Source organism: Luteolibacter rhizosphaerae (assembly GCF_025950095.1).
Lineage (GTDB): Bacteria > Verrucomicrobiota > Verrucomicrobiia > Verrucomicrobiales > Akkermansiaceae > Haloferula > Haloferula rhizosphaerae.
Genome location: NZ_JAPDDR010000010.1, coordinates 115344 through 230013, shown reverse-complemented (window position 1 = coordinate 230013; position 114670 = coordinate 115344). Strand labels below are relative to the sequence as shown.

Annotated in this window: 101 protein-coding genes (1 of these 101 running past the window's edge); 48 read left to right on the top strand and 53 right to left on the bottom strand. The window is 63.4% G+C overall.

The window, feature by feature from the left end:
* The first annotated feature begins 35 nt into the window (after positions 1 to 35).
* Positions 36 to 2480 (top strand): L-type lectin-domain containing protein, encoded by a 2445-nt coding sequence (locus OJ996_RS19405; RefSeq protein ID WP_264515319.1) that lies wholly within the window; start codon positions 36 to 38, stop codon positions 2478 to 2480.
* A 120-nt stretch (positions 2481 to 2600) separates the two neighbouring features.
* Here OJ996_RS19405 and OJ996_RS19400 read toward each other — a convergent pair whose 3' ends face one another.
* The 3 genes from OJ996_RS19400 to OJ996_RS19390 form a co-directional block, all read right to left on the bottom strand.
* Positions 2601 to 3371, bottom strand: a complete 771-nt coding sequence (locus OJ996_RS19400) for a dioxygenase family protein (protein WP_264515318.1) — start codon at positions 3369 to 3371, stop codon at positions 2601 to 2603.
* Positions 3344 to 3625 carry a hypothetical protein gene (locus OJ996_RS19395; RefSeq protein ID WP_264515317.1) on the bottom strand — a complete coding sequence of 94 codons (282 nt, stop codon included), beginning with the start codon at positions 3623 to 3625 and terminating at the stop codon, positions 3344 to 3346. Before OJ996_RS19395 ends, OJ996_RS19400 begins: the two co-directional genes overlap by 28 nt.
* Before the next feature lie 131 nt (positions 3626 to 3756).
* Positions 3757 to 4602 (bottom strand): dioxygenase family protein, encoded by an 846-nt coding sequence (locus OJ996_RS19390; RefSeq protein WP_264515316.1) that lies wholly within the window; start codon positions 4600 to 4602, stop codon positions 3757 to 3759.
* A gap of 157 nt (positions 4603 to 4759) precedes the next feature.
* Between OJ996_RS19390 and OJ996_RS19385 the strand changes: the two genes are divergently transcribed.
* On the top strand, positions 4760 to 5410 hold the full coding sequence (locus tag OJ996_RS19385; protein WP_264515315.1) for a response regulator transcription factor: 651 nt from the start codon (positions 4760 to 4762) through the stop codon (positions 5408 to 5410).
* Positions 5411 to 5414: 4 nt separating this feature from the next.
* Positions 5415 to 6974 (top strand): sensor histidine kinase, encoded by a 1560-nt coding sequence (locus OJ996_RS19380; protein WP_264515314.1) that lies wholly within the window; start codon positions 5415 to 5417, stop codon positions 6972 to 6974.
* Here the strand turns inward: OJ996_RS19380 and OJ996_RS19375 are convergent.
* The 5 genes from OJ996_RS19375 to OJ996_RS19355 form a co-directional block, all read right to left on the bottom strand.
* Positions 6971 to 7120, bottom strand: coding sequence for a hypothetical protein (locus OJ996_RS19375; RefSeq protein ID WP_264515313.1), 150 nt, complete (start codon positions 7118 to 7120; stop codon positions 6971 to 6973). The two genes, OJ996_RS19380 and OJ996_RS19375, sit on opposite strands and share 4 nt — an antisense overlap.
* Before the next feature lie 157 nt (positions 7121 to 7277).
* The gene (locus OJ996_RS19370) at positions 7278 to 8231 is read right to left on the bottom strand and encodes an ROK family protein (protein WP_264515312.1); all 954 of its coding nucleotides are present in this window, start codon (positions 8229 to 8231) and stop codon (positions 7278 to 7280) included.
* 49 nt (positions 8232 to 8280) lie between these two features.
* Positions 8281 to 9018, bottom strand: coding sequence for a type III pantothenate kinase (locus OJ996_RS19365; RefSeq protein WP_264515311.1), 738 nt, complete (start codon positions 9016 to 9018; stop codon positions 8281 to 8283).
* A gap of 3 nt (positions 9019 to 9021) precedes the next feature.
* Positions 9022 to 9450 (bottom strand): hypothetical protein, encoded by a 429-nt coding sequence (locus OJ996_RS19360; protein WP_264515310.1) that lies wholly within the window; start codon positions 9448 to 9450, stop codon positions 9022 to 9024.
* A 181-nt stretch (positions 9451 to 9631) separates the two neighbouring features.
* On the bottom strand, positions 9632 to 11083 hold the full coding sequence (locus OJ996_RS19355) for an ammonium transporter (RefSeq protein WP_264515309.1): 1452 nt from the start codon (positions 11081 to 11083) through the stop codon (positions 9632 to 9634).
* Between the two features lie 418 nt (positions 11084 to 11501).
* On the opposite strand from OJ996_RS19355, the gene OJ996_RS19350 reads away from it, so the two are divergent.
* Positions 11502 to 12257 carry a peptidoglycan recognition protein family protein gene (locus OJ996_RS19350; RefSeq protein ID WP_264515308.1) on the top strand — a complete coding sequence of 252 codons (756 nt, stop codon included), beginning with the start codon at positions 11502 to 11504 and terminating at the stop codon, positions 12255 to 12257.
* Positions 12244 to 12672, top strand: a complete 429-nt coding sequence (locus OJ996_RS19345; protein WP_264515307.1) for a YkgJ family cysteine cluster protein — start codon at positions 12244 to 12246, stop codon at positions 12670 to 12672. The genes OJ996_RS19350 and OJ996_RS19345 overlap by 14 nt, the downstream gene beginning before the upstream one ends.
* Before the next feature lie 63 nt (positions 12673 to 12735).
* Here OJ996_RS19345 and OJ996_RS19340 read toward each other — a convergent pair whose 3' ends face one another.
* From OJ996_RS19340 to OJ996_RS19305, 8 genes are all read right to left on the bottom strand, one after another.
* Positions 12736 to 13416, bottom strand: a complete 681-nt coding sequence (locus OJ996_RS19340; RefSeq protein ID WP_264515306.1) for a PEP-CTERM sorting domain-containing protein — start codon at positions 13414 to 13416, stop codon at positions 12736 to 12738.
* A 197-nt stretch (positions 13417 to 13613) separates the two neighbouring features.
* Positions 13614 to 14234 carry an acetolactate synthase small subunit gene (ilvN, locus tag OJ996_RS19335; protein WP_264515305.1) on the bottom strand — a complete coding sequence of 207 codons (621 nt, stop codon included), beginning with the start codon at positions 14232 to 14234 and terminating at the stop codon, positions 13614 to 13616.
* A 21-nt stretch (positions 14235 to 14255) separates the two neighbouring features.
* Positions 14256 to 15983, bottom strand: coding sequence for a biosynthetic-type acetolactate synthase large subunit (gene ilvB / locus OJ996_RS19330; RefSeq protein WP_264515304.1), 1728 nt, complete (start codon positions 15981 to 15983; stop codon positions 14256 to 14258).
* 181 nt (positions 15984 to 16164) lie between these two features.
* Positions 16165 to 17931: an alkaline phosphatase gene (locus OJ996_RS19325; protein ID WP_264515303.1), complete on the bottom strand. Its 1767-nt coding sequence runs from the start codon at positions 17929 to 17931 to the stop codon at positions 16165 to 16167.
* 114 nt (positions 17932 to 18045) lie between these two features.
* Positions 18046 to 19206 (bottom strand): PQQ-dependent sugar dehydrogenase, encoded by a 1161-nt coding sequence (locus OJ996_RS19320; protein ID WP_264515302.1) that lies wholly within the window; start codon positions 19204 to 19206, stop codon positions 18046 to 18048.
* A 70-nt stretch (positions 19207 to 19276) separates the two neighbouring features.
* Positions 19277 to 20554 (bottom strand): hypothetical protein, encoded by a 1278-nt coding sequence (locus OJ996_RS19315; RefSeq protein ID WP_264515301.1) that lies wholly within the window; start codon positions 20552 to 20554, stop codon positions 19277 to 19279.
* Positions 20555 to 20628: 74 nt separating this feature from the next.
* Positions 20629 to 21558 (bottom strand): sugar phosphate isomerase/epimerase family protein, encoded by a 930-nt coding sequence (locus OJ996_RS19310; RefSeq protein WP_264515300.1) that lies wholly within the window; start codon positions 21556 to 21558, stop codon positions 20629 to 20631.
* A 31-nt stretch (positions 21559 to 21589) separates the two neighbouring features.
* Complete coding sequence (locus OJ996_RS19305; protein ID WP_264515299.1) at positions 21590 to 23257, bottom strand: tetratricopeptide repeat protein; 1668 nt, start codon at positions 23255 to 23257, stop codon at positions 21590 to 21592.
* Positions 23258 to 23378: 121 nt separating this feature from the next.
* Here OJ996_RS19305 and proC point away from each other — a divergent pair, with 121 nt between their 5' ends.
* The 6 genes from proC to OJ996_RS19275 all read left to right on the top strand — a co-directional run bounded on the left by proC (position 23379) and on the right by OJ996_RS19275 (position 29330).
* Positions 23379 to 24167 carry a pyrroline-5-carboxylate reductase gene (proC, locus tag OJ996_RS19300; protein WP_264515298.1) on the top strand — a complete coding sequence of 263 codons (789 nt, stop codon included), beginning with the start codon at positions 23379 to 23381 and terminating at the stop codon, positions 24165 to 24167.
* 57 nt (positions 24168 to 24224) lie between these two features.
* Entirely contained in the window at positions 24225 to 25160 is a 936-nt protein-coding gene (locus tag OJ996_RS19295; RefSeq protein WP_264515297.1) for a tetratricopeptide repeat protein, read from the top strand.
* An 18-nt stretch (positions 25161 to 25178) separates the two neighbouring features.
* On the top strand, positions 25179 to 25688 hold the full coding sequence (gene lptE / locus OJ996_RS19290) for an LPS assembly lipoprotein LptE (protein ID WP_264515296.1): 510 nt from the start codon (positions 25179 to 25181) through the stop codon (positions 25686 to 25688).
* A gap of 10 nt (positions 25689 to 25698) precedes the next feature.
* Positions 25699 to 26418, top strand: coding sequence for a 16S rRNA (cytidine(1402)-2'-O)-methyltransferase (gene rsmI / locus OJ996_RS19285; protein ID WP_264515295.1), 720 nt, complete (start codon positions 25699 to 25701; stop codon positions 26416 to 26418).
* 92 nt (positions 26419 to 26510) lie between these two features.
* Positions 26511 to 28379 carry a right-handed parallel beta-helix repeat-containing protein gene (locus tag OJ996_RS19280; RefSeq protein WP_264515293.1) on the top strand — a complete coding sequence of 623 codons (1869 nt, stop codon included), beginning with the start codon at positions 26511 to 26513 and terminating at the stop codon, positions 28377 to 28379.
* A 69-nt stretch (positions 28380 to 28448) separates the two neighbouring features.
* On the top strand, positions 28449 to 29330 hold the full coding sequence (locus OJ996_RS19275) for a sugar phosphate isomerase/epimerase family protein (RefSeq protein ID WP_264515292.1): 882 nt from the start codon (positions 28449 to 28451) through the stop codon (positions 29328 to 29330).
* Positions 29331 to 29341: 11 nt separating this feature from the next.
* Here the strand turns inward: OJ996_RS19275 and nagB are convergent, their stop codons facing one another.
* The 3 genes from nagB to OJ996_RS19260 form a co-directional block, all read right to left on the bottom strand.
* On the bottom strand, positions 29342 to 30097 hold the full coding sequence (gene nagB / locus OJ996_RS19270; RefSeq protein WP_264515291.1) for a glucosamine-6-phosphate deaminase: 756 nt from the start codon (positions 30095 to 30097) through the stop codon (positions 29342 to 29344).
* A gap of 86 nt (positions 30098 to 30183) precedes the next feature.
* A complete protein-coding gene (locus OJ996_RS19265) occupies positions 30184 to 32400 on the bottom strand; it encodes a tetratricopeptide repeat protein (protein WP_264515290.1) in 2217 nt (738 codons plus the stop codon).
* Between the two features lie 87 nt (positions 32401 to 32487).
* On the bottom strand, positions 32488 to 33180 hold the full coding sequence (locus OJ996_RS19260; RefSeq protein ID WP_264515289.1) for an anthrax toxin lethal factor-related metalloendopeptidase: 693 nt from the start codon (positions 33178 to 33180) through the stop codon (positions 32488 to 32490).
* 113 nt (positions 33181 to 33293) lie between these two features.
* Between OJ996_RS19260 and OJ996_RS19255 the strand changes: the two genes are divergently transcribed.
* Entirely contained in the window at positions 33294 to 37514 is a 4221-nt protein-coding gene (locus OJ996_RS19255) for a PVC-type heme-binding CxxCH protein (RefSeq protein ID WP_264515288.1), read from the top strand.
* A gap of 837 nt (positions 37515 to 38351) precedes the next feature.
* Here the strand turns inward: OJ996_RS19255 and OJ996_RS19250 are convergent.
* Complete coding sequence (locus OJ996_RS19250) at positions 38352 to 39779, bottom strand: anti-sigma factor family protein (RefSeq protein ID WP_264515287.1); 1428 nt, start codon at positions 39777 to 39779, stop codon at positions 38352 to 38354.
* Positions 39776 to 40312, bottom strand: a complete 537-nt coding sequence (locus tag OJ996_RS19245; RefSeq protein ID WP_264515286.1) for a sigma-70 family RNA polymerase sigma factor — start codon at positions 40310 to 40312, stop codon at positions 39776 to 39778. Before OJ996_RS19245 ends, OJ996_RS19250 begins: the two co-directional genes overlap by 4 nt.
* 159 nt (positions 40313 to 40471) lie before the next feature.
* Here OJ996_RS19245 and OJ996_RS19240 point away from each other — a divergent pair, with 159 nt between their 5' ends.
* Complete coding sequence (locus OJ996_RS19240) at positions 40472 to 41197, top strand: hypothetical protein (protein WP_264515285.1); 726 nt, start codon at positions 40472 to 40474, stop codon at positions 41195 to 41197.
* A 26-nt stretch (positions 41198 to 41223) separates the two neighbouring features.
* Positions 41224 to 44205, top strand: a complete 2982-nt coding sequence (locus OJ996_RS19235; RefSeq protein WP_264515284.1) for an Ig-like domain-containing protein — start codon at positions 41224 to 41226, stop codon at positions 44203 to 44205.
* Between the two features lie 31 nt (positions 44206 to 44236).
* Here the strand turns inward: OJ996_RS19235 and OJ996_RS19230 are convergent, their stop codons facing one another.
* Together OJ996_RS19230 and OJ996_RS19225 are read right to left on the bottom strand one after the other, a co-directional pair.
* On the bottom strand, positions 44237 to 44710 hold the full coding sequence (locus tag OJ996_RS19230) for a hypothetical protein (RefSeq protein WP_264515283.1): 474 nt from the start codon (positions 44708 to 44710) through the stop codon (positions 44237 to 44239).
* A 92-nt stretch (positions 44711 to 44802) separates the two neighbouring features.
* Positions 44803 to 45657: an SDR family oxidoreductase gene (locus tag OJ996_RS19225; RefSeq protein ID WP_264515282.1), complete on the bottom strand. Its 855-nt coding sequence runs from the start codon at positions 45655 to 45657 to the stop codon at positions 44803 to 44805.
* A gap of 149 nt (positions 45658 to 45806) precedes the next feature.
* Between OJ996_RS19225 and OJ996_RS19220 the strand changes: the two genes are divergently transcribed.
* Positions 45807 to 46199, top strand: coding sequence for a winged helix-turn-helix transcriptional regulator (locus OJ996_RS19220; protein WP_264515281.1), 393 nt, complete (start codon positions 45807 to 45809; stop codon positions 46197 to 46199).
* Between the two features lie 9 nt (positions 46200 to 46208).
* Here the strand turns inward: OJ996_RS19220 and pdeM are convergent, their stop codons facing one another.
* From pdeM to OJ996_RS19195, 5 genes are read right to left on the bottom strand one after another with little or no spacing between them, the layout of a single operon-like run.
* Positions 46209 to 46859, bottom strand: coding sequence for a ligase-associated DNA damage response endonuclease PdeM (pdeM, locus tag OJ996_RS19215; protein ID WP_264515280.1), 651 nt, complete (start codon positions 46857 to 46859; stop codon positions 46209 to 46211).
* Complete coding sequence (locus tag OJ996_RS19210) at positions 46856 to 49279, bottom strand: ligase-associated DNA damage response DEXH box helicase (RefSeq protein WP_264515279.1); 2424 nt, start codon at positions 49277 to 49279, stop codon at positions 46856 to 46858. Before OJ996_RS19210 ends, pdeM begins: the two co-directional genes overlap by 4 nt.
* Before the next feature lie 53 nt (positions 49280 to 49332).
* On the bottom strand, positions 49333 to 50094 hold the full coding sequence (locus OJ996_RS19205; protein WP_264515278.1) for a hypothetical protein: 762 nt from the start codon (positions 50092 to 50094) through the stop codon (positions 49333 to 49335).
* A gap of 35 nt (positions 50095 to 50129) precedes the next feature.
* On the bottom strand, positions 50130 to 50990 hold the full coding sequence (locus OJ996_RS19200; RefSeq protein ID WP_264515277.1) for a mechanosensitive ion channel family protein: 861 nt from the start codon (positions 50988 to 50990) through the stop codon (positions 50130 to 50132).
* 4 nt (positions 50991 to 50994) lie between these two features.
* Positions 50995 to 51786 (bottom strand): DUF432 domain-containing protein, encoded by a 792-nt coding sequence (locus tag OJ996_RS19195; RefSeq protein WP_264515276.1) that lies wholly within the window; start codon positions 51784 to 51786, stop codon positions 50995 to 50997.
* A 198-nt stretch (positions 51787 to 51984) separates the two neighbouring features.
* Here OJ996_RS19195 and OJ996_RS19190 point away from each other — a divergent pair, with 198 nt between their 5' ends.
* Complete coding sequence (locus OJ996_RS19190; RefSeq protein WP_264515275.1) at positions 51985 to 53100, top strand: aldo/keto reductase; 1116 nt, start codon at positions 51985 to 51987, stop codon at positions 53098 to 53100.
* Positions 53101 to 53104: 4 nt separating this feature from the next.
* Complete coding sequence (locus tag OJ996_RS19185; RefSeq protein ID WP_264515274.1) at positions 53105 to 53809, top strand: NAD-dependent deacylase; 705 nt, start codon at positions 53105 to 53107, stop codon at positions 53807 to 53809.
* Here the strand turns inward: OJ996_RS19185 and OJ996_RS19180 are convergent.
* The 4 genes from OJ996_RS19180 to msrA form a co-directional block, all read right to left on the bottom strand.
* A complete protein-coding gene (locus OJ996_RS19180; protein ID WP_264515273.1) occupies positions 53801 to 54241 on the bottom strand; it encodes a hypothetical protein in 441 nt (146 codons plus the stop codon). The two genes, OJ996_RS19185 and OJ996_RS19180, sit on opposite strands and share 9 nt — an antisense overlap.
* Positions 54242 to 54315: 74 nt before the next feature.
* A complete protein-coding gene (locus OJ996_RS19175; RefSeq protein ID WP_264515272.1) occupies positions 54316 to 54933 on the bottom strand; it encodes a hypothetical protein in 618 nt (205 codons plus the stop codon).
* Between the two features lie 38 nt (positions 54934 to 54971).
* Complete coding sequence (locus OJ996_RS19170; protein ID WP_498049451.1) at positions 54972 to 55355, bottom strand: DUF7684 family protein; 384 nt, start codon at positions 55353 to 55355, stop codon at positions 54972 to 54974.
* Positions 55356 to 55507: 152 nt separating this feature from the next.
* On the bottom strand, positions 55508 to 56140 hold the full coding sequence (gene msrA, locus OJ996_RS19165) for a peptide-methionine (S)-S-oxide reductase MsrA (RefSeq protein ID WP_264515270.1): 633 nt from the start codon (positions 56138 to 56140) through the stop codon (positions 55508 to 55510).
* Positions 56141 to 56271: 131 nt separating this feature from the next.
* Here msrA and OJ996_RS19160 point away from each other — a divergent pair, with 131 nt between their 5' ends.
* The 5 genes from OJ996_RS19160 to eno all read left to right on the top strand — a co-directional run bounded on the left by OJ996_RS19160 (position 56272) and on the right by eno (position 61395).
* Complete coding sequence (locus OJ996_RS19160; RefSeq protein ID WP_264515269.1) at positions 56272 to 56802, top strand: RNA polymerase sigma factor; 531 nt, start codon at positions 56272 to 56274, stop codon at positions 56800 to 56802.
* Positions 56789 to 57283, top strand: a complete 495-nt coding sequence (locus OJ996_RS19155) for a hypothetical protein (protein WP_264515268.1) — start codon at positions 56789 to 56791, stop codon at positions 57281 to 57283. The genes OJ996_RS19160 and OJ996_RS19155 overlap by 14 nt, the downstream gene beginning before the upstream one ends.
* Positions 57284 to 57288: 5 nt before the next feature.
* Positions 57289 to 58044: a PDZ domain-containing protein gene (locus tag OJ996_RS19150; protein ID WP_264515267.1), complete on the top strand. Its 756-nt coding sequence runs from the start codon at positions 57289 to 57291 to the stop codon at positions 58042 to 58044.
* Between the two features lie 63 nt (positions 58045 to 58107).
* Entirely contained in the window at positions 58108 to 59943 is a 1836-nt protein-coding gene (locus OJ996_RS19145) for a GreA/GreB family elongation factor (RefSeq protein ID WP_264515266.1), read from the top strand.
* Positions 59944 to 60099: 156 nt separating this feature from the next.
* Positions 60100 to 61395 carry a phosphopyruvate hydratase gene (gene eno / locus OJ996_RS19140; RefSeq protein ID WP_264515264.1) on the top strand — a complete coding sequence of 432 codons (1296 nt, stop codon included), beginning with the start codon at positions 60100 to 60102 and terminating at the stop codon, positions 61393 to 61395.
* Between the two features lie 63 nt (positions 61396 to 61458).
* Here eno and OJ996_RS19135 read toward each other — a convergent pair whose 3' ends face one another.
* On the bottom strand, positions 61459 to 65160 hold the full coding sequence (locus OJ996_RS19135; RefSeq protein WP_264515263.1) for a PAS domain-containing protein: 3702 nt from the start codon (positions 65158 to 65160) through the stop codon (positions 61459 to 61461).
* 405 nt (positions 65161 to 65565) lie between these two features.
* Here OJ996_RS19135 and cyoE point away from each other — a divergent pair, with 405 nt between their 5' ends.
* Genes cyoE through hisD form a run of 5 tightly spaced genes read left to right on the top strand, consistent with a single transcriptional unit; the run spans position 65566 to position 70005 of the window.
* Positions 65566 to 66588 (top strand): heme o synthase, encoded by a 1023-nt coding sequence (gene cyoE, locus OJ996_RS19130; RefSeq protein WP_264515262.1) that lies wholly within the window; start codon positions 65566 to 65568, stop codon positions 66586 to 66588.
* Positions 66589 to 66606: 18 nt separating this feature from the next.
* Positions 66607 to 67377, top strand: a complete 771-nt coding sequence (locus tag OJ996_RS19125) for an SCO family protein (protein ID WP_264515261.1) — start codon at positions 66607 to 66609, stop codon at positions 67375 to 67377.
* Positions 67374 to 68099 (top strand): SCO family protein, encoded by a 726-nt coding sequence (locus tag OJ996_RS19120; RefSeq protein ID WP_264515260.1) that lies wholly within the window; start codon positions 67374 to 67376, stop codon positions 68097 to 68099. The genes OJ996_RS19125 and OJ996_RS19120 overlap by 4 nt, the downstream gene beginning before the upstream one ends.
* A 3-nt stretch (positions 68100 to 68102) precedes the next feature.
* Positions 68103 to 68711 carry a DUF420 domain-containing protein gene (locus OJ996_RS19115; protein WP_264515259.1) on the top strand — a complete coding sequence of 203 codons (609 nt, stop codon included), beginning with the start codon at positions 68103 to 68105 and terminating at the stop codon, positions 68709 to 68711.
* A 10-nt stretch (positions 68712 to 68721) separates the two neighbouring features.
* Complete coding sequence (gene hisD, locus OJ996_RS19110; RefSeq protein ID WP_264515258.1) at positions 68722 to 70005, top strand: histidinol dehydrogenase; 1284 nt, start codon at positions 68722 to 68724, stop codon at positions 70003 to 70005.
* Between the two features lie 217 nt (positions 70006 to 70222).
* Here the strand turns inward: hisD and OJ996_RS19105 are convergent, their stop codons facing one another.
* The 3 genes from OJ996_RS19105 to scpB form a co-directional block, all read right to left on the bottom strand.
* Complete coding sequence (locus OJ996_RS19105; protein WP_264515257.1) at positions 70223 to 70558, bottom strand: Imm53 family immunity protein; 336 nt, start codon at positions 70556 to 70558, stop codon at positions 70223 to 70225.
* A gap of 30 nt (positions 70559 to 70588) precedes the next feature.
* On the bottom strand, positions 70589 to 71659 hold the full coding sequence (gene pheA / locus OJ996_RS19100) for a prephenate dehydratase (RefSeq protein ID WP_264515256.1): 1071 nt from the start codon (positions 71657 to 71659) through the stop codon (positions 70589 to 70591).
* A gap of 93 nt (positions 71660 to 71752) precedes the next feature.
* The gene (scpB, locus tag OJ996_RS19095; RefSeq protein WP_264515255.1) at positions 71753 to 72454 is read right to left on the bottom strand and encodes an SMC-Scp complex subunit ScpB; all 702 of its coding nucleotides are present in this window, start codon (positions 72452 to 72454) and stop codon (positions 71753 to 71755) included.
* A gap of 233 nt (positions 72455 to 72687) precedes the next feature.
* Here scpB and OJ996_RS19090 point away from each other — a divergent pair, with 233 nt between their 5' ends.
* From OJ996_RS19090 to OJ996_RS19070, 5 genes are all read left to right on the top strand, one after another.
* Positions 72688 to 73317, top strand: a complete 630-nt coding sequence (locus OJ996_RS19090; protein WP_264515254.1) for a TraR/DksA family transcriptional regulator — start codon at positions 72688 to 72690, stop codon at positions 73315 to 73317.
* Positions 73318 to 73346: 29 nt separating this feature from the next.
* Positions 73347 to 73520, top strand: coding sequence for a 50S ribosomal protein L33 (gene rpmG, locus OJ996_RS19085; RefSeq protein WP_264489423.1), 174 nt, complete (start codon positions 73347 to 73349; stop codon positions 73518 to 73520).
* 3 nt (positions 73521 to 73523) lie between these two features.
* Positions 73524 to 73766 (top strand): 30S ribosomal protein S18, encoded by a 243-nt coding sequence (gene rpsR / locus OJ996_RS19080; RefSeq protein WP_319800703.1) that lies wholly within the window; start codon positions 73524 to 73526, stop codon positions 73764 to 73766.
* Positions 73767 to 73845: 79 nt separating this feature from the next.
* Positions 73846 to 74628, top strand: a complete 783-nt coding sequence (gene folE2 / locus OJ996_RS19075) for a GTP cyclohydrolase FolE2 (protein ID WP_264515253.1) — start codon at positions 73846 to 73848, stop codon at positions 74626 to 74628.
* A gap of 430 nt (positions 74629 to 75058) precedes the next feature.
* Positions 75059 to 77389, top strand: a complete 2331-nt coding sequence (locus OJ996_RS19070) for a hypothetical protein (protein WP_264515252.1) — start codon at positions 75059 to 75061, stop codon at positions 77387 to 77389.
* Between the two features lie 68 nt (positions 77390 to 77457).
* Here OJ996_RS19070 and prfA read toward each other — a convergent pair whose 3' ends face one another.
* From prfA to OJ996_RS19055, 3 genes are all read right to left on the bottom strand, one after another.
* Entirely contained in the window at positions 77458 to 78534 is a 1077-nt protein-coding gene (gene prfA, locus OJ996_RS19065) for a peptide chain release factor 1 (protein WP_264515251.1), read from the bottom strand.
* An 89-nt stretch (positions 78535 to 78623) separates the two neighbouring features.
* Positions 78624 to 78872 (bottom strand): 30S ribosomal protein S16, encoded by a 249-nt coding sequence (rpsP, locus tag OJ996_RS19060; RefSeq protein WP_264515250.1) that lies wholly within the window; start codon positions 78870 to 78872, stop codon positions 78624 to 78626.
* A 126-nt stretch (positions 78873 to 78998) separates the two neighbouring features.
* Complete coding sequence (locus tag OJ996_RS19055) at positions 78999 to 79499, bottom strand: hypothetical protein (protein WP_264515249.1); 501 nt, start codon at positions 79497 to 79499, stop codon at positions 78999 to 79001.
* A 94-nt stretch (positions 79500 to 79593) separates the two neighbouring features.
* Here OJ996_RS19055 and OJ996_RS19050 point away from each other — a divergent pair, with 94 nt between their 5' ends.
* The gene (locus OJ996_RS19050; protein ID WP_264515248.1) at positions 79594 to 80823 is read left to right on the top strand and encodes an FtsW/RodA/SpoVE family cell cycle protein; all 1230 of its coding nucleotides are present in this window, start codon (positions 79594 to 79596) and stop codon (positions 80821 to 80823) included.
* On the opposite strand, the gene moeB is transcribed toward OJ996_RS19050, so the two are convergent.
* From moeB to OJ996_RS19035, 3 genes are all read right to left on the bottom strand, one after another.
* Positions 80777 to 81910 carry a molybdopterin-synthase adenylyltransferase MoeB gene (gene moeB, locus OJ996_RS19045; RefSeq protein ID WP_264515247.1) on the bottom strand — a complete coding sequence of 378 codons (1134 nt, stop codon included), beginning with the start codon at positions 81908 to 81910 and terminating at the stop codon, positions 80777 to 80779. The genes OJ996_RS19050 and moeB overlap by 47 nt on opposite strands.
* 57 nt (positions 81911 to 81967) lie before the next feature.
* Entirely contained in the window at positions 81968 to 83125 is a 1158-nt protein-coding gene (locus OJ996_RS19040) for a hypothetical protein (protein WP_264515246.1), read from the bottom strand.
* Positions 83126 to 83590: 465 nt separating this feature from the next.
* On the bottom strand, positions 83591 to 86395 hold the full coding sequence (locus OJ996_RS19035) for a PQQ-dependent sugar dehydrogenase (RefSeq protein ID WP_264515245.1): 2805 nt from the start codon (positions 86393 to 86395) through the stop codon (positions 83591 to 83593).
* Positions 86396 to 86564: 169 nt separating this feature from the next.
* Between OJ996_RS19035 and OJ996_RS19030 the strand changes: the two genes are divergently transcribed.
* The 8 genes from OJ996_RS19030 (at position 86565) to OJ996_RS18995 (ending at position 94710) form a co-directional block, all read left to right on the top strand.
* Positions 86565 to 87794, top strand: coding sequence for a hypothetical protein (locus tag OJ996_RS19030; RefSeq protein WP_264515244.1), 1230 nt, complete (start codon positions 86565 to 86567; stop codon positions 87792 to 87794).
* 50 nt (positions 87795 to 87844) lie between these two features.
* Positions 87845 to 88309, top strand: a complete 465-nt coding sequence (locus OJ996_RS19025) for a right-handed parallel beta-helix repeat-containing protein (RefSeq protein ID WP_264515243.1) — start codon at positions 87845 to 87847, stop codon at positions 88307 to 88309.
* Between the two features lie 60 nt (positions 88310 to 88369).
* On the top strand, positions 88370 to 88951 hold the full coding sequence (locus OJ996_RS19020) for a thioredoxin family protein (protein ID WP_264515242.1): 582 nt from the start codon (positions 88370 to 88372) through the stop codon (positions 88949 to 88951).
* A 58-nt stretch (positions 88952 to 89009) separates the two neighbouring features.
* Entirely contained in the window at positions 89010 to 90917 is a 1908-nt protein-coding gene (locus OJ996_RS19015) for a sodium:solute symporter family protein (RefSeq protein ID WP_264515241.1), read from the top strand.
* A 52-nt stretch (positions 90918 to 90969) separates the two neighbouring features.
* Positions 90970 to 92016 carry an anthranilate phosphoribosyltransferase gene (gene trpD, locus OJ996_RS19010; RefSeq protein ID WP_264515240.1) on the top strand — a complete coding sequence of 349 codons (1047 nt, stop codon included), beginning with the start codon at positions 90970 to 90972 and terminating at the stop codon, positions 92014 to 92016.
* A 118-nt stretch (positions 92017 to 92134) separates the two neighbouring features.
* Positions 92135 to 92611, top strand: coding sequence for an SRPBCC family protein (locus OJ996_RS19005; protein WP_264515239.1), 477 nt, complete (start codon positions 92135 to 92137; stop codon positions 92609 to 92611).
* A 43-nt stretch (positions 92612 to 92654) separates the two neighbouring features.
* A complete protein-coding gene (locus OJ996_RS19000; RefSeq protein ID WP_264515238.1) occupies positions 92655 to 93116 on the top strand; it encodes a free L-methionine (R)-S-oxide reductase MsrC in 462 nt (153 codons plus the stop codon).
* Between the two features lie 19 nt (positions 93117 to 93135).
* Positions 93136 to 94710 carry a glycoside hydrolase family 75 protein gene (locus tag OJ996_RS18995; protein ID WP_264515237.1) on the top strand — a complete coding sequence of 525 codons (1575 nt, stop codon included), beginning with the start codon at positions 93136 to 93138 and terminating at the stop codon, positions 94708 to 94710.
* On the opposite strand, the gene OJ996_RS18990 is transcribed toward OJ996_RS18995, so the two are convergent.
* Together OJ996_RS18990 and OJ996_RS18985 are read right to left on the bottom strand one after the other, a co-directional pair.
* Positions 94689 to 97541 (bottom strand): family 78 glycoside hydrolase catalytic domain, encoded by a 2853-nt coding sequence (locus OJ996_RS18990; RefSeq protein WP_264515236.1) that lies wholly within the window; start codon positions 97539 to 97541, stop codon positions 94689 to 94691. The genes OJ996_RS18995 and OJ996_RS18990 overlap by 22 nt on opposite strands.
* Positions 97538 to 98674 (bottom strand): glycoside hydrolase family 78 protein, encoded by a 1137-nt coding sequence (locus OJ996_RS18985; RefSeq protein WP_264515235.1) that lies wholly within the window; start codon positions 98672 to 98674, stop codon positions 97538 to 97540. Before OJ996_RS18985 ends, OJ996_RS18990 begins: the two co-directional genes overlap by 4 nt.
* A gap of 186 nt (positions 98675 to 98860) precedes the next feature.
* On the opposite strand from OJ996_RS18985, the gene OJ996_RS18980 reads away from it, so the two are divergent.
* The 3 genes from OJ996_RS18980 to OJ996_RS18970 are packed head-to-tail and all read left to right on the top strand — an operon-like array spanning position 98861 to position 100960.
* Positions 98861 to 99397, top strand: coding sequence for a tripartite tricarboxylate transporter TctB family protein (locus tag OJ996_RS18980; RefSeq protein WP_264515234.1), 537 nt, complete (start codon positions 98861 to 98863; stop codon positions 99395 to 99397).
* Between the two features lie 60 nt (positions 99398 to 99457).
* Positions 99458 to 100387: a carboxylesterase family protein gene (locus OJ996_RS18975; protein WP_264515233.1), complete on the top strand. Its 930-nt coding sequence runs from the start codon at positions 99458 to 99460 to the stop codon at positions 100385 to 100387.
* 51 nt (positions 100388 to 100438) lie between these two features.
* Positions 100439 to 100960, top strand: a complete 522-nt coding sequence (locus tag OJ996_RS18970; RefSeq protein WP_264515232.1) for a GNAT family N-acetyltransferase — start codon at positions 100439 to 100441, stop codon at positions 100958 to 100960.
* Here the strand turns inward: OJ996_RS18970 and OJ996_RS18965 are convergent.
* The gene (locus tag OJ996_RS18965) at positions 100957 to 101388 is read right to left on the bottom strand and encodes a DoxX family protein (RefSeq protein WP_264515231.1); all 432 of its coding nucleotides are present in this window, start codon (positions 101386 to 101388) and stop codon (positions 100957 to 100959) included. The two genes, OJ996_RS18970 and OJ996_RS18965, sit on opposite strands and share 4 nt — an antisense overlap.
* 143 nt (positions 101389 to 101531) lie before the next feature.
* Positions 101532 to 105218: a PQQ-dependent sugar dehydrogenase gene (locus OJ996_RS18960; RefSeq protein ID WP_264515230.1), complete on the bottom strand. Its 3687-nt coding sequence runs from the start codon at positions 105216 to 105218 to the stop codon at positions 101532 to 101534.
* A gap of 184 nt (positions 105219 to 105402) precedes the next feature.
* Between OJ996_RS18960 and OJ996_RS18955 the strand changes: the two genes are divergently transcribed.
* A complete protein-coding gene (locus tag OJ996_RS18955) occupies positions 105403 to 105729 on the top strand; it encodes a hypothetical protein (protein WP_264515229.1) in 327 nt (108 codons plus the stop codon).
* Between the two features lie 206 nt (positions 105730 to 105935).
* On the opposite strand, the gene OJ996_RS18950 is transcribed toward OJ996_RS18955, so the two are convergent.
* The 4 genes from OJ996_RS18950 to OJ996_RS18935 are packed head-to-tail and all read right to left on the bottom strand — an operon-like array spanning position 105936 to position 108441.
* Positions 105936 to 106685, bottom strand: a complete 750-nt coding sequence (locus tag OJ996_RS18950; protein ID WP_264515228.1) for a tetratricopeptide repeat protein — start codon at positions 106683 to 106685, stop codon at positions 105936 to 105938.
* 56 nt (positions 106686 to 106741) lie between these two features.
* Positions 106742 to 107314, bottom strand: coding sequence for a nicotinate (nicotinamide) nucleotide adenylyltransferase (nadD, locus tag OJ996_RS18945; protein ID WP_264515227.1), 573 nt, complete (start codon positions 107312 to 107314; stop codon positions 106742 to 106744).
* On the bottom strand, positions 107311 to 108051 hold the full coding sequence (locus tag OJ996_RS18940) for an AraC family transcriptional regulator (RefSeq protein ID WP_264515226.1): 741 nt from the start codon (positions 108049 to 108051) through the stop codon (positions 107311 to 107313). The genes nadD and OJ996_RS18940 overlap by 4 nt, the downstream gene beginning before the upstream one ends.
* A gap of 54 nt (positions 108052 to 108105) precedes the next feature.
* The gene (locus tag OJ996_RS18935) at positions 108106 to 108441 is read right to left on the bottom strand and encodes a hypothetical protein (RefSeq protein ID WP_264515225.1); all 336 of its coding nucleotides are present in this window, start codon (positions 108439 to 108441) and stop codon (positions 108106 to 108108) included.
* A gap of 152 nt (positions 108442 to 108593) precedes the next feature.
* Here OJ996_RS18935 and OJ996_RS18930 point away from each other — a divergent pair, with 152 nt between their 5' ends.
* The gene (locus OJ996_RS18930; protein ID WP_264515224.1) at positions 108594 to 109802 is read left to right on the top strand and encodes a hypothetical protein; all 1209 of its coding nucleotides are present in this window, start codon (positions 108594 to 108596) and stop codon (positions 109800 to 109802) included.
* A complete protein-coding gene (locus tag OJ996_RS18925; protein ID WP_264515223.1) occupies positions 109792 to 111105 on the top strand; it encodes a hypothetical protein in 1314 nt (437 codons plus the stop codon). Before OJ996_RS18930 ends, OJ996_RS18925 begins: the two co-directional genes overlap by 11 nt.
* A 58-nt stretch (positions 111106 to 111163) precedes the next feature.
* Here OJ996_RS18925 and OJ996_RS18920 read toward each other — a convergent pair whose 3' ends face one another.
* Positions 111164 to 111682 (bottom strand): DUF1294 domain-containing protein, encoded by a 519-nt coding sequence (locus tag OJ996_RS18920; protein WP_264515221.1) that lies wholly within the window; start codon positions 111680 to 111682, stop codon positions 111164 to 111166.
* A gap of 49 nt (positions 111683 to 111731) precedes the next feature.
* Positions 111732 to 112787: a LacI family DNA-binding transcriptional regulator gene (locus tag OJ996_RS18915; protein WP_264515220.1), complete on the bottom strand. Its 1056-nt coding sequence runs from the start codon at positions 112785 to 112787 to the stop codon at positions 111732 to 111734.
* A gap of 165 nt (positions 112788 to 112952) precedes the next feature.
* Here OJ996_RS18915 and OJ996_RS18910 point away from each other — a divergent pair, with 165 nt between their 5' ends.
* On the top strand, positions 112953 to 114242 hold the full coding sequence (locus OJ996_RS18910) for a glycoside hydrolase family 2 TIM barrel-domain containing protein (RefSeq protein WP_264515219.1): 1290 nt from the start codon (positions 112953 to 112955) through the stop codon (positions 114240 to 114242).
* A 15-nt stretch (positions 114243 to 114257) separates the two neighbouring features.
* Here OJ996_RS18910 and OJ996_RS18905 read toward each other — a convergent pair whose 3' ends face one another.
* Positions 114258 to 114670 carry the 3' end of a DUF3431 domain-containing protein gene (locus OJ996_RS18905; RefSeq protein WP_264515218.1) on the bottom strand. Its footprint extends 1522 nt past the window's final position, so the window shows 413 of its 1935 coding nt (coding positions 1523-1935); its start codon lies off the right edge, out of view; it ends in the stop codon at positions 114258 to 114260.

Genomic DNA, 114670 nt, shown 5'->3' with positions numbered 1-114670 from the left:
GTGCGGGAGAACCCAAATCCCGTACTAAAAAACCCATGAAAACCCCATCGATGATACCCCTGCGGGGGAGGGGGGCTTTTGCCCTCGTCCTGCTCACTGCCGCAGCCTCCCAAGTCGAAGCTGCCCAGCAAACCTACCGTTTCTTCATGTTCGAACCGACGAAACTGAGGAGCGGTACCGCAAACAGTGCCTCCATCTCGGAGTTCGATTTCAAGTTCGCCGGAGCGGACTTGAACCTGACCTCCGTGACGGTGACGAATCCCGGAGGAAACAATCCCGCCAGCGGGAACGAGAGTCCGGACAAGGTGAAGGACAACCTGACCACCACCAAGTGGCTGGACTTTAACAAGAAGGCCTTGGTCTTCGACTTCGGTGTAGGCAACACGGCGACGATCGACGGCTATAATTTCGCGACTTCCAACGACGCCCAAGAGCGTGATCCGGTGAGCTGGATCCTTTGGGGCGGAGACAACGGGACGACTTGGACTCCGATCGACATCCGCAACAACGTGGCGGTGACGACCACGCGGCAGACCTTCCAGACAGCCTTTGCCCTGCCGAGCAGCGTGCCCCCATACATCGCCTCCTACAGCACGAGCAAATCGGTGGCGATCAACGGGGATACGACGCTGACGGCAAACTGGAGCACGCTGGTCACGGACAGCGTGACCATCACCAATGTGGCGGGGACGCTGCCGGCATCGGGATCCACGCCGCTCACGCCGCCGAACAACGCGGACACCGTCTACGCCCTGACCGCGACGAGTGGGCAGGGGACCTCGAATGCAACTGCCACCTTGCGCACGGTGGTAGGCGGTTCCGCGACCTACTCGTATGTCCGTTTCACCCCGGTGAAGCTAAGGGAAGATGCGCTGGCCAACAGCGTCCAACTCTCGGAATTCCGCATCAAGAGCGGGGTGACGAATATTCCGATCGTTGGCGCGTTCAACGAGGTCGATGGGAATAGCCCGGCGGCCGAAGGTCCCGACAAGTTGTTCGACAACAACGTGGCAACGAAGTGGCTCAATTTCAGCAAAGGAGCTGTGATCCTCGACTTGGGTGGAAGTCCGGTAACCTTCGACTCCTATGGTTTCACCACCGCGAATGATGCGGACGTGCGCGACCCGGTTCGTTGGATTCTCGAAGGATCGGACAGTTCTTCGGGACCGTGGAATCTGATCGATAACCTCACGAACTTCGACTTCCAGACGCCGGTAACCCGGCAGGTCCAAACACAGGATGTGCCGCTGCCGGGAACCTCGATCGTCCCCTTCGCGACGCTTGCGGGTGAGACCACGGTGGTGGCCGGCGAGCCGATCACTCTGGTGTGGAAGACGAGCGGTGCGAGCAACGTGACCATCAGCGGCATTCCCGGCACGCTCGATCCGGAAGGGTCGATCAATGTCGTTCCCGCCGCGGATACCACCTACACGCTGAGTGCGACCTCCGGCGGGCCGGTGGTGACCGCGAACGTGGTGGTGGATGTCATCACTCCGGCGATCACCGAGATTGCCTACGAGAACTTCAACGGTGCGGGTCCGGAGCTCGCGATGATGGGCCAGGCTTCCGTGATGAACGACTTTGCCAACCTTCCGGCGCCGGCGGATGCGAACCGCCTGCGCCTCACTCCGGATGTGGGCAGCGTGAACGGCACCGCTTGGTTCCGGAAGCGGGTGGACACGGGCGGCGGCTTCGAAACCGAGTTCGATCTCCATCTGGTGCGTCTGGGTGGAGCGCCGGATAGCGGTGCGGACGGGATGGCCTTCGTGATCCACAATGACCCTCGACGCACCCAAGCAGTGGCTGCCGCAACCCAGGAGAATGGCTTGCCCTCGAATGCGGTGAACGTCTGCTTCGACAGCTACAACAATCCCGGCGTGGATTTGAGTGCCGCCTCGATCGCGATTCGTGAAGGAGGCATCACCAACGCCAAGGTGGATCTGCCGGCGATCCCGAAAATGCGATTGGGCGGCACTGCCACGGTGCCGGATCTGACGCAGACCAGCGGCTCGGCGGCACCTTACCGGGTGCGGGTGGGCTACAAGGCACCTGCTGTCGAGGGCGATCCCGGAAAGATGTATGTCATGCTTAACGGCGTGGTAGTGTTGGAAGATGTGGACGTGAATCTGTCCTCTGCCCAAGCGGCCGATGAAAACGGTTTGTCCTACGTCGGCTTCATGGCCCGCACGGGTGGCCAGTTCGAATCCCATGATGTGACGCGCTGGTTCTATACCGAAGGTGAACCGGCGCCGGCCTTCAAGGAGATCGCCTCCGTAATCACTCCCGGCAATCCGCCATCGGTAAACCTGCAGTGGACCTCGGGCGGCCAGCACACCTACCGCATCGCTTACTCCACCGACATGCTGAACTGGAGCACCCAGATCCAGGGCAACATCCAGCCGAGTGGTACCGGCGTGAATAGCGCCACCGTGAACTTCCCGTCCGGAGATCGGGTTTTCATCCGGGTCGAGGAAGAGTGAAGTCCGGTCCGCCGGATGAGCTCGGCGCGGAGGAAATTTCTCCGGGGAGATTCCTCCGCGCAGATCGTTAGAAAATGCCGGTCGCCCTGCGCAGGGCGACCGGCATTCGCGTTTAACCTTTCAGGGCGTGCCGGTATTGGCTCCGGGCACGCGGAATGCCACCTTGTAGAATCCCTTGGTGGCAGGTGCCGCGACGTAGACGGTCAGGCTGCCTTCGGCGGTGGCAACGTGCTTGTGCCGGTCCAAGGTTCCCGTTTGCGTGAGCGAGAAAGGCAGGGCCCTCCACTCCAGGTCCGCCAGCGTCGGGTTACCATAGATCTCGTAGCAGTAGTTGGTGTAAGCAGGGATGACGATCTTGTAGCGGACGGTGTTGTTTGGTCCCACCACGGGTTCGCCGCTCGCGACAAAGCCGCCGGGCGCGGGATAGGTGGGTTCCACCGGGGTGTAGCCGCTCACGAAGTCCCAGTTCGCATACACCTCGCCGGTGGTCGTGCCCTCCACCGCCGCGAAGTTGAGCAGGATGGCTGCTTTCTGTTCGGTTGTCAGGGAGGCAAAGACATTGTCGTTCGAGTTCTGCGTGGCCCACACCGAGCCGCTGTTCGCGTAGGCGATCTCGTTCCAACCGGTCTGAGTGCAGGCCCGCGTGGTTCTTCCCGGCAGCGTCACGCCCCAGTGGAAGTGGCGGGTGCGGCCGGTGTAGAGACCCGCCTTGATGGTACGGAATTTGAAGTATCCGGAGGAACCGGTAAGGAACTGACCGAATCCGGCGAAGTTCGCATCGCAGGCCGAGTTCCGCCCGGTGCCGGTCGAGTAGACGTAGTCGCCCTCGTGGTCGGCATGCCAGCATTCCACCAATGCGTTCTTCACAGGGTTCCCGCTGGAATCCAGCACGCGGCCGGTGATGTAAGTGACGACACCGTAGCGGCTGTTAGGCTGTCGCCGAGTTGGACAAGGTCGTTGTCCTTGTCCAAGGGGATGTCGTCCGAAAGCGGATAGTAAGGGCCTTGAGTGACGATGGGGGACTGTGTCAGGGCCTCCGCCAGGAATCCCGGCAGAGTGAAGCCCGCGGATGCAGTAGCCATGCTCTTGAAGAAGCGGCGGCGGTTCACCGGGATATGCACCGGCAGGGGTCGGGTCTCTTTCATATCGTTGCGGAATGAAGAGCTGCGTCCGCCCGCACAAAGAGGGGCGGGAAGAGGGGGCCGCCTGCTCCTCCGCCACTCGCCTACTCAGCTCGTGGCCAGGCGGCCCCCGTATTCCAGGAAATCCTGTTAGATCATTGAGCCCGCGGCTCCGGTGGTGGTCCACCGCGGGGAGGGGGCGGAGGTCCGCCTGCTCCTCCGCCAGGGCGTAAGCGACCCCGGCCAGGCGGACCTCCAAATCGTCGTGCTTCGGCTTTGCCGATGCCTCCTAAAAGCTTGTGATCGTCTCCCTCTTCCAAGGTGCGACCGATGATGAGGTCGAACTTCGCCGTGAGTTCACCCAGTTTGGAGCCGGGTATGGGCAAGAAGTCGACGAGGATGGTATCGCGGGCCTTCGCGTCGGCGATCTCGCCGAGCACGTGGTCGCGGGCGTTGTCGGCGTGGCCCTTCACCATCATCTGGGTGGTGAAGATCCGGCGTCCGTTGCGGCTTATCGCGAAATGGATGTGCGGCGCGCGGAACATGCCGTTCAGATCATAGGATACCGGCTTGATCGTGCGGAACTGGTAGCGGCCGGTGGAGTCCGTCTGATAGCGGCCGTAGCCTTGGAAGTTGCCGTCCAAGCCGTTCTCGTTGCGGCCGCGGCTGTGGATGTAGCTCGACTTGGCATCGCACTGCCAGATCTCGACGGTGGCGTTGCGGAGGGGTTGGCCGCTGGCGTCCATGACGCAGCCGCTGACCCAGGAGATCTCACCGACGGCGGGGGTGATGGCATCGTTGATGATGAGGAGGTCGTTGTCCGTATCCAGCGGCATCTTGTCCGGATAGTAGGGCCCCTCCGTCATCTCCGGCGTGGCGATCCGCCCGGTGGCCCTGTCGAGTTCCTCGGCCATCAGGCCGCGGATCCCGAAGAAGGCCACACCCATCCCGGTCAGGAATCCCCGGCGGTTTGGTGCGAGTTGGTGGCGGAATCGGCTCATCTGTTTCCTTTCGATGAGCGCACCTTAGCGCGGGGTCGATTAAGCCTTGGTTAAGGGACGGAAAATCATCGGAAAATTTTGCGGTGTGGCTTTCATCTTCCCTTAATCCAAGCCGTGCTATGCTGCCTTCCGCGCATCATGCGCGCCTTTGTAGCTCATGAGGTTATTGATCGTAGAAGACGAACCCCGCTTACTCCGCGCCTTGGCGAAAGCCTTGCGGGAGGAAGGCTACGCCGTCGATACCGCGGAGGACGGCGAGGATGGGTTGTTCAAAGCCAAGAGTTGCGATTACGACGCCATCGTTCTCGATGTGATGTTGCCGGGGATCGACGGATGGGAAATTCTCGGGCGCTTGCGCGAATCGAAGAGCACGCCCGTGCTGATGCTTACGGCGCGCGATTCGACGAGTGACCGGGTGCGTGGACTCGATGGCGGTGCGGATGACTATCCCGTGAAGCCCTTCGAGCTCGACGAGCTGTTCGCGCGGATCCGCTCGATCATCCGGCGTCATGCAGGACGCTCGCATCCTACCGTGATCGTGGGTAATGTTGAGATCGATACCCGCTCCCGTCGCGTTTCGCTCGGCGGCAAGGTGGCGAATCTAACAGCCCGTGAGTATTCCATCCTCGAGTATCTCGCGCTGCATCGCGGTCAGGTCATCAGCCGCACGGAACTCTACGAGCATCTCTTCGATGAGAACGAGGACACGCTTTCGAACCTGCTGGACGTGCATGTGCACGGCATCCGGCGCAAGCTGAGATCGGATCTGATCGCCACCCGCCGTGGTGAGGGGTATCTGGTCGAGTGACGTTATGATCACGAACTCCATCCGCTGGCGTTTGCAGATCTGGTTGGCCGTGTTGCTGACCGGATTGCTGGGCGCATTCTGCGTGGTGTCGTGGCAATTGGAGAAGACCCATCGGGTGAGGCGTCTGGACGAGGAGCTGTCGAAGCGGGCCGCGGCACTGGGAGTCGGGATCCGGGGTGGGAAGGAGTCTCCTTCTTTCGGGCGGATGCCGCCGCCGCGGTTTGGTTCCGGTAGGCCGGATGATGGACCGTGGGGACCGCCGGACGGCGGGCCGCGGCGTCCGCCACCGAGCCGCGAGTGGAGCAAGAAGGAGTTCGACGGGTTCCCGGACGAACGGATGCGTCCTTGGTTCGGGGACGAGCCGCCGGGGCGGCCGACGAATCCCGTTCCCGCGGACGTCGCCGCGATGTTCCCGGGGGAGGCGGGGGAGGATTACTATTATGCCGTGTGGACCGGCCGCTCCGACCGGCTGTCGAAGTCCGACAATGCTCCGGAGGATATCGGCATTCCCGGTGCCGAAGGGCGTGATACCCAGACGAAGTTCCGGGACCGCGGAGCTTATCGCGAAGCCTTCCACTTCACCGAGCGCGGCGAGTGCGTACTTGCCGGGCGTCCGGTGGCGGCAGATCTCACCGGCATGAAACCTTTTACCTTGCGCCTTTCGCTGACCGGCCTCGCCGTGTTCGCGGTCGGGCTCGGCGGCGGATGGTGGCTGACCTCGCGCTCCATGCGTCCGATCGAGGATATCGCCAGCGCGGCGCGGCGGATCTCGGATGGCAATCTCTCCGAGCGGATTCCGGCTACCAGTCCGGGCAGCGAGCTGCATGAACTCGCCACGGTTCTGAACAATACCTTCTCGAAGCTTGAGGACAGCTTCGCCCAGCAGAAGCGCTTCACCTCGGATGCTTCCCATGAATTGCGCACACCGCTCGCCGTGCTCATCGCGGAAACGCAATCCGCCCTTTCGCGCGAGCGCAGTCCGGAGGAGTATCGCGAGGCTCTAACAGGGAATCTCGATACCGCACGGCAGATGAAGCGGCTCGCCGAATCCTTGCTGGAGTTGGCCCGCTTGGACGCCGGGGATGCAACGGCGGCAGGAGAACCGCTCGATCTCGCGAATACCGCCCGCGAAACGCTCTCGCGCCTCAAGCCCTTGGCCTCGTCGCGCTCGGTCACCTTGGCTCAGGAACTTCTATCCGCACCTTGCATCGGGAGTGAAGACCGGGTGGCCTTGGTCATCATGAACCTGGTCGAGAACGCGATCCACCACGGACGTCACGGTGGAACGGTCACCGTCCGCGCGTGGCAGAAAGATGGGCGTTCGCATGTCAGCGTGGCGGACGACGGGCCGGGAATCCCGGTGGCGGATCTCCCGCACATCTTCGACCGTTTCTACCGTGCGGACAAATCACGCAATGCTTCCGGCGGCCGCTATGGCCTGGGTCTGGCGATCTGCAAGGGCATGGTGGAAGCAGGGCGCGGGACGATCGCGGTGGAAAGCCGATCCAATCGAGGCACCACCTTCACGGTGAGCTTTCCGAGTTCGGTCGAGTCGGGGACCTAGTCTCCCATGTATTCGTAAGCGGGCTCGCGGAACTCGCTCTTGATTCGGGCAATGATCTCATCCCGCCGGTCCTTGGCCCATTCCGGATAGCGCTGCCATGCCTCCGCAGAGCAGAAGAAGATGAGGTGATGAGGAGCACTGCTCATCAGCATTTACCCATCAATATCGAGCCGCTGCCAGGTTCCGTCACGAAGCTCTTCGTAATACATGCAGTCCCGACCTCGATGGCCGACGCGCCATGTGCTTCCGTTGGAAGATTGCGCAGCAGACATCCGAGACGAGCTTGTCTCCGAAAAGGAACTATCAGGGCTGCAGCACCACACCTGCCTCTTCCAAGGCCAGCGCTGCGGCACCCACCATGCCGGCCTCGTTACCGAAGCGGGCGGGCAGGATCATCAGGTGCTCCTTGAAGGGGGCGGAGAGCTGCGCGTAGAGGTGCGCGGTGAGCGGGTTGAAGAGGATGTCCCCGGCCTTGGCCACGCCGCCGCCGATGATGATGGCCTGCGGATTGAGCAGCCAGCAGCAGTTCATGATCGCGGTGGCGAGCTTGGCCGCCACGCTGTCCCAGATGCCGAGGGCGATCTCATCTCCGAGCAGGGCTGCCTTGGCCAGCGCTGCGGGAGTGCATTCGGGGAGATGGCGTTCGATGCCCGCATCCAGATACACTTGGCGAGCATCGGCCGCGATCTCGTTGTTACCGACGTAATCTTCCAAGGCACCGAGATTGCCATAGGCTCCGCGGCGGCCTTGCCAGTCGATCGACATCTGCCCGATTTCACCTGCGCCGAATTGGGCCCCGCGCACCATCTTGCCATTCGCCACCACGCCGCCACCCACGCCGGTGCCGAGGGTGAGAGCCACGAGGTGGTTCAGGCCGCGGCCTGCGCCTCGCTTCCACTCGGCGTAGGCCATGCAGTTGGCGTCGTTCTCCACCACGACCGGCAGGCCGGTGGCGTCCGCCAGCTTCTTCTTGAGCGGGATGGCGACCCAGCCGGGCACGTTGGTCAGGTTGTGCACGATACCCTTCTCGAAATGGACGAAGCCGGGGACGCCCACGCCGATCGCCTCGATCCGCGGGTGTCGCTCTCGGAGATCCCCGATCACACGCAGCATGGCGTCGATCAAGGCGTCCGGCCCGTCGAAGTCCGGCGTGGAAACCGGAGGGGCTTGGTCGATGATGTTGCTCCGATAGAGAACGCCGAATTTGACGGAGGTTCCGCCGAAATCGACACCGATTGCGAGAGGGGTATCAGCCATGGCTTAGCGATTACTTTGTATCCACTTCAAACGGGCTTGGCACGTACTTTTATGCAAGATTCATCAAAGCTGCCAAACGGAGGCCTTCCAGAGTGAGGTCCGGATCGACGGCCCCGATCTCCGGAAGCCCACGTGCAATAAGGCCTGCATCGCCTCCGGTGGCCACAATGACAGGGTTTCCACCCATTTCGATCCGGAGCTTCGCGACAATTTCCCGGACCAGCCCGCGGTAGCCAAAGACCGCTCCGGCGCGCATCGCCTCCACGGTGGACTTCCCGATCGCCGAGGCAGGCTCTTCCAGCTCGATCTGGGGGAGAAGGGCGGTGCGCTTGCCGAGGTAGTCCTGCATCGCGCCGAGGCCGGGGGCAATCACGCCGCCACAATAGGCGGGACCGGCGGAAACCACATCGAAGGTCACCGCGGTGCCGAAATCGATCACGATGGCCGGCGCGCCGTGGCGTGCGGTCACGCCGATGGCATTGGCCAGCCGGTCGGCACCGATCTGTTCGGGATTCGGATAGTCGATCTCCAAGCCCATGGCGCTCTTCCATGTAAGCGGATGCACCGGCCCATGTTTCACCAAATGATCCCGTAGGATGCGGGCTTTCTCGGGAACCACCGAGCAGAGCAGGGTGCCTTCAAACTCCCATCCGGCGAATTTCGTCTCCAACACGGCGGCGGAGATCTCCGCAGTGGGGATCCAAGTGCGGGCCTCGAGCAGGCCGCCTGCATCACCCAGAGCGAACTTCGTGCGGGTATTGGAATTATCGACCAGGAGCCAAGCCATCGATCACCAGCGGGTGGAATTGAACACACGGAAAGCGCCGTCCGCCATGCGGGGCAAGGTGTCGCCGCTGCGGATCGACAGCTTGCCGTCGTTGATCTGGAGACTCAGCGGCCCCGCGAAATCCTTCTCCTCCAGCCAGAAGCGGAGGACGATCGTATCGATCGCGCGCTCGCTGCCTTCGCGATCCAGCTCGGCGATCGCATGCGTGCGGCCGTCTGCCGTGACGAGCTGGAGCGGCTTCATGAAGTCGATCTCCTCGCCCTCGTTCGATCTCAGAAAAATCCGCAGCCAATAGTTGGAGTGGCTGCGTTCCACCAGGCATCGGGTGACGTGATGGTCCGCCCCGCTGTCCGGGCTCCATTCATAGGGCCGGAGCCACTGCCACCCCGCAAAAAGCACCGACACTACCAGTGCCAAGAGGAGGAACTTCATGCGGCGCGTCACCGCCGCAGGCTGGAAAGGCGGGGGAAAATCATCAATCATTAATCCTTCAATCATCCATTGAAGTGCATTCCTTGGAGAATGCTTCGGCCGTGATTGACCCATCCCCGCTAAGAAAAACGGGCGGACCCGTGAAGGTCCGCCCGCTGGAGTGAGACGTTGTCGGGAATCTTTAGTGCTCGTAACCTGCTTCGCCGTGGTCGGCGAGGTCGAGGCCGGCGGTTTCGGTTTCAATATCCGGGCGGAGGCCGAGGATCGCCTTCACGATCAGGGCGATGACAGCGGTGGCCACCACGCTCCAGACGACGGTCAGGCCGACTGCCTTGAGCTGGTTCATGAGGAGGCCGGGCATGAGGTCCATGCCGCCAGCGTCCTTGGGACCGAGCACCGGGTGAACAGCCGGAGAGGCGAACACGCCAGTGAGGATTGCCCCCATGGTGCCACCGATGCCGTGAACACCGAAGGTGTCGAGAGCGTCATCGTAACCGAGGGCCTTCTTCAGGTAAGCGCAAGCCACGAAGCAGACCACACCGGCGAGGACACCCATGATGACGGCTGAGGTGGCGGTCACGAAGCCCGCGGCCGGCGTGATGACCACCAGGCCGGCGACGATACCGGAGCAGAAGCCGAGCACGCTGGGCTTGCCCTTCAGGATCCACTCGGCGAGTGCCCAGAAGAGACCGGCGGTGCCAGCGCAGAGGGTGGTTGTCACGAAGGCATTGGAAGCGATGCCGTCGGCACCGAGAGCGGAGCCGGCGTTGAAGCCATACCAGCCGACCCAGAGCATGCCGGTGCCGACCATGCAGAGCACCATGCTGTGCGGGCTCATCGGCTCCTTGCCCACGTTGTGGCGCTTGCCGAGGATGATGCAGAGCACCAGGGCGCTCCAGCCGGAGGTCATATGGACCACGGTGCCGCCGGCGAAGTCGATCGCCTTGATCGCGGCGTCTCCGTTAAGCGGACCGCACATGAGGCCGGTGGTGGACCAGACCATGTGGGCGAAGGGGAAGTAAACGGCGAACATCCAGATGAGGATGAAGACCATGATGGAGATGAACTTCATGCGCTCCGCGATGGCACCCACGATCAGAGCCGGGGTGATGATCGCGAAGGTGAGCTGGAACATGGCCCACATGCTGTCCGAGATCCAGACGAAGCCTGCTCCAACGTTGTTAGGCTCGACGCCCTTGAACATCGCGTAGGACATGTCGCCGATGAAGGCGTTACCGGCACCGAAGGCGAGCGAGTAACCGCAGAGCCACCAGAGCGGGGTGATCATGCACGCGCAGCCGAGGCACTGGGCCAGGACGGAGAGCACGTTCTTGCGGCGGACGAGACCACCGTAGAAGAGGGCGAGACCGGGCAGGGTCATGAAGAGCACCAGCGCGGTGCTGACCATCTGCCAAGCGTTGTGGCCGGGGCCGGGGCCCGCGACCAGCGATTCCGCACCGCTGGCCTTCTCCGGGCGCGGCACGTTGTTCATGTAGGCTTCGATGTCGGCCAGGCGTTCTTCCACGGTTGGCGTGGCGGCGGCCGGGGCCTCCGCCGCTGGTGCCTCCGCCGGGGGCGGGGCAGGGGTTTCCTCCTGCGCGCTGGCACTCGGGGCCAGTGGTAGGACCATCATTGTTGCGGCAGCAAACGCACAGGCGCCGCGTACCAATCGTGTTTTCAGGCTCATGTCGACTCGGTTTCGGATGGATTGTACAGCGGGGGTCCGAATAGGCCCTAACTGCTGGAAGCCCGAAAAAGCAGTCGGCGTGCCAAGGGCTATTTGTGGTGTTTCATCGTTTAGGTTCAGTTGGTTGCTGAAAATATTCGGTCCTTCGCGTCGTTTGAAGTGCAGACCACGACTAGGGGCTGGGTTGGAACTCCTGATGACTGCCCTCCAACCCTGATGGTTTGGGGCTGAACATGTGATCGTGTGGCGTTGTCGAAGACTTTTACGGCAGATGATCGGAGGGTCCGTGACCTTGGGATTGCTTTGGATTTGCTAATTTTTCCGGCTTTTCGGGCCACTCGTTTTCGTGGTAGGGCGTAGCCACATGAAGTTTCCTTTCGTGGCGGCGATGCTGGTGTTCTCGCTGGCCTGCTTTCACTGCACACAAGTGGAACCGCTGCCGGGGCATCGGGATGAAGTGGTAGGACTCCGCGGCGGTTCGCCCTTGGTTTCCGGGCAGACCCACGCCGTCTCCACGCCCTCCGGCGGAGGGACTGTCAATTTCTCGCGGCTGAACCTGAAGGTGGACATGGTCCCGCGCGGCACCCACGGCCGCAAGGTGGTGCGGCCGATGCGACCGCAGTATATCACGATTCACTCCACCCAGAATTACTCGGCGGATGCCGAGCGTCACTCGGTGGCGTTAAAGCGCGGTGCCCTGCGTTCCCCGAAGCGCAAGGGTGGCAACCGCATCGGCTATTTGATCTGGCACTACACGGTGGATGACCGCGTGGCGATCCAGCACATGCCGGTGACCGAGCAGGGCGAGCACGCGGACTTCGGCGGCCCGGGTAACCGTCTCTCGATCGGTATCGAGATGTGCGAGCATCGCGGCAGCAGCCGCTCCACCACCATCGAGCGCACGGCCATGCTCACGGCGAAGCTGATGCGCGAGAATGGCATCCCGCTGAGCCGCGTGGTGCCGCACTACCATTGGCCGCGGGCCGGCAAGAATCCGGCTAACAAGAACTGCCCGCACTTCCTGCTGGATAACGGCCGGCCGGGCAGCAAATGGCGCTGGTTCCTCAGTCGGGTGAATCACTACTACAAGCAGTCGCAGCCGACCTATGTCTCCCGCTGAGGATGGGGGCCCGAGTCGCGAGCCTTCCCATGGCAGCCCGGGCAACCGCGATACCTTTTTGGATCCGGATCACTTCTACGTCTGCCAGCGCTGCACCGCCTGCTGCAAGTGGCCGGGGGACGTGAGGATCGAGGAAGATGAGATCGCGTCTATATCCGCCTCCTTGGGGATGTCGGAGCAAGACTTCATCGCCACCTACACGCGGCTCCGCACGAACCGCAACGGCCTCTCGCTGATCGAGAAGGAGAATCACGAGTGCATCATGCTCGTGGATGGCGGCTGCCGTATCCATCCGGTGAAGCCGGAACAGTGCCGGGGCTTCCCGAACAAGTGGAGCTTTCCCGGCTGGCGACAGGTATGCGAGGCCAAGCCGATCCCGATGGCGGAAGCGCGGGCGAGAGGGCTGGTGCGCTGAGCGGGCAAAAGAAAACCCGGGCCGCGGGTTGCGGACCGGGTTTTCGGAAATTGTCCAAGCGGATCAGCCGCGGCGGCGGCGCAGCAAGGCGATCAGACCGATCGAGCCGAGCAGGGCGGCAGCGGGTTCGGGAACCGCGTTGATCTGGATATTGTCGATGCGGTTGTTGCCCGCATTGCTGGTTGCGCCGGTTAGGGTTAGCCGGAAAAAAACAGTGGCTTGGTTCTCGATCTCCGAGATGGCGGAGAGGTCGAAGCTTTGCACCGCGAACGAGGTCGCCGGGTTGTAGGCGGTCCCGAAGTCCGTGAAGGTGGTGCCGTCCGTTGACCAGGCAAGTTGGTTCAAGTTGAAGCCGGTGCTGGTGCGCTGGGTCGCGAAGCTCAAGATTATGTCTTCGAAGGAAGTCAGGTTGACCTCGATGGTCACGGTCGCGCCGTTGTTCTCGACCGGCGTGGTCGTTTCCAAGGCACCGCCTTGGATGGTGAGCGCTTGTCCGTTGGCGTCACCGGCGATTGCGTTGACTGCGGTTCCCGCGAAGGAGTTGATGCCCCGGTTGCCACCGGCTTGGTCCGAAGCCGTGACCCCTACTGTCAGAGTGCCCGCACCGCTTGAAGCCGAGTAGGTAGTTCCGTTATTGGTTGCTGTGGTCAGGGTGTTGAAGTTCCAGCCCGCAACCACGGCGGCCTGTGATTCGGCGGCCAAGCAGGCCACGCCGATAGCAAGGAAAGAGCAGAGTAGTTTCATCGGGGAGTGCAGGGACAAAGGGGGTGAGATCGGGACGCGAGTCCCGAAAACTAATGTTCATTAAAGCAGTGCTGATGCCACGGCGGAAGGAAAAACCGTGCTTTGTGACGAAAGTGTTGATCCCCGCAGGCACGAAAAAGGCCCTCTGCCGGACGGCAGAGGGCCTCATGCAATTGAATGTAAACGTTGGCGTCGGATCAGGTCGCCTGCTCGCCGCGGGCCATCACGACCTTGCCGGTACGGACGGTCTCGATGATCTCGAACTGGGAGAACATGCCTACTGCGGCATCCACCTTCGGGCTGTCACCGGTGATCATGACGATCATGGAAACCGGGGTGAGGTCCACGGTCTTGCCGCCGAAGTGTTCGGTGATCTGGAGCGCCTGCGAGCGGTCTGCCGGGGAGCACTTGATCTTGATGAGGATCATCTCCTTGGTCACGGAGTCCGCGGAGGTGTGCTCGAAGCAGTGGATGACATCGATCAGCTTGGAGACCTGCTTGATGATCTGGTCGAGACCCTGCGGGTCGCCGCTGATGCCGATGGTCATGCGCGAGAAGTTCGCGTTACGCCCTTCGGAAACGACGAGCGAGTCGATGTTGAAACCGCGGCGTGAGAACACCTGGCAGATGCGCATGAGCACGCCGGGCTCGTTGTTCACGAGGATGGACAGCGTGTGAACCGCTCCACGGCGCGGGATGAAACCGGTGCCGGGTTCTTCGGTGGTAACGATGGTCTGAGACATTTCGAGATGGTGGATGGAAGATGGTAGATAGTCGGTGAAGGCTTGGGGACGGGAGGCAGCGGTGATGGCTGCCATCCCGATCCGCGTTCAGCCATATCACGTGGAGCCCACGGGCTTCTCCATCTTGGTCTTCGGTGGCTCGGTGATCATGTCCTCGAGAGCGGCACCGGCCGGGATCATCGGGAACACGTTGTCGGTCTTCACGCACTCGGCGTGGATGAGGATCGGGCCGTCGTTGTAGGCCAACGCTTTCTCAAGCTGCTTGGTCACGTCCGCCGGGCGCTTGATGAAGACGCTCGGGATGCCGTAGGCCGCGGCGAGCTTGCAGAAGTCGGGGTTGCCCACGAGGTCCACACCGCTCTCGCGGTTTTCGAAGAAGAGCTCCTGCCACTGGCGCACCATGCCGAGGTAGTGGTTGTTCAGCACCACGATCTTGATCGGCAGCTTGTGGATGGCTGCGGTGGAGAGTTCGAACAGGGTCATCTGGAAGCCGCCGTCGCCGGAGATGGAGATGACGGTCTTCTTCGGGTGGGCAAGCTGCGCGCCGATGGCGGCCGGGAAGCCGAAGCCCATGGTGCCGGCGCCGCCGGAGGACAGCCAGTGGAAGCTCTCGCTGTTCTTGTAGAACTGCGCGGCCCACATCTGGTGCTGGCCCACGTCGGTGGAGACGATCGCCTTACCTTCGGTCAGCTCATAGAGCTCGTCGATCACCTGCTGCATGCGCAGGCCGCCCTGCTTCTTGTAGTTCAGCGGGTATTTCTTCTTGTAGCCGTCCAGCTTGGCCAGCCACTCGGAGGTTTCGAGCTTGCCGACCTTCTCGTTGATCTCTGCCAGAGCCGCTTTCGCGTCGCCGACGATCATCACGTCGGGCTGGATCATCTTGTTTGCCTCGGCCGGATCGATGTCGATGTGGATGATCTTCGCGTCCTTACAGAACTTAGCGGGATTGCCGATGATGCGGTCGTCGAAGCGGGAGCCGATGTTGATCAGCAGGTCGCACTCGATCATCGCCTTGTTCGCGTAGGCGGTGCCGTGCATGCCCAGCATCCCGAGCGAGAGCGGGTGGGTCTCCGGGAACACGCCCTTGCCGAGCAGGGTAGAGGTCACCGGGGCACCGAGCGTTTCTGCGAAGTGGCGAAGCTCCTTGTCGGCGCGGGCGATCATGGCGCCCTGACCGGCGAGGATCACCGGGCGCTTGGCCTTGGCGATCAGCGCGGCGGCTTCCTTCACCTTGTCGCGGTCGATCTTGAAGGCACCGCTCGGATCGTAGCCGGGCAGGTTGAAAGGCGGGTTCATCGGGCCGGTGAAGGCACCGGAGGACACGTCCTTCGGGATATCGATCAGCACCGGGCCGGGGCGGCCGGTGGTGGCGATGTGGTAGGCCTCGCGGGCGATGCGGGGCAGGGAGTTGGTGTCCTTCACCAGATAGTTGTGCTTCACCACCGGCATCGTGATGCCGAAGATGTCAGCCTCCTGGAAGGCGTCCTTGCCGAGCATCCAAGTGACGGTCTGGCCGGAGAGCACGATCATGGGCACGGAGTCCATCATCGCGGTCATCAGGCCGGTCACCGTGTTGCCGGCGCCCGGGCCGGAGGTCACGAGCACCGCGGCGGGCTTGCCGGTGGCGCGGGCATAGCCATCGGCCATGTGGACAGCGCCTTGCTCATGGCGGACGAGGATGAACTTCATCTTCGTCTTGACCGTCTCAAGCGCGTCGAAGATGGGAATCGCCGCTCCGCCGGAGTAGCCGAAAATGTACTCGATACCGAGGTCATCGAGCGTTTTGATCAGGGCTTGTGCGCCGTCGAGTTTCTCTTTGCTCATGGCAAAATCGGGGTTGGGGGAGGGAAGATGGGGTGGTTGTGTCTCTTGAGCAATGCGAAAATGTGAAGTTTTTCGTCAAATTTGCAAATCCCTGCCGAGCGTTTGACCGAAAATTGCCATTCTTAAGGTAAAATCGGCATGGTGGCTCCCCGGTCTCTCTGAAAACCGAGCTATCAATTGCTCAAGGTGTCTCGGCGTAGTTTTGGTCCACGATCTTCAGCCGTGCCTTCTCGCGTTCCAAGCGGTCCAGCTTGGTCGTGTCGCTGTCCAGAACCCGGGCCATCTTGAAGAAGAGGTCGGTTTGGTCCCAGGTCCCGGTGAAGAGGCTCGCACCCGGGCCTTCTGCGGAGAGCGGAACGGGTGTGCCGGTATGGTCGTGGGTGCGGAATCCCAGCGAGAGGCGGTAGCGGTTGTCGTTGCGGGGGTAGCCGCTCGCGGGATCGGCTGGGTAGTCCGGGAATCCCCAGACAGCGCCGGTGACCAAGCCGGTGAAACCCGACCCGGAGCGCAGGTTCTCCAAGGCCTCGGGCACGGTGGTGTCGACCATGCCCAAGACTTGCATGGTCTGGTTGTGATCCGCCGTGGCGATGAGCAGGGTCTTCCGTTTCTTTTCCTCCCGGGCGTAGCTGCGGCCCACGCCAATGGCGCGATCCAATTCGATCACGTCCCAGATGGTGCCGGCGGCGTGGTTGCCGTGGGACTGCTTGTCGATCATGCCGCCCTCCACCATCAGGATGAAAGGCCGCTCGTCCTTGGAGAGCGTGGCGATCGCCTTGGCAGTCATCTCTTCCAGAAAGGGCTGGTTCGGGAAGGCCGGATGGAAGGTGGAGAACTCGCCGGGAGGGCGCGTGTAGCCGAGCTTGTCGTAGGCCACGGTCATGGCGGAGGAACTGAAGAGGCCCAGCAAGAGCTCCGGGGGCTCGTTCAAGGCGTTCAGTTCGCCGCGGTCCTTCACCTGCGTGTAGCCCCGGGTCACGAGTTCGTCGATCAGGTTCCGGGTGTCGCCGCTCGTCTCGATGGTCCGCATGTCGAAGTGGTCCTTGCCGCCGCCGAGGATCACGTCGAAGGCCGGGCCCGGCATGAAAGTTCCGTCCACGAATTGTCTGGCGATCACCTTGTGCAGGGTGCGGTAGCCCACGTAGGCGCCTTCCGCTGCCGGAGTGGCATCGGTCACCTCGGTCGTGGTGACAATCCCGGTGCGGTAGCCATGGAGACGCTTGAGATAGCTCCAGAGTGTCTCGAAGCGCGGGTTGTCGAGGAAGGCGGCCTCGGTGCTGCGCCAGTCGTTGTTGTCGGGGAAGACGTTGAGGGCGCCGTTGGTGGTCTTGTTGCCGGATGCCCAGGCGCTGGCCGTGTTCGCGGAATCCGGCACCACCGCATTGTGCGCGTGGGTGAGCACCGTGCCGGTGTAGGGCATGCGGTCCATCTGCAGCAGTTCATCGAAGAAGCCGCCGCGCATGCCGCCGCCGGTGCTGCCCGCCACGAGGCGTCCGGCATCGCGATAGGATTCGCCCATCGCATCGCCGATGAAGAGGATCAGGTTCTTCTTACCCGGCGGACGGGCTTTGAAGCGCTGCACCCCGATCCGGCGCGAGTCCCGGCTGGTGCCGGTGGAATCGCTAACTTCGGCCATCACGGTCTTGATTCCTTCGGTGGCGAAGCTCTTCGCGCGGAAGGTCCAGGCACGGTCGAGGCTGGCGGGCAGATGATCGTTGTCGCTGCTGACTTCATCCGGCGGACCGAAGGCAGCGGTGATGTCGCGGCCCTTCTCGTCGCGAAGTATGAGTGTCGCCTCGGTGTCGGCAAGATCGGTGGCCTCCACCCGCAGGTCGAAGAACTGCCGGGTGAGAAGACGGCAGCGCTCGGGTAGGGCGATGTGGACGCGCGGCGCGGCAAAGAGCGGTGCCGCGGTCGCGAGGAGGCAGGCAAAAGCGAGGGGCCGTTGCATGGGTGGGTTTTGGTGGCGGGAGGCGCGGAGCCCTTTTCAGGATTCCACCGCCTTCCGCCAGCATGCGCCGACCCACCAAGGGGACAACGATAATCTTGGCGCCTTATACCGGGATCACTTGTCCACGATCCGGAGAATCGGGCCGCCGTGATCGACGATGTAAACGTTCCCCGCGGAATCCTCGCCGAAGGAGGAGATCATCCCCATGCGGCCTTTCTCCGGGGTGAACTCGTCGGTGTGGTCCTTGAAGGAAGTCGCCTTGCCGCCCTTGAGGATGAAGGACCAGACGCGGCGGTTGTTATAGTCGCCGAAGATGTAGCGGCCCTCGAGTTCCTTCACGGGGCCGCGGTAGACGTAGCCGCCGGTGACGGAGAGGCCTTCGTCGCCCTTGGTGCCGTGCTCGTAGACATACACCGGCTCCACGTTATTCTCCGGCTTGTCCCCGGCGATGCCCTTGTTAGGGTTCGGCTTGTCGGCTTCGCGCAGACGCCAGCCGAAGTTCGAGCCCGCGCCCTTGCCCTTGGGCAGGTAGTTGATCTCCTCCCACTTGTTCTGTCCGACATCGCCGATCCAGAAGTCGCCGGTCTTGCTATCGAAGGAACAGCGCCAAGGATTCCGCACCCCGAGCGCCCAGATCTCCGGCTTCACGCCGGACTTACCGACGAAGGGATTGTCCTTCGGCACCTCGTAGCCGGAGGCCGGGGAGACATCGAGGCGCAGGATCTTGCCGAGGTAGGTATCCATGGCTTGGGCGCGCTGCTTCGGGTCATCCCCGCTGCCACCGTCGCCATTGCCCACGTAGAGCATCTTGTCCGGGCCGAAGGCGATCCAGCCGCCGTTGTGGTTGTCGAAGTCCTGCTTGAAGGACAGCAGGATCTCCTGGCTCTCGCGGTCGGCCTTGTTGTAGTCCGGGCCCGCCGCCTTGAAGCGGGAGATGCGGGTGTTCTGCTGCTTGTCCACGAAGTTCACGTAGAAGAGGCCGGACTTCTCGAAATCCGGGGCGAAGGCCAAGCCGAGCAGGCCCTCCTCATTGCCACGGCGGCGGACCTGATCCGCGATGTCGAGGAAAGGCTCTTTCTGCTTCTCGCCGCTCTTGGCATCGATCACCCAGATCCGGCCGTCCTGCTCGATCACCCATAGGCGGTCCTTCACATGGGAAGGGGCACCGACCCAGACCGGGCGGTTGAATCCTTCGGCGACGATCTCCGTGCCCGGCTTGGCGGTGGCGGGGAGAATCGTGGAGAGAATGGCAGCGGCGAGGAGCGTGTGGCGCATGGTGTGGGAATCTAGCGAAGCGGATACCGGACGCAATGCGGTAGAACTTTCGCATTCCCGCGCCGGTGACTTAGATTCCGGTCCGCTCGCCCGTGGTCTTCCACACCGGCCCCTCGGGATCGAAGGGCGGTGCGTTATCGCCCGGGAGCTTCGTCGGGACGCTCGGTGCGGTGCGGAAGAGGGGCAGGACGGGCGAGCCTTGAGGCGTCTTCCGATAGGTCGTTCCGACTTCTTCGATCAGGAGTGCGGCGGCGAAGAGTCCTCCCTGGCTCTCCCCGATGAGGATCTCCACGGGATACTTCTGTCCCGCCACGACCTCAAACTCCCTGCCCGCCGCCATGCCGCCGAGGTTGCCGTTCCAATCCACCGTGCTTGCATACTGATAGAGCGTGACAGGGTCGGGCGGCGGAGGGGGATCGGAGGCGATCTCGGGCTGCTTCTGGCCAAACCTCGGTGGGCGGATAGGCGCGAAGGGCTTGGTGCCTTGGAAGTAGCCGTGGTCGAAGACATTCGCGCCATTGAAGCGGACTACCAACACGTCGTCCCCAGCACCCACGAAGCGGAACTTGCCGGACTTCGGCGCGATGATCGTGCCGCGGTAGAGCACGATCCAGCAGGGCTTCTCGTCCGGCACCTGTCCGAAGGCCGCCGGAGCACGGCGCGCTTTTCCGGCAGGGAGGTAGAGCTTCTCCAGATAGAGCGTCCGCGGTGCCTGGAGGTAGGGTTTGAGCTGGGAGCGATCCCAGCCGCCGGAAACGAAGCGGTGCACCAGCTTGTGAAACTCCGGGTAATGCATCACGCGGAAGGCACCTGTCGCGGTGCTATTCATGTCGAAGAAGGTTCCCTCCAAGGCGCTTTCCGGTGCTTCGAGCATGCCGAAGGGATTCATCCCGCCACCCCCGAGGCTGGAACCGATCCCGGAGCCAGACCCTATGCCCTTGCCTTGGCCGGAGCCCTTTCCACCTCCGGCACCGCTACCACCGAGTCCGCCGCTGAGACTCCCTGAATTGAAGGCGAGCGGTTGCGGTGCTTGAAGGGCAGGGAAATTTTCCGGAAGGGTCGTAAGGCTGGCCGTATCCCGCGCTGCCACCCGGCCGAGTTCATGGAGTGTCCTGCCCTGGACTTTCTTCGCCGAGGGTTTGAGGTCCGGCGTGCCACCTCCGCCGCTCTTCGGCAGGAAGGGGAACTCCGTAGGTCCAAGGCCGGGAATGGCCACGCCCGTGATCCAGAAATAGGCGATCACCAGCAGGATCAGGTGAAGGGCGAGGGAGAGCGAAAGCGACAGGCCTCCCGGCTTTCTCCACAGAAAGCCCAAGCGGCTTCTCCAGCGGCGATGGGGGCGCGACATCGATCCTGATGCGGGAATCGGGATCAGATAACTGAATCGATCGCCCCTTCATAGGCGAAAGTTGGGATGGCCTGTCAGCGCCGGCGTTCCGGGAAGCTGTGGTCCCAGACGGTCGCAGCCTGCAGGATCTCCTCGGTCTTGCGGGTCGGGCTGAGTTCCCAGATGATCGGGCAGCCTTCGGGGAAGAAGGGGAGCAGCTCCTTGTAATCGAGAGTGCCGGTGAAGGGCGTGCGATGATCCCGCTCCGGCCACTGCACATCGTGGAGGTGGCCGCCGATGATGTAGGGGGAGATCCGCCGCAGCCACTCGGGGTGGTCTAACAGGCCGAGGTTATGCTTGAGCTGCACGTGGCCGAAGTCGTGCCAGTAGCCGACCCAGGGATTGTCCGCGAAGTGCTCCTGCAGACGCACCATCTCGCGCTCGTTCGGCATGTCCTCGTAGCGCGAGCGGGACTCCACCGCGAGTTTCACGCCATATTCAGCTGCCTTCTCCGCGATCTGTTCGAGCGCCTCGATCGCACGCTGATAGTAGAGCGGGGCGATCTTCTCCCGCTTCTTCACGAAGGCGATCTTCTCCGCGGCATACTCCGGGCCGTTGCGGCCTTGCTCGGCGACGATGGCGGTGAGCCGCTTGGTCCACTTGCGGGTGTTCAGCGGCACCGAGCCCATGTGCAGCACCACGTAGTGCGCCTTGAACTCTGCGGCGAGTTCGAGGGTCTTGAGGGTCATCTCCATCGCCCGCTGGCGATCGAAGGGCCGGTGCGAGGTGTATTCGTAAGCGTCCGGCGCATCGATCATCACCTCCACCGGGGAGGGAAAGTAGTTGTGCACGCCGGAGCAGGTGAACTTGCCCGCGGCATAGGCCTTCCGGATCCCCGGGATCTTGGCCACGGTCATGCCGTGGGAGAGTTCGATATTCCGGAAACCCATCGCTACGATCTCGTCGATCATCGCCTCGCCGTCGTGGTGACGGGAGTTGTTCCAACAGGTCGAGAAGGCTAGCACGTTGCGAAGGTGTCCAGGTTGGGAGGCCGGTTCACTCGGTCTTCACCTTCTCGATTTCCTCGGCGATGCCCTTGGCTTGGTCGGCGTGGCCTGCCTTCACGTAGGCCTGCTGGAGGCGGGTGAGGATCTCGATGTCGTTGGTGTGCTTGCCCTGACCTTCGATCAGGATGTCCACGGCGGCCTTCGCATCGCCCTTGGCCAAATAGTATTCGCCGAGGCGAGCTTCCATCGGGAGCAGGACGGTGGGCGGCATCATCATGGAAGCCGGGGTCTGGCGATCCAGAGCGGCGCGATACCAGTTGAAGGCGGAGCCGATGCCATCCTTCGGACCGGCCATGGCCATCAGGCCGCGCAGCTCGCTGGCGGAAATCTCCAGTGCCTTGAAGGCGCGGATCCATGCCGAGCGCTCGCCCGCGGCGGCGGCGGCATCGCGGTTCTCCGCCATCTTTTCGCCATGCAGCGTGAGGGCGGAAGCGATCTCCTGAGCTTCCTGCAGGTTCTTCTGCTCCACGCGCTTGCGGGATTCGAGCAGGAAGGCGAGGCCTTGATAGAACCAAGAGCAGTGGGTGCGCTTCTCCTTTTCGTAGGCCTTCTGCTTCTCCGGCTTCGGCAGGGCCTCGATGGCCTTGTCGGTATCGCCGGGCAGGTTGCGGCGCATGAGCAGCCGGGTGGCCAGGGTGCGGCCTTCCCAGAGCAGGAGCTGAGCTCCCTCGCGGCGGGCTTCCGATGGCGGCACCTCAATGGCGGCTACGGTCTTGGCCACGGCGAGGGCGCTATTGTAGTCGCCCTTCGAGGCCAAGGCGGCGGCGCGGTAGCACTCCGCCTTTACCCAGCCGGGGCAGTCGCTGTGGGACACGCCGGAGGCCTTCATCCACTGGCTGTAGGCCTCGCCGGATTGGCGGAAGGCCTCGATCCCTTGGGCGATATTCCCGGTGCGCACCTCATAGTGGCCGAGGAGATGGAGGAAAGGAGCATAGCCGGGAGCTACCTCGCAGAGGCGACGGGCCCGGGCCAGATCCCCGCGCAGGTCCGGGGCTTCCGCCCGGATCGTGAGGAAAGCATTCAGGAAGAGCGGGTTGTCCGGATCCTTCGTGAGCATCTCATCCAGCAGCGTCTCCGAGCGCTCCTGATCGGGGGTCGGGCTGCCGGTGTCATCGTAGCCGCCGCGTCCGAAGGCGGCCTGCATCAGCTTGAGCTGGGGATCGTTCGGGAACTTCTCGGAAACCTTGCGGAAGGCATCCGAGCAGGCGGCGGGGCCGTTATTGAAGAAAACCCCCACGGCGTAGGCATAACTCCGCTCCAACTCGGTGCCAGCCTCCTGCTCGACCAGTTCGACCATCCGCTTCAGGGCGGCGGTGCGGATCGGGACCAGTTCCGGTTCCGGGTCGATCAGGGCGATCACGACGCCCCAGTGGGCCATCAGGCACTCGGAGTCGAGCTTCAGAGCGGCTACGAAATGGCGGTAGGCCTCGAAGTCCCAGCCGCCGTGGAGATTCGAGATACCATCCAGCACGTGCTTCTGCGCCTTCGCATCGGTGGCGGTGATCGCCATGGTGAGGCCCTTCGGAATCGGCACCGGGCCGGGCTCCGGCAGCGCTTTCACGCGGGCGGAGATCAGGGCATCGACGCCGGGAATCGTGGATTCTTCCGCTGCTGTCGCGAGGCCGAGGGAGGCGAGGAGCGCCACGAAGTATCTCATGCGCCGAACGATGTCGCTCCGCACCGCCGCCTCAAGGCAAATCCCACGGGGCGGGGGATTCGTATCGGGGACGGAATTTGGGATTTCAGGCGGCGGGGCGGGCGCGATAGCCTGCCGCGACATGAAACTCGGCGTAATCGGTTGCGGGAAGATGGGCAGCGCCCTGGTGGAGGGAGCCATTCGTTCGGGCGCTCTCCAAGCGGAGCAGGTGACGGGATGCGATCCCCACCCGGACGCGGCCAAGGCCTTCGCCGCCGCCACCGGAGCCCATGTTGTCGATACCATCGGCGCGATGGAGGCGGACACCTATTTGCTCTGCACCAAGCCCCAGCATGCGGAGGCTGCGCTGGGCTGGCTGCCGGCGAAGGAAAGCCGCCTGATCTCGGTGGCAGCGGGGCTCACCACCGCTTGGATCGAGGCACGGGTGCCCGCGGGGGTGCGGGTGGTGCGCTGCATGCCGAATACCCCGGCCTTGGTCGGGAAGGGGGCGGCGGCTTTCTGTCTGGGCAAGGCCGCGAACTCGACCGATGCAGAGGCCGCACGCCTGCTGCTAGGCTCCGTGGGGCTGGCGGTCGAGCTGCCGGAATCCCTCATGGACGCGGTGACCGGGCTCTCCGGCAGTGGTCCCGCCTTCGTCTACATCATGATCGAGGCAATGGCGGACGGCGGGGTGCGCGCCGGCCTGCCGCGGGCGGAGGCACTGAAACTGGCGGCCCAGACGGTTCTGGGGGCGGCGGCCATGGTGCTGGAGACGGGCATTCACCCCGGTGCGCTCAAGGACATGGTGGCCTCTCCCGGGGGCACGACCATCGCCGGATTGGCGGAATTGGAGCGCCATGGGATGCGCTCCGCCTTCATCGAGGCGGTGCATGTTGCAGCCCGCCGTTCCGCCGAACTCGGGGGTGCCTGATGCCTGCCGCGTGGATTTGACTTTCCGCGGGCTTCCCGGCCTTCCTATTTTCCCCGCATGCGATTTCCTCGCCTCGTTCTTCCCGCCATGGCGGTGATTCTGGCTTCCTGTGGAGATGATGCCGATCTCCCGCCGCTGGTAGGCCGCTCCGCTCCTAACAACGAGCGTGCTGAAGCGATGTTCAGCCAAGCCCAGTCCGCCGAGCGCGACGGCAAGCGCTCCAAGGCGATCAAGCTCTACGACACGATCGGCGACGAGATGCCGGTCTCCACCCGCGCCCCGGAAGCCCGCTTCCGCCAGGGCGAGCTGCTGGAGCAGGAAGGCGACGTGCGCAAGGCCTTCGACGCCTATCAGGAATTCATCTCCCGCTATAACAACAGCAACCTCTACGAGAAGGCGCTCAGCCGCCAGGCGGCGATGGCGCAGTCCGCGGCGGATGGTCACGTGAAGACCAGCTTCCTAGGCCTGAAAGCCTCGATCTCGAACGAGAAGATCGCCGAGATGCTGGGCAAGGTGCGCTCGAACGCCCCGCGTTCCTCCACCGCGGCCAAGGCCCAATTCACCATCGGCGAAGTGTGGGAAAGCCAAGGCAACTCCTCGGGCTCCGCCAAGGCGATCGCCGCCTACCGCGAACTGGTGATCGAGTATCCCGACAGCAAGGAAGCGCCAGAAGGCCAGTTCCGCATCGGCAAGATCCTGCTGGATGAAGCCCGCCGCGGCAACCAGGACCAAGCGAACCTCGACCGTGCCCGCGAGTCCCTGCAGGACTACGTGCGCCAATATCCCGGTCACCACCGCGTGGGTGAGGCCCGCAAGCTGATGTCGAACATCGGCGGCCAGGACATCCAGCGTTCCTACGAGATCGCCGAGTTCTACGAGCGCAAGGGCGACCACGGATCGGCCCGCTTCTACTACGAGGAAGTGGTGAACAAGGCGAAGTCCGGCGCGCTCCATGACAAGGCCAAGGCCCGTCTCGCCGCCCTCGGCAACTGATCCCCACCGCAGCACTCCATGCGACTCGCCTACCTTCTGCCCATCGCCGCGCTCGCTGCGACTTCCTGCACCGGTTACCAGCTCGGCGGCGCGAAGCCCACCGCGTTGCGCGAGGTGAAGAACATCTGCGTGCCGATGTTCCGCAACGATACCCTGCACCCTCGTGCGGAGGCGCTCGCGACCAGCTCCACCACCGATGCGATCGTGCTCGACGGCACCTACCGCATCACCAACCGCGACAAGGCGGATGCCGTGCTCGAGGGCACGGTGCACACGATCGACTACATGGCGATCCGCTCCACGCGGCTCGACACGCTCCGCCCGGAGGAACTCCAGAATACGGTCACGCTGACCTGGAAGCTCGTCGATGTCACCGACTCGAAGAAGGTGCTGGCTTCCGGTCTCTCCACCGGTAGCAGCCGTTTCTTCGTGGATTCGAATCTCCAGACCTCGCGCAACAACGCGCTGCCGGATGCGCTGCAACGCGCCAGCGACAGCCTTGTCTCGCGGATCGCGAACGGCTTCTGAGCGCAACGTAATGTCTGAAGACCGCGCCGCGGGCCGATTCGTGCTGGTGCCGACCCCGATCGGTAACATGGGGGATATCACGCTCCGCGCCATCGAGGTGCTGAAAGAGGCGAGCCGCATCGCCTGCGAGGACACGCGCCACTCCGCGCCGCTGCTCTCGCGGCTGGGAATCACCGGCAAGCCGCTGGTCTCGCTGCACGACCACAACGAAGTACGACGTCTGCCGGAGTTGTTAGACGCGGCACGGGCGGGCGAGACCATCGCGGTGGTGACGGATGCGGGCATGCCGGCGGTCTCCGATCCGGGCTACCGGGTGGTGCAGGCCTGCATCGAGCAGGGCATCCCCTTCGAGGTGCTGCCCGGGCCATCGGCGGTGCTCACGGCTTTGGTCGGCTCGGGCTTCCCCGTTCATGCCTTCCGCTTTCTTGGCTTCCTGCCGATCAAGAAGGGCCGCCGTCTCTCGGTGATGGAAGAGTCGCTGGAGATCGAGGGCACGAGCATCTTCTTCGAGTCGCCCCACCGCATGCTCGGTACCTTGGAGTTGCTCGCGGAGAAGCACCCCGCAGCGCGCTGCTGCGTGGCGCGGGAGCTGACGAAGAAGTTCGAAACCTACCACCGCGGCACGGCGGCGGAATTGGCCGCGTATTTCAAGCAGCACGCCCCGAAGGGAGAAATCGTCTTCCTGATCACGGGGGATGAAGCCAAGAAACGGCGGGAGGAAGAGGACTAGAGTTTAAGGTATCCTAGTTATATCTTCTTTAATTTGATCGACTTGTGGCACTTCGGGTGCTTTGTTCCCCGCGCTTTTTCCGGGGGGGACGAATGCAGCCGACAACCGAGATCACGGAGGTTCACCGAGCGCGCAGGCTTCTTTGCGCGCTGCTGCCGTGCCTTGCTTGGGCCGATGCGGCGATGGGGTTGGACTACGAGGTGAGTTCCCAGGCCGCGTTCACCGCGCTGAATGCGGCGGACTTCGCGCCGGGCGACCGGATCCTGCTGGCGGGGGGCATGAGCTTCTCCGGGAAGCTGGTGCTAGGGCCGGAAGACTCCGGCACGGATGAGCAGGGGAATCTGATCGCGCCGGTGGTGATCACCAGCAGCGGGAGCGGGCGGGCTACGATCAACGCGGGCGATCAAGGTGCGATCGTGGCCTACAACTGCGGCGGCATCGAGATCAGCCGCCTCAGTGTCCAGGGCTCGGGAGTGACGGCAGAGGGCACTTCCACGAATTCGGGCAGCGGGATCACCGTGTATGCGGACCTGCCGGGCGATCTGAAGTTCCAGCACATCCGTATCGATGAAGTGGAGGTAAGCGGCTTCGGCGACCGGGGAGTGGTGGTGGGTGGCTACAACGGAAACACCGGCTATCGCGATGTGCTCATCTCAGGGGTGAATGCTCACCACAACCGGCACTGCGGGATCGAGACCTTCGCTTATCCGGGTTCGACCCAAGCGCTCGTCGATGTCGTCGTAAGGAACTGCATTGCCAGCGATCAGACCGGCGATCCGGAGAGCAGCGGGAACACGGGCAGCGGCATCGCCCTCGGCGGCGTGAGCGGGGGGCTGATCGAGCGCTGCACGGCGCATCACAACGGGGCGCTGAATCCGCATGACGAAGGTCCGGTCGGGATCTGGGCCTACAGCTCGACGGGAGTGGTCATCCAGCATAATGTCTCCCATTCTAACAGCACCTCGAATGGCGACGGCGGGGGCTTCGACCTCGACATCCAGACCTCCAATTCGGTGCTGCAGTACAACTACAGCCATCACAATGCCGGTGCCGGATACCTGGCCTATGGCAAGACCGGCGCGAATCTGAACAGCGGGAACATCATCCGCTACAACGTGTCCGAAAACGACGGGCGGGATCCGGGGGCCTACTCGGCCTCGGGCATCTGCGTCGCCGGGAATGTCGATGACCTGGCAGTCTTCGGGAATACCGTCTTCTTCGCCGCGGCTTCCGGCACCACCACGATCCCCGCGATCAAGGTGCTGGATACCGGATCGGATCCGGATGACTGCATCGTCTCTAACAACATCTTCCACACCACGGGAGGTGCCCGTCTGGTGGAGTGCGATACCGATGGGAGCATCGTCTTCGCGGGGAATAACTACTGGTCCGGGGGGACGAACTTCGTGATCCGGGATGATGGCAGCAACTACAGCTCGCTGTCCTCCTGGCGGAGCGCGAAGAATCAGGAAAGGCTCAGCGGCAGCCCGACGGGATTGAGCCAGAACCCGCGCTTCCAAGGGACGCCGGGATCGGTGCCGAGTGCGGATGACGAACCCGCGGAACGCTTGAAGGCGCTGCGCTTGAGGGCGGACTCGCCCTTGATCGACCGTGGCTTGGATGTGAAGGCGCGCTTTACTCTGGAGCCGGGGCCTCAGGACTTTTTCGGCGGGGCGCTGAGGCAGGGGAGCGGGCATGAGATCGGAGCGCACGAGTGGGCGCTGGCGGCACCGGTGATCACGGCGCTATCCGTGCAGCCGGATGCTTCCGCAGTGACCCTGCGCTACCGCTCGGAGATCGGGCTGAGCTTCCGGGTGCGGCGCTCGGCCAATCTCGCGGGGGATCCGGCCACGACTTGGGAGGATCTGGGGACCACGGCGCTGGGGACCGGGGAGGAGATGAGCTTCACCGACCAGCCTCCTGCGGGCGGGCGGCATTTTTATGTGCTGGTAAGGGAGTAGCCGGCACCGCTTTCCGCAAAGTCACGCGGCGTGCTTGCGCTGGCAGGCGGCAGCGTGGAGCATGTTGGCATGAATCGCCGGTCTTTCCTGCTTTCGTCCGCCGCCAGCTCGCTCGCCCTCGCTCCGTCCTCCAGCCTGCTGGCTGCACTGGCGAAGGACAATGCCTACCGGGCGAATATCGGGATCCAGCTCTACACGCTGCGGGACGCGCTTTCCAAGGATGCCGCGGGCACGCTGAAGAAAGTGGCGGAAGCCGGCTACAAGCAGGTGGAGCTCTACGGCTTCCCGAATTGCCAGCCGCTGATCGATGGCGCGAAGGCCGCGGGGCTGGCGATCAACTCCGCTCACTTTGAGTGGGACAGCGTGATCAACCCGAAGGACGAGGCGATGAGCGACTTCAAGAAGATCGTGGCCCGTGCGAAGGAGCTCGGCATTGGCAATCTGGTAATCCCTTACCTGCAGGATAACGTCCGCAAGACGCTGGCCGACTACAAGAAGATCGCGGCGAACGCGAACAAGGCCGCGGCGATTGCGAAGAAGGAAGGCATCCAGCTCTCCTATCACAATCACGCCTTCGAGTTCGAGCCGAAGGAAGGCGGCAAGACCGGCTACGATGTCTTCATCGAGGAGTTCTCCGCGGACATGCAGTTCGAAATCGACGTGTTCTGGGTAAAGGTGGCCGCGAAGGATCCTGCCGAGCTCATCACCAAGCTCTCCGGTCGGGTCTCGCAGCTGCACCTGAAGGATCTCAAGAAGGACACGAAGGTGCCGGAGTTCGGCAACCTGCCGGCGGATGCCTTCAAGGAACTCGGCAACGGCATGATCCCGATGGAGCCGATCATTGAGGCGGCTTCCAAGGCAGGGGTGAAGCACTGCCACGTCGAGCAGGATCAGTCGCCGGATGCGCTCGCGAGCATCAAGCAGAGCATCGATTATCTGGCGAAGCTCTAAGCGAGGTCCGCCTACAGCTCCGAGCCCGCTTCCGCGTCGAGGTAGAAGGTCGCGTCGGCGTGCTCCTGCAGGAAGGAGGCGCTGACTTGGTCCGTCACGGGGCCGGTGAGAGCTTCGCGGACGATGGTGGCCTTGGCCTTGCCCCAGGCGAGCAGGGCGATCTTGCGCGCTTCGAGGATGGTGCCGCAGCCCATCGAGATGGCGTGCTCCGGCACTTGGTCCAAGCCACCGAAGGCCGGTGCCGCGTCCTGACGGGTGATGGGGTCGAGCTCCACCTTGCGGGTGCGGCTGTCCCGCGGCGATCCCGGTTCGTTGAAGCCGATGTGTCCCGTGCGCCCGATGCCGAGCAACTGGAAGTCGATCCCGCCTGCGTTCCGGATGGCCGCCTCGTAGGCCGCGCAGTGGGCTGAGAGATCCTCCGGGGACACCGTGCCGTCCGGGATGTGGATGTTCTCCGCCGGGATGTCCACGTGATCGAAGAGCTCGCGGCTCATGAAGGCGCGATAGCTCTCCGGATGCTCGCCGGCCAGACCGAGATACTCGTCGAGATTGAAGGTGATGACTTGGGCAAAGGACAGCTCTCCCTGCTCATGCAGGCGGATGAGTTCCGCGTAGAAGGGCAGGGGAGTGCGACCGGTTGCGAGGCCGAGCACGGCGCTGCGGCCGCTGTCGTTGATGGCGCGTACTAGCGCCGCCACTTCAAGCGCCAGCGTGCGGCTGGCCTCGGTGCGATCGGCGAAAACCCGGACCGGGAGAGAGTCAGTCATGTGGCGACAGTCGGGCAAATGCACGCCCGTCCGTCAAAAGATAAAACGCAGAAAGCGCAGGAAACTAACGAAAAAGAGGTATCGTGTCACTGGCCGTTTTGGCCGATCGACTTCTCCAGCTCCAGATCCGGCGGGGCACCGCGGTCCATCGCATTGCGATAGCTCTCCGCCGCCTGCTTCTTCTTGCCCTGCTTCGCGTAGAGGTGGGCGAGGTTCAGGTGCGACCAATACATCGCATCGTCGTAGGTGACGGCTGACTTCAGTTCCTCCTCGGCCTCGGCGTCCTTGCCCACGTTCATCAGCAGGTTGCCGAGCAGCAAACGTCCTTCCGCGTTGGTCGGCGCGAGCTTCACGCCTTCCTGATAGGCCTTGAGCGCTTCATCCAGATCGCCCGTCTGCATCAGCGAGTAGCCGAGCATGCGGTGGGCGTAGGGGTTGGAAGTATCGAGCTCGGTCGCGCGGCGGAAGGTATCGGCGGCCAGCGCCGGATCCTGCAGGCGGAGCTGCACCACACCCAGCTTGCAGCGCGTGTCGGTATCGCCCGGGTTGCTCTCCAGCACCATCTCGAAGAGCTCGCGGCTCGATTCGAAGCGCTGGTTTATGAAAGCGCGGCGGGCGGCATCCGTGTAGGGCATGTTCTGCTGCTCCAGGCGGGCGACGTTCGCATCCACCTCGCTCTTCGGGCGGGTCACGGGCGAGATGAATTCACCATCCACCTTGCGGCCGCCGATCAGATTCATCTCTTCCGGCGTGAGCACTAGCTCCTCCTCGGTGAGCTGCTTGAGGGCTTCATCCAGCTTCTCGTCTTTCTGCGCCTTGTCGCGGGCCACTTCCATCAGCATGGCGGCGCGATCGCGGTTCGCCTTCTGGATGCGGATCTGCTTCTGGATAATCCCGCGCAGCATCTCCACCTCGGCGGGGTCGCCACCGCTTTCGGCAAGCTGCTGGTCCTCGCCGCGGAGGCGGGCCTCCATGTCGAGCATGCGCTTGTCCTGGGAGATCTTCTCGCGTTTCAGGTCGTTGATGTTCTGCTTAGCGATCGCGAGGTCGCGGGTGGCTTCGATCAGCGCGTCCTGGTTGGCGTTGTTGTCCTGGTTGACCCGATCAAGCTTCTCCCCGGCTTCGCGGAGCTGCTTGCCGAGCGCCATGTTCTGGTCGATCAGCGTCTGGATCTGGCTGCCCTCGTTCAGCTTGAGCAGGGCGGACATCTGATCGCGCTCACGCATCAGGTTGTCGCGCTCGGCGCGGAGTGCCTGGAAGTCCTCTCGCACCTTGCCGAGCTGGTTTTCCAGCGAGGCGATCTTCTGGTTGGCCCCGGCGAGCTTGTCGTTCGCGGTGCGGAGCTGCTCCTGAAATTCACGCAGCTGCTTCTGCTGGCCGGCGATCACGTCGTTCTGGACCTTGCGCTCGGCTTCGAGATTGCGCTGCAAGTCGGCGGTCTGCTGCAGTAGGCGCGCGCGTTCGGCCTGGAGTGCGGCCACCTGTTCCTTCGCCGTGCGGGTTTCGTCCTGGCTGCGGCCGAGGGCTTGGGCCGTGGCGGCGCGGTCGCGCTCCAGCGATTGGATCTTGTTGTGCAGCGCCTGCATCTCCTCCTGCATCGGCGCCGTGGCGAACTTCGCCCGCAGGCGGTTCAGTTCGTCGTTCGCCTGCTTGAGCTGCGATTGGGCGATATCGCGCTGCTTGCCCATGTCGCGGGCGCGGTCGGCATCGCGGCTGGACGAGTCCTTGGCCGGGTCCGGCTTCTGGGCGAGTTGCTTCTGCAGCTCCTGCACGTGCTTCTCCAGTTCGGCGATGCGGCTGGTCTCGAAAGTCTCCACCTTCTGGGCCGGGGGAACCGGCGCGGCGGGCATCCCGCCATTGAGCGGCTTGGGCGGCTCACCGGTGATCACGCCGCCTTCCAGCATGGCCATGTCGCGGCGCTTCTCGTCCTCCTCCTTGATCGCGAGCGGGGCGACCTTGTCGATCGTCTCCTGGGTCTGGGCGCGGCGGCCGCCGACCATCTCGCGTCTCCACATGGGGAAGTAGGTGGCCACGCTATCGAAGAGTTCGCGCGAGCGCTGGAGCTTTTCCAGAGCTTCGGAATACTTCTTCTCCGCCTGCAGCTTCTCGGCATCGCGGGACAGCAGCCAGCCTTGGAAATAGACATCCGCCGGATCGAAATTCGCCGGAGCATCCGTCTTGCGGAGCGGTGCGAGCGGGATCTCCCGCTCTTGCGCCAGCGCGTCGGCGGGCCCGAAGACCACGCCACAGGCACAAGCAAGCAGGCACGCGCGGCCGGTGAAGCGGATCGGGCTCCGGGTCATAGGGGGCGCAAGCTAGGAAACCCCGGCCCGCGCCGCAAGGGGAAATGGAGAAGCGTTAGACCCGGGAAATCCCCTAGGATGGGGGACTTAGGGCGATGCCGGCGTCGCCCAGATCTGCCCCAGCAGCTTGAACATCCCGGGATCGTGCTTCTCCAGCTCCGCCCGGGTGAAGGGGAAGAAGTCGTTCCGGGAGAAGTAGGCCTCGGTGGTTTCGGCGAAGTATTCCTGCGGATTGGTCATCGCGTAGGCCGGGGCGTGGCTGCTGCGGCCCTCGGCATCGCGGCGCTCCACCTTGGCATAGCTGCCGGATTCCTTGGCCTTGGCGTAGGCGGCGGCGATGCGGGCCTCATCGAAGCCGAGCACCCGGTCATGGTAGGCATGGGCCAGCTCGTGCAGGGCGAAGTTCGGCATGCGGCGGGTCTCCGCCTCGAAGATGGTCACGTTGGTGAACTCCACGCCCTTCGCCATCGCCGGGTCGCGGCCGTTGTCCGCCAGCCATTTCGCGCCGGGGTGATACTCGGCCCGCGGCGGGATGCCCTCATACCCGGAGGTGAACCACAGCGGCACCTTGCGCAGTTCCGCCAGCGGTCCGGCAGGCACCACCTTCTCGATTTCCTTGAGCTGGCGCTCCAGCAGGCCCAGCGCCTTCTCGGTCTCCGCTCCTTTCGCGGCCATCAGATCCTCGCGCAGGTGGACCTGCCAGCCGCAGATCTCACGGGTCTGGCAGGGCGCGGCATGGGCGAGGGAAGCACAGAGCAGGGCGAGCAAGAGGAGCTTCATGAGTGCTAGTCTCACGCGGCTCCGCGCGGAATCTTTCACCGATGGCAAGGATCGATTACTCCCTTTATTGATAGTTCCCGGCATCTGCGCTTCGTGCTAGCAAGACCGAACCCATGCACCGTTCCGTCTTGCTCCTCGGCCTCCTGCCCTTGTCCGCACTCCATGCGGAAGCCGCCTTCGAACTCCGCGATGGCGATCGCGTGGCCTTCTTGGGCGATGCCTTCGCCGAGCGCGAGCAATACGAGGGCTGGATCGAAATGGCAGCAACCACCCGCTTCCCGGACCGTGCGGTGACTTTCCGGAATCTCGGCTGGAGCGCGGATACCCCGGCGGGCGATTCGCGCTGCGGGCTGAGCCTGCTGCAGGCCGGGCATGAGCCTGCGGGCGAGGGCTGGCGTCAGCTCCAGAACCAGCTCACCACCTACAAGCCCACGCTGCTGATCACTGGCTACGGGATGGCCTCCTCGCTAGCCGGTGGTCAGACGCCGGAGGAATTCCGCCGCGACTTCACCCGCCTACTGGATCACGCCGCCACCCTGCCGGGCCTGCGCGTGTGGGTCTCCGGTGCGCCGCCGCGCTTCCTGCGTGAGGGCGAGACCGATGCCACGCCGGAGGTCCGCCAGCACCGTGAATCCCTCGCCGCGATCAATGCGGTGATGAAGGAGATCGCCGATCAGCGCCGCTTGCCCTTCGTCTCGCTCGACGGGCTGGCCGCGAAGAAGGGGCTTTCCGACAATGGAATCCACCTCACCAGCGCCGGTTACCAAGCCGCTGCGCGCGAGATCGAGCAGCAGCTCGGCTGGCCCGCGGGCAAATGGGACAAGGGCGACAATGCCGCCGCGCTGCGCCGTGCGATCCTGCGCAAGAACGAGTGGTTCTTCCACCGCTCCCGCCCTGCGAACATGGCCTACATCTTCGGCTTCCGGAAGGCGGAGCAGGGCCGCAACGCAGGCGAGATCGATGCCTTCGACAAGCTGGTGGAAGAGGAAGAGAAGCGCATCGCCCAGATGCGCGGGCTGACCAAGTCGCTGCCGGATCCGCAGCGCCGCACGGAATCCGCGGTGGCCGCGAATACCAAGCAGCCGCATCCCAAGTTCACCGTGGCGGATGACTACGAGGTCACGCTGTGGGCGGAGAATCCGCTGATGCACAAGCCGACCCAGATGAACTTCGACGAGCACGGCCGCCTTTGGGTCGCCAGCTCGGAGACCTACCCGCAGGTGGAGGTCGGTCAGACGGCGGACGACAAGGTGCTGATCCTTGAGGACAAGAACGGCGACGGTAAGGCGGAGACCTCCACGGTCTTCGCGGAAGGCATGCTGATGCCCACCGCGATCCTGCCGGGTGATGGCGGCTGCTACGTGGGCCAGAGCACCGACCTGCTGCACTTCAAGGACACCAATGGCGATGGCAAGGCGGACACCCGCACGCGGGTGCTCAGCGGCTTCGGCACGGAAGACACCCACCACAATCTCCACACCCTGCGCCGCGGGCCGGATGGCAAGCTGTGGATGAACCAGAGCATTTACACCCGCACCGATACCGAAACGCCGAACGGACTGATGCGCCTGAAGAGCGGCGGCATCATGAAGTTCGACCCGCGCGCGGACAAGATCGAGACCGTCTTCTATGGCTGGTGCAATGCCTGGGGCCACCAGTTCGACAAGTATGGCCAGTCCTTCGTGACGGATGGCGCGGGCGGCGGCGGCATCAACTGGGCCGTGCCCGGCGCGATGTACTTCACCTATGCCGGAGCGGAGAAGACGCTGGATAGCATCAGCCCCGGCTCCTACCCGAAGTTCTGCGGGCTGGAGATCATCGAGTCCCCGAATTTCCCGGCGGAGTGGCAGGGGAACATGATCACCTGCGACTTCCGCGCGCAGCGCGTGGTCCGCTTCAGCGTGACGGAGAGCGGCTCTGGCTACGCCGCGCAAGAGGTGGGCGACCTGCTGCGCTCTACGGATGTGAACTTCCGCCCCATCGACGTGAAGATCGGCCCGGATGGCGCGCTCTACATCGCCGACTGGTCGAACCCGATCATCAACCACGGCGAGGTGGACTTCCGCGACCCGCGCCGCGACCGCGAGCACGGCCGCATCTGGCGCGTGCAGAAGAAGGGTGCGACCCTCACGCCCAAGCGTGATCTCGCCAAGCTTCCCGATGCCGAGCTGTTAGGCCTTCTCACCAGCGATCATCGCCACGAGCGCGAGCAGGCGATGGTGGTTCTTACAAGTCGTTCGAAAGATGCGGCATTCGTGAAGACCGCCGAAGCATGGGCCGCATCCGCAAAGGACAGCCGCGCCAAGCTCGCGGCGCTCTGGTTGACCCAAGGCATGGATCGTTCGGACTTCGATTTGTTAGGTCGGACGATGCAGGATGACGACCCCAAGGTCCGCGCTGCGGCAGTGCGCGTGGCAGGCTCTTGGCTTGATGAGATGGGCAAGGCCAAGGCAGGTGCCTTGCTGACGGCAGCAGCGCAAGATGCTCATCCCCGGGTGCGTCTTGAGGCGGTCCGTGTCCTCTCCAAGATTGAGGATGTCCGCGCAATGGATGCTGCCCTCAAGGCCTTGGATCAACCGACCGACCGCTTTCTCGACTATGCTCTCTGGCTGAACGTGCGCAGTGAAGGGAACGCATGGATCAACGCGTTGCTTGGCAGCAAGCTACCTCTCGAAGGTCGCGACAACGCTCTAGCCTTCGTGCTGGCGAATCTGCCCAAGGGCGCAGGTATCGAAGGAGTACGCAAGCTGATGCCGCAGACTCTCCCTCGCGATGGCTCCGGACCGTGGATCGGACTTGCGCTGAAAACCAAGGATCCGCACCTGACGACACCGGTCTATTCCCAGGCACTCCAAGGGGGATTCGAGCCTGCGGTGACAGCAAAGATCTTGAGCGCGATGGTGCGTGACTTCCCGGATGTCGGAGCGCTGCCGGCTGCCGCCGACGCCCTGCGCAAGCTTTTCAATCATTCCGACCCGGAATTGGCTTCAGCCGCATTGCGCTTGGCGGGCGCTGCGAAGAATCAGGCCCTGCAGGCCGATCTGGTCGCGGTGGCAAGCGGTAGTAGTGCTCCGGCAAGACTGCGTATCGCTGCATTGGAGGGCCTCTCATACGATAGCTCCGGGTCGGCCCGCGATGTCTTGTTGGGGGTGGTGAAGTCAGATGCTTCGGTGGATATCAAGGGCAGCGCTGCGCTTGCTTTGGCGCGTTCGCATCGCGGCGATGCCATCGCGGCGATCCGCGAGGTGATTCCGGGTCTTTCGGATAACGCCGTCGCCCGTGCCTTCTGGCAGCAGGCGCTTTCCATCAGCGGGCTATCCGGCGAGCTGGCTAAGTCCTTCGCATCCCAACCTCTCGCCGCGGAGGTGGCCGCGCTGAACCTGCCCGCCGTGCCGGACATCGATGAGCATGCACCGCTGGTGAAGGCCCTGCGCGAGCAAGCCGGTGCCGCCGCGATGAGCGGACCGTCTGCCGATAGCGTCCAGCGCATCGCGAAGCTGGCCGCGGAGAAGGGCGATGCCGCGCGCGGCGAGATGATCTATCGCCAACCCGCGCTGGCCTGTGCCGCGTGCCACGCCATCGGCGGGGCAGGGGGGAAGGTCGGCCCGGACATGACCTCGATCGGTGCGAGCGCACCCATCGACTATCTGGTGGAGTCCGTGCTGCTGCCCGGCGCGAAGGTGAAGGAGGGCTATCACTCCGTTATCTTCGAAACCAAGGACGGACGCACCATCATCGGTCGCCTGCTGCGCAGCGGCGGCGGCAGCCTGGTGGTGAGCGATGCCGCGGGCACCGAGACGACCCTGAGCGAAGACGCGATTCTCAAGAAGACCGACACAGGCAGCCTGATGCCTGCGGGCCTGATCAACTCGCTCGGCGAGCAGGAGCAGGCGGACCTCTTCAAGTTCATCTCCCAGCTCGGCAAGCCGGGGCCCTACGATGCGACCAAGAGCCGTGCCCCGCGCGTGTGGGCGGTGATGCCCGTGAATGGCGAGCCTTCGCAAGCCGTCATGGCGGGTGACGCGGCACAGCCATGGGTGAGCATCACCGGCACTGTGAATGGCACGCTGCTCGCCTCCGATGTGAGCGCCATGACCGGCGCGGCGAATGAAGTGCTGGCCGCCACGAAGCTGGAACTCTCCGCGCCTGCGGAAGTCAGCTTCAGCTTCCCTGCCGATGCGAAGCCGACCGGCTTCTGGGTCGATGGCAAGCCGGTGGAGGGAGGCAAGGTTTCCCTGGCTGCTGGCGCCCATCGGATCGTCCTGCGCGCCCCGCTAGCTGCTGGCAAGGTCCGCTTCGAAGCCTCTGCCGGGACCTTCCTGCCGACTTGGTGAGAAGCATTGATTCTGCGTCCATCCATCCACGAGCCCTAGGGGAAATGGATGGATGGACGGAAACATCAGCGTCAATCGCGCTGTCTGCCTTGCTCAGTAATGCACCCTTTGGAGCCGCAGGCTCTTTGGGAGTGCGGCGATGCTCGCCGCACTCCACAGCGGCTGCGCCGCGAATGGGGTCACCGGAAGGTCGCGCGGCATCTCCTCGGTTGCTGTCCATCCGTTCATCTCCCCCTAGGGGTAATCGGATGGATGGACAGATCCCGTCCGCGTGGACACGGAACCCCGGGCAAAAGTGGATGGACGGACAAGGAGGGTCGCGGCCAAGGATGACGGCGAGACAAGGCAGTTTCACGTGACAGGAATGTCGTTACTATAAATACTATATTAATAGTATTTTATTCACCTCTCCTCCATTCCGCGCGACATCTTACCCTACCTCGGGCCGCCTCGCCCGCCCGATCTCGTCCATCCGTCCATTTCCCCTAGGGCTTGTGGACGGATGGACGGCAGTCACGACCGTTGACCGCAGAAGGAGGCAACCGAGAGGAGTCGCGTCGTAGTGGGTAGGGTGGGAAGAGGATAGTATATAATATTTATTATATACTATTGTATCCTCATTCCTTCACGCGACCCCTCCTCATGCCGCGCGACATTCCCCATCCTGCATCGTGCCGTCCGTCCATCCATCCATTTCCCCTAAGGAAAATGGATGGATGGACGGAAACGATGGCGTGCCGGAATGATGGGAGACATCTGTCCGTCCGTCCGCGCAGCCTAGGGGAAACGGACGGACGGACGGCGCAAATGGCATGTCGAGCAGGCGAGACCCGACCCTCACGGCGGTGGCGTGTGTCCTGCCCCGCTCGGAGCGGCGGGCGTGCCGAAGACATCCAGCTCCCGCCAAACGAAGCCGTGGCCCACCGAACCGGGTACGCGGCCAGCCGTGACCTTGATCGCCTCGATCCCGCGGGCGAGCCGCCCGTCCTTGCCGGTGACCGTGACCTTGGTGGCACCGCCGCCGCTCAGGGGCTGGGCATTCAGCGGCTCGTAGCTTACGGTGGTGAGCGGCATCCAATCGCCGCCCACCGGCTTCACCTCCATGGTCCATGCCTGGTTGCCGAAGCCGACATTCTCCCAATCCGCGATCGAGCGCACCATGGTGAGATCGAAGCCGCCACCCTGCGGGCCCGCGCCCAGTTGATACTCGGCGGTGGCTCCCACCGCGGTCCATGTGCCCTGCACCTTGTCGCCGGGGTTCTTCTCGAAGCCGCCGCCGTGGATGCCATCGGTGAGCTCGATCGGATCGGCATCGTTCTGCAAGCGCCAGCCGCTGGTGACCGGTGCGATGCCTAACAGCAGGTCGTCGTCGCTCACCTCGTTGGCATAGGCATACTGCGTGGTGCTGTATTCCTTGCCCACGATCAGGTTCGATTCCGGCTCTACGCCGGGCAGGCTGGTCAGGAAGCGCGCGCGCCGCACCGGGATGTCGCGCCACTCGCCGCTATCCGCCGCGGCCTGTGCCCGGCCCGCCGGCACGCGGGTGCGATACTTGTGCCCGTGGCGGTTCGTCACCTCGATGCTGCCGCCGAAGACGTGCACCTCCGAGAGGAAGGAGGGATCCGAGATCACGCCGAACTCCGCCGCACCCTCGTCCAGGATCAGGTCCGGCGTGCTGACCTTGAAGCCCGCGGCCTTCTCCGGCACTTGGAACCATGCGGTGCCCTTCTCGATCTGCAGCAGGTCCTTGCGTGCCAGAGTGAAACTGGCCGGGCCACGCACGATGCCGCGCACGCCGGAGGCGAATTGCAGCTCCATGGTGCCGTCCCCGATCTCCAAGCGCGAGCCGGGCTCCAGGTAGGGGCTCTTCGGGTTCGCTTGCGCGGTCTCGAACTCATGGCTCACGCTGATGTCCGTGCCGGGGCTCGCCACGTAGCGTAGCGGCGGGCGCTTCGCGTGACTCCATGCCACGGCCCCCGCGATGGCGGCCAGCATGAGCACCGCCGCCGTGGCGAGGAGCTGCCTGCGCGGAAAGCGGGCGACTGCGGGAGGCGGCGCGGGCTGTTCGGTGCGAGCGGGCAGGGGCATCAACTCCTCGCCCTTGGCGCGGAAGCTCAGGGCATGGTGCAGCAGCAGATACTCGCGGTAGCAGGCGCGGGCGTCCGCATCGCGGCGCAGCACTTCCTGCAGCGCATCCAGCTTCTGCTCCTCCAGCGTCCCGTCGAAGAATGCCTGGAGCTCTGTTTCCAGTTCCTTGCGGTTCATAGGTGCAGATTGGCGAGGGCGAGCTCCGAGGAGATGCACTTGCGCAGCGCGGCGCGGATGCGGAAGAGGCTCACGCGCAGGGATTCCACCGGGCGTCCGGACTGTTCCGCGAATTCATCGAGGCCTGCACCGGTGGCGTAGCGGTGCTCGATCAGCCCGCGTTCCGGCTCGTTCAGGCGGCCCATGCATTTCTCCAGCGCGCGCAGCTTTTCATCCAGCTCCTCCGGTGCCGCCTCGCACTCGCTGGCCAGCATTTCGAGCAGGTCGTCCTCGAAGGAGCGCATGCCCAGTCGCGCGACCTTCCGCCGGTGGGCCATCGCCTTGAAGCGGGCGATGGTGCAGGCCCATGCGCGGAAGTCGGTGCCGTGCTGGTAAGTCTCCCGCTTCTGCCACAGTACCATGTTCGTCTCCTGCAGCACGTCGTCCACCCCATCCAGCCCCGGCATCAGCGAGATGATGAACGCGTGCAGGCTCGCCTGATAGCGGGCGATCAGGCAGACGAACTCGGCTTGCAAGGTATCCTCGGGGGGCATCGCGATTCTAAGCTATTTCAGGATTTCCCGCAGCGGGAGGACGTTAACAAGATTTTGCGGGAATTTTTCATGCGCCGGAAATTGCTGCGAAAAACCTGCTAACGCCGCAGCAGGGCCGGGAATCCTCACATGTTCGGGATTCACACCCCGGCCTCTCCCATGAAACCCAGCAACACTCCCACGAACCGCGCCCTCATCGCGCTCTCATCACTGCTCCTCGGCGCCGCCCCGGCCTCCGCCGCCGTGACCTTCTTCAACGGTTACAGCGGTAGCGTCTCCGAGATCAACAGCACCACCGAGCTGGCCTACACCGGTAATGTGAGCAGCACCGATCTGATCAATGGCATGACCCCGGCCATCAGCGGCTGGAACACGACCAACGGTGCGCACCCGAATGAACTGACCGATGGCATCCATGGCCAGACCTTCGCCGCGGTGGGCAATACCGTGGATGGCGGCTGGACCACCGTGGGTGCCACCGCCACCTACACGCTGGGCAGCGGGGCGAACGGGCTGGGCTATGACATCAGCTCGATCCAAACGATCGCCGCGTGGATCAATGTCGGCTTCGGCAACCAGGCATGGACCATCGCCGTGCGCACGCTGGGCGGTAGCTTCACCGATCTGGCCACGATCGACTACCAGCCGCTGGGAAGCGGCGGTGGCGCGACCCAGGTGAACCTGAGCAGCCTGAATGTCACCGGCATCGATGCCATCCGCTTCACCGCGAACTCGGTGAACGGTGGCGATAATGTCGGGGCCTTCGTGGGCCGGGAGATCGATGTGACCGGCACCTCCACCGTGCCGGAGCCCGCCGCCACGCTGCTGGGTGCGCTGGGCGCGGTGATGCTCCTGCGCCGCCGCCGCGCCGCCATCGCGGGTTGATCTCAGGTCTTGTTAGAAACCCATCCATGAACCGATTTGTCCTGAAGTCCGCCCTCGCCGTGTGGCTGGGCGGCAGCTCCTGTCTGCTGGCCGCGCCTGTCATCGCGACGAAAGCCAGCGGCCCGAATACTCCGTCCACCATCAGCGACGAACTCGCCTTCGCCGCGGATGTCAGCACGTCCGATCTGCTGCACGGCATCACCGGCACCGGCGGTGTCTGGAATGCCAATGGCTCCAGCCCGGACGGACTGAACGACGGCAATCCCGGCGGCGATGCCGATGCGAGTGGGGTGGGCGCGCTCGCGGGCGCGGCATGGTCGCGCGATGGGAGCAACGTGTCCTTCCGCGAGTTCGTGCTCGGTGCCGGGCCGGGCGGTCACGGCTATGATCTCAGCGGCATCCAATCGATCGCGGCATGGCAGGGTGCTGGCTTCGCGAACCAGCGCTACGAGATCCGGGTGCGTTTCCTCGGGGACTCCGCCTTCCAGACCGCTCCGCTGGCCACGGTGAATTACCAGCCCTTCTCGGCCACGCTGAATGAGGGCGGCTCCACGCGCGTGCGCATCACCGATAGCAACGGCATCCTCGCATCCGGTGTGGATGCCATCCGTCTCGATGTGCTGGATACGGTGGGCAATGCGGCGGGCGGCACGGTCTTCCGCGAGCTCGATGTCTTCGGCACGGCCACGCCTGGCAGCACGGATACCGTGGCCCCGCAGGTGGCCGCGCTGGCACCGGAGGACAATGCCACGCTGGTGCCCGCGGGTATCGACCTGCGGGCAAGCTTCCATGAAGCCATCACGCTCGGCACCGGCAGCATCACGCTGAAGGATCTTAGCGCCAGCTCGCAGACGGTGATCACGCTCCCGGACCCGCGGGTGAGTGTCTCGGGCCGCACGCTCGCGATCCGTGCGGGAGTGCTGCTCACGCATTCCGCGCAGTATGCCCTGCGCTTGGATGCCGGGGTGGTGCTGGACGCCAGCGGCAATCCTTTCGCGGGCATCGCCGATGATACGACATGGAACTTCTCGACCGCGCCCCCGGACTCGAAGGAGGTCTCGCCGCTCGATCTGAACTACGCCGCAGAGGCCAGCGCTACCGATCTGCTGCATGAGATCACGCCTCTCACCACCGGTTGGAACACGGGCAACGGCGCGAGCCCGGCAGAGCTTTCGGACGGCGTCTATGGCCGGGACTTCGCCGCCGCAGGCAATAACGTGGACGGTGCATGGACGACCGTGGGTGCCACCGCGGAGTATCAGCTCGGAGCGGGGGTGAATGGCACAGGCTTCGACATCTTCTCGATCCAGTCGCTCGCGTCCTGGGTGAATGCCGCCTTCGGCAATCAAGCCTGGACCGTGGAGGTGAAGCCGATCGGGGGGAACTACACGACCCTGGCCACGGTGAACTACCAGCCGATCAGCGCGGGTGCGAACGGCGCGACCAAGGTGGTGCTCGCCGGTCCCGGGCCGCTGCTGGCCACCGGGATCGAAGCGATCCGCTTCACGGCGAACCAGGTGAACAACGGCGCGAATGCCGGCGCCTTCGTCTGGCGGGAGCTCGACGTCTTCGGCGAACCCTCCGCAGCTCCGGTGGACAATGGCACGCCGCCCTCCCTCACCACGCTCAGCCCGCTGGACAATGCCACGGCGGTATCTCCCGATGCCTCGCTGGTGGCGAGCTTCGATGAGACCATTACTCCCGGCTTCGGCGGGATCCGACTGCGCAATCTGGATACCTCGGCGGAAACGGTGATCTCCGTGAGCGATTCGCAGATCGCGGTGGTGGGGAATCAACTGCGGATCACGCCCTCCCCGAAGCTCTCCCCGAGCACACGCTATGCGGTCCGCATCGATGCCGGGGCCGTGCAGGATCACTTCCTGAACGCCTTCGCCGGGATCGCGGATGACAGCACCTGGAACTTCACCACCGGGGCCAAGCGGCTCCGCATCATGGCGATGGGTGACTCGATCACCGCGGGCTACACCGATAACCCGGTGTGGAACGAGCCGTACTGGTACGGCTACCGTAGTGGTTTGTACAATCGCCTGAATGCCGCGGGCTACGACTTCCTCTTCGTCGGTCAATCCGGCGAGCTGCTCAACCACACCGCGGGCACCCCTCCGGCGGATCTCGCGGCACTCGGCCAGAACGCGCACAATGGCTACGGCGGCCAGACCGCCAGCTTCCTGAATGCGAACATCCTGAGCTGGCTCGCCACGAGCGATCCGGACGTGATCTTGCTCAAGATCGGCACGAACTCGCAGGATCGCAACGGCCTCGAAACGCTGGTCCAAACCATCACCAGCACGAAGCCGGACCTCCACCTCATCGTCGCGGAGATCATGCCGAAGTACAACTACGAGCAGGGCATCGTGGACTACAATGCATGGATCCGGAACACCCTGGTGCCCGGCTTCCAGGCGCAGGGCAAGAAGGTGACCCGCGTGGACCAGTATGCGAACTTCCTGACCAATCCCGCGAACCTTGCCTCGATCGATCAATCGCTGTTTTCGAACGGCATCAACCACCCGGACAACGATGGCTACGACAAGATGGCGGCCACTTGGTTCAACGGCATCGAAGCGCTCGGCTTGAACGAGCAGGGCTTCAGCCAGTGGATCGCGAATCCCGCCTTCGGTATCGATCCCTCCGAGCATGGCTTTCAGGATGATCCGGATGGCGACGGTCTGGCCAATGGAGTCGAGGCATGGCTCGGTAGCAACCCCGGTGTCTTCAACCCCGGTCTCGGCGGTCTGACGGGTGGCGGCACGAGTTTCAGCTTCAGCCATTCGCTGAACCCGGATCCTCCTGCGGATCTTGAAGCTGCCTACGAGTGGTCCTCCGATCTCTCCGCTTGGTATGCTGCGGATGGTGTGGACGGCCCGGCCAGCGGTCTGAAGGTCACCTGCACCGCCATCCCGGCCGGAGGCGGCGCTTCGGTAGCCACGAGCACCAGCCAACCGGTTGGGCGTCTCTTCCTTCGTCTCGCGGTCTCGCCGCTCTGAGTGCCATGTCAGCCCGCCTAGGTCGCGAGGCCTAGGCGGTCGGCGGGTCTCCGGTCTTCGCTCCTGAAAGCAGCCTCGGGATTAGGATCAGCGCCATCAGTACAGCGATGATCCCGATCCCGAATTCCTGAGCCAGTACCCGCCGGAGTCGCTCGCCTGCCAGCCGGCAGCGGAAGGGCTCTGCCGGGTCATAAGCGATGGTCACGGACGGGTTCCTGTCGCGGAAGGGGCCGGGATCGAGTCTCGCGACATGCCGTTCAGAACCGATACTATATTCGACGTAAGGTAGTCCTCCGATTGTGAGGGTCTGTTGTGTGGTGGTCCCATCCCGACCGGTCACCACATGCGTGACGCTCTGCCCCGCTTGCAGGTCGGAGTAGACGGCTTCGATTTCGATCCAGTCGCGGGATTTCGATAGTCCGATCAAACGGCTCGCTCCGGAGTAGAACAGCAGGAGGCCGAACAAGCCCAACAACCCCATGAGCAGGGCGAGCGCCCGTCGCAAGGGACGGCTTCGATCGGAAGGAGACAGTGGCGACACCTTTCACTCTGTTGATCCGCTCGCCGGAAGGAAACCTGAAATGACACCTCACCCGATTAACCGGCCAGAGCCGCCTTTACCGAGTCCGCCAGCGGTGTGGTCGCGTGGCCGATGAGTCGGCTCAGTTCATTCCCGTCGTCGAAGAGTCCGCCCTGCGAGGCTCCCCGGTCGCTATCGGCAATGAGGTCCGCCAGCGGGGCGGGCAGGCCGATCTGTTTCAGGATTGCCGCGTATTCGGCTTCTGGGAGATTGCGATAGGGGAGCTCCTTCCCGCTCTGACGGCTTACTTCCGCGGCGAACTCGGCGAGGGTGTAGGAATCATCTCCCGCGAGTTCGAAGACCCGTGCTGCTTCGATCGGGCGGGTGAGCACCGCGGCGGCCGCCTCCGCATAGTCTTGGCGTGCCGCGGAGGAGATCCGGCCCTCGCCCGCGCTGCCGAGCAGGGCGCCATTGGCCAGTGCTCCGGGCAGGGAGGCGGTATAGTTCTCCGTGTACCAGCCGTTCCGCAGGATGGAGTGGGGGAGTCCGGAGGCGGCGATGAGCTTCTCCGTTTCGTAATGCTCCTGTGCCAGTCCCAGCGGCGAGCGGTCGGCGTGAAGGACGCTGGTGTAAACGAGCTGCCCGGCCCCGGCGCGCTTGGCGGCTGCGATGGCATTGCCGTGCTGGGTCACGCGGTTCCCGAGATCATTGGAGGAGACGAGCAGCACCCGCTCCGCGCCGGCGAAGGCGAGTTCGAGGGAGGCGGGATCGTCGTAGGTGGCGGTGCGGATTTGCACGCCCCGAGCCGCGAGGTCGGCGGCCTTGGAGGCATCACGGACGACGGCGACGAGCTCCGTGGCGGGGACCTGCTTGAGGAGTTGCAGGACGACGAGGCGGCCGAGTTGGCCGCTGGCTCCGGTGATGGCAATCATGATCAGTTGAGGTGATACTTGGTTCCGAAAGCATCCTTGGTATTGAGTTGATGCTTGGTTACGATTTGATACCGTGAGGCCGTAAACCTCGCAAGAGGGGTTGTTTTTGTCACCCGGTTACGCCGCGGTAACCACTGCCATCCGAGCCCATGAAGATCGACCTGCCACCCGTCTGCGCCAGCTCCCAAGCCGAGAAATGTCCGGTGCGCGATGTGCTGGACTGTATCGGCGACCGCTGGAGCGTCTTGGTCCTGACCAATCTTTCGGTGGGGACACTCCGGTTTACGGAGATCAAACGGGCGATCGGCGATATCTCGCAGCGGATGCTATCGCAGACCCTGCGCACTTTGGAGCGGGATGGTTACCTATCCCGCAAGGTCTATCCCACCGTCCCGCCTAAGGTGGAATACACCCTCACCTCACTCGGGACATCCCTCCTCGAGAAAATGGAGCCACTGGTCCAGTGGGCTTTCGAGAACCATCAGGAAGTAAAAAAAGCCCGGGCCGCTTATGTCCCGCCCCCCGCCGCCGGTGCGCTATGATGCGGGAATTCACCCCCGGATAAGTTCTTCCGGAACCTCCAGCACATCCTCTCCGGGGCTGACAAAATAGCGGTCCCCTTCCTCCACATCCATGATCTGACCGCCGGTAAAACTGCCGAAGGCGGGGAGGATAAGGCTATTCTTGCGAAGGAGAAAACAGGGAAGGCGCAGCGAGGTGCGTTTGCCGTCCGCTATCTTCACCACCGGATGCCAGTGCGCGGTGACCGAGATAGCGTCCTTCGGGGCATCCTTGGGATCGTGAACGATGTGTACGCCGCCGTAGGTAACGGAGTCGACCGGATCGAGTCCGTGGGGGATCCGCGGCAGTTTCCGGTCGTGATTGCCGAGGATGAGTTGGACGGGGATCCGGACTTCATCGAGCCACATTTCAATCAAACGCTCGATCTCGGGAGTGAGGCCTGCCGGGGAGTGGAAGAGGTCGCCATTCACCACCAGCCGTTGTGCCTGGTTCCATTTGCAGATCTCAGTCAAACGTTTCAGATCGACCTCGCTGTCACCCTCCGGAATGGCGAGTCCTTTCGCTTGAAATGCACTGGCTTTGCCCAAGTGGAGATCCGCTACGATGAGCGTGCCGTCCTCAAGCAGCGTGCCCATTCCCGGCAGGAGCTGGAGTGTTTGATCTTGGATTTGGATGTTCATTTGGAAGCGGCTTGGTTGAGGTTCTGAAGCATTTGTTCGAGGCGTTCTGCGGCATCTCCAGCAGACAAAGTGGCGGAGAGGCGATCGGCCCAAAGCGGGAATGCCATAGGTGTTAGATTTTTAGTTTCAATCAGATGTATTGGTCGCTTTTTTAGATCAGAGAGAACTTCGTACAATCTGCTGTATTCAAGCTGACGCTCTAAAATTTCACGCTGAGACTGGAGAAGGAGAAGGTTGCCAGGATCGTAGCGCTCCAATACCTCAAACAAAAGCCGAGAACTCGATTGAACTTCACGTTGGGAACGCTGCGGACGGCCGGGCAGGGTCTGAAGAATGAGACCGGCCACCCGGGCGACTTCCCGGAACTGCCGGCGGGCGAGCTCGGCGGTGTTCACGCAAGCGACGAGGTCTTCAAGTAAATTATCCAACGTTAGATTCAAACGAATTGAATCTTCGCTCAGGAAGAGTCCGCGTCGGGAGGTCAAAGAGAAGCCGTAGTCGTTGTAGGTGACGGTGACGGTCTCTTTCAAACGCAGCCGGTAAGCCATCAGAGCGCCGATCCCCTCGTGCACCAAGCGGCCTGCCATGGGGTAAACAAACAAGTGTTCACCTTCCCGGGAGCGGGCGTGCTCGACCAGAAGCGTCCGGTCATCGGGTAGTTCCGACCAGCGCTTCTGGATCGCCAGGATGGGAGCGACGGCCTTCATTTCGGGTGCCGGTTTGCCTTCCCCGCGCAGCCGTGCTGCAGTCGCGTGGGCAAGCTCGGTGGACAGCGGCATCTTGCTTCCGCCCCATACGGCGATCTGTCCCTTGGCGCTTTTCGTTGCTAGCTTAACGGTGGCGACTTTGTTGTGGAGGCGGACGAGTTCTAGCTTCCGTCCCGCGAAGACAAGCAGGCTGCCGGGTTTCAAACGACTGATGAATCCTTCTTCCACGGTGCCGAGGTTCTGGCCGTTGGCGAAGCGGACACTGATGTGGGTATCCGAGGATATGGTGCCGATGGATAGACGGTGCTGCTGGATCAGACGCTTGTCATCGACCACATATTTCCCGCCCTCGAAGCGCGCCTTGCGATATCGGGGATACGCGGACAGAGCCTTGCCGCCGCAGGATATGAAGCCGAGACACCAGTCCCACTCCGTATCGCTCAGGTCGTGATACGCGGCGGCCGATTGTATCTCGCGGCGCATTTCCTCCGGCTCGAACGGTTCTCCAATCGCGCAGGTCACCAGATGCTGAACGAGAACATCGAGCGGCTTACGCAGCGGCTTGCGGGATTCAAGATGTCTTACCAGGGCCGCATCGCGCACGGCGGCGAATTCCACCAGCTCCATCGCGAATGTCGGCACTCCTAGGATACGAGATGTCTTACCCGGCTGGTGGCCCGATCTTCCGGCCCGCTGGAGCATGCGTGCGATCCCCTTTGGCGAACCGACTTGGATCACCTGATCGACCGGCGAGAAGTCCACGCCGAGGTCGAGCGAGGAGGTGCAGACTACGCAGCGCAGCGAACCATCCCGCAGCCCCTGCTCCACCTTCGCCCGCTCCTCCGGATCCAGCGAGCCGTGGTGCATGGCGATCCGGTCCTGCCATTCCGGCCGCAGGGAGAGCAGCTCCTGGCACCAGATTTCCACCTGCGAGCGGGTGTTTGTGAAGACCAGGGTGGTCCGGGCCTTATCCAGTTCCTTCAGCACCTGCGGTGCGAGTTGGGTGCCGATGTGGCCGGACCACGGAAAGCGGTCGATCTCCTTCGGGATGATCGTCTCCACCTTGATCTCCTTCTTCAGGTCCGCGGAGACGGTGATCGCGCCCGGGTTCTTGTCCCCGAGCAGCACCGCCCGGGCCTCATCGAGATTCCCCAGCGTGGCGGAGAGGCCCCAGATCCGGAGCTCCGGGAACCAGGCCCGCAAGCGGGCGAGACAGAGTTCCGCCTGCACCCCGCGTTTCGAGCCCATCAGCTCGTGCCACTCGTCCACGATCACCGCCTTCAGCCCGGAAAGTTTCTCCCGGGTGTCGGCGTGGGTCAGCATCAGCGACAGGCTCTCCGGCGTGGTGACGAGGCCAAAGGGCAGGGTCTTGCGCAGCCGTGCCCGGATGGCCGCCGAGGTGTCTCCGGTACGCGCCTCCACCTGCAACTCCGGGGCGAGGATCTCCAGTGGCTCCCGTAAGGCACGCAGGGTGTCCTGTGCCAAGGCCCGCAGCGGAGTCAGCCACAGGACCGTGCAGCTCTGCGGCCGCTTCTTCGACTTGAGAGTCTCCTCCACCGGACCGAGCCAGACCGCGAGGGTCTTGCCCTGCCCGGTCGGGGCGTGCAGCAGGCCGGACTTGCCCGCCTCATAGGCCGACCAGACTTCCTTCTGAAAGGGAAAAGCCTTCCAGCCCTTGTGCTTGAAGAAGGGCTGGAGCGGGGAGGCGGGCATCGGTCTCTAACTGGAGCGCCGGACCCGGTGCCCTGCAACCGGGAATCAGGCCTTCAGCGCTGGTAGCCGATCTTCCCGGGGAGCTCGTCCTCGATCCTCGAATAGTCCGTCTCGGGATTCAGCTGTTTTACCATCTCCGGCGTGATCGGCTTCAAGTCGAAGACATGCTGCACGATCTCCAAGGGGATCTTCTGCTCGAAGTAGTCCTCCGCGTGCCGCATGTAGCCTTCCGGGCCTTGGGTCAGATCCCACAGCAGGCCGTCCTCGTAGGTATCGACACCCGCGAGCGGCGTCAGGTCGTTCGCCCGCTGCCATGGGGAGTCCCCGCCGGTGTGGAAGTAGCAGATGGTGGTGTTCTCCCAATCGAAAGCCGCCTCTTCGGTAAAGCTCTTGAGCTCCGGCGGGCAGGCAGCCCGGATGGCTGCCGAAAGGCTGCCGCGTTCTCCGGCGGCAAGCGATTCGTGGACGAATCCTCGGAGTGCGGTCCAGCCCTTGTCGCTGAAGACGATGTGCCACGAATCGCCGCTGCCGTCGCGCATGCTGGCCATCTGCGCGTCGGGAGCCCATTTCGAGTCGAAGGAGTAAAAGCGGTCCTCCCATTCCGGAGATAGGATCAGGTCCAGTGCCGCGATGGCCCGGCAGGTTTTGAGAAGTTCCGGCGGAGGCGGGAGGGCCACCGAAGGTTTCGGGGTGGGCGAGAGCCCGGCGGGAGTTGCCGAGGGGACCGCCTTGTCCCTCGATCCCCCGAAGAAGAAGCCGAGCGTCATCGCTGCCACGGCGAGGGCGAGCAGGAGCAGGATGTTCGGGAGCTTCATGGCCGCTCAAGCCATGTCGCAAGCCACGCCGGGGGTCAAGAATCCGGCTCGGTGTTCGGTGCCCGTGCGGGCGTCAAGATCACCGGGATCGGTTCCATCGCCTTGCCGCCGGCCAGCACGCGGTGCGGGAAGGGCATCTCGATGCCCTCGCGGTCGAAGGCTTCCTTGATCCGCAGCGGCAGCTCGTTCTTCACCTTCATCACGTCCGTCTTTACCGTCCATGCGCCGATCATGAAGTTCAGCGAGGACTCGCCGAAGCCGTTGAAGACGATCACCGCTTCTGGTTCGTCGAGCACGGCGTGATGTTCTTCCGCGACCTCGCGCAGCACCTTCATCACGCGGTCGATCGCCTCGTTGTAGGACACGCCGATGGTCAGGTCCACGCGGCGGATCGGGTAGCGGGTCACGGTGACCACGTTGGTCTTCACCAAGGTCTCGTTCGGGATCCGCACCGAGCGATTGTCGAAGGTGCGCAGCGTGAGCGCCATCAGGCCGATCTCCTCGACGGTGCCGGTGAAGGTGCCGACCTCGATGATATCGCCCTTCTCGAAGGGGCGCTCGCCGACGATGAAGAGTCCGGAGATCAGGTTCGAGAGCGAGGTCTGCGAGGCGAAGCCGATCGCCACGCCCGCGATGCCCGCCGCACCCAGCACGGCCGCCAGATTGAAGCCGAATTCCTGCAGCACCGCGATCAGCACCGTGAGGTAGCCGGCATAGCGGACGATGCGGGCAAGGAGATCGCCACCCTGCTGGCCGAGGCGCGGATGCAGGATGCCCGCGACGATGCGCGAGATTAGCAGGACGAGCGGAATCCCGGTGACGAGGATTACCGCCACCCGTGCCGCCTTCTGCAGGGCCGGGCTGCTCCAGAACAAGGCTGTGAGTTCGTCGAGCATGAGGTCAATCGCGGTGAGGTCCGCCGAGGAAGGTGGAGAAGGCCTCCTTGAGCATGCTGCGGCGCACGCGTCCGAGGCGAGGCGGGGTGAGCTCCACCGCGCTGGAGGCATCGCCGAAGGGCTTCTGTCCGAAGACCACGCCGCTGAGCGAGTCATCCTTGTCGCCGGTGCGGACCCGGGCGTGGTTCGACCACAGCCGCCCGAGGTGTTCGAAGACGCCCAGGTGGCCGGTCTCGAAGAAGAGCCGCTCGAAGGGCAGGGTATGGGTGCCGCTGTTCGCGATCTCGATGGTGGAGATGATCGATAGTTCCTGCCAGTCCTCCGGGATGAACTGCCGCCGGGCGCGGGTCTTCACCGAGTAGCAGAGGGTCCCGGAGATGGGGCTGCCGTGCCAAGTGTTCGACGGTGGATCGCTCGGCCATGCGTTCAGCCGCTCGTATTCGCCCTCGCTGTGGGCGCTGAGCTCGATGAAGGCGGGGATGCCGACGAAGAAATTCGCCTTCGCGCGGGGGGAAAGGTGCAGGGGGGCACGGGGCCGGATGATCACGGGTCGATCCGGGAAGGTCGGGCGGAAGCGCAGCTTCACGTCCTTCTCGCCGCGGTCCCAGCGCTGCCAGGGCAGCTCGTCCGGCGGCATGTTCAGGTTGTCCATCACCTTGCGCTGCTCGCCGTAGAGGGCGGCCACCCGCCATTCCTCCAGGATGCTGAGGACGATGAGGGTCAGGTTCCCGAAATCGGCACGCAGCCATTCCCCGTCCTGCAGGGTGCGTTCGTGCCATCGTCCGGTAGCGGCCATGCCGCAAGAACACCGCGGGGGCGGGGGAGCGCGCAATAGAGAATGACGAATTCAGAATTTCCGAATGACGAATGAAGTGTGTTCCGGAACATCTTTTCTCGTCATTCGGGAATTCGACATTCGTCATTTCCCCTTACATGTCGCGCGGATCTTGCGTGCCGGTTGACCGGGCGGGCGCGGCGCACTAGAAATCGAGCCATGGATCTGACCACCACCGCCTACGGGACCTGGAGCGCCGGGCGCTTCATGCACTTCGGAGAGACGCTTTCCGAGGACCGTTTCCTTTCCTGCATCGGCACCGCCTGGGATGCCGGGATCCGCACCTTCGTGACCGCGGATGTCTATGGCAACGGCAAGGCGGACGAGCTGCTCGGCCAAGCGCTGGCGGACAAACCGCGCGAGGAATACAGCCTGGTGGGCATGATCGGCCACGACTTCTACGAAGGCCAGCGCCAAGGCGCGAAGGGCTACCCGCGCTTCACCGATCCTGAACTGCACAAGCCCGCCGGCTACCGCGACTACATCCGCCGCGCCTGCGAGAAGTCGCTGGAGCGTTGCCGCACCGACCGCTTCGACCTGCTGATGCTGCACAACCCGGACGAAACCGGCTACACCAGCGATGCCGTGTGGGACGGCCTGCGTGCCCTGAAGTCCGAAGGTCTCGCCGAGCAACTCGGCCTGGCACCCGGACCCGCAAACGGCTTCTCGCTCGATATCATCGACTGCCTCGAGCGCCACGGCGACGATATCGATTGGGCCATGCTCATCTTGAATCCACTCGAGCCCTGGCCCTCCTGCCACGTGCTACCGGTCTGCGAGGAAAAGGGCGTGAAGGTCCTGACCCGCGTGGCGGATTACGGCGGTCTTTTCCACGGCGACATGAAGAAGGGCCATGTCTTTAAGCCGGGCGATCACCGTTCCTACCGCGCCGAGGGCTGGGTGGACCACGGGCTCGACAAGATCGAGCGCATGAAGCCGATCGCCGAGAAGCACGGCCTGAGCCTGATCCAGTTCGCCTCGGTCTGGAATCTCAGCCAGCCCGCCGTGCAGAGCGTGGTGCCTACCTTCATTCAGGAAGCGGGGGAAGATGCCCGCTCGATCGAAGATCAGATCCGCGACTTCGCCGCCACTCCGGACATCCGCCTCAGCGCGGAGGAATCGGAAGCCGTCCGCCAGATCGGCGACAACACCGGCTGCATGACTCTGAAGGGAGCCAGCAAGCGCCATCAAGTCAGCGAGCGCCCGGACGAATGGCCGATGCGCGAGGATCTGCTGGCTCTCGCCGGACGGCGCGGGCTGGGAGATAACTGGTAATCCGATGAAGGTTGTGGTTCTCACCGGTGCCGGGATTTCCGCGGAATCGGGGATCCGGACCTTTCGTGATTCCAACGGACTCTGGGAGGGTCATTCCGTCGATCAGGTCGCGACCCGTATTGGCTTCGGGCGCGACCCCGGCTTGGTGAATCGGTTTTACAACCAACGGCGGCAGCAGCTTGGCGTGGTCCAGCCGAATGCCGCCCACAGGGCTCTCGGCGAATTGGAGAATGCGTTGGCGGACGACTTCCTGCTGATCACTCAAAACGTGGACGATCTACATGAGAGGGCGGGAAGCGTCCGCCTGATCCACATGCATGGTGAACTACTCAATAAGCGCTGCATCTGGTGTAGTTTCGTGAGTCCCTGCGCGGGAGACATCAGTCCCGAGGATGTTTGTGGCAAATGTAGCCGGGAGATGGGCATGCGCCCGGACGTGGTCTGGTTCGGAGAGACACCCTATGGCCTGGATCGGATTCAGGCCGCAGTGACCGAATGCGACCTCTTCGTGGCAATCGGGACCTCGGGCTTGGTCGAACCTGCTTCCCGACTGGCTACGAAGGCAAAGGTCTATGGAGCCAGATTGGTGGAGATCAACGCGGCGGATACCGCCAGATCCGCAGAGTTTGATGAATGTCTCCGCGGTCCCGCATCTCAAGTCGTGCCACAGTGGGTCGACGGTGTGCTGGGTGGCTTGAGATCAAGCTGATGCCGATTTCGCCAAGCTTCTCAGTTGCTTGGCGAACTCCTCAAGCTCCGCCCAAGTGGGGTGGCCGGTTTCGACCTCCCCATAGTGCTTATCGGCAAAGGTGAGGAGGGCTCGTTCTTCCCCGGCGACCGGGTGGTCGCCCTCGATCCACAGGATCTCCTCCGGATTCGCGGTGACCTGTTGGGAGAGGTAGAGGCGCCAGTCCTTGTGGGTGCGGTGCTTGTTGAAGCGTAGCCGGGTAGCGAGGTCCGGCTTGCGCGGCGTGCCTTCATTCGCACCGAGCAGGATGGCTTGAATCGCCGTGGCGAGTTCCCCGGCGAATTCAGGCGCGACCCGGAAATGGAACCGGCCCGTGAGCCCATGAGGTTGCTCCGTGTGGAGGAAGACGATTTCCCCGTGAGGCCCGGGGTGATCGAGGCGGGTGAAGGGCATGATCCTTTAGCCGGATGGCAGCAGTCCATCCCTGCCTCAAGCCGTGCAGGACCGCTGCCGATGCTCGCAGCCGGTTAGAGATTCGCGATGTCCCGGATCACGTGCTGGGACCAAGTCTCGAGGTAAGGCATGAGCGGGCCCTGGAGTTCGGCGAGTTCGATGAACTCCAAGTTCGCAAGGGCGTCCTCGCGGGCGGCGATGCGGGTGTTCTCCACCTCGATCACGTGCACGATGCCGAGGTGAACGCGGCCAACTTCGTTGCTGTCGTCGTTCAGCAGGGCTGCGATTCGGTTGGTGTGCGCTACCTCGAAGACGAGTTCCTCCTGAAGCTCGCGCTCGACCGCGGCGTGATAGGCGTCCGGGCCGGTGCGGCCGTTGCCGGTGTCCACGGGATTGATGTGACCGCCGACTCCCACCGACCGCTTGGCGTGCAGGCGGTCCTCGCCGCCGGACTGGCCGCGGGTGTAGGTGAGGATCGAGGTGCCGCAGCGAATCAGGCAGTAGGGGATGAGCTGCTTGTGGGTCGGATCGCCCTCGGCTTCGGCGCGGTCCATGAAGAAGTGGTTCTCCGGATCGAGAAGCTTGGCCATGGCCTCTTCCACCTCATGGGTGCGGATGCCTTGGAATGAGCCGATGGCGTCGAAGAGAGGGCGGGGGACGACTAGGACTTGCTCACCGGCGTATTTGGACATGGCCAGAGAAGACCAGAGAGCGCCCGCCGGAGGCCAGATTAAATCCCGCCGCCGCCAGCTTGCCAGCGGTGCAGGGCATGGCTTATCACCGTGGCTTCGAGTGGTTGTTCTTCCGGTCCCGCGCCGAGGTGCAGGACTAGGTAGTTCCGGAAAGCCACGTCCTCGAAATCGGTCAGGTGGATGAAATGGAAGGCCACCTCGTCCGGAGACTCCTTCTCATGCCAGGTGGTCATCACCAAAGGAGCTGCATCCGCGCCGCCCGGTTCATCGGCATTTGCCAGAACGAAGGCCATGTCGACGGCATCATGCCAGTCCTCGCAATCCTGCCCGCCGCAGACCACGTAGCGACAGCCTGCCTCCACAAGTGATCGTGAAATCGCAAGCTCTTCCTTCGGCGGGCAGTCAATCCCGTGGTCCCAGATCAGGCAGGCAAAAGGCGGTCAACCGGCTGCTTCGAGAAGAAGGGGGATGCTTGGCCGGGCCGCCACGCGAGCGCATGGCAGCTTTTGTCCGTGCCCGCGACAAGGAGCCGAGGTGATGGCCGGGTCGCTTCCACCGCAGTCCGTGGCAGGAATCAGTGCTTCAGCTTCAGCTTCTTGAGCTTCGGCTCGATCACCACGCGGCAGTAGCCGTTCTGGGTCTTGTTCTGGAAGTAGTAGTCCTGGTGGTAGTTTTCCGCCGGGTAGAAGGTCTCGGCCTTCATGATCTCGGTCACGATCGGGTCCTTGAAGTGCGGCTGGAACTCCTTCTTGGAGGCCTCGGCAATCGTTTTCTGGGCCTCGGTGTGATAATAGATCCCGGAGCGATACTGGGTGCCCACGTCGGCGCCCTGGCGATTCAGGGTCGTCGGGTCGTGGAGTTCCCAGAACCACTCCAGCAGCTTCTCGGTCGGGAGCTTCTTCGGGTCATAGACCACCTGCACCACCTCGTTGTGGCCGGTATTGCCCTCGCAAACCTGCTGGTAGGTGGGGTTTGCCAAGGTGCCGCCCATGTAGCCGGAGGTGGCGGAGTAGACGCCCTCGATCTGCTTGTAGACGGCCTCCACGCACCAGAAGCAGCCGGCGCCGAGGGTGAGGGTTTCGGCGCCTTCGGGGACTTTCGGGAGCGGGGCGGGCTTCTTGGCGTCTTCGGACATGGCTTTTTCGGGTTCGCAGGAGGCGAGGGTGGGGAGGAAGCAGAGCAGGGCGAGCAAATGACGGCGTTTCATGACTTTGGGAAGCGGCGGTCGTGCGGGATATTCCTCCGCGCCGAAGGGTAAGCGGGATTGTCCCGGCGTAAAGAAGGGGTGGCGGAAGATTTTGCAGACAAACGCGCCGCGCCGAGGCATTTTCTCACCGGATGAAGGTTTGTGTATCCGCAGCATGGAAAGCATGGGTGGCCGAGTTTGGCCCCCGGCTGCTCCTGTTTGCCCGCGGATGGGCACCGACCCGGGAAGATGCGGAGGATCTGGTGCAGGAGGCGATCCTGCGCCTGTGGAACTATCAGCAGGACAAGGGCGGGGGAGTCCCCGATCTGCCGCTGGCCTTCTCCACGATCCGTTTCTGCGGTCTGAACCACCACCGCTCCGAGAGCCGCCGCCGCAAGCGGGAGGAATCCATCATCTACCTGAACGACTTCACCGATGTCTGGCTCGATCCCTCGGTGGAGGATGACGAGGATGCCGTGCGCCTGCGCGATGCCGTGCAGAAGCTCAGCACCAAGCTCCGCGAGGTCGTGACCATGAAAATTTGGGGCGGCCTGACCTTTGCCCAGATTTCCGAAGCCCTCGCCATTTCCCAGAATACGGCCGCATCCCGCTACCGTTACGCGCTGGAACAACTCGCGCAGGACATGCGCCGACTGAAGGAGGAACGCCATGGAATCGCCTGAAGATATCGAGAAGGCGCTCGCCCGTCTGGTCCCGTCCGCCATCAGCGAACGGGGGCAACGCTCGCTGGACGACCTGATCGACAGCCTCGCCGCTGCCGAGGGAGAAGAGGTCATCGTGGAGATGCCGCAGTCACGCCGGGCCAAGCCTTGGGGCTGGATCAGCGGCATCGGCACCGCTGCGGCGGCCATCACGCTGGCGCTGGTGCTCCCGGAGACGGAAAGCGTGAAGTCTGGCGGAGTTGCGATCGCGGATCCTGCTCCTGCGGGCGATGAGGAAAGCTTCGTGGTGCTGGCCCAGAGCCAGCATGTGGAGAGCGCCGAGCCGGAAGGCTGGACCTCCGAGGCGGATGGGGTGACCCACCGTGCCTGGCGCGTGCGCCTGGTGAATCAAGAACGGGTGAAGGATGTGGAGACGGGCTATGAAGTGCTGGTCTCCCAACCGCAGGAGGAAGTGATCCTGCGCCCGGTGAATACTTTCTGATGTCCATGAAGCTCACTACCCTGCTGCTGTTCTCCCTCACCGGTTTCGCCACCGCCGAGGAAGCGCGTCCGCAGAATGCCGCCGCGGCTCCGGTTGCTCCGGAGGTGGCGGTGCCCAAGTCCATGCCTTGGCTGGGCTTCACGGTGGGGCGTCTGGACGATGCCATCCGCGCGCAAGTGCCGGCGCTGCCGCCGGGAATCGGCTTCATGATCACCTCGGTGGAGTCCGGTAGCCCGGCGGAGAAGGCTGGAGTGAAGCCCTACGACATTCTCTGGAAGCTGGGTGACCAGTGGATCGCGAACGAGGCCCAGCTCTTCACGCTGCTGCGGCTGCGCAAGGAGGGGGACGAAACCAAGCTCGCGATTTTCCGCTCCGGCCAGTCGCTTGATCTACCGGTTATCTTGGGCCGGGTTCCCGAAGATCAGCTCCGCGCCAAGCTGGATGCCGGGGAACTCTCCGATGTGCCGATGAAGGTGCTGAATCCCGCGGCCAGCACCGCCGAGATCGAGGCCAAGGATGGCAAGGCGATCCTGACGATCGTGGGCTCCGTGAAGGAGGTGCAGGTGGTTTCATCCGATGGTGCCGCGATCTACCGCGGGCCCCTGCGGGATGAGAAGGGTGTCATCTTGGTGCCTGAGCCTTGGAAGATCCGCGTGGTCACTTTGGAGCGCACTTTAGCCAGCCGCTCTGGCACCCCGCTGCCTTCCCGCCCGCCCCGCGCGCGCCTGACGACGGTGGATCCGGTCGAGGTGAAGAAGTGATGACAGGTGAATTGATGGGAAGGGCCTTGCGTTTTTTAGCCCCGCTTCCCATTTTGCCCGGGCATGCATCCAGATTTGGCGAAATTGCTCGACGCCGGAAGAATCAATCAAGCCGTGGCGGGGCGTCTCGACCAGCTTTCCCCCGGTAAATTCTGTCTCCACAAAGCTTGGGGGGCAGGGAAGATCGTTGAATGGGACCTTCCCTCGAAGAAGGTCACGATCGACTTCGAGCAAAGCAGTGGTCAGGTGATGGACCTCCAGTTCGCGATCCAGCGGACCGAACCGCTCGAACCCGGCGATTTCCGCGCGAAGAAGGTCGAGCAGCTCGAAGAACTGCGCGCCTTGGCCAAGTCCGACCCGGTCGGGCTGGTCGTTCATCTCCTCCAGAGCCACGGCGGCATCATGTCGGTGGACGCGCTTGAGAAGGAGTTGTCCGGCGCGGTGATCCCGGCGAATGACTTCCGCAAGTGGTGGGACTCCGCCAAGCGCGCCCTGCGCGACAGCAAGCGGGTGGTGGTCCCTTCGCGCCGCACCGAGCCTCTGGCCCTGCGTGCCGGTGACATGAGCCCGGCCGATGCGCTGGTGTCCGACTTCGAGCAAGCCCGTGACCTCAAGACGATGTCGAAGGCGTTGGAGGCGATCACGCTCGATCTCGCGCTCTTCAAGGACGATCCGTCCGCGCTGCAGCGCCTGCTCTCCGGCATCAACGAGTCCGCCGCGAAGAGCGTGCGGATCAACCTCGGGCCTGCGCTCGAGCTTCTCTCGGCCCGCGATGAGCTGGTGGCCGCCTTCAAGGGCATCGAACTGCCGCCGGAGTCGCTGCGTCTTTCCGACCTGCTGGCCTCCGAGGAGAACCGCTTGTCCGACGCCCTGACCGCACTTTCGTCCGGTCGTCAGCGTGCGATCTACGAGCAGTTCCCGGCGGCTTTCGGCGATCGCTGGGTGGATGTGCTCACCTCCATCTTCGATAAGGTCGGCTCCCGCGGTGTGGCGGAAATCGCCAAGCTGCTGGAGGAGAAGGGTCACATGAAGACCCTGGAGGCTCACCTGATCTCCGCTCTGGCCCGCCGCTCGCTCGGCACCGACGCGCTGATCTGGGTCTGCCGCGAACGCAACGATACCGCCTCCGGCATTTTCAGCGGCGAGGTGGGTGCCTGCATCCTGAACCTGCTCGAAACCGATCACCTCAGCGACGGCCCGCGCAAAACCACCCGCCTGCAGACGCTGCTCTCGGAGGACAAGAACCTCCTGGGCGACATCGTCGGCAATATGGACGTGAACGAGGCGCGGAACTTCGGCCGCCGCCTGATGGAGTGCCCGGTCTTCAGCGATCTCGACCGCAAGTCCCTGATGGCCCGCGTGATCAAGGCGAAGCCGGAGACCGGCGAGCTGGTCAGCGGCCACGGCGCCAAGAAGGAGCAGGAACTCGTCGTTTCCTGGCCGAGCCTCGAGAAGAAGAAGGCGGAGCTGGACGACATCATTCGCAACCGCATCCCGCAGAATACCAAAGATATTTCGATCGCCCGCGAATACGGCGACCTGCGCGAGAACTTCGAGTACAAGTCCGCGAAGGACCACCAGAAGTATCTCAACAACCGGAAGACCGAGCTGCAGCGCGACATCTCCCGCGCCCGTGGCACCGACTTCAAGGGTTCCGACGCCACCGCGGTGAACATCGGCACGGTCGTCACCCTCAAGCGCGAGGACGGCGACATCGCCACCTACACCGTGCTCGGTGCCTGGGACTCGGATCCGGAGAAGCGTGAGCTCTCCTACCTCTCCGAGCTGGGAGCCGCACTGCTCAACAAGAAGCCCGGCGATACCGTCCAGGTCCGGGACCAAGCGACCGAGGTGATGCACTCCTACACCATCCAATCGATCGCGGCGGTGAACCCCTGAAATCCCGGCGGGTGACGTTTCCGGAAGGGGCGGAGCCTTGCATGTCTATTTTGGAACTTGGAAATCCGGGTTTGGCTTCTAAACCCTGCGCCGCCCTCCATCTGGACCGTCTTCCCGCTTGGAACCTGATACTTAGAACTTCGACCTTTCCCGAATATGGAACATACCACCATCGTTGAAATCCGCGGCCGCGAGATCATTGACTCGCGCGGCAATCCGACCGTCGAAGCCGACGTGATCCTCGACTGCGGGATCGTCGGCCGTGCCGCTGTGCCCAGCGGTGCCTCCACCGGCGAGCACGAAGCCTGCGAACTCCGCGACGGCGACAAGTCCCGCTACCTCGGCAAGGGCGTGCTGAAGGCCGTCGAAAATCTCAACAGCAAGCTGGCTCCCGCTCTTTGCGGCCTGCTGGCCACCGACCAGTCCTCGATCGACGCTGCCATGCTCGCGATCGACGGAACCAAGAACAAGTCGAACATCGGTGCCAACGCCATCCTCGCCGTCTCCATGGCCGTGGCCAAGGCTGCTGCCCAGGCGACCGGCCTGCCGCTCTACAAGTACCTCGGCGGCCCGAACGCCAAGGTCCTGCCCGTGCCGATGATGAACATCATCAACGGCGGTGCCCACTCGGACGCCCCGATCGACTTCCAGGAGTTCATGATCATGCCGATCGGCGCTCCGACCTTCAGCGAAGGCCTGCGCTACGGTGCCGAGATCTTCCACTCGCTGAAGAAGGTGCTGCACGACCGCGGCCTCTCCACCGCCGTGGGTGACGAAGGCGGCTTCGCCCCGAACCTCGCCTCCGCGGATGACGCCCTCGGCGTGATCGCCCAAGCGATCGAAAAGGCCGGCTACAAGCTCGGCGAGGACATCGCCATCGCGCTCGACGTGGCGTCCTCCGAGTTCTGGGACGCGAAGCAGAATGCCTACGTCTTCAAGAAGTCCGACAAGTCCGTGAAGTCCGCCGAGGAACTGGTGGCCTACTACGCCGGACTTCAAGCCAAGTATCCGATCATCTCGATCGAAGACGGCTGCGCCGAGAACGACTGGGCCGGCTGGAAGATCCTGACCGACAAGCTCGGTGCGACCACCCAGCTCGTGGGCGACGATCTCTTCGTCACCAACGTGGAGTTCCTCTCCAAGGGCATCGCCACCGGCACCGCGAACTCGATCCTCGTAAAGGTGAACCAGATCGGTTCGCTCACCGAGACCTTCGACGCCGTGGAAATGGCCAAGGAGAACGGCTACACCGCCGTGCTTTCCCACCGCTCCGGCGAAACGGAAGACAACACCATCGCGGACATCGCGGTGGCCACGAACTGCGGCCAGATCAAGACCGGCTCCATGAGCCGCTCGGACAGAATCGCGAAGTACAACCAGCTCCTCCGCATCGAGGAAGAGCTCGGTGGCGACGCGGTCTACGGCGTCAGCAAGCTCAAGGTCCTGCGCTAATCGCGTTTGCCTTTCCAAGAGCCTCCCGGGAAACCGGGAGGCTTTTTTTTGTGGCCTGACGGTTCAGCTGCTCTTGTAGCTGTTCGCCAGTGCAGCTACCGATGCGATCAGTTCCGCGGGATCCACCGGTTTGGAGATGTGCATCTGGAAGCCCGCCTCCAAGGCACGCACTCGATCCACGCTCCGTGCGTAGGCGGTGACCGCAAGCGCGCGCGCGCGTCCGCCTTGCTCTGCCGGCAGCTCGCGCACCTTGCGCAGGAAGGCATAGCCATCTTCTCCGGGCATGCCGATGTCGCTGACAATCACCATGGGCGAATGGGTCTGCACCAAGGCATAGGCCTGCGACACCGAGGTGGCGGCGTGCACCACCGCTCCACAGCCGACCAATAGCCGCTCCACGAATGCCACGGCGTCGGGCTCGTCATCCACCGCCACGATGGAGACGCCGGAGAGTTGTCCGGGATCGAGCGTCGCCAGCGGCACAGCCACATCCGCGGCCGGGTGCTCGCTTTGGCTGGACTCCTTGCTCGTATCGACATGCGCGATCGAGATCGGCAGGCTCACGATGAAGGTGGCGCCTTCGCCCTTGCCGGGACTCAAGGCTCTAACAGATCCGCCGTGGAGCTCCACGATCTGCTTCACGATCGCGAGGCCGAGTCCCAAGCCGCCATGATGTCGGGTACTACTCGAATCCGCCTGCCGGAAGCGATCGAAGACATGCGGCAGGAATTCCGGCGCGATGCCCTCGCCGGTGTCGGCCACGCTGACTTCGACGTTGCTGTTCACGCGTTTCAGGGTCACCTGCACCTTGCCGGCCTTGGGGGTGAACTTCACCGCATTCGAAAGAAGATTCCAGAGAACCTGGTGCAAGCGATGCGGATCTCCGCTGATATTGCCTGCCGCGGGATCCACGATGACTTGCAGCTTCACCTCCTTGGCATCCGCCGCCGTCTGCACGGTCTCTGCGCCCGCCTGGACCAAAGCGGCGAGGTCCACCTTCTGCACGTCCAGTCGCAGCTTGCCGCTGACGATGCGGCTCATGTCCAGGATGTCCTCGATGATCTGTGTCTGCGCCTTCGCGTTCCGCGCGATCACCGCCAGCCCGTCGCTCAGGCGCTGCGATTGATCCGGCATCATCTGTAGGAGCTGGGTCCAGCCGACGATGGCATTGAGAGGCGTGCGCAGCTCGTGGGAGAGCGTGGCCAGGAACTCGTCTTTCATGCGCCCGGCCATCTCGGCCTCGCTGCGAGCCGCGCGCTCCGCATCGAGAAGCGTCTGGCGCTCGGCGAGGGCCTCGCGAAGTTGTCCCTCGCTCTTCTCCAAGGCCTGTCGAGCAAGCACACGCTCGGTGACATCGATGGCGTGATCGTAAACGCCCCACGGCTTGCCATCCGAGTCGAGCACCTGCAGGTAAGTGAAGTCGAAGTAGAAATCCTCCACCGGCCCGTCAGGGGTCCGCGCGAAGCGGGCGAGCACTTCGTGGCCCACAACGGGTTTGCCCGTGTGCAGGACGTCGCGCAGCATCGCGTCGAAACCTTGGCCCGTTAGCTCGGGCACCGCCTCCAGCAGGGGGAGACCTTCCAGTCGGCGATTCCCGAACAAGGCTTGGTAGTGCGGGTTCACGCGCTCAAAGACGAAGTCCTCTCCGCGCCACAAAGCCATTGCCGCCGGCGATTCCCGGAAGATCAACTCAAGCTGGTGGCGCTGGAATGCCATGCTCTCCTCGGCGAGCTTGCGCTCGGTGATATCGCTCATCGTGCCATCGAAGCTGGCCGGCCTGCGACCTTCGGGGCCATCCTCGAAGGTGACGCCACCGCGAGCGGACATCCAGTGAATCGAACCATCCGGATGAATGACCCGGTACTCCGTGGCATAAGGCTCCGGGTCCACCGGCCGGGTCGCTGCGGCGATCGCTGCCACGATCCGGTCCATATCGTCCGGGTGCACTGTGGCCAGAGCATTGTCATAGGTCACCTCCTGGTCGGTGCAGCCGATCAGGCGGCGGAAATGCTCGTTGGTCTCTAGCTCGCGGGTCAGCAAGTTGATGTTATAGGCGCCTACTTGGGCGGCTTCCAGGGCCATGCGTCGTCCTCGCTCGCTCTTCGCGATGGCTTCACGTGCTTTCACCGGTTCGGTCACGTCCACGCCGTGGACGAACATGCCCGCAGGCTTCTTGTCGGGGCCGAGCAGGGCTTGGAACACGAAGTTCACGAAGTGTTCGCGGCTTGCAGCTCCTTCCGGTTGCAAGGTCACCGGCACTTCCGTGCCGTCGACCGGCTTGCCGCTGCGGTAAACCTCGTCGAGCATCTCGAAGAAGCCTTGGCCTTCCACTTCCGGAAGCACCTCGCGGATCGGCCTGCCGGTCTGTGCAGTCCGACCGATGAGCTCGTAGTACTTCTCGTTCGCCACTTCCAGGATGTGGTCCGGTCCGCGCAGCACCGCGATGAAGGCGGGCGACTTCTCGACGACTGCCGCGAGGTTCGCGCGATCGGCCTCGATCATGCGAATGAACTCCTCGCGCTTTTCCTCGGCACGGCGACGCTCGGTCACATCACCCAGCACGCCGTAGATGTGCTCGGGGGTTCCATCGGCGCCCAGCGACACGCGGCTGATGCTGGAGATCAGGCGCGGTCCGCGGCCTTCCACCAGCACGGTGTATTCGATCTCTAACAAGGTGCCCTCTTTGGCAGACGCCGCCGCGGCGGTCTCCACCCGCCCGCGATCCTCCGGGGCGATTTTGTCGAAGACGTCCTCCACACGCAGGACCTTGTCAGGAGGGAAGTCGAAGAGCGCCCGGCAGCGGGTATCCATGTCCACCACGTTCTCCTTCAGGTTCCAATTCACACTGCCCAGGGCGGCCATCTGGAGTGCGCCGCTCAGGCGGAACTCGCTCTGCAATGTCTGCTCCGCCGCTTCCTTGCGGTCGTGGATATCCGTGAGCGTGCCGTACCAACGCACGACTTTTCCGCTCGTATCGAAGACTGGATTCGCCCGCACGAGATGCCAGCGCATCATGCCATCTTCAGCCCTCCGCAGCCGGGCCTCCACGCTGTGCGGTTTACTTTCGCGGAGCGCTTCTTCCCACACGCGCAGCATCGGGATGAGGTCTTCTTGCGGAAAGGCTGCACGCCAGTCCTCCGAGCGGAGGTGGCCGTGAGGCAGGCCGGTGTAGTCATACCAGCGTTGGTTGAACCAATCCGGCACGCCGTCGGGCTTCGAGCCCCAGACGATCTGCGGCATGGTATCCGCCATCTGGCGGAAATGGAATTCGCTCTCTTGCGCGGACTTCAGCGCCCGGGCGCGCAAGACCTCCGCCGCAGTGCGATCGGCCACTTGTCGCATCAGTGCGATCTCATTTTCGGTCCAATCACGCGGGGCATTTTGATGCACCACCACCAGCACGCGGAACTCGCCGTCCACCAGCACCGGCATATCGATGGCCGCCATGGCTCCGATCGCCCTCAGCGCCTCCAGCTCGCGACCGGGTGGATTCTCCAGATCCGCATTGCGGCGGATATGCATGCGGCCTGCCCGGTAGTCCTTCAGAATGCCTTCGCCGTAATCGTCGAGGCGATGGATGCCCTTGGCCTCCGGCATGCCGGGCACGGCCCAGGTATGCTGCACATTCACATGCTCGCCATCGCCCATCGCCTCCGCCACCAGCACCCGTGACACCTTCAGGTGCTCGCCCACCATCCGCTCCACCCGCGCGATGATCAGAGCCGGATCCGAAAGCCCGAGAATCGCATTGGTCAGACGGTTCAAGAAGGCCAGCGTCTCCGAATCTTCCCGGCTTGGCGCGGGAATGGATGAAAGGGGGGAGGAGTCGTCAGGACACATACAGCATTCGGGGAAACGGAGCCATCGGGCTCGAACGGTAGGATCAAATTGATAGCCCGGATACCACGGCTGTAAACCGTATCCTGCCGTGCGAAAAGCCACGCGGGCCTGATAATTGCAGGCTTTCCGGGCCATCCGGTGCAGGGGATCACATGGAGACCTACGATCCGATTCGAGAGGGAAACGCGAGGGATACCGAAAGCACCGGGGCCGATCGAGTCTCGAAGAGGAAAGCTGTCCAGTGGCGGTGGTATCTAGGGGCAGCAAGCAAGCGCTTGATATTTTCCGTGCCATGCGGGGCGTCCGGGGTTCTCTTTCCGGCGTCAGCCGATGAGTGATGCCCTGCCTGCAGAAGAACCGAAGGTGACGGAGGCCGCCGCGACGCCTCCGCCAACCGCGGTTGCGCAAGTGCCGGCACCCGCCAAGACCCAGCCGCTGGCGGAGGAGATCGCCGCCGCTGAAGCGGGGGTGGAGGATCCCGGTCTGCGCAAGGACCTGCTGGTGCTCACCAAGATGCGCCTGAACGTCTTCGTGTTGATCACGACTTTCTTTGGCTTCCTGCTCGCGGCGCGTTCAGGCGGCCGGACTTTCGATTTCATCATCCTGGCACACACCCTGATCGGGACAGCGGCGGCGGCTTTCGGCTCGGCCGCTTTCAATCAGGTGATGGAGGTGGATCTGGACGCGCGGATGAAGCGCACGGCAAATCGTCCGCTGCCTTCGCGGCGTATGGACCCGCTCTTCGCCTTCGGGGTGGGCTGGGTGCTTTCGGCGGGTGGGATCATCCATCTGGCAGCGAAGGTCGGGATGTGGCCCGCCTGGCTCGCGGCGGCCACGGTGGCGGTCTACGTCTTCATATACACCCCGCTGAAGCGCTTCAGTAGTACCAACACCCTCGTCGGGGCGATTCCGGGGGCGATCCCGCCGATGATCGGCTGGACGGCGGCAGGAGGGCCGGTGGACGCGGCGGCATGGTTCCTATTCGCACTGCTTTTCCTGTGGCAGCTCCCGCACTTCGTGGCGATCAGCTGGCTCTGCCGCGAGGAATACGAGGAGGCTGGCTACCAGATGTGGTCGAATGGCGATGTGAGCGGACGGCGCAGCGGCTTGCTGGCGGCGGTCTTCTCGCTGATGCTGGCGGCATTGCCGCTGTGGCCGTGGTTCGCGGGCTGGACGCCCGGGATTCCGGGCTACGCGGCGCTCGGTGGCGGGATTCTTTTCGGGCTGATGATGGCGGCCTTCGCGGGACGTTTCATGCGGGACGGCCTGCGCACCTCTTTCCGGCGGCTCTTCCTCTTCACGCTGCTCTACCTGCCGCTAGAACTGGGATTGCTTGCCATCGCGTGGCGCTAGTCTAGTTTCCGCCGCCCCATGAGGACGCCCGTGCAGCATCTCGAACCCGCCGTGCGCGATCCGCGCAAACTGCGGAACACGGCCCTGATTTTGACCGCGATCATGATCGCCAGCGCGGTCGGGATCTTCGTCGCCTACCTGAAGCTCGCGGAACGGCAGGCCAATGACGACACGCCTTCCTTCAAGGGCAGGCTTGATCCGAACCAAGTGCTCAAGGTCTGGCGGCAAGACGAGAGCGAGGGTGATCTGGGAAGCTTGCAGGGACATGTCTATGTCATCGCTCCGGTGCTATTCAGCGATCCGGAGAGGTGGCAGCACACACGGGCGGTGCTGGAGAGGCTCGCAAAGAAGTATGCGGATCGGGAAGACTTCCACATCGTTTGCCTGACGGTGGATCCGGAGAATGAGCCGCCAAAGAAGCTGGCGGAGTATGCGAAGGAGCTCGATGCGACCTTACCCAAGTGGTGGCTCGCCGCTACCCGTGAGGAGAGCACCCACAAGTTCCTCAAGAACATCCTGAGGATGGAAGTCTACCCGCATCGCGAAGACGGCAAGTGGATCTACGACGGCGCGGTGGTGGTGATCGACCGCGACCGCCACATCCGTAAGGGCACCGTGAAGATGAGCGACCGGTTCCGCACCGACGCGAAGTTCGATTTCGAAGCGGCCGCCGCCTGGGGCAAGGAGCACCCGGTGGATGGCGATACCACCCGCGTCTCGCGGGATCTTGAAGACCTGCTGGTTCACGTGATCGACCACGTGCTGGCGAAACCCGTGACCAAACAATGACCGACCGGGGAAAAATCGGAATGATCTACGGTGGAGTGGCGGTGCTGTCCGCGCTCATCATCGGCGTGGCCGTTTATCTGGGCAAGCAAGTGCCCGAACAGCCGCAGCCGGACTTCAGCAACGTGGTGGCCGAGAAGGAGCCGACGCTGTTTCAAATCCAGAACGACTTCAGCGGCGTGAACCAAGCTGGCGAGCAGGTGAAGCTTTCCGATCTGAAGGGGAAGGTGTGGGTAGTCTCCGAGTTCTTCGCCGTCTGCCCGCACTGCGCGGCGCGGAATGGCGTGGAGCTGAAGGGGATCTACGAGCAATTCAAGGATCACCCGGACTTCCAGATGGTCTGTGTCTCGGTGGACCCGGAGACGGACACCCACGACAAGCTGGAAGCCTATGGCAAGGCGCTCGGTGCCGATCCGAAGAACTGGTGGTTCCTGACGCATCCGAACGTGCAGGAAACCCACGACTATCTGGAGAAGGAGCTGAAGTTCTTCAAGATCCGCGAGCGCACCGATCAGGCCGACCGCGAATCGAACGGACGCTATGCCCACGACATGGGGATCACGCTGGTGGACCGGGAATGGAACGTGCTCGGCAAATGGCCGCTCTACGACGCGAAGTCCGAGGAGGGACGCCGCCGTGACCCGCACCTCTACGAGAAGCTCAAGAAAGAGCTGGAGACGCGCATCCACGAGGAGCTGGACAAGAACGAGACGCCCGGAATCTGAGCGATGACGAACGAGAAGAAGAAGTGGCTCTCGCGGGCCCCGCAGGAAGCTTTGTCGAAGAAGCTCGGTATTGTCGCCTGGGTGCTGACCGCCGTGGTTCTCGCCTTGGTCGGCGTGATGCGGAAGGTGAGCATCCCCCTACCGGAGGGCGTGTCCTTCACCTTCCTGCCGCCGGTGCATGCGGTGCTAAACTCGCTGGTGGCGATCACGTTGGTGGTAGCGATCGTGGCGATCAAGCAGGGGAAGGTGAGCCTGCATCGCAACGCGATCTTCGCGGCGATGGCGCTCTCGATCGGCTTCCTGCTCTGCTACGTGGCCTATCACTTCACCACGCCAGAGACGCTCTACGGGGACCTGAACGGCGACCGGATCGTGGATGAGGCGGAGAAGGCGGCGGCGGGCGGCATGCGTCCGGTGTATCTGATTCTGCTGCTCACCCACATCGTGCTCGCCGGGGTAAGCTTGCCTTTTATCCTTTTCACCTTCATCTCCGGCTGGACCAACCGCTTCACCGCGCACCGCCGCCTGGCCAAGTGGGTCTTCCCGATGTGGCTCTACGTGGCCGTGACGGGACCGATCTGCTACCTGATGCTGAAGCCCTACTATCAGTGACGTACTTCCCATGAAGATCCTCGGATACCGCGACACCGACTACGCCTCCTTCGTCAAGCGCCTGAACCGCCGCGCGCTGCCGACACATGACGTACGCGATCTGGTAGCCGAGATCATCGCCGCCGTGGCGGCTCAGGGAGACAAGGCGCTGGTGGCTTATGCCAAGCGCTTTGACAATGTGGAGCTGAAGGAGAAGCAGCTCTTCGTCACGCCGGAGGAACTGGCAGCGGTGAAGGTGGCCGCCTCCACACGCAAGGCGGTGGCGGCGAGCCTCAAGAACATCACGGCCTTTGCGAAGGGTGGCCTGCGCAAGGATTGGTCGATGGTGAATGCCGAAGGGGCGAGGGTGGGGGAGCGCTTCCAGCCCTTCGACCGCGTGGGCATCTATGTCCCCGGTGGCAAGGCGCCGCTGGTCTCGACCGCGCTCATGACCGCCGGCTTCGCCAAGGCGGCCGGTGTGCCGGAGATCATCGCGGCGACGCCCTGTGGACCGGATGGCAAGGTGAATACCGAGCTGCTCTATGCGCTGAAGGCGGCGGGAGTGACGGAGATTCTCAAGATCGGCGGCGCACAGGCGATCGCCGCGCTTTCGCTTGGCACCAAGACGGTGCGTCCGGTGGACCGGCTTTTCGGGCCCGGGAACCGTTTCGTGGTCGAGGCCAAGCGCCAGCTTTTCGGGGCGGTGTCGATCGACCTTCTGCCGGGACCGAGCGAGGTGCTGATCATCGCGGACAAGACCGGTAATCCCGACTACATCGCGGCGGACCTGCTCGCCCAAGCGGAGCACGGCGGTGATAGCGTGATCGGTTTCGTCACCGACTCGAAGGCGCTCATCGGCAAGGTGGTGAAGGCGATGGACAAGCAGCTCCTCACGCTGGCCCGCGGCAACTACATCCGACAGGTACTAAAGCAGGGGACCTTTATCCTGCACGTGCGCAACATGGCGGAAGCCGTGGCGATCTCAAACGACTTCGCCTCCGAGCACGTCTCGCTCATCTGCGCGGACGAGAAGAAGTGGCTGCCGCAGATCCGCACCGCGGGCGCCATCTATCTGGGCAATGACTCTCCGGTCGCGGTGGGAGATTTCCTCGCTGGTCCGAGCCACACGCTGCCGACCGGTGGCAGCGGCCGTTCCTTCTCCGGCCTGCGCGCGGATCAATTCCAGCGCCGCACCAGCATTGTGAAGCTCGACAAGAAGGCGGTGCGGAAGTCGCTGGAGGTCGTGCAGGAGTTTGCGCGGATCGAGGGGCTGGATGCCCACGGACGGTCCACGGCGATCCGGGTGGGGAAGTAGTCCGCACACGCCGTGTGCGGATGAAGCGATTGTTAATGCCGTCTCAACCGCGGACTCCTTGCCGCGGGCCGGTGTGCGCCTCACCACCCGCGCTTCAGTAGTCTCTGCCGCTGCTCTCGAGCTCAAGCGATTCACCTCCGCCTTGCGAGGCGATAACCTGTCTCCTTGCCGATGCCTGACGTTCACCATGAAGAGGTGAGGCATTCGCCAGCATCGGCTAAGAGAGCGAAGCTGTCCTGAAGTCCTCGAAAACCGCGAAGAGTCGCGCTACTTGATCCGGATCGCAGGCACCCACGAACTCATTCTCTCGAATGTAGCAATGAATCCAAGGCAGGTGATCTCCGTCATCGAGTCCTTCTGCAACTTCAGCCATGGCGCATCCCTCGAGATTCGTGCCGACCAAATTGATCTTCAGAATCCAGCCCGGATTGTCGAGGGTTTCGAGCCGAATTCCTTTTTCATGCTCCCGGACTCGGTCGCAGTGGCTTTTATACCACCCGACTAGCTTCGAGAAATCAACAAGCCAGTTGGTCTCCGGTGGTCTGCGATGCATGCGATCTAGGGCTGAGCTTCCCGAGCGCTTCTACTCCCCCACATCCGGATAAGACCCCAGCAGCTTCACCATCGAGCAGTGCTTCTCCAGTTCCTCGATGCCGTTGCGGACCTCGGGGTCATCGCAATGTCCAGACAGGTCCACGTAAAAGATGTATTCCCAGTCCTTCCGCTTGGAGGGGCGGGACTCGATCTTCGACATGTTGATGTGGAATTGATCGAAGGCCTGAAGCGCGCGGACCAGCGAGCCCGGACGATCGTGGATCGCGAAAAGCAGTGACGTGCGGTCCTTGCCGGTGACCGGACAGGTCTTCTCGCCGATCACGAGGAAGCGGGTGGTATTGGTCGCGCGATCTTGGATGGATTCCTCCAGCACCGCGAGACCGTGCATCTCGGCACCCAGCGGGCTACAGATGGCGGCGGCGCCTTCTTCTGCCTTCTCCGTGGCGAGCTGGGCAGCACGGGTAGTGGAAGAAACCTCGATGAGATGGGCCTCCGGGAAGTTCTTCAAGATCCAGCCTCGGCACTGCGCGAGCGCCTGCGGGTGGGAGTAAAGCGTCTTGATCTGCTCGCGCGGGATGGAAGCGGCGAGGCAGTTCTCGATCCGCAGGAGAATTTGCGCGCAGATCTGCAGGGGTGAATCGACGAAGAGATCCAGTGTGTGCGAGACCGCGCCTTCGGTGGAGTTCTCGATCGGCACCACGCCATAGTCGGCACGGCGGCGGGCGACTTGGTCGAAGACCTCGGCGAAGTTGTGGAGCGGCGTGTATTCGACCGAGTGGCCGAACTTCTTGATCGCGGCCTGGTGGGTCCAAGAAGCCTCGGGTCCCAAGTAAGCGATCTTCAGGTCATCCTCCAGCGCCAGCGCCGCGGACATGATTTCGCGGTAGATCGCGCGAATCGACTTCTCCGGCAGGCGGCCCTTGTTGCGTTCGATCAAGCGGCGCAGCAGCGATTCTTCACGCTCGGGAGCATAGATTTGCAGCCCGTCGCGCTTCTTCACGAGGCCGACCTGATGGACCAGTTCGGCGCGGTCGGAGAGCAGGTCGAGAAGCTTGCCGTCGATTTCGTCGATGCCTTTGCGGATGTCGTCGAGATTCATGTGCGAATGACGAATTCAGGGTGCCTGAATGTCGAATGAAGTTTGTCGGGGAAAGGAAGGGCTGTTAGAGCGGTTTCGTCATTCGGAAACTTGTCATTCGGCATTTTCCTCCGGCTTCGAGTCGGTCGCGCTGAGGGCGAGCTGGGATTCAGCGGCAGCGGTGGACTCTGCGGGCGCTTCCGGCAGCTTCACCCGGCGGAGCTCGGTCGAGTTCGGCAGGTCGTCGATGCTACGGATACCGAAGTGCTCATAGAAGAGCTCGGTGGTCTCGTAGAGCAGGGGACGCCCCGGAAGCTCGGCACGACCGCCGATGCGGACCAGCTCACGGTCCAGCAGCTTCTGTAGCATGCCGTCGCAGGCCACGCCGCGGACCGCCTCGATGGCGCCCTTGGTGATCGGCTGGCGGTAGGCGATGATTGCCAGCGTCTCCATCGCCGGGCCGCTGAGGCGCTCCGGCTTGCGACCCGGGAAGAGATGGCGGACGAACTCGCCGTAGGAGGGGCGCGTGAAGAGCTTCCAGCCTTTCGCGCGTTCCACCAGGGAGAAGGCCCGACCGCTCGTCTCGTAGTCGTGATTCAGCTTCGCGATAGCAGCGATGATCTGCTCGGAAGACACCGCGGAAAGCGCTGCAAGCCACTCCGGCAACTCCGGCGGGGTCTCGCCATCCTCGATCTTGCGGGCGCGGGAATCCTCGGCCTCCGCCACGCGGGCACGGACCAGCCGCGCGATCTCCTCCGCGGGCAAGGGCTCGTTCGAGCTGGTCAGGAGGGCTTCTACGATCGACGGCAGTTCCATGGCGGGCGGCGGAGCTTAGGCGACCCACCGGCCATTTCAAGCGTGCCGAAAGAGCGGTCGTGCCCGCCCCCCGAAATCGGGGCTACGTGGATTCCGGAGTTGAAGATAGTAGGCTCCCGAACGAAATTTCAACTTGCAGAGGTATCATGAAGGCGCTAATCGACCGCGCCCGAATTTCCCCGGTCCCCCGGTAATCCGGTTTTCCGAAATTTTCAGACCCAGCATTTCCCATCATGGCCGAGAAGAAGCAACCCGCGAAGAAGGCGGCACCCGCCAAAGCCGAAAAGAAGGCAGCCCCCAAGGCCGAAGCCAAGAAGCCGAGCGCCGCGAAGGCCAAGCCTGAAGCTGAAGAGGATGCCGCGCCAGTGGTCGCGCCTGCCAGCAGCGGTCCGGTGAAGGTGAGCGGATTCGTTCTCAAGCAGAAGCAGCGCCTGCTGGACCTGCGCGACGAGCTGGTGGATGCGATGTCCGGGATGACCGGCGAGATCCGCAATGCCCCGGAAGGCAGCGAGGCCTCCGGCAGCGGCATGCACCAGGGTGATGCGGGTAGCGATGCCTACGACCGCGACTTCGCCCTCAGCGTGCTGGCCAAGGAGCAGGATGCCCTTTACGAGATCGAGCAGGCCCTGCGCCGCATCGACCGCGGTGCTTACGGCATCTGCGAAATGTCCGGCAAGGCCATCCCTCAGGCCCGCCTTGAGGCCATTCCCTTCGCCCGCCTGACCGTCGAGTGCCAGGCCCAGTGGGAGAAGGAATACGGTAACCGCCGCTTCCGCCCGTCCAATGAAGTCGGCTTCGCCGGCGGTCATTATCAGGATGATGAAGATTCTGAAGCGGTTTCTCTTGACGAGGACGACGACTGAAATAGGCTCCGCGCCCCAACTTCCCGCAAATGCCACGCGAAATTATTATCCTTGAGTGCACGGAAGCCCGTGCGGAGGGCAAGCCGCCCTCGCGCTACGTGACCACGCGCAACAAAAAGAGCCTGCGCACGCCGGGCCGTCTGGAGAAGGTGAAATTCAACCCTTCCCTTCAGCGCCGCACCGTCCACCGCGAACTCCGCTAAATCATGTCCGAACCTAAGACCGTCGAACGCCGGATTCGCTTCCGCAAAGCGAACCGCAAGATGACCACCCGCCGCCACGATATCCCGGCGGACGACGTGAACTACAAGAATCCCGATCTCCTCTCGAAGTTCACTTCGGAGACCGGCAAGATCCTGCCCCGCCGCGTGACCGGCGTGTCTGCCAAGCTTCACCGCAAGATCACGCGCTCCATCAAGCGCTCCCGTGCGGTCAACCTGATGCCCTGAGCATCGGACGCTTAGACGAAAGCTTTACCGGAAGCCTGCCCGAATCCCGGGCGGGCTTCTGTCGTTTCCAAGGACGGCGATGAAGGAACTGAAGGACACCCAGAACGAGCGGGACGACCGCAACCTGGCGATCGATCGCGTGGGCGTGAAAGGCCTGCGCTTCCCGGTGGAAGTAAGCGACAAGGGTGGCTCCACCCAGCGTACGGTAGCTACCGTGGCACTGGCGGTAGATCTGCCGCACCACTACAAGGGCACTCACATGAGCCGCTTCGTGGAGGTGCTGAACTCCCACGGTAACTGCCTGGACGTGCGCTCGATGGCGGGCCTGCCACGCGAGCTGCTGAAGCGCCTCGATGCGCGGAAGGCACACGTGGAGTTCCAGTTTCCCTTTTTCCGCTCCAAGCCCGCGCCCGTGACCGGTCGCGCCGGCCTGATGGACTATGAAGTCCGCTTCGAGGTGGAGGCGGAGAAGGATGGTCCGCTGGACTTCGTGGTGACGGTGATGGTCCCGGTGGCCACGCTCTGCCCCTGCTCAAAGGAAATCAGTGATCGAGGTGCCCACAACCAGCGCGGCGTGGTGACCTACTCCGTGCGCTGTAAGGAGCCGGTGTGGATCGAGGACCTCGTCCAACTTGTCGAGCGCTCCGCGAGCTGCGAGCTCTACAGTCTGCTCAAGCGGCCGGACGAGAAGGCGGTGACCGAGCGCGCCTACGACAACCCGGTCTTCGTGGAGGATCTGGTGCGCAACGTCGCCTCGCGCTCGAATGCGCACGAGGACATCGTGTGGTATAAGGTCGAGGCGGAGAACTTCGAGTCGATCCACAATCACAATGCGTATGCGGTGATCGAGAAGCCGAGGTAAGGAACACCTCCGGACGCATGATCTCATAGCGGGCTATCCGATCTCCGGTCGGATAGCCTGCTCGCGTATAGGGGAGGAGCCCGACATGGGGGTGAGTGGTCTTTATCGGGACTCCGGATATCCTTGGACTTTGGTTTTACGGGTGGTCGTCGTTCCAAGTGCTTCATTCTCTGCAAGAAGCGTTTCCTGTATACAGATTCCGAGTTGGCTGCTTAAGTCACTTTTTGGGTCTGAGGTTCCCTATATGATTACATAGGGTGGGGGAAAATGTCCCTTTTTGAGCCTTTTGCGCACGCGTGCTGCTCCTGCGGCGGGTCCTCGCTCCAGAGCGATAGGGGATGACCAAACCTATCCAAACACCCGTGCTTCACGGCCAACGAAGCCTCCCGTCAAGGGAGCGTCCGATACCATGATTGTCCGAAAAAATACCATGACCCGACCCATTCTCGTCCCGCTTCTCGCGGCATCAGCCCTGCTTCCGGCTTCGGCCGAAACCTTGATCTTCTGGGATAATTTCAACACCGGCCAAGGGCAACTTGCCTTGGATTCGGCTCCGCTTGATGGACGGCGTTCCGGAACGGAGCCCCACCTCTTAGTTCGTTCTTCCCAGCGACAGCAGGTCAGCATCGGCGACCAGCTTTACATGTGGGGGAGCGGAGGCCGAGTGCGCTTCCAGACCGATACCACCAACTGGTGCAACTGGGCGGCGCTGCCCTCGGCCTCGCAAATCCTCAGTGCGGGCGGTCTCTGCGTGGAGTTCGACATCCGCTACACCTTCAATACGAATGCCACGGATTGGATCGGCTTCGCGATCGGGATGAAGGGTGCCAGCGGCGGCGAGCCTCTTGTCCGCACCACCGATGCGGAGACGGACTACGGCCTCAAGATCGGGAAGGATGGCACCTACACCCGCCACAAGAATGGCACGCAGGTCGGAAGCGCGGTGATCGGATCCTCGGCTCTCTCCCGCCACGTGAAGCTGGAGTACATCTTCACCTCCTTCGCGGATGGTAGTCCGGTCACGGTGAAGACCACGGTGGCCGGTCAGGTCATCGGCTACGACCAGTTCACTTGGAACGGGAACGCCGGGGAGCTTTACATGGAGCTGGAAAATCGCGGCAGCGACACCTACTTCGACGACCTCAAGTTCTCCACAGCCACGCTTTTCTCCATCAACATGGTGTCGGAAGATTTCCGCTCCGGTTCGGAGGCTGGGACCTTGGCCGGGGTTTTCGATGCGGAAACCATCCTGAACGAAAACGGTTTCGAGGATGCCACCTATCAGCTGGTGACGGGCGAGGGGGACACCGATAACAGCAAGTTCGCGATCAACTCCGCAGGCCAGCTGGTGACGGGCTCTTACGACTTCAAGCTGGGTGAAGCGGGCAAGGTCTACTCGGTCCGAGTGCGCGGCACCGGCACCGAGTCCAACCAAAGCGCCGAGCAGGTCTTCACGGTGGTCCCGATCAAGGACGACGACATGGACATGCTGCCGGACGATTGGGAACTCAGCTTCCCCGGTAACACCAGCCTCGCCAACCTGACGGGCCTCGAGTCCGGCCCTGGTCCGGGCCCCGGCACCGGCGACTACGATGGTGACGGAATTCCTGATCTCTTCGAGTATGAGACGTGGGTGACCAATCCGGGCCTCTCGCCCTTCACCCTCGATAGCGACGGAGATGGGATCAATGACGAGGATGAAGAGAATCCAGCCGAAGGATTCTTGGTCACCAACCCACGCTTGGCCGATAGCGACAGCGACGGAATCTCGGACAGCGCGGAATATCCCCTCGGGACGAATCCCGTGGAAGCCGATAGCGATGGCGACGGATCGCGCGATGGCTTCGAGCTTGAGCGCGGCAGTGATCCGCTGGTCAACAGTTCCCGTCCGGCCCTGCTCGCAGGCTTCGCCTTGGTCCCCGTGACGGATGATGCCAGCAGCGGTATCAGCACCGGCAAGACCTATACCCACAAGATCAGCGGAGGCGCAGCCACCACGATCAATGACGTGGTCTTCGATGTCCTTACCCCGACTTCCACGCCCGCGAACTTCGCGTGGACGGTGAACGGCGGAAAGCTCGCGGCGACCACGCCCAATCTCGGAAACTGGGTGGCTGCCAATGGCGGCGTAACCGGTGCCGGTCTCCAGGGCTTGTATAACACCTTCACCTACGGTGCTCCTAGTAGCGGTGCGATTCACACCTACGAGCTGAGCGGCCTGACCCCGGGCCAGAGCTATGTGGTGAAGCTCTACCTCCGGAAATTCGCCAACAACACGCTCCGCCCGATCGACCTCACCTTCACCAACGGCAGCGACGTCAAGACTCCCTTCGGAGCGCTCTTGTATGATCGTCCGGAGGTGGTCTTCGACAATGGCAACCCCGACACGGCCTACTATGTGAGCTACAGCTACGTGGCGCAGGGTACCACTCTCCTCATCACGGCAGCGAATCATCCCGCTGTGCTCCCGGACAGCGGAGGCCCGCACCTCTACGGCCTGACCAATGAGGTGTCGGTGCCCGCGGGTTCTCCCCTGAAGATCCTGAGCGTGAGCCGCGACCCGTCCGGCAGCGTGACGATCCAGTTCAGCGGTGCTGCAAGCACGGCCTACCGCGTCACCAAGTCATCGAACCTCTCCACGTCCTTTGTGCCGCTGACGACTCCATTGTCGATCACGACCAACGCCAGTGGCACCGGCCAAGCGGTCATTCCCGCTTCCGAGGCCTCTGAAGCGAAGGAGTTCTACCGCATCGAGGACTGAGGTCCCGGAGACAGCTTGATATGAGGGGCGGCGCGGCGTGGGTGTTCCATGTCGCGCCGTTCTGCGATTCAGCGGACGCCCGCCTCGCTCAGCTTCTCGGCCATCTCCGCCTTCTGTAGCTCCCCGGTGAGCTCGCTGAGGTCCCCGGCCATCACACCGGAGAGATTGTGGGAGGTGAAGCCGATGCGGTGATCGGTGATCCGGCTCTGCGGGAAGTTGTAGGTGCGGATCTTCTCCGAGCGGTCCCCGGAGCCGATCTGGGCGCGGCGGTGGGCGCTGTGCTTCTCCTGCTCCTCGCGCAGCTTCATCTCGTAGAGACGGGTGCGCATGATCTGCAGGGCCCGCTCCTTGTTCTGGCCCTGCGAGCGGCCGTCTTCACAGCGCACGTAGAGGCCTGTAGGAAGGTGGAAGACCTGCACGGCGGACTCGGTCCGGTTCACGTGCTGGCCGCCGGCACCGCCCGCGCGGCAGACTTCGATCCGGAGGTCATCCGGCTTCAGTTCCACGTCCACTTCCTCCGCCTCGGGCATCACGGCCACGGTCACGGTGGAGGTATGAATCCGCCCCTGGGTCTCGGTGGCCGGGACCCGCTGCACGCGGTGAACTCCCGACTCATACTTCAGGGTGCGGAAGACCTCATCGCCCGTGACGCGCAGGAAAACTTCCTTGAATCCACCCACTTCGGACGGGCTGCTGGAGAGGTGCTCGGTTTTCCAACCGCGGCCTTCCGCGTAGCGCTGGTAGAGCCGGAGGAGCTCGGCGGCGAAGAGCGAGGCCTCGTCACCGCCAGCACCCGCACGAATTTCCACGATCGCGTCGCGGTCCTCGTTGGGATCGGCGGGGAGCAGGGCATACTGGATCTCCTCGGAGAGCTTCGCGATCTCCGCTTGCAGTCCGGGAATCTCCTCCTTCGCCATCTCGGCGAAGTCGGCATCGTCGCCCTTGGACAGCTCTTCGTTCTCTTCAAGCTGGCGCTTGGCGGATTCGAGCCGTTCCCAGGTTTCCAGCGTGCTCTTGATCTTCCGGTGTTCGCGCACGATTTCTCCGGCCTTCTTCGGGTCGTTGAAGAAGGAGGCATCCGCCATCATGTCATCGATCTCGCCGATGCGGCGGCGGCGCTGGGCGATGAGGGAGGAGTAGTCCACGGCAAGAAAGGAAAGGGAAGATGAGACGAGGGTACGAAAAAGCCGCAGCTCCGGGAGCTGCGGCCTGAAAATCCGGGTGCTGGCGCGAACTACTTCGCAGCCGTGCGGGCCTTGCGGATGATGCTGTTGACGGTCTCGGAAACCTGAGCGCCAACGCCGATCCACTTCTCGGCCTTTTCAAGATCCACGGTGAAGTTCACACCTTCCTTGAGCGGGTCGTAGGTGCCGACTTGCTCGATGTAACGGCCGTCACGGCGCTTGCGGCTGTCGACAGCAACGATCTTGTAGTAGGGACGGTCCTTGGTTCCCTGGCGGTTAAGGCGTAGTGCGACGGCCATGTGCGTGAATTCGTTCGGAAAAACTGCCCGTCGGGTGACGGGAGGGCGGGGAAACTGAATGAGCCCGCACGGCTTGCCAAGTAGAATCTCCGGATAAATTGAGGAAAATCGGGTCCAAATCGGGGTTTAGCGGCCGGTTTCGTTCCATTTTGCCCGGGATAGACGCCAGGATCCCTCCTGTTTCAGCCAAGTCATGTCGAGGTGCTGGATCCCATCGACCGGGCGTTCCTCGTTCTGAAGCTCGATCACGGCATCCACGGTGGCTTTCACGAGTGCCTCATCTCCGGTGACTTCCACCGATTCCACGACGATATCCTGAATGGTGGCGCTTTTGCAGAACTTCGAGAGCGCGGTGTACATCGTCACGATGTCCTCCCGCCGCTGCGGGCCCTCGACCTCGTCCGTTGGCCCTTTCGGTCCTTCGAAGGTGATGGTGTCCGCCAAGAAGGGTTCGAGGGCGCTGCCGCGGGTGCTGCGGGTGATATTGCCGGAATCCGCCGGCACGTTCACGGCTTCAAACAGACCGCTCACGCGGCGGGCGATCACCCGCTCCGGACGGGTCCACCACCAGCCGAAGGCACCGAGGAGCACGAGAAGGACGACAATGGGAACAAGCAGGCGGCGCATCGTGGCGCAGCATCGGGGAGATTGATGCGATTCGCAAGAAGCATGCGGGGCTGCTTGTCATGAGTGCGGCGATCACTATGCTCGCGTTCGCCCGATGACCCCGCTTTTCCGGAAACTGCTCGGCTTGAACTGGCCGCTGATCCTCACCATGTACGGGTTGCTGGTGTTCGGGGTCTTTTCGATCGAGAGCGCCGCACGGCATCTGCCGAATGGCGGGGCATGGTTCGCGGAGCGGCAGAAGATGTGGATCCTCGTAGGCTCGGCGGTTTACTTCATTGCGGCGCTGATCGACTACCGTTGGTACCGCTGGCTCGGCCTGCCGATCTGGGGCGCGGGCTTAGGCCTCATGGCCATCTCCTCGGGGGTCGGTCAGGTGGAAATCGGCAGTTTCGCCTTCCAGCCCGCCCAGATCGTTCTCGCGGGAGGTATCTTGCTGATCGGCTGTCTCCTGCAGGATCTCCCGCGACTCGGGCGTCTGATCCCAAAGGTCGGCTGGCTGCTGGATGAGCCCTTTCTGAAGGTCGCGATCGTCGGGGTGATCTCCGGTGTCTCTTTCCTCGTTGTGATGGCGAAGGGGGATATGGGCTCCGCGATCGTCTGGATACCCCTCGCGGCGGTGCTTCTCCTCGTAGCGGGGATACCCTTCCGCTACCTTTGTTTTCTCTCACTCATGGCTACGGCGATCCTGCCGATCGCCTTTTACGTGATCCTCCCCGAGGTCTCCGACCGTGGTCCGCAGCGCTTGGAAACCTACTGGCGCATGGCGAATGGCAAGGAAGTGGACATCCTCGACGAGGGTTACGCCGCTCACCGCGTGTCCGTCGCCGTGGGCAAGGCCGGCTGGCTCGGGGCCGGTTGGAATGCCGACGAGAACCGAATGTCCCTTCACGCGAAGGGCTTCATTCCCAAAGAAACCGCGCACAACGACTACATCTTCGCCGTCATCGCGGAGGAGCAGGGCTTCCGGGGCAGCCTGTTGCTTCTCACCTCCTTCGCCCTGCTATTAGTGCTCTGCCTTTTCATCGGGGCCTATGCCCGCGACCCGATGGGGCGGCTTATCGTGGGGGGAACCGTGGCCATTTTCTTCGCGCACATTTTCGAGAACATCGGGATGTGCGTGCTCCTCATGCCGATCACCGGCATTCCGCTGCCGATGATCAGCTACTCGGGCACCTTCGTGGTGATCTGCATGTTCCTGCTCGGGCTGGTCCAGAGTGTCTGGGTCCACCGCGACGCCATGCGCGTGATCGAGGATGAGAAGGCGGAAAAGGCGCAGCCTAAGCCTTCAGTGCGTTCCACGCGTTTATCCCACCAGCCACATTGACGGCCTGCGGGAATCCGGACTCGTGGAGGAATTGCACCGCCCGGCCGGAGCGACCGCCGGAGCGGCAGTGAATCAGAAGCTCGCGATCGACGGGTAGCTCGCTCAGGCGCTCGGGCAGTGTGGCGAGGGGGATCAGGATCGCGCCGGGGATGGTGCCTTCCACCTCTTCCTCGGGTTGGCGGACATCGATGATGAAGAGATCCTCACCGGCATTGATGCGGGCGGAGAGTTCGGCGACATCGATCGCGGGGATTTCGTTGCCGGGGACTTCGCAGGAGGGATTGGCCATGGTTTCGTGGTTGCTTACAGAGTGAATGGTGGGGGCATCGCCGCAGAGGCGGCAGGCCGGATCGCGGCGCAGGCGCAGGCTGCGGAAGCTGGTGCTCAGCGCATCGTAGCAGAGGAGTTTGCCCAGCGGAGGTTCGCCAATGCCTAGCAGGAGCTTGATCGTCTCCATCGCCTGAAGCGAGCCGATCACCCCTGGTAGGACCCCGAGCACCCCGGCTTCCTCACAGGATGGTGCCGAGCCCGGGGCGGGCAGGGAAGGCAGCATGCAGCGGTAGCAGGGACCGCCCAGATGCGGGGCGAAGACCGTGACCTGGCCGTCGAAGCGGAAAATCGAGCCGTAGACGCAGGGCTTCTTCAGCAAGAAGCAGGCGTCGTTGGAAAGGAAGCGGGTGGGGAAGTTGTCGCAGCCGTCCAGCACCACATCGTAGCGAGAAACCAGATCCATCGCGTTCTCTGGGGTGAAGCGGACGGAGTGAAGCTCGAGCTCCACATGCGGATTCACCTCGCGCAGGCGGGCGGCGGCGCTCTCCAGCTTCGACTTTCCGACCCAGCTTTCGCCATGGAGGATCTGGCGCTGGAGATTCGAGCGGTCCACCGTGTCCGGATCGATCAGGCCGATGCGACCGATCCCCGCCGCCGCGAGGTAGAGGGCGGCGGGCGAGCCAAGCCCGCCGGTGCCAATCATCAGCACGGAAGAGCCCTTCAGCCTGCGCTGGCCCTCCTCTCCTACTCCCGGCACCGAAAGATGGCGGGCGTAGCGGCGGACTTCGTCGGTGGAAAGCGTCGGCAGCTCGGGCATCGCGGCGGCAACCTAGCGGGCCGCACGCCAATGGCAACTGATTGGAATGACGGGAGGCTAGGGTGTCGTCACCTTGAGCCTCAGGAAGAGCTGAGACCTGCCGCTTACTGGAACGCTGAAAACATGTTCGGGCGCTTCCCCCGTGTTCACCAAGGGAACCCAACTGTCCGGCTGCAGCGAACTGCTCCACTCCGCGCCGTAGAGGATGCCGGTGAGGCCCGCGGGCGGAGTGAACCGGATTGTGAACTGATCGCCGACGCGTGCTGCCACCGGCAACTTGCCAAGGCTATTCTGCTTCGGATCCAGCCCGAAGGCGAACTCGAGGATGTTGGCGATACCGTCCTTCTCGTAGTCATTTTCATCTGCGCCCTCGCCGCTGTTCGCGGCGCTGCCGAAGAGCGCTTGCCGCCATCCTTCGAGCGATATGCCGCTGCGCTGCACGGTAAAGCTCACCTGTGCCAGGCGATCCGTGCCGAATGGAGTCTTCGTGAGCAACTCCATCGTCCACAGGCCATCGGCATCGAAGACCGAGCCATAGTCCGCAATGGTGATGGTGCGATTGGCCGGGACGGACCCGTTAAGCACGACGCTGGAGCCGGGGATCGTGGTGCCGGTGATGCCGTTCTGCGACGTGCCTTTGTAGACTTGAGCCCAAGTGGTGGAGCTGGGATAGAGGTCGTTCAGTTGGAGAGTAAGCTGCGGGACGCTTGCGCCGATGAGATGTCCTTGGGAGATGCCGCTGATGGTGGCATCTGCCACGGGCCATACTTGGACGAGCTGAGAATCGAGAATGTAGCCGGGCGTTTGATCGCCCGGCTTGGAAAGGACGGTGAAGCGTTCCTCGCCGCGCACCTTTGTGCGGTTCGTGCCCGGGATTGCGTTCAATGGAATGGGCACGACGAAGTTGCCGTTTGCCGTGAACTCGCTTTGGGAGATGAGGGTGGCCGAGTTGCGATCGAGCGGATGTCCCGTGCCAGTGGTGCCATAGGATTGGACGTGCCGGTGAAGTATTGCGACCTTGGAGCTTTCGGGATATCCCGGGTAGGGAAGGATGTTGTGGATATTCACTTGCACCTCAATCGGCCGGTCCGCGCGGGTTCTCGGTATCGAGGGATAGGGGTCCTCTGTGTAGATAGTCACCGCGGCGGCTGGCAGATAGGTCCCGATGGTGGTGATACCCAACAAGTATTCGTCATGCGGTGATGCCGCCCTCATAGCCCGCAATTCAAACGTGCTGCCGGTATCAGCCGTGGGAAAGGCAGCCAATTGCTGTCCTCGGCTTTGCACCTGCATGTCCCATTCAAATCCGTCCTGCAACTGTTTCTGACGGATGAAGAAAACGTAGTCGGTGGAGGTCGTATTCTCGGGGAATTCGGTCGTCCATTTGAGTATCGGATGGGCGCCATGGACAATGGCCGGATACGCGATAATGTCCCCGACCAGAAAGGGTGGTGGTGCCGGCGCAGGTGGCGCGGACCTGGCGGGCATCGAAAGCGCGGCAAAGAAAAATGCGATAAACGCCGAAGCAAGAGGCCTCGCGAAGCAGCGTAAGATCCGGGCGAGAGCGCGATCGGCCCGAGGGAAGGCAATAAACATCTGGGTGCGGGTGAGCGACCCGAAGTTAATATTCAATATCTCCGAGTAAAGGCGATTTGAGAAAGCTGGCCTGCCTGTGATTGGCTAGCGATCGGTTTCTTCCTTTGCCGGAGCCTGCGCGCGGATCCACTCCGCGATCAGATCGAGGGCTGCTTGATCCACCACGTTGCGGGTCATCGGGGGCATCTGTTCGGCAAGGGAGGTCGAGGCCATCCGGCGATGGAGCATCGACTTGGTTGGATCGCCGGGTAGCACGACTTTCCCGTTCTCCACGCCGAAGTTGTTCCGCACCTCGCCATTGAGGATCCCCTGACTGGCGAGCGGGGTGTCAAAGCGGGCATCCCATAGTGCGCCGGTGCCGTTCGGACGGTGGCAGTGGGCGCAGTTGCTGTCGATGTAGGAGCGCACCCTGTCCTCAAGCGAGGCTTCTGCATCATCAATCGCGGAGCAGCGCGGGTAGCTGGCGATCGCGCTTTCGTCCAAGGGGCGGTCAAACATCTGGAGATAGTTCCAGGTGCGGAGTTGGTTGTCGCTGCGTCCGCCGGGGTAGCTGTGGGTGCCATTGAGCTGGCGGGTCTTCGGGCCGAGGACGAATCCGGCATTCGGTGTGTGGCACAGGTAGCACAGGCTGCTGCCGGGATAGGTCCAACTTTGCTTGCGGACGCCTGCTGCATCGGTGATCTGAAGCACTTCCTCGGCACCGGCGGCATCCACCAGATCCGCGTCGCTGCCATCGGCCCGCCAGCGATAGCTTGCGCCGTAACCGAAGCTGCCGGTGGCATCGAGCACCAGCAGGCGTGTCTCAAGCCTGCGCCGGGTTTTGCTGCGCTTGTCGGTGACAATCTCGAAGTGCTGCACGAAGATGGTGCCGCCGGGCCATGTGTATTCACCGGTAGGGGCGAAGCCGATCTTGGCCTCGCCCGGGAGGATGACCCAGCGCTGTGTCTCCGCGCCGTCCGCCCATGAAGGCGCATTGAGCGAGTAGGGGACCATGCCGACAGCCGGGCTGAGCGTCTTGTCTCGGAAGATTCCCGTGCCGGAGAGTGTCGGCGGCATTCCTTCCGCCGCGCTGGCTGGCAGCTTCACGCCGCTTGCGATGGGACGGAGATCCAAGCTGTAGGGCGTGCTTCCCGTGATCTTCATGCTCGCGCTCACCGCGGCGCTGTCAGTCAAGCCCTCCCTCTGGACGATCGCCTGAACGGTGGTGTCGCCAGTGACCTCAAAAGGCTCGGTGTAGGCAGGAGAGCTGGCGTCCGGAGCTTTCCCGTCGGTGGTGAAGCGGATCGTCGTGCCGGGGGCGGGGCTGGAGATCCGCACCCAAACCGGACCGGTGAAGCTACCGGCAGGCGGCGTGATCAGCGGGGCAGCGAGTCGATCCGAGATGTCGAAGCTGCTGCTGCTTGTCGAGCCGAGGCCGCCGCTGCTGGCGCGAAGGCTGTAGCCACGACCTGGCCTACCGATGGAAAGTGGCGAGAAGGTGGCCACGCCTTTCAAGGCGGCGACTTCGCGCGGACCGGAGAGAGCGGTTCTCGGCGCAGCTCCCTCGAGCGTCAGCGTGATGGTGTCGTTGGCGGTATCGATGGTTTTTCCAGTCGCATCCTGCAGGGCTACCTTCACCTCGCCGAGCGGTGCCCCGACATCGGTACTGACAGGCTGTTGGATGATCGCGAGCTTGGCCGGTTTGCCGCCGCCGCTCCAGACAACCCGCCACAGCGAGCCGTTGGTGCTAGCGCTATTTGCCTCATCCGAGCCACCGGGGATCCCTGCACGCTCGATATACCATAAGGCTCCATCCGGAGCGATCTCCACGTCGATTGGGCGGTTGATGCCGGTGGCGAAGTCGTGGCGGGTGTCGGGCTTCGCGGGATCGATCGCCTTGATCCAGCCCTTGTAGTCGCTGAAGAAGAACCTTCCGATGTATTCGGGCGGGAAGGCCTCCGTGCCCGGCTTGTTGGGATTGTAAAAGTCCCCCGAGCAAAGGGCGAGTCCCTCGCCGCGGCCATGGTCGTAAGGATAGGCCGGGGCGCGGTAGCCCTCCGGCTTGGCTTGATTGCGCAGCGGACCATCGATGTCCGGCCAGCCGTAATTAGTGCCGACCGGAGCAGCTCCGGTGTCGTAGGCTTCGAGCTGCTCGTAGTTGGCGCCGACTTCGCTGAGGTAGAGCAGGCCGGTCGCCATCTGCACCGCGATGCTGAAAGGATTGCGCAGGCCGAGCGCGACGATGGCGCGGTTCTCTCCCTTGAATTCCTTGTAGTGAGGATTGTCCTGGGGGATGGAGCCGTCCTTGTTCAGTCGCAGCAGCTTGCCCAGGAGATTACCGGGGTCTTGGGCGTTCGGGGCCACCGAGTTCTCCCCGGTGCTGACGTAGAGCTTGCCGTCCTTGCCGAAGGCCAAGCCGCCACCGTTGTGCCAGCCGATCTTGGAGAGATTCGAGAGCTCCAGCAGGACCACCTCGCTATTCGCCGCTACCGAATTGCCCTTCACGGTGAAGCGACTGACCCGATTGTTGCTGTTGGTCCGGGCCTTGTCCTCAGGTTTGCGATTGTGGGTGTAGTAAACGTAGATCCAGCCGTTGCGGGTGAAGTCCGGATCGAAGCAGACGCTCAGCAGCCCGCGCTCGTTCCACGCATCCACCTTGGCGCGGATATCGAGCACGGGTTCGGGTAGCAGCTTGCCGCCATCGATCACGCGCAGCAGTCCCTGCTTCTCGCAGAGGAAGAGGCGACCGTCCGGCGCGAAGGTCATGGTCGTGGGGTTCAGGCCTTCGGCGATCCGGGTCTCCGTGAATCCCGCGGGCAGGGTCGCTGCTCCCGGACTGATGGCGGACTGGAGCAGGAGGAAGCATGCCGCCCGCAGAGAGGCAGGCCAGGGTGTCGTTCCGCGGATCATGAGGTGGTAGGAGTGCCTTGCGCTCTACTCCGGACGGGCACGCGAGCGCGAGGAATTACAGCCGGGGGCAGGCGGCTTGAACAATGGTGGCTCCCGTCACGATTGATCCCAATCGGGTAGGGGCTCAAGATGCGGTGGGATGGGAACGTATGGGAGACACGAACCCTGCATGCCCCGATCCTTGCGTCTGCTCTGCTGCCTGCTCCTGCCGCTGAACCTCACACTCTCCGCCTCCGAGCTCCCGGATTTCCGGCCCGCCGTTACGGAAGCTTTGAAGCGGGGAGAAAAGCGGATCGTGATCCCGCCCGGTGTCTATCGTCTCGCGCCGGAAGGCGGCGGGAAGGTGGTGTGGAACCTGAGCGGCGTGAAGGACACCGAGATCGTGGCGGAGGGCGTGACTCTGCTCTCCACCAAACTGACCCGGGCCGTGGCGATCCATGGCTGCAGCCAAGTGATCTTGCGCGGACTCACAGTGGACTATGAGCCGCTGCCATTCACCCAAGGCGTGGTGATCGCCGCGGCGGAGGACAAGAGTTGGATCGAGGTGAAGCTGCATGCCGGCTATCCGCTCAAGCCCTACTCGCGGATCGACGTGATCGATGCCGCCACCCGCTATCGCAAGAAAGGCATGCCTTTCCTCTGGGGCACGAAGGCCGAGATGAGAGGGGAGGATGTGGTAAGGGTGGGCCGCGAGGGCATCGGTGCGGCGGCACAGCCGGGTGATCTGGCTTCGCTCAATACGGGCCCGGCCCCGGATGGGATCCCGCATGCCGTTTCGATCGAGAACTGCGATGCCGTGACTCTTGATCGAGTGGTCGTTCACAGCGCGCCGGGTATGGGGATCTTGGAGAACGACGGCGAGGGCCTCGGGCGCTATCTCAACTGCAAGGTCGTGCCCGGCCCGCGGCCGACCGGGGCGACGGAGGAACGCCTGCTCAGCAGTTCATGGGACGCGATGCAGGTGAAGACCGTGCGTGTGGGGCCGCTGGTGAAGGGCTGTGAAATCCGGGAAGCAGGGGATGATTCGTGGAGCGTGCAGTCCTCCGACTATCTGGTGCTGAAGCGGGAGGGGAAGACGGTGATCCTCGCGAGCCGGGATGAGTTCACGCCCGGGGTGCAGAAGGGCGATCGCATCCAGCAACGGCTCGGTAGCCCGGCGGCGAAGATCGTTTCCCGTCGCGATCTCTCGCGCCAGGAGGCGGGCTTGTCGGATGAAGTGATGGGCAAGCTGAAGGATGCTCCCGCGTGGTCCGAGTGGCGGGTGTCGCCGCGATGCATCGAGGTGCTGTTAGATGCGGAGCTTGTGCTGCAGCCCGGCGACTCCGTGTTCTCGCCGGACCGCATGGGCAACGGCTTCGAGTTCTGGACAACAAGGTCCACAGCTCCGGCCGGTTGTTGATCAAGGCGGCGGGAAGGGTGGAGGGCAATGTCCTGGACATCCCGCACGCGATGACCGTCTGCCCCGAAGTTCCGGGGAACGCTGCGGCGGGCATCGAAGGGCTGGTGATCCGGAAGAATGTGATCCGCCGCGCGGGATGGTTCTGTGCGGCGCCGTGGTCGGCCTCGGCGGGAGCGCTCTCGATTACCGCTGGAGCCAAGCCGCCGGACATGCGGGCGGCGGGGATCTTCGGCGATCTGGTGATCGAGGACAATGTCTTCGAGGAATGTCAGGGGCCGAACATCGTCCTTTCCTCCACCGATGGAGCGCTGATCCGCAACAACCGTTTCCTGCGCCCGATGAACAGCGAGAGTGATGGCACGGGTGCGAGCTACGCCATTCCGGCGGACGCGCTGATCTGGGTCTCGGAATGCAGTGGCGTGACGATCAAGGGCAGCGACATCGTCGAGCCGGGCAGCTTCCTGAAGAGGAACATCGCTCCCGGCACGAACGTGGTGGACCTCAAGCAGCCCTGATCCACCCCGGAGGCTAGCGCTTTGTCTTGACCCCTGAAGCGCTTCCGGAAAGGGAATGTCATGGCTGAAGTCCGCTCTACCTTTAACCTCCGCCGCGGTGACGCCGCGCCGGAGTTCCAATTGCCCGCTCCGGATAGCAAGATCCACGATCTCCACGGGGTGCGTGCGAATGGCGGACTGCTCGTGATCTTCGCCTGCAATCACTGCCCCTACGTGATCCACCTCGCCGATGCGCTGGGGGCGCTGGCCGCGGAGATTGAGGCGGAAGGGGTGGGCACGGTGGCCATTTCCTCGAACGACATCGAAAAGTATCCGCAGGACGCCCCGGAACTCATGGCCAGCTTCGCCGCGGAGCACGGCTGGAACTTCCCCTATCTCTACGACGAAAGCCAAGAGGTCGCGAAGGCCTATGGGGCCGCCTGCACGCCGGACTTCTTCCTCTTCGACCAGGAATTGCGCCTCTACTATGCCGGGCAATTCGACTCCAGTCGCCCGAAAAGCGGGGAAGAGCCGACCGGCGAGGACCTGCGCAATGCGGTCCAAGGAATGCTCTCCGGAGCCGAGCCGCCGGAGCGCCCATTTCCCAGCAGCGGCTGCAACATTAAATGGCGGTCTGGCAGCGAACCACCGTATTTTGCCTGAAACCATTCGCTTTTTGCCATTGCCGGTCTGGCAGCGGGTCGGCTAACAAGCCTTTGACATGGCCCACGCCCTCCTCCTTGACCCCACCTTGCTCGCAGCGATCCGGCTTACCGGCTTGGACTGGGCGATCGTGATCGGATCGATCCTCATCTGCTTCGTTCCCGCTTTGTTCTACGGGAAGAAGTCGAGCGAGAGCACCTCCGAGTTCTTCGCCTCCGGCCAATCCGTGCCGTGGTGGCTGGCCGGTCTTTCGATGGTGGCGACCACCTTCTCTTCGGATACGCCGAACTGGGTGACCGAGCAGGTTCGCAAATTCGGGGTGGCGGGGAACTGGCAGTGGTGGGCCTTCGTGCTCACCGGGGTTTCCACCGTGTTCTTCTTTGCCCGCCTCTGGCGCCGCTCCGGGGTCATGACGGACCTCGAGTTCTACGAGATGCGCTATTCGGGCAAGGCCGCCTCGATGGTGCGTGGTTTCCGGGCCGTGTATCTCGGGCTCTTCTTCAATTGCTTTATCATGGGGATGGTGACCCTCGCGGCCTGCAAGATCGCGAGCATCCTCTTCGGCATGCCTGCATGGCAGACCATCGTGATCTGCGGGGTGCTGAATGTGGTGTTCGCCGCGCACTCGGGACTCTGGGGCGTGCTGATCATCGACATGGTGCAGTTCTTCATCAAGATGACGGCGGTCTTCGCCGCGGCTTACTTTTCGCTCAAGGAGGTGGCCAAGCGCACCGGGGTGGGGGAATCGGCCTTCGCCGGTCTCCAGAAGCTGGTCCAGACCCTCGGCACCCAGCAGGTCAAGGTTCCGGAAGGTTCACACGAACCGGTCATGAGCACGATCGACGGCACCGGCCAGCCGATCCTCAACCTGATGCCGAACTTCGACATGTGGCAGCTCGCTCTGATGATCTTCATCGTGCCGATCGCCATCGGCTGGTGGGCGAACTGGTATCCGGGTGCGGAGCCAGGGGGCGGCAGCTACATCGCCCAGCGCATGCTGGCCTCGAAGTCGGAGAAGGATTCCCTGGGCGGCACGCTGTTCTTCAATGTCGCGCACTACGTTCTGCGCCCTTGGCCGTGGATCATCACCGCCCTCTGCTCGATCATCGTCTATCCGGACCTGGCCTCGATCAAGGAAGCCTTCCCGAATGCCGATCCCAAGCTGATCGGTCACGATAGCGCCTTCCCGGCCATGCTGCAGTTCCTGCCGGTCGGCTTCATGGGCCTGATGGTCGGTGGCCTGATTGCAGCGAATTCCTCGACGATCCTGACTCACTTGAACTGGGGTGCTTCCTATCTGGTTCACGACTTCTACCGCCGCTTCATGAACCCGACGGCGACCGAGAAGCACTATGTGAATGCCGGCCGCTTCTGCACCGTGCTGCTCTACGTGGTAGCCGCCCTGCTCAGCACGATTCTCACCTCCGCGCAGGAAGCCTTCGAGATCCTGATCTCCATCGGCGCGGGCACCGGTCTGCTCTACATGCTCCGCTGGTTCTGGTGGCGCATCAATGCCTGGTGCGAGGTGGTGGCGATGATCAGCTCCTTCCTGGTATCCGTGACCTTCTTCATCATGAAGAAGCAGGGGGCCGGTCTGCCCTTCGCCCAGAGCGTGATCATTTCGGTGGCCTTTACCACCGTCTGCTGGGTTCTCACCGCCTTCTTCGGTCCTCAGACCGATAAGCAGACCCTTCTGTCCTTCTTCAAGAAGGTTCAACCGGCCGGTCCGGGTTGGGATGCAATCCGCCGTGAGGCGGGCGTGCCGCAGAGCAGCGTGAAGGAATCCGGAGATCACATGGGCCTCGCTACCCTCGGCTGGGTTTCCGGCTGCGCGGTGATCTGGTCCTCGCTCTTCGCGATCGGGAAGTTCCTCTATGGGGACATGAGCATGGCGTGGATCCTGACCGGGGTCTTCGTCGTCAGCGGGGTGGTTCTGCTCGGTGTGATCCGCAAGCTCTGGACATGAGCCTGAGCGGGGTTATAGGATACCCGCCGGGTTGCGAAACCCCGTCGGGACTATGGACGCGCTAATTCATCATCTGGAACGGAAAGAGGAACTCTCGCAGCGGGAGATTCGGGTCGCTGCGGAGCTTCTGCTCGATCCGGAGGCACCGGATGAGAAGAAGGCCGCGCTGCTGGAAAATCTTTCCCAGAAGGGCGAAACGCCGGCGGAGATCGCCGGATTCGTCGAGGTGTTCCTGGAGCACGCGGTGGACCCTCATGTGGGCCTGCTGGATCTCGAAGGGCCCACGATCGATGTCTGCGGCACGGGCGGGGACAAGCTGAACCTTTTCAATGTCTCCACCACGGCGATGTTCGTGGTGGCGGCGACCGGCGCGGTGGTGCTGAAGCACGGCAACCGCGGCATCACCTCGAAGAGCGGTGGGGCGGACGTGCTGGAGTCCCTCGGCATCCGCATCGACCTTCCGGCGGAAGGATTCCGCGACTGCTTGGAGAAGGCGGGTGTCGGCTTCCTTTTCGCTCCGGCTTACCACCCGGCCTTCAAGGCGGTGGTCAATGTGCGCAAGCAACTCGCCGAGAAAGGCGTGCGCACCATTTTCAACAAGATCGGGCCGCTGATGAATCCGGCCAAGCCGCAGTGCCAACTCGTCGGCGTCTTCGATCGCGAGATGTGCCCGGCCTTCGCCGAAATCCTGCAACGTCTCGGCCGCGAGAGCGCATGGGTGGTTCATGGGACCACCGCCGATGGTCGTTCCGTCGATGAACTGAGCCTTCTCGGTTCCACCCGCATCTGTAAGGCAGGACTCTATCAGGACCTGCAGGACGAGGAACTGCGCCCGCGCGACCTCGGTCTCAAGCACGCCGAACTCGATGAACTCCAGGGCGGCGACGCCGAGGTGAATGCCGCGATCCTGGAGTCGATTCTCTCCGGCAAGGAGACCGGCGCGAAGCGGGATATGGTTCTTCTCAATGCCGGTGCCGCCATCGCCTGCTGTGGTCTTTCCGATGACATCGGCGACGGCATCGAGATCGCGCGCAAGCTGATCGACGACGGCAGCGCCTTGGATCGTCTTCGCCTGCTGCAGGATGTGGCGAAGCGTTGACGTGCTGACCACCGGCATCGATGGAGTTCGGGAGTAGATGATTCTTTCCCGTTGATTTCTGCCGCAAGCAACCAAGGTTGCTCGTAATCTGCAGTTCTCTAACAGAATCAATCGTCCCATGACCCCCGAAGCCACGCCGATCCAACAACGTGAACTGGTCCTAACCCGTCTTCTCGATGCTCCGCGCCGCAATCTTTACCGCTGCTGGACCGAGACCGAGCTGCTCAAGAAATGGTTCACCCCGGCGCCGTGGAGCACGCCCTTCGCCGAGCTGGACCCGCGCACCGGGGGCTCCAGCTACATCGTGATGGCCGACCCGGACGGGAATGAATACCCGAACCGCGGGGTCTTCCTCGAAGTGGTGCAGAACGAAAGGATCGTGATGACCGATGCCTTCGCGAAAGCATGGGAGCCTTCGGGGAAAGCTTTCATGGTGGCCACCATCACTTTCGCGGATGAGGACGGTAAGACCCGCTACACCGCCACGGTGCAGCATTGGAGCGTGGAGGATCGCCAGCAGCACGAGCAGATGGGCTTCCACCAAGGCTGGGGACTGTGCGCGGAGCAGCTCGAGAAACTCGCGCGGTCCCTCTGATCCCCGGTTGATCCCGGCGCGCGCATCCCCTTTGATACGGATCGTGATTCCCGCCGCCGCCGAGAAGAGAAGCCTCTATGCAGGTGCCCGCCAGAAGCTACACGCCCTCTGGTCCGGGGAGCCGGACAGTATCGCCCGCATGGCAGCCGCCGCCTGCATCCTGCATGAGGCGATGCCACACGCCTTCTGGAGCGGCTTCTACCGCGTGGTCGGCGCAGGCTTGGTGATCGGTCCCTACCAAGGCACTCCCGGCTGTTCGAGGATCGCCTGGGGCCGTGGCGTTTGTGGTGCGGCCTGGCAGACAGACGAGACCCAAGTGGTGCCGGATGTTCACCAGTTTCCCGGCCACATCGCCTGCGACAGCCGGGCGGAGAGCGAGATCGTCGTGCCCGTGCGAGATCGCCGCGGGACCATCATTGCGGTCTTCGATGTGGATTCCGCGGAGAAATGCGCTTTTGATGAGGTGGACCGGGAAGAACTGGAAGCCATCTTCTCGGCTTGGTAGCCATAGATCACGATTCGCCATGAGTAGACCCGATCCGAACCACATCGAGGGATTGAGCCGGAAGCCGAAGGGTGGCTTCCCTTGGCTGGGCGCGAGCTCGTTGATCCTGGCGGTGGGTGGCGTGGCCTTCCTTTTCTCGCCCGCAGGACAGCGCCTGTTCCAGAAGGACAAGCCCGAAGCGGCCGGCCCGGTGGTGACTCCCGCGGATGCTTCCGACATCGAGCGCCAGTTCGAGTCGCGCCACCGTCAGGCCGTCGCCCAGATGGAGGCGGAGTTTGAGAAGGAGCGGGCCGAGCTGAAGAAGCAGCTCGATGATGCCGCCAAGCGCCAGCCCGAGAGCAGGCCGGATCCCGAGCCGCCCTTGTCAGCCCACACCGCGCAGAGCGGCGGGGACGTGCGGACCCTACGCTCGGGCATTCCCTTCAAGTCAGAGGTGAAAGTGGAGAAAGGTGATATCGCCTCCAAGGAGCGGAAGGATAACGAATCCTACGTGGCCGAATACACGCTCACGCTGCGCGTGCCGGAGCCCTCCAAGACGCTCGATCAGCTTCACACGGTGAATCCGAAGCTCGCCACGCTTCTGCCCGGTCTGCCAGCGCTGATGGAGAAGGCGGAAGTCTCGCGCTGGTTCTTCGCGCTCTACGACAACAAGACCAAGCGCGTGAGGCAGGATGCGAATCGCCTGAACGAGCTGCTCACCAAGCACAACTACTACGACTGCGAGACAATCCTGAATCTCACCTATCCGCAGAACGGCCGGAAGGTCTTCCTGATGCAGGCGGAGATGGACGTGGTGTCCGATGGTTCGGATGGCGACCGGCTGGCCGAAATGCCGGACGAGATCGTGAATTCCACCCACTACCAGCCCTTTACCAGCTACGGTTGGCCCAAGAAGACCCCGACTCCGAACCCGATGGTGGCAGGGTGGGAAAAGCGCATCGTGGGTGCGAACAAGGAACTCGGCGACAGCAAGACCACGGCGGATCGCAAGGCATGGCTCCGCGATCGCATCGCCTACCTGAAGCGCGGCATCCAGGACATGAAGTCGCGGAGCTTCCTGATCGCGGACTACGATCCCTTCATCGTCATTCCCGTGAACCTGCTCACCGCCAGCGATCCCTTCGCCCCGAAGGTGGGCGACTACGCCGTTGTGGTGCACGGGGAGAAGCTGTATCCCGCGATCGTGGGCGATGGTGGCCCGACCTTCAAGGTGGGCGAGGCCTCGCTGCGGATGGCGAAGCAGATCAACTCCAAGGCTTCACCCTACAGCCGCCCGGAATCGAATCTGGTAGTGACCTACCTCGTCTTCCCGGGTTCGCGCGAGGAGACGAAAGGTCCGCCGGACTACGAGAAGTGGCGTACCAAGTGCGATGAGCTGCTGAAGGAAGTGGGCGGCGTCGGCAGCGGGGTCGAGCTTCACCGCTGGCAGAATCTCCTGCCGGATGCTGCCCCACCTGCGCCCGCGCCTGCTCCTTCCCCGGCTCCGACCCAAGCTCCGGCGAGCGCGAACGGTTTGGTTCCGGGATCGGGAGCGGCTAGTGCACCCGATCCGGCGCCTGCTCCCGCCGCACCTCAGGGAAACACCGAGCGGTAGAAGCGCTTCCCCGGTAGGGGCAGGGTATCGATCATCTCGAAGCTACCGTCCTCGTCTGCCTGGGCGGTCACGCGATCCGTCCAGCTCTCCGGATTGCTCATCGTCTCGCTGGATTGGATCCGATAGACGCGCCCGGGAACGCCGGAAAACACGACGCGCCGCGAGCCGTCGGGCAGCTTCTCGAAGGCCGCTGCCTCCTGCACCGGGGCGTCCTCCGGGATGATGCCGACATTCACTGTGAAGCTGCGGATCCCGCCCTGCGCATCGCGCACGGTATAGCTGAAGCTGTCCGGCCCTTCGTTGCCCGCTTGAGGGCTGTAGTGGATCCAGCCGTCCACCACGGTGATGGTCGCGCCGTTCACGCTGAGTCCATCGGCGGACAGGAATTGCAGCCCGCTGCCATCGTTCGCCATCAGGGTGGAGATCCGCAGCTTCAGCGGAGCCTGCGGGTCGCGGGCTGAGGTATCGGTGCCCGGAGCCGGAGTGCCGGTTGAGAAGCTGTAACGGCCGGAGACCACATCGAACACCGCAGAGCCATTCTCCATGCGCAGGGAGGTGATACCCTCACCCTCGCTCGCGGGCTTTCCGGATTCCATCACGGCAGCCGCTTCCGTCGCAGGCACGTGGACCTCCGCGGTCGTGTTCGTGGGGATCGTCACGTTCAGCGTGAAACCGCCTGCATGCGTTCTCCATGCGCTGGCAATCTCGCCATGCATGGAGTCGAACTTCCCGCTGACATGGGTCAAAGCCGCTGCGGGGCGGGGACGGATCAGGATCTTCTTGTAGGCCGGAGCGGAGGGGTGGAGGTCGATTCCGGCCACCGTGCCATAGAGCCACTCGCCACAGGACCCGAGGGAGTAGTGGTTGAAGGAGTTCATGATCGTGCTCTGGAATCCGTTCTGCGGCGTCCAGCCGTCCCAGCGCTCCCAGATGGTCGTCGCACCCAGCTTCACGGAGAAGAGCCATGAGGGGAAGGTGTCCTGCATCAGCAGGGTGTAGGCGGTGTTGTTCTTGCCGCCCTCGGTGAGCACGGGGAGGAGGTAGCTCACTCCCACGAATCCGGTGGAGAGGTGATTGCCTTTCGCGATCACGTCGTTCTCCAGCAGCTGGACGACCGCCGGGCGCAGGGTGCTGGGGAGGAGATCGAACTTCAGCGCCATGGCATACGCACACTGGGTATTCGCGCCGGTGCCGATGAAGGTCCCGCTGCTTTGGTTCACATACTTGTTGTTGAAGGCGGTCTTGATCGTTTGGAAAAGCGCCTCGTAGGTCGTGGCATCGCTGGTGTTGCCGATCGCTGCGGCGCTCTTGCCAAGCAAGCGGGCGGAGTAGGCGTAGTAAGCGGTGGCGATCAGCTCCTTGTTGGTGTCCGCATTGATCGAGAGCCAATCGCCATAGTCGGCACCGCGGCCGCGGTCGCGGATCGAGTTGGTGCTGTTCGTGCGGCAGTATTCCAGCCACGCCTTCATGGCGGGATAGCACTGCTGCAGGATCCGCTTGTCGCCATAGGCCTCATAGATGGTCCAAGGGCAGATCACGATCGCGTCGTTCCATGCCGGGGTGCCGGAGCTCGGGGCGGCGTTCGGTGCCACGTCCGGCAGGCGGCCGTCGGGGAGCTGGCTATCGGTCACATCGACCATCCACTTGGTGAAGAAGGCGGCAATGTCCGCATTGTAGGTCGCGGTGCGGACGAAGACCTGCGCATCGCCCAGCCATCCCAAGCGTTCGTCGCGTTGCGGGCAATCGGTCGGCACGCTCAGGTAGTTGCCGCGCTGGCCCCACACGATATTCGATTGGAGTTGGTTGATGAAACCGTCCGAACAGGTGAAGTCGCCGTGGAATTCCGTGTCGGATGAGAAGACCACGCCGGTCACCGCATCGAGCGGTGGCTGGCTGCTCACGCCGGTCAGTTCGGCGTAGCGGAAGCCGTGGAAGGTGAACTTCGGTGTCCATGTCTCTTCCCCGCCGCCCTTGCAGATGTAGGTATCGATGGAGGGGGCGCCGCGCAGGTTGGCGGTGTAGAGCGTGCCGTCGGGGTTGAGCATCTCGCCATGTCGCAGCGTGATCTTCGTGCCGGCGGCAGCGGTGATCTTGAGCCGCAGCACGCCGACCATGTTCTGTCCCAGATCGTAAGTCCACTTTCCGGGTGCCGGTTGGGTGATCGCCTTCGGCGTGATCTCCATCAGCGTGCGCACCGGTTCCATCACCTGGCTGCTGATCGGGCGCTGCGGCTCGAGGCGGAGCAACACGCTGCTCCACGCCGAGTCATCGAAGCTCGCGGTATTCCACCCGCTCACCTCGCGGCGTGCATCGTAGTCCTCGCCGAACATGAAGTCGGTGTAGGTGGTCGGGCTCGCCGCCATCTTCCAGTTGCCATCCGTCGCGATCGTTTGAGTGGTGCCATCGGTGAAGGTCACCTCCATCTGGGCCAGTAGTGCCGGACTGGCACCCCAGTATTTGAAGCCGCCATTGCCGATGTGGCCGGAGTACCAACCGGGCGCCATTTGAGCGCCGAAGACGTTCGCCCCGGCCGCGAGTTGTGCGGTCACGTCGTAGGCTTGGTAGCGCAGGCGCTTCAAATAGTCGGTCCATTCCGGAGCAAGGGTGGAGTCGCCCACGCGCTGGCCGTTCAGGGACAGCTCGTAGATGCCGAGTGCCGTTGCATACACGGTGGCCTTCTTCACCGGCTTCGCCAGTGTGAAGGTCTTCCGCATGAAGGGAACCGTGGTCGGCTTCGTGAGGTCGGCGGGGAAATTCAGCGTTGCCTGCTCGTCCACGTAATTCACCAGCGACTTGCCATCGAGGGTGTAGTCGATGCGCAGCCGCTTCACTTTGTTCGGCGCGGGATCGCCTCCGCCGAAGGCCGCATTGTTGATGACCGCGTAAAGGGACCGCTGGCGGCGCGGCTGTTCAGATTGCTCAACACGTTGGCCGAGCCGGTGCCGTCGATGGCCGCATAGGTGGCGGCGGTCATCGTCACCGCGATGGGCTTCGGCAGATCGCCGGGATAATTGAAGGTGGCATTCTCCGCGATGAAGCGGGTCGAGCTCGCTCCATCGATCGTGTAGTTCACGCGCAGGCGCTTGACTTGGTTGACCGCCGGGTCCGGGCCGAAGCTCGTGTTGTTCACCACCCGGCTGAAGCTTCCGTCCTGCGCGGCGGTCTGCAGGGTGGCCGTGACATCGCGGAAGAGGGAAGGGTTTGCCACCGATTCATAGCGACCACCGGTGATCGCGGGGAACACGATCGCGGGCAGGTCGGCCGGGAAGGTCATCACCGTGTCCTCGCCGAAGGTCCTGGTCGCGGTCTGCGTGCCGCGTTGGTACTGGATCCGTAGTTGCTTGAGATTGTTGTGGGAGGGGTCTCCACCGAAGGTTTCGTTCGTGACGCCGAGGGCGAAGCTGCCTTGGGCCGCCATGCCGCTCAGCAGGGCGGTGGCATTGATCGGCGTGCCGCTGCCATTCACGGCCTCGTAGCTGGCACTGATGATGGTGGCTGGCGGACCGCTGTCTTCGGAGCCGAAGGTGGCACCGTCGATCCACTTCGCGCTCCAGTCGGAGTTTGCCAGCAGCCCGATGCTCCACTTGGCCGGGGCGCTCCACTCGGAGGCTTGGTCATCCTTGTTCCATGCGCGCACCTTCCAGTGACATTCGCTGCGGGCGGCGAGCGCGGCACCGGCATACTCGATCTGGCTCGTGGCATCACCCGCGGTCTTCCCGCTATCCCAGAGATCTCCCTGGTTGGCCGCCAGAGCCTCCGGCGTGGAAGCGACCAGAATCTGCCATGCGGTCTGTTTCTCACCGCGCTCGGTGGAGGAGACGATCCAGGATAGCCTCGGCTCGGTTTCATCAATGCCGATCGGATCGACCAGATACTCGCAGCGGAGCTTCGAAACGCTCAGATCCGCTAAAGCGGGGGCCGACAAGAGCGCGCCGAGAAAGAGGGGTGCCAGAAGACTTCTCACGCGGCGCAAGCTAACGCCGACGGGCAGGGGATCGACAGCAACCCATTCCCAGATCGTGCCAAGCTCGGTGACAGATCCGTTTCAAATTCGCCCCGCTCATTGCGGGAATCCCGCGGCATGAAGCATTCCACAGAACCTATGATTTTCTATATGAGTGAGAACACGTAATCATGCATTCTCTGCTCCGTGAAGATCACGCGGGTGTGTTGCCAAGGCTGCGGTGCCAATCTCGAAGTGGATGAGACGATCCGCTTCGTGACCTGCAACTATTGTCAGGCAAGGCTGGAGGTGGTGCACGACGCCAGCACGACGCACACCCGTGTCCTGGAGGAGATCCGGGAAGACACCCGGCGCATGGCGGATAACCTGCGCGTGATCGAGTTGCAGAACGATCTGGAGCGTCTCGACCGCGAGTGGGAGAGCCGGAAGCAAGGATTCATGATGGAGGGAAAGCATGGTCACCGCCATCTTCCCACAGCGGCAGGGAGCATCGCCGGTGGCATGTTCCTGATCGTGGGAGGAATCGTTTGGATCGGTTTTACCGTCAAGATGGGCGCTCCCGCCTTCTTCCCCTTGTTCGGCCTCCTGTTCATCGGAATGGCGATCTACAAGATGATCGAGGGTTCTTCCAAGGCTGCCGCGCATGGGCAGGCTGACGAGGAATTCAATCTCCGGCGCTCAAGCCTCCTCCGTAAGATTGCCGAGGAGAAGCGGAAGAATTGAATCAGCCTGCCACGATGTGGTGTTGATTCCGTCGCTCCGGTGGCGGGATACTGTCCGGCAGTGAAAACCCTCCTCATGCTGCTATCTTGCGCCCTGCTGACGCTGCCTCGTGGAAACGCCGCCGAGTCCCGCGAGTGGAAGACCGCGGACGGCAGCAAGACCATCCAGGCCGAGTATGTGAGTTCGAAAGACGGGAAGGTGACCATCCGCCGCGCGGACAACCGCAAGACCTTCACCATCGCGCTCGATACGCTCTCGAAGGAAGACCAGGACTGGGTGGCCAAGCAGATGGAAGGGGAGGGCGAAGCCGCGGCCAAGGCGGACAAGAGCAATCCCTTCGCCAAGCTCCTTACCGGCGAATGGCAGCGCACGGAGGGCCACGGGCTTTCCTACCGGATCTTCGGTGCCCGCAAGCTGCGTGGTGCCGATGAGACCGGCTACCCGCTGGTGATCTACCTGCACGGGCGCAATGGCGATGTCATGACCCCGGAGCAGCCCGGCGAGGCACGCAGCTTTTCGGAGGAGGACAACTATCGGAAGCGCGAGTGCGTGATCATCGCCCCGCAATGCACCAAGGAAGGTTCATGGGATGGCAAGAACGCCGATGCGGTGGTGGAGATCATCAACGATCTGGTGAAGAACCTCTCGATTGACAAGAAGCGGATTTATCTCACCGGTTACTCGATGGGCGGTTACGGGACCTTCCACTTGCTCGCCCAGGAGCCGCGGCTTTTCGCCGCCGGGGTGCCGATCGCGGGGGGCGGGGATCCGAACAAGGTTTCCGAATACAAGAAGGTTCCGATCTGGGTATTCCACGGCGCGAAAGACGAAGCGGTGAAGCCCGAGCAGAGCCGCCGCATGGTCGAGGCGCTGGAGAAGGAGAAGGCACCGGTGAAGTTCACCGAGTATGACGACGGAGATCATGGCATCGCAGGCCGCGTTTACTCCGATGTCAAAATGCACGAGTGGCTATTCGAGCAGCACCGTTGACGGCATCAGTGCAGGGTTGCGTCGAGGTGCGGCGTAACCCAGCATGCCAATATGACGGAAACCGCCGCCTACCTCGTACGCCATGCATCGGAGCACGATGCCGTCCGCATCGCCGAGATCCACGTGGAGACATGGCGAGCTGCCTATCGCGGGCTGATCCCGGACGATTACCTCGCCGGGCTCGATGTTCATGGGCGTGCGATCATGTGGCGCTCGATCATCGGGAAGCCGACCGGGACGGTGCTGGTGGCGGTGCGGGGCGAGCGGATCGTCGGCTTCTGTTCCTCCCTGCGCTCCCGTGATAGCGCGGCGCCGCCTGAGATCGGGGAGATCGCCGCCATCTATGTGGAGCCTGCCGGATGGGGCAGGGGGATCGGTCGCAAGCTCATGCAGGCCGCGCTGGATCACGCCGCCGGCCATGGCTTCGTGGCCGTGACCCTGTGGGTGCTCTCGACGAACGAAAGGGCGAAGCGCTTCTACGCCCAGGCTGGCTTCAGTCCCGACGGTGCCGAGCAGGATAACAAGCGGCTGGGTTTCCCCATCCATGAGATCCGCTATCGCAAGGATCTCTAGTGATGCTTCTCGCCGCTGGCGGTGACATCTCCCGGGACATCGTCGTGGTCCTCGATCTCCACGGGATGAGGCCTGCTGCTCTCGATCCAGGATACGAGAAGCAGACCGCCGACCACGGAGAGGTTCTTCAGGAAGTGCAGGAGGTGGTCATGGAGCGCGCTCCCCTGGTATCGCCAGAAGGAATGCGTGGTGAAGGCATCGACCATGATGGTCACCGCCATGAGCAAGGAAAGCCTGCCCGATTGGATGCCGAGCATGATCGCGATCCCGGCCAGGGTCTGGAAGCCACGGAAGAGCATCCACGGCACGCTCGGCCCCGGGCGGTCCGCCGGGATCTGCGTGGCTGCGAGCAAGTGCTCGGCGCCAAGGCCGACGATGATGCTGGCGATCAGGAATCTCGCCACGAGGTACGTGACCTTTGGACTCATGGTGAAGGGGATGGGAGACACACAACATGCCTTCTTTGGCGGGATTGGCCAAGGAAGATATGAGGCGCTGTTTGGGTGTTCAGTGTTCGCCTGACTTGAGCGCGATCTTTCGCCACGTTGTGACATGTCCCGCTCCGCCGCTTTCACGGACTCTCCCCGCTGACGATCACGGAGCGGAATTCCGCCGGGTCATCGTAGCTGCCGAAGCCTGCTTTCCCGAGCGGATAGGCTGTATCCACCGCAGTCATGAAGGGCGTGCTCATAGTGTCCGCGAACACGGCGATGGCTCCGGTGGCGGCATGTGTCACCCGCAAGGTCTGCCAATTCGAGGTGAGTTTCACCGGCGGTGTGGTGGGGGTCTGCACCGGCGTAACTGTAGTGCCATTCACCTTCATGATGACATTCTGGGTGCTGCCATTCGCAGTGCCGGCGATGTGGGCATAGTAGAAGTGCGTCTCATCCACATAGCCGAAGATCAGCACGATATCCCGCTGGGTGGTGCCGGAGGAGCGCAGGGTGCGGGACTGCACGGTGAGCGTGGTATTACGCCAGTCTCCGGGGACGAGCGCATAGCCGCAGGGGCGTGCCACCATTCCTGCCACCTGTGAGCCGGTGGCGCTCAGGGTCAGCAGACCATCGCTATGGGCCCAGCTCGCGGAGCCCAGCAGGAAGAGCCCGTTCGGCAGTTCCTCCCCGCTGAAGTCCGTGCTCCAGCTCGCGGGGTGGAAGTCGCGGCGCGAGAGCGCCCCGGCGCGGAAGAAGCGCTTCTGCGGCTGGATGGGCACGGTGAGGTGTCCCCAGGAGCTATCGCCTTCGGAGATCGGGCCCAGTGGCTGCCACGACGCGAGATCGGAGGACTCGAAGAGCTGGAAGGCGCGATTGTGCCAAGTGGGGTAGGAAAGGGTGGCGCTATTCCCCGCGAGTTCCACAGAGGTGGGTGTCCAATCGGGCGCAAGCGGGTTCGCCAGATTCAATCCCTCGTAGGCGTGCAGATCGTCGATGTTCACCGCTTGATTCCCGGTGCCGCTGTCCGTGGCCGCGATGGAGAGGAAGTGGGTGATGGGCATCTCCGCCTGTTTGCGGAAGTGATAGGTGCCACCTAGTTGAACCGGGCGGGGAAAGGCTGCGCCCTGAACGAAGGCCCGCCATGTCTGTCCGCCGGAAGCCGCGCCTCCATTGTAGGCGGTGATCCACACGTTGTACCACACGCCGCTCTGCAAGGCAGGGCAGGGCCGCGCGTCCACGCTGGCAGGTACGAAGGACTCCGTACCTGCGGGACCGTCATAGAGATCGCAGAGTCCCCCGGGCGAGAATCGCAGTTGCGGGGCGAAGTCGTTCTCCGTGTAGAGCGCGGCATCCGCTGGATCGGAGGCACTGGCCCCGAAGCTCTGCCGGAGGTTCGTGCCCTCCAGGCGCATGCGGAAGAAGAGGGTGAGCGTCTTGCTGACCTGGGTAAGGAAGGGCAGGCGTTTCGCCGCGATGGCATTCGGATTCGCCGCCGCGGACGAGGAGGCGGCGCGCCGCAGGTAGCGATTGCCCGTGGGTTCCGTCACGATGCTGGCCGATTGTGCGGCGGGTGCCGGGAGTTCCCAGCTATCGAGAGGAGAAGGCCCGTCGAAATGATCGACCAAGCGCCAATCTGTTGCGACCGGGTCGGAGAGATTCACATGGCCGGTATCCACATAGATGTCGTCGAAGTAGATCTCCGTCCCCGCAGCGAGCCGCCAGTAGAAGCTTCGCAGTGCGGAGGAAACTCCGGCAGTGAACTTCACCCCGGTCTTTACCAGCGTGGGCACGCCGTAGTCGCCGCCCTTCACATACACGTCGAAGCGGTCGCTCGTGGTGCCGCTGGCATTGTCCACATGCAGCCAGACGGAGTACCAGGTCTTCGGCGTGATATCGAAGGCGGAGGCGAAGCTGCTGGCATCGCTCACTTCGATCCGGCCCGGATTGGTGGAGATCGAGCGCATCTGCACCTTCAGACTCGTGGAGCTGGTCGGTGCCGCTTGTTCGCTCAAGCCCCAGCGGTGGTCGTGGTTCTGGTCCACGGTGCAGAAGCGGAAGTGGACCGTGCCGCGCCCGCCATCCGGTATCGCCGGGATGGGAATGCTCGCGCTCAGCAGGGTGCTGCCTGCGGAGCGCAGGCGCATCACGCGGTTCACCGCGCCTTCCGTGGGATCGTTCACCACCTGCACGGAACTGCCGGTGCTGGAGAGGCTCATCGCCGGGAGCTGGCCGCTCTCCATGTTCCCGAGGATCGCCCAGTCATCGTGATCTCCCCACGGCGGCGTATTCCCCTGCGTGGTATCCGGGAGCACGCGGTGGATGGTGCCGTTCTGCTTGGAGAGGAGATACAGCTCTCCCGCGCTGTCCTGCCCCACGCGCAGATCCGCCCGGCTGGTGCCGAGCATCGAGCGGAAGCTGGTGGCCACCCCGTTCGTTTCCACGCCGAGCAGCTTCGGCGGGGCGGGGGTATCTCCGGTGCCGGTGGAGGGGGCCAGGTTCATGGCGGACTCCGGCAGTACCAGCAGGTCGCCGCTCACGATGTCTCCGCAGACATAGTAGCCCTTTAGCCCGGGGATGGCACTGCCGCGATACACGAAGCCTCCCGCTACCGCGGCACGGCCTTCCGAGTGGTCGTACTGGCTGACCGGATAAACGTAGGGCACGGGATCGGAGCCGGGCAGGGGATAGACATGGGTCTTGTCCGTGTGGTCGAAGAGGTAGGCGCCCTCGCGCTGCGGCCAGCCGTGATGCGTGCCCTTCGTGACCACCTCGATCTCCTCGATGGTGCTCTCCCCGATGTTCCCGCAGAACATCTTCCCGCTACCGCCGCGGTCCCAGGAGATGCGGTGCGGATTCCGGAAGCCATAGGCATAGAGCTCGCGCACGACCGGGAAGCCGTCGCCCGGGGTGGGATCGGCGGCGCTTACGAAGGGGTTTGTATTCGTCGCGCCGGAGGGGATGTAATACTTCCCGTTTGCCGAGAGAGTGAAGTTCGCCGCGCTCTGCCCGCTCGCCAGCACCGGTGTGATGCGGTGGATCGCCCCGAGCGGGGAATCGATCCGGCCGATGTTCCCCGGCTGATCCAGCACGATGGATCCGCCGTCGCCGAAGCAGATGAAGAGGCAGCCGTAGTTCTCCTCGCCCGGTGTGGCGGTGGGATCGAACTCGATCTCCTGCACATCGTGGAAGTTATAGGGGAAGCCGATCCGCAGGAGCTCGCGCTTGGTGAAGTTCGCCGGGGACGTCGTGATCGAGTTCGCCGCCGGATTGCTCATCGTCCACTCGGTGACGATCCCCATCTGGGAGAGGTCGTCCGTTCCCGGTGCCACGAAGTCCGGCACGCTGCTGCCGGCATTCTCGCTGTGCGCGGTGTAGAACTTCCCGAAGCCGGGTGCCCCTGCCTGCCGGAACTCCGGATGGAAGGCGAAGGAAGCGAAGCCTGTGCCCAGCCCCGGCGTATGGATGAAGCCGGGGAAGTGCGCGGAGAGATCGAGGAACTGGCTGGCCGAGGTGGCGCTCGTGCTGGCGATCACCCAGAGCTTGCCCCGCAGGTCGTTGCAGTAGAGCCGGGAATCCCCGGGGCAGGGCTTGAGATGGTTGATCCGAGCCTTGGGCGTGGAGCTACTGCTCGCCGGAATGGTGAGCCACGACTTCAGCTCCACGCTCATGCCGGAGGGGAGGATGACAGGCTGCGGGTTGCTGAGAGCGGCGTGTGAAACGGGGGCCGAGAAGGAGACAGCCGCCATCGCCACCGCAATCAGCGCGGCGTTTCTGGCGGTCCGGTGTTTGGTCCCTCGGGCGACAAGGGGGATCAATGAAACCACGGACGGATATTTCCATCCTGTTTCAAATCAGACAAGGTGAATGGTCTAACACTTTGCAACACAGGGCTTATCCGGAGAAAACGGGGTGAAAAAGAGGATTCAGCTGCCAAGCGCCGGGCTCCTTCCTTCTCGCCATCCCGCCGCCCTTGCCTTATCCACCCGCAGAACCATTCCGCGAGTCATCATGCGCGAGAACCGGCACTCCCTCCCCGAAGCCTATCCTCCCGATCCCGGCGCGATCTCCGTGGCCGATCACCTTTTGATCGGCGAGCGCATCGAGAAAGACCGCGATCTGGCGCAAGGTTTCCTGGCGCTTTCCATCGCCGGGGCGCTCTCCGGCGCGGTGCTGGCCGCGGCGATCAAGCACCCTGTCCTCTGGTTGGCCCGCTGGGAACCGATGCTGGCTTATACACTCGCCGGCACCAGCTTCCTCCTTAGTGCCGGCTACTCGCTCCGGATCTCGCTGCTGCAGGATAAAGTCCGCGCGCTCCGGCGGAGGAACGGCCTCTGAGGCCTTGAAAGAGAATCCCTCGGGAGAGGGTTCCCAAGGTGTCCCGTCATCTGAGGGACGGACGGGACACCCTGGGTGGGAGGGGAGGCAATGCGAATCCTGAAGATCAAGGATTCACGTATGTTTAAACCAGACTACTGGGCTTTTGACCAGCAGAGAATTCGGTCGTAATCGTCAAAAATTGTCATCAACCCCGCCCCGGCACTTCACTTCCCCTCATCACCGCCGAAGAAGCCTTTGATGTAGCCGAACTCGATCATCGTGTCCTGCCAGCTGGAGATGATGCTCGGATCCTGGAAGATCCGTCCCGCGCGGGCCATGGCGGCTTCCGCCTCAACCTCCTTGCCCTCGGAGAACAGGATCGCCGCTTCCGCATAGTAGGGGAAGGGGGAGTCGTCCAAGTAATCGTACTTCTTCGCCAAGGTGGCGGCCTCGCCTGCCTTATCGAGCTTCAGCTTCACGAGAAGCAGCTTGAACTCTCCGAGACGGCGCAGCTGGAAGCGCAGCTTGTCGGTATCCGGGATGAGCACCAAGATCCGGGTGAAGGATCGCTCGGCTTCTTCCCAGTTCTTGGTGACAAATTCGAGCTCGGCGATGTTGAAGACGATCTCGGGATTGTCCGGGGTGAGCGAATCGGCCTTCTTGAAGTCGGCCATCGCCTTGTCGAAGTTGCGGAACTCCACCTGGCAAGCACCGGTGAGGTTCAGCAGGCCGGGATCATCCGGGAAAATGGCCGAGGCTTCCTTGGCCTTGTCGAGGGCCTCGAAGACGCGCTTCTCGCCGAAGAGGCGGCGGGCTTCGGTGAGCTTGGCTTCGTAGTCCTTGCGCTTGGCTTCCGGCAGGTTCAGGAAGGCGACCTCATGGGGCAGCTTGGGCGCTTCTTGCTCCTTTTCCTGCGCATGCAGCAGGGACAGCGGGATCAGGCAGAGGAGCAGGGTTCGGAAAATCGGTTTCATGGCTCGGGGAATGAGGCCCACGTTAGAGGCCCGTCCGGATACCTGCAAGTCACGGTTCAACCTTTATACAGGCCCCGCGCGGCGATGTAGGCGGCGACTGCTGGCGGCAACCACGGGCCCGTTTCCCCGGCGGCAATTGCTTGCCGGATCGCGGTCGAGGAGGCGGGGTGATCCACCGCGAGCGACTGCATCCGCCACTGCGGGTGCGGCTCCGGGATGCCGGCACGGGAGGAGACGAGGAAGTCCACCTGCGCTGCCAGACGCTCCGGGTGCTGCCAGCGCGGCAGGGCGGTCCACTGGTCGTAGCCCATCAGCCAGAAGAGCTTCGCCTCCGGCTCGCGCCGCGCCATTTCCTCCGCCGTCTGCCAGGAGTAGGCCGGCTGCGGGCGGAAGAGATCGTAGGAATCCACCGTGGCCCACGGCAGCCCGGCAATCGCCAGCCGCACCATCTCCAAGCGCTCCTCCGCAGGCGCGGTGAGCACCCCGACCTTGTGCGGGGAAACCTGGCAGGGCAGGAAGCGCACCTCATCCAGCGCGAACAGCCGCTGCGCCTCCACCGCGATCCGCAGGTGACCCTCGTGAATCGGATCGAAGGTGCCGCCGAAGAGGGCGATCCGCCGTGCGCTCATAGCCGCTTGCGGACGTGATCGCGATAGGCCGCGGGCGGCATGCCCACCATGCTGCGGAACTGCCGGGTGAGCGCCGTCTGGTCGCCGTAGCCGCATTCCAGCGCCACATCCGCGATCGCCATCGGCGTTTCACGCAGCAAGCGGGCCGCGTGTTCGATCCGGCTCTTGCGCACGAATTGGGTGGTGCTGAGCTGGAAGACGCGGTGCATGCGGCGCTCGAGCTGGGTGGGGGAGAGGCCTGCGATGGCGGCCAATTCCGCCGCCCGCAGCGGCTCGTCCAGATGATCGCGGATGTGTTCCGCCACCTTCGCCACGCCCGCCAGCTCGGCATCGCCCTCGCGCGGGGCCCGCAGGTCGCGGGACACGGAGGCCAGTCCGATGATCTTGCCGTTGCGGTCGTGCAGCGGGACTTTCGTGGCCAGATACCAGCCCTGCGAACCATCGCGGTTCAGGGAAAGTTCCAGTTGGTCGATGATCTCCGAGCCGGTGCCCAGCACGTGGTCGTCCTGCTCGCGATAGGTTTCAGCCAGCGCCTTCGGGAAAAACTCCTCGGCCAAGCGGCCGATCAGCCGCCGCGTGTCCTTGAGGCCGATCCGCTCCACGAAGGCCTGGTTCAGCGCCCGGTAGCGCCGCTCCGTGTCCTTCAGGCAGAACATCACGTCGGGCAGCACGGCGAACAGCCGCTCGCAGAAGCGCGGCGAATCCACCCGGGAAATGAAGGCGACGTCAATGGCCACGCCGCTGATTAGAGGGCAGCAGCGCCGGGAGACAAGAGAGGATCTCCGCCAAGCTCAATCCAAGCGGCGGCGGCTCCCCGGGGCGCGACCGGAGAGAATCGCGAAGGACTCCCGCTCGTAGCGGCGGCGACGCAGGAAATTGAAGAAGCTCTGGAAGAACAGGCCCACCAGATACAGGAAGCCCACCAGCAGCAGGCCCGCCCCGATCACCGAGCCGGCCTCGCCGAGTAATTCCTTGGTGCCCTTCGAGAGGTCCTTACCGAAAAACAGGCAGACCAGCAGCACGGCACCCGAGAACACGAAGAGCGAGTTCCGCACCCAGCGCCCCATGTCCTTGCGCAGTTCGCGGATCTCCTGAAGCAAACGCTCATCTTGCGGGCCCTCGTTCATGGCCCATGCAGATAAGGGATCGCTTGCGCGGTTGCAAGCAATCCCTCGCCTGCTGCGGTTCCGCCCGCACCGCCACCGCGCTTCTCGACCCGTCCTAACCCCCGATCTTGACCATCCTGCCACCGCTCCCTTAGCACTTATGTCTCCGACTCGTGCTTCTCACCCGCGGCTATCTCCTCTTTCTGCTCACCGGCTCTCTTTTCTCCGCATGGGCTGGCCGCGCGCTGAATGGTCACGACAAAACGGAGTTCATTTCGCCAACGGAAACTACCGAGGTCTCCCGCTCCTCTCCAGCGCCAGCCATCCCCAAGCACCGCGAAGGACCGCCTGACACCGCCACCCTCGTCCGCGAACTCATCGAGCAGACATCCAGGAATCCCCAGAACGCCACCCGCATCCCCGCGTGGAAACGCATCCGCGGCTTCTCCTTGGAACAAGTGCAGGAAGGCCTCCGGATCGCGGGTGATCCGCTCCAATTGGATCCGCCCAATCCGGTGGCCTCCATGCTGCTCGCCCGCTGGGCCGAACTCGATCCTCAGCCTGCGCTCGATAGCCTCCTGAGCCGACAGGGTGGGCCCAATGAATTCACCCTGCCCAGCCTCTTCAATTCCTGGATGCTGCGGGATCAGGTTGCCGCCACGCGCTGGGCGCTCGCTCATCCGGAGGCCATTGATTCCAACCGGCTCGACCGCGTCCGTGCCGCCGTGCTCTTGCAGAAGCCCCTTGCCACCGCTTGCGCGGAGGCCGGGAACCTGCCCGAGGGGATACGCCGCCAATTCGTGATGCTCCTCGCCCGATCGCATGCCGCCAGCGAAACCGGCCGGGCCGAGTGTTTCGCCTTGTTGACGAACGCTGGCGAAGAGGACCGCCTGCTCGCCGCGGAGACCATGGCGAGTGCCGCCGAGCGTCGTTCGCCCCGTGAGTCGCTCGACCTCATCGAAGCCTTGCCTTTCACCGCCGAAGCCCGGGAGACGGCGCGCTCGAAAAGCTTGCAAGCTTGTGCCCGGGAGAACATCGCGGAGACCGTCGCTTGGCTCGATGCCAATCCCGGCCTCGGCACCCCGGGGGATCGCGGCTACGTCCTCTATCTCTGGCAGCAGGGCGACCCAGATGCCGCCAGCGACTGGCTCGCCCGCCAGGACCGACCGGCCGCCTTGCTCGAGAGCGCCATGGATCAAATGAAGCTCTCTCTCAGTTCCGGATACTCCTATGCGGAAAGCCGGGCGCGGATGGGCGAAAGAATCCGCGCCAACCATTCCCGGCTTCAAGCGATCGACCCGGAAGCCGCTGCGCGCTGGCTTGCCCGTGCCACGCCGGATGTCGCAGCCTTTGTCAACGAGCCCGCTCCCGATGAAGAGTAGATCCTCGCGGCAGTTCCTGCTCCGGAGCGGCATCGCGCTCATTGTCTTCGGCATTGCCGCATGGATCGGCGGAGGTCTTTCCGTGGATGGCGTTGCGGGATCGCCGTCTGACAATGGCATCGGGAAGAAAACTTCCTCATCCTCGGTCGTGGACCGTTTACCTGCCGACAAGCAGGCCATCCATCCTCACTCGCATGGCCGCAGGAGTGAACCCCCGGAGGCCCGGGCTCGCCGGGTCGCCGCCGTGAAGGAACAGGTGAAGCGCCTTTGGATGGTTCACTCCGAGTACGGACTAAACTGGGAGCTGGATGATGAGACGCATCGACTGCTCGCTACCCTCGATGCGGAAGATTTGAAGGCCTTTCTGCATGAGGTCCCACCCATGGGCGGCCTTCCTTCCCATACCTTCCTGCGCTTGGAGATCGTGAAGGCCTGGGCCGTGAAGGACGGTCCCGGAGCGGTGGCCGGCTGTTCGGTGGGCCATCGCATCGACCATCTGGTCCGCGCCCGCGCCCTCGGTGCTTGGGGGGAAGTCGCTCCGGCCGCAGCGCTTGCCTGGCTGCGACAGGAAGATCTGCCGGGTGACTTGGAACAGTATCGCGGCCCCATGCGGTCGAATCTCTTCCGCGACCTGGCCAAGTCGCACTTTGCCCTCGTGGAAAAGGAGCTGCCTCTTCTGGGCGCAAATGACAGGAGTAGCCTCCTGCCTACGCTGGTGTCCGCCGCCGCCGAGCAAAATCTGCCGGTCGACGGGCTCTTAGCGATGGCCCGTGAGTTCACGCCGGAAGGTAAGATGAGCGAAGCCGAGAAGTGGCTCTTCATGGACCTTGCCGCGAAGGATCCGGAGGCGGCCCTCGGTCGCATCCAGTCGGCGGAACACCTCGGTGAAGAGGAGCGGCGCGAGCTCGATGGCATCGTCCTTTCCCGGCAGGCGGGCAGTTCTCCCGCGACCGCTTTCGACGCTTGGCTGGAACGGAATCCAGGCATCGACTCGATCCCGGAGGCGGCGGGAAATACGGTCGCGAATGCGATGCAGTCCCGCCGGGAGGAGATGATCGGCTGGATCGGGCGCTTGCCGGAAGGTCAATTGCGCGACCAGTTCCATGAGCGCGGCATTCGTTCCTTGGCCGGGATGAGATGTTTCGAGGATGCGGTCCGCCTTAGCTCCGGTATCTCCGATTCCGAGACGCGAACTACGGCACTCATCGTACTACGGGACTTCTGGAAGAACGCGGACCCTGCTGCCGCTGGCAAGTGGCTGGAATCGCTACCGCCCGCCGACCGTCAGCTTCTTGGCGACTAGGTGCCGGAAAATCCTTCACTCCGGACCGCGAGGCTCATGTCGCCCGGCTCGCGGACAATCACTCGCCCCCGCTCGTAAACCGCCTCAGCAGCTCCTTTGTAAATCGCCATGCCAGCAGCGAATCGAGTGCGAGGAACTGATGCAGCGCCACCGTCATCCAGAAGATGAACTGGAAGGAGCCCTTCGCCGTCTTGTGCCGATACTCCCGCTGCGCCAGAAATCCCCCGGGCCAGCCGCCGATCAGGTCGATGAAGTGCAGCGTGGTCTCCGGGATCCGCCAGCCGCCCGCCTGTGCCTGCAGCTTGTCGTGGCGGTAGAGGAAGAAGGACGCGGCGGTGAGGCAGATCGGGCCGAAGGAGAGGATCCGCCAATCGACCAAGCGGGCCAGCTCGAACAAGGCGCGGCACGGCAGCGCGATCAGGAGCAAGAAGGCGAGCCAGTTCCCGAGTCTCAGGCCCCTGCGCCTGCCATCCGGCAGGACCTGTCCGGGGCGGGCGGGTGGCCGCTGTTCCTCGCGCCCGCGGCCATCCCGGCGGGACCGGTGGCCCCGTGGCGGCGGGTGAGGAGAACGACTCATCTCCCGGCCTCCTAACATGCGGGGCCGGTTTTGTGAAGCCGGTCCCGGATCAGAGCCGCGCCGGGCCCACGGTATTCCCCTCGCGGAGGCGGCCGGAGATGTAGACGTGCTGGGACTGGTGGAAGCGCTTCTTCAGTCGTGCCGCGAGCCGCTGCGTGCCGCTGCCGCCGATCTCCCGGAAGGGGATCTCGATGGTGGTCAGGGCCGGGCGGTTGCCGCGGCGCTCGATCCCGTCGAAGCCGGTCACGGAGACATCCGCCGGGACCTTCAGCCCGCGCTTCTTCAGCCCGAGAATGAGGTCGTAGGCCTGGTGGTCCGCCGCGCAGATCCATGCGGTCACGCCTGCCTTGGTCCGCTCGGCGGCGGCATCGAAACTTTCCTCCAGCTCAAGCTCGGGGCGGGGGAAGACGCCGATGACATCCAGCGGGTCGACTTTCAGGCGCAGGCGCGTCATCTTCTCGATGAAGGCGCTGTAGCGGCGGAAGGACCAGCCGGCTTCCACCTGATACTTGCGCGTGTAGAAACCGATCCGACGGTGACCGGCCGCCATCAGATGATCCACCAGCTCCGAGACCCCGTGGTAGTGGTCCACGTCCACGCAATCGATCGCGTTGTGCTCATACTGGTCCACCAGCGAGACGATCGGGAAGCGCTCGGCCAGACCCTCGATCACCTTCTCCGGGAAGGGGTAGATGAGCAGCACGCCGCTGGTCCGCCGCTTGGACAGGCTGGTGATCCGCTGCAGTTCCGGGTGGTCGAAGCTGTCCACCGCGGGGGGGACCAGGTGCATCTCCACCCGCGCGCCGTGCAATTGTGCGTACTCGGAGACACCCTCCAGGATCTGGGCCCCCGGGCTCTCGTAGCCGCCGCTGAAATACTCCTTCGTCTCGGTGCAGATCAGCACGCAGAGGTCGATCCGGGAGGGGGAGACCTTCTTCGTCCGCGTCCGCGTCTCCATGTGCGCGTAGCCCAGCTCCGCCGCGATCTGGAAGACCTTCGCCCGCGTCACCGGACTGATGCCCGCGTGGTTCGTGAAGCAGCGCGAAACCGTGGCCCGGGAAATGCCCAGGCGGTCGGCAATCAATTGTTGGTTTACGTCAGTCACTTCGCGGGTTGTTTCTCAAGGACTCGCGGCAGCATGAACCCCTCCCGCCACGCTGGCAAGAACCGCCTCCTGTCGGACAAGCGGCTTTCGTGGCATCCGCTTGCCCATCCCGAGGGATAATTGTTGTAATTTTATGCAACAAGACCCCGTAATCCGCCCCGACGCATGAAGCTTCCCCTGATACTCGCCGCCCTGACCTTCCTCGATCTCTCCGCCACGGCCCTCGCGCAAGGCGGGCCGATCACCATGCAGCGGAAGTCCTCCGGCGGCTGGGAGCTGGTCCGGGATGGCAAGCCTTTCTTCCTCCGCGGGGCCGGCGGTCACGAGCATCTGGACGTGCTGCAAGCCAGCGGCGGGAATGCGATCCGCACTTGGGGCATCGACGCGCTCACGGCCACGCACGACGGGCTGCCGCTCACCGAGCGGGCCAAGAAGCACAATCTCACCATCGTCGCGGGGCTCTGGGTGGCCCATGAGCGGCACGGCTTCAACTACTCGGATCCCGCTCAGGTGCAGAAGCAGCGCGAGCAGATCCGCGCTTCCATCGCGAAGTGGAAGCACGAGTCCTCCATCGGTATCTGGGGGCTGGGCAACGAGATGGAAGGCCCCACCGCGAACGGCCAGGACAGCCGGATTTGGAAGGAGATCGAGGCGCTGGCGAAGATCGTGAAGGAAGAGGACCCCACGCGCCTCGTCATGACCGTCGTCGCCGGGGCCGCGCCTGCCAAGGTGAAGGGCGTGAAGGATCACTGCCCGAGCATCGATATCCTCGGCGTGAATGCCTATGCCTCCGCCTCCGGTGCGGGCAAGCAGGTGAAGGATGCGGGCTGGGACAAGCCCTTCGCACTCACGGAATTCGGTCCCTCCGGCCACTGGGAGGTCCCGCACACGCCGTGGAATGCGCCGATCGAGCCGAGCAGCCGCGAGAAGGCCGCCAAGTACTTTGCCACCCAGCAGTTGGTCGCGGAGGAATCCGCCGGGCTCTGCGTCGGCACCTTCGCTTTCCTCTGGGGCCAGAAGCAGGAGACCACCTCCACGTGGTATGGCATGTTCCTGAAGTCCGGCGAGAAGCTTCCCGCGGTCGATGCCGTCTCCCGCGCATGGACCGGCGAGTGGCCCGCGAACCGCTGCCCGCGCATCGAGGCCTTCAGCGCGCCCGCACTCGCCTCCTCCGTGGCTCCGGGCCAAGCGGTGGAGGTGAAGCTCGATGTGGCCGATCCGAACGGCGACGAGGTGAACCTCGACTGGCGCATCGCCCCGGAGTCTACCGACCGCAAGGAGGGCGGCGACCACGAACGCGCTCCCGAGGAGAAGCCGCTGGCCATGGAAGCCGCGGGCGAGAAGGCATGGAAGTTCACCGCCCCGCAGGAGAAGGGCGCCTACCGCCTCTTCCTCTACGTGCGGGATGGCAAGGACGCCGCCAGCGCGGAGAACATTCCCTTCCTGGTGAAGTAAGGTGGGCTCCGGTCTTCAGGAGAGGGCAAGCTCTTCCCCGGGCTTGCGGAACTTCTCCTGCTGTTCGAATCCGAAGAGCGCTGACTCCGTGAGGAAGGGGAGACCGAAAAGATGAAGCCACATTCGTTCGAACATGAAGCCGATCGAGTAGTGTTCCCATGTCATTTCCCGCATGGCTTCAATCCTGTGTTTGGGAATCAGTCCCAACTGGGAGTTCTTGACCGCGAAGATGGCGGCATAGGCGTACCGCACCACCACGGCCCGCCATGCTTCCTCAGCGATGGGAACTAAGCCGCATTTCTCGACGAAATGTCCCGTCAGGCTCCAGCCCCGCGGTAAGTTGTAGAAGTCTGCATAATCTTGAAAACAGCGGTAGGCACCCTCTCCGTCGTTCCAGCTCATGTTTCCCAAGGAGCGGGCGCTGCTAT

Bases quoted from the DNA above. Each gene is read 5' to 3' on its own strand.
- OJ996_RS19205 (WP_264515278.1), bottom strand. From the start codon at position 50,094: ATGAAGCTCCCGAACATCCTGCTCCTGCTCGCCCTCGCCGTGGCAGCG.
- rpmG (WP_264489423.1), top strand. From the start codon at position 73,347: ATGCCACGCGAAATTATTATCCTTGAGTGCACGGAAGCCCGTGCGGAG.
- ilvB (WP_264515304.1), bottom strand. From the start codon at position 15,983: ATGAGCAAAGAGAAACTCGACGGCGCACAAGCCCTGATCAAAACGCTC.
- rpsR (WP_319800703.1), top strand. From the start codon at position 73,524: ATGTCCGAACCTAAGACCGTCGAACGCCGGATTCGCTTCCGCAAAGCG.
- OJ996_RS19275 (WP_264515292.1), top strand. From the start codon at position 28,449: ATGAATCGCCGGTCTTTCCTGCTTTCGTCCGCCGCCAGCTCGCTCGCC.
- OJ996_RS18965 (WP_264515231.1), bottom strand. From the start codon at position 101,388: ATGAGTCCAAAGGTCACGTACCTCGTGGCGAGATTCCTGATCGCCAGC.
- OJ996_RS19145 (WP_264515266.1), top strand. From the start codon at position 58,108: ATGCATCCAGATTTGGCGAAATTGCTCGACGCCGGAAGAATCAATCAA.
- OJ996_RS19380 (WP_264515314.1), top strand. From the start codon at position 5,415: ATGATCACGAACTCCATCCGCTGGCGTTTGCAGATCTGGTTGGCCGTG.
- OJ996_RS19370 (WP_264515312.1), bottom strand. From the start codon at position 8,231: ATGGCTGATACCCCTCTCGCAATCGGTGTCGATTTCGGCGGAACCTCC.
- pdeM (WP_264515280.1), bottom strand. From the start codon at position 46,859: ATGAACATCCAAATCCAAGATCAAACACTCCAGCTCCTGCCGGGAATG.
- OJ996_RS19025 (WP_264515243.1), top strand. From the start codon at position 87,845: ATGACCGTCTGCCCCGAAGTTCCGGGGAACGCTGCGGCGGGCATCGAA.
- OJ996_RS18910 (WP_264515219.1), top strand. From the start codon at position 112,953: ATGAAGCTTCCCCTGATACTCGCCGCCCTGACCTTCCTCGATCTCTCC.
- OJ996_RS19155 (WP_264515268.1), top strand. From the start codon at position 56,789: ATGGAATCGCCTGAAGATATCGAGAAGGCGCTCGCCCGTCTGGTCCCG.
- OJ996_RS19035 (WP_264515245.1), bottom strand. From the start codon at position 86,395: ATGATCCGCGGAACGACACCCTGGCCTGCCTCTCTGCGGGCGGCATGC.
- OJ996_RS19105 (WP_264515257.1), bottom strand. From the start codon at position 70,558: ATGCATCGCAGACCACCGGAGACCAACTGGCTTGTTGATTTCTCGAAG.
- OJ996_RS19050 (WP_264515248.1), top strand. From the start codon at position 79,594: ATGACCCCGCTTTTCCGGAAACTGCTCGGCTTGAACTGGCCGCTGATC.
- OJ996_RS19355 (WP_264515309.1), bottom strand. From the start codon at position 11,083: ATGATGGTCCTACCACTGGCCCCGAGTGCCAGCGCGCAGGAGGAAACC.
- ilvN (WP_264515305.1), bottom strand. From the start codon at position 14,234: ATGGCAGCCATCACCGCTGCCTCCCGTCCCCAAGCCTTCACCGACTAT.
- OJ996_RS19015 (WP_264515241.1), top strand. From the start codon at position 89,010: ATGGCCCACGCCCTCCTCCTTGACCCCACCTTGCTCGCAGCGATCCGG.
- OJ996_RS19090 (WP_264515254.1), top strand. From the start codon at position 72,688: ATGGCCGAGAAGAAGCAACCCGCGAAGAAGGCGGCACCCGCCAAAGCC.
- OJ996_RS19360 (WP_264515310.1), bottom strand. From the start codon at position 9,450: ATGAAGTTCCTCCTCTTGGCACTGGTAGTGTCGGTGCTTTTTGCGGGG.
- OJ996_RS18950 (WP_264515228.1), bottom strand. From the start codon at position 106,685: ATGAAACCGATTTTCCGAACCCTGCTCCTCTGCCTGATCCCGCTGTCC.
- OJ996_RS19190 (WP_264515275.1), top strand. From the start codon at position 51,985: ATGGATCTGACCACCACCGCCTACGGGACCTGGAGCGCCGGGCGCTTC.
- OJ996_RS19120 (WP_264515260.1), top strand. From the start codon at position 67,374: ATGACCGACCGGGGAAAAATCGGAATGATCTACGGTGGAGTGGCGGTG.
- OJ996_RS19375 (WP_264515313.1), bottom strand. From the start codon at position 7,120: ATGAGCAGTGCTCCTCATCACCTCATCTTCTTCTGCTCTGCGGAGGCA.
- rsmI (WP_264515295.1), top strand. From the start codon at position 25,699: ATGTCTGAAGACCGCGCCGCGGGCCGATTCGTGCTGGTGCCGACCCCG.
- OJ996_RS18970 (WP_264515232.1), top strand. From the start codon at position 100,439: ATGACGGAAACCGCCGCCTACCTCGTACGCCATGCATCGGAGCACGAT.
- trpD (WP_264515240.1), top strand. From the start codon at position 90,970: ATGGACGCGCTAATTCATCATCTGGAACGGAAAGAGGAACTCTCGCAG.
- OJ996_RS19250 (WP_264515287.1), bottom strand. From the start codon at position 39,779: ATGAACCGCAAGGAACTGGAAACAGAGCTCCAGGCATTCTTCGACGGG.
- OJ996_RS19030 (WP_264515244.1), top strand. From the start codon at position 86,565: ATGCCCCGATCCTTGCGTCTGCTCTGCTGCCTGCTCCTGCCGCTGAAC.
- nadD (WP_264515227.1), bottom strand. From the start codon at position 107,314: ATGAGCGCACGGCGGATCGCCCTCTTCGGCGGCACCTTCGATCCGATT.
- OJ996_RS19005 (WP_264515239.1), top strand. From the start codon at position 92,135: ATGACCCCCGAAGCCACGCCGATCCAACAACGTGAACTGGTCCTAACC.
- OJ996_RS19245 (WP_264515286.1), bottom strand. From the start codon at position 40,312: ATGCCCCCCGAGGATACCTTGCAAGCCGAGTTCGTCTGCCTGATCGCC.
- OJ996_RS19225 (WP_264515282.1), bottom strand. From the start codon at position 45,657: ATGATTGCCATCACCGGAGCCAGCGGCCAACTCGGCCGCCTCGTCGTC.
- OJ996_RS19295 (WP_264515297.1), top strand. From the start codon at position 24,225: ATGCGATTTCCTCGCCTCGTTCTTCCCGCCATGGCGGTGATTCTGGCT.
- OJ996_RS19260 (WP_264515289.1), bottom strand. From the start codon at position 33,180: ATGAAGCTCCTCTTGCTCGCCCTGCTCTGTGCTTCCCTCGCCCATGCC.
- OJ996_RS19195 (WP_264515276.1), bottom strand. From the start codon at position 51,786: ATGGCCGCTACCGGACGATGGCACGAACGCACCCTGCAGGACGGGGAA.
- OJ996_RS19150 (WP_264515267.1), top strand. From the start codon at position 57,289: ATGAAGCTCACTACCCTGCTGCTGTTCTCCCTCACCGGTTTCGCCACC.
- rpsP (WP_264515250.1), bottom strand. From the start codon at position 78,872: ATGGCCGTCGCACTACGCCTTAACCGCCAGGGAACCAAGGACCGTCCC.
- msrA (WP_264515270.1), bottom strand. From the start codon at position 56,140: ATGAAACGCCGTCATTTGCTCGCCCTGCTCTGCTTCCTCCCCACCCTC.
- OJ996_RS19280 (WP_264515293.1), top strand. From the start codon at position 26,511: ATGCAGCCGACAACCGAGATCACGGAGGTTCACCGAGCGCGCAGGCTT.
- OJ996_RS19115 (WP_264515259.1), top strand. From the start codon at position 68,103: ATGACGAACGAGAAGAAGAAGTGGCTCTCGCGGGCCCCGCAGGAAGCT.
- OJ996_RS19040 (WP_264515246.1), bottom strand. From the start codon at position 83,125: ATGAGGGCGGCATCACCGCATGACGAATACTTGTTGGGTATCACCACC.
- OJ996_RS19220 (WP_264515281.1), top strand. From the start codon at position 45,807: ATGAAGATCGACCTGCCACCCGTCTGCGCCAGCTCCCAAGCCGAGAAA.
- pheA (WP_264515256.1), bottom strand. From the start codon at position 71,659: ATGAATCTCGACGACATCCGCAAAGGCATCGACGAAATCGACGGCAAG.
- hisD (WP_264515258.1), top strand. From the start codon at position 68,722: ATGAAGATCCTCGGATACCGCGACACCGACTACGCCTCCTTCGTCAAG.
- OJ996_RS18935 (WP_264515225.1), bottom strand. From the start codon at position 108,441: ATGAACGAGGGCCCGCAAGATGAGCGTTTGCTTCAGGAGATCCGCGAA.
- OJ996_RS19200 (WP_264515277.1), bottom strand. From the start codon at position 50,990: ATGCTCGACGAACTCACAGCCTTGTTCTGGAGCAGCCCGGCCCTGCAG.
- lptE (WP_264515296.1), top strand. From the start codon at position 25,179: ATGCGACTCGCCTACCTTCTGCCCATCGCCGCGCTCGCTGCGACTTCC.
- OJ996_RS19175 (WP_264515272.1), bottom strand. From the start codon at position 54,933: ATGTCCAAATACGCCGGTGAGCAAGTCCTAGTCGTCCCCCGCCCTCTC.
- OJ996_RS18955 (WP_264515229.1), top strand. From the start codon at position 105,403: ATGCGCGAGAACCGGCACTCCCTCCCCGAAGCCTATCCTCCCGATCCC.
- moeB (WP_264515247.1), bottom strand. From the start codon at position 81,910: ATGCCCGAGCTGCCGACGCTTTCCACCGACGAAGTCCGCCGCTACGCC.
- OJ996_RS19350 (WP_264515308.1), top strand. From the start codon at position 11,502: ATGAAGTTTCCTTTCGTGGCGGCGATGCTGGTGTTCTCGCTGGCCTGC.
- OJ996_RS19385 (WP_264515315.1), top strand. From the start codon at position 4,760: ATGAGGTTATTGATCGTAGAAGACGAACCCCGCTTACTCCGCGCCTTG.
- OJ996_RS19345 (WP_264515307.1), top strand. From the start codon at position 12,244: ATGTCTCCCGCTGAGGATGGGGGCCCGAGTCGCGAGCCTTCCCATGGC.
- OJ996_RS18995 (WP_264515237.1), top strand. From the start codon at position 93,136: ATGAGTAGACCCGATCCGAACCACATCGAGGGATTGAGCCGGAAGCCG.
- OJ996_RS19185 (WP_264515274.1), top strand. From the start codon at position 53,105: ATGAAGGTTGTGGTTCTCACCGGTGCCGGGATTTCCGCGGAATCGGGG.
- OJ996_RS19395 (WP_264515317.1), bottom strand. From the start codon at position 3,625: ATGAAAGAGACCCGACCCCTGCCGGTGCATATCCCGGTGAACCGCCGC.
- OJ996_RS19180 (WP_264515273.1), bottom strand. From the start codon at position 54,241: ATGCCCTTCACCCGCCTCGATCACCCCGGGCCTCACGGGGAAATCGTC.
- OJ996_RS18925 (WP_264515223.1), top strand. From the start codon at position 109,792: ATGAAGAGTAGATCCTCGCGGCAGTTCCTGCTCCGGAGCGGCATCGCG.
- cyoE (WP_264515262.1), top strand. From the start codon at position 65,566: ATGAGTGATGCCCTGCCTGCAGAAGAACCGAAGGTGACGGAGGCCGCC.
- OJ996_RS19405 (WP_264515319.1), top strand. From the start codon at position 36: ATGAAAACCCCATCGATGATACCCCTGCGGGGGAGGGGGGCTTTTGCC.
- OJ996_RS19365 (WP_264515311.1), bottom strand. From the start codon at position 9,018: ATGGCTTGGCTCCTGGTCGATAATTCCAATACCCGCACGAAGTTCGCT.
- eno (WP_264515264.1), top strand. From the start codon at position 60,100: ATGGAACATACCACCATCGTTGAAATCCGCGGCCGCGAGATCATTGAC.
- OJ996_RS19020 (WP_264515242.1), top strand. From the start codon at position 88,370: ATGGCTGAAGTCCGCTCTACCTTTAACCTCCGCCGCGGTGACGCCGCG.
- OJ996_RS19340 (WP_264515306.1), bottom strand. From the start codon at position 13,416: ATGAAACTACTCTGCTCTTTCCTTGCTATCGGCGTGGCCTGCTTGGCC.
- OJ996_RS19390 (WP_264515316.1), bottom strand. From the start codon at position 4,602: ATGAGCCGATTCCGCCACCAACTCGCACCAAACCGCCGGGGATTCCTG.
- OJ996_RS19315 (WP_264515301.1), bottom strand. From the start codon at position 20,554: ATGTCGCGCCCCCATCGCCGCTGGAGAAGCCGCTTGGGCTTTCTGTGG.
- OJ996_RS19305 (WP_264515299.1), bottom strand. From the start codon at position 23,257: ATGAGATACTTCGTGGCGCTCCTCGCCTCCCTCGGCCTCGCGACAGCA.
- folE2 (WP_264515253.1), top strand. From the start codon at position 73,846: ATGAAGGAACTGAAGGACACCCAGAACGAGCGGGACGACCGCAACCTG.
- scpB (WP_264515255.1), bottom strand. From the start codon at position 72,454: ATGGAACTGCCGTCGATCGTAGAAGCCCTCCTGACCAGCTCGAACGAG.
- OJ996_RS19255 (WP_264515288.1), top strand. From the start codon at position 33,294: ATGCACCGTTCCGTCTTGCTCCTCGGCCTCCTGCCCTTGTCCGCACTC.
- OJ996_RS19235 (WP_264515284.1), top strand. From the start codon at position 41,224: ATGAACCGATTTGTCCTGAAGTCCGCCCTCGCCGTGTGGCTGGGCGGC.
- OJ996_RS19160 (WP_264515269.1), top strand. From the start codon at position 56,272: ATGAAGGTTTGTGTATCCGCAGCATGGAAAGCATGGGTGGCCGAGTTT.
- OJ996_RS19125 (WP_264515261.1), top strand. From the start codon at position 66,607: ATGAGGACGCCCGTGCAGCATCTCGAACCCGCCGTGCGCGATCCGCGC.
- OJ996_RS19325 (WP_264515303.1), bottom strand. From the start codon at position 17,931: ATGCAACGGCCCCTCGCTTTTGCCTGCCTCCTCGCGACCGCGGCACCG.
- OJ996_RS19320 (WP_264515302.1), bottom strand. From the start codon at position 19,206: ATGCGCCACACGCTCCTCGCCGCTGCCATTCTCTCCACGATTCTCCCC.
- OJ996_RS19210 (WP_264515279.1), bottom strand. From the start codon at position 49,279: ATGCCCGCCTCCCCGCTCCAGCCCTTCTTCAAGCACAAGGGCTGGAAG.
- nagB (WP_264515291.1), bottom strand. From the start codon at position 30,097: ATGACTGACTCTCTCCCGGTCCGGGTTTTCGCCGATCGCACCGAGGCC.
- OJ996_RS19240 (WP_264515285.1), top strand. From the start codon at position 40,472: ATGAAACCCAGCAACACTCCCACGAACCGCGCCCTCATCGCGCTCTCA.
- OJ996_RS19070 (WP_264515252.1), top strand. From the start codon at position 75,059: ATGACCCGACCCATTCTCGTCCCGCTTCTCGCGGCATCAGCCCTGCTT.
- OJ996_RS18920 (WP_264515221.1), bottom strand. From the start codon at position 111,682: ATGAGTCGTTCTCCTCACCCGCCGCCACGGGGCCACCGGTCCCGCCGG.
- OJ996_RS19055 (WP_264515249.1), bottom strand. From the start codon at position 79,499: ATGCGCCGCCTGCTTGTTCCCATTGTCGTCCTTCTCGTGCTCCTCGGT.
- OJ996_RS19265 (WP_264515290.1), bottom strand. From the start codon at position 32,400: ATGACCCGGAGCCCGATCCGCTTCACCGGCCGCGCGTGCCTGCTTGCT.
- proC (WP_264515298.1), top strand. From the start codon at position 23,379: ATGAAACTCGGCGTAATCGGTTGCGGGAAGATGGGCAGCGCCCTGGTG.